The sequence below is a fragment of the Vreelandella sulfidaeris Esulfide1 genome, assembly GCF_054072535.1.
This window is the reverse complement of the sequence record NZ_JBSVSF010000002.1, coordinates 164,757-278,120: the sequence shown is the minus strand read 5'-3', so window position 1 is coordinate 278,120 and position 113,364 is coordinate 164,757. Positions and strand designations below refer to the sequence as shown.

The 113,364-nt window shown below is 53.1% G+C and carries 113 protein-coding genes, 14 pseudogenes and 1 other annotated feature (2 of these 128 running past the window's edge); of the genes and pseudogenes, 65 read left to right on the top strand and 62 right to left on the bottom strand.

The window, feature by feature from the left end:
• From ACW44H_RS21200 to ACW44H_RS21190, 3 genes and pseudogenes are all read left to right on the top strand, one after another.
• Positions 1-1,260 (top strand): annotated as a pseudogene (locus ACW44H_RS21200) (IS1380 family transposase); it begins 5 nt to the left of the window's first position.
• Between the two features lie 442 nt (positions 1,261-1,702).
• On the top strand, positions 1,703-2,032 hold the full coding sequence (locus tag ACW44H_RS21195) for a four-helix bundle copper-binding protein (RefSeq protein ID WP_035565121.1): 330 nt from the start codon (positions 1,703-1,705) through the stop codon (positions 2,030-2,032).
• A gap of 233 nt (positions 2,033-2,265) precedes the next feature.
• Positions 2,266-2,484 (top strand): annotated as a pseudogene (locus ACW44H_RS21190) (transposase); the annotation flags it as partial.
• A gap of 143 nt (positions 2,485-2,627) precedes the next feature.
• Here ACW44H_RS21190 and ACW44H_RS21185 read toward each other — a convergent pair.
• A complete protein-coding gene (locus ACW44H_RS21185; RefSeq protein WP_113271323.1) occupies positions 2,628-3,797 on the bottom strand; it encodes a DcaP family trimeric outer membrane transporter in 1,170 nt (389 codons plus the stop codon).
• A 95-nt stretch (positions 3,798-3,892) separates the two neighbouring features.
• Positions 3,893-4,165: pseudogene (locus ACW44H_RS21180) on the bottom strand (IS3 family transposase); the annotation flags it as partial.
• Positions 4,166-4,212: 47 nt separating this feature from the next.
• Between ACW44H_RS21180 and ACW44H_RS21175 the strand changes: the two are divergent.
• Positions 4,213-5,586 carry an IS30 family transposase gene (locus ACW44H_RS21175; protein WP_206604606.1) on the top strand — a complete coding sequence of 458 codons (1,374 nt, stop codon included), beginning with the start codon at positions 4,213-4,215 and terminating at the stop codon, positions 5,584-5,586.
• Between the two features lie 31 nt (positions 5,587-5,617).
• On the opposite strand, the pseudogene ACW44H_RS21170 reads toward ACW44H_RS21175, so the two are convergent.
• The 3 genes and pseudogenes from ACW44H_RS21170 to ACW44H_RS21160 all read right to left on the bottom strand — a co-directional run.
• A pseudogene (locus ACW44H_RS21170) lies at positions 5,618-6,513 on the bottom strand (IS3 family transposase); the annotation flags it as partial.
• A gap of 165 nt (positions 6,514-6,678) precedes the next feature.
• Entirely contained in the window at positions 6,679-7,095 is a 417-nt protein-coding gene (locus ACW44H_RS21165) for a hypothetical protein (protein ID WP_146779550.1), read from the bottom strand.
• A gap of 101 nt (positions 7,096-7,196) precedes the next feature.
• A pseudogene (locus ACW44H_RS21160) lies at positions 7,197-8,451 on the bottom strand (ISL3 family transposase).
• A 195-nt stretch (positions 8,452-8,646) separates the two neighbouring features.
• Here ACW44H_RS21160 and ACW44H_RS21155 point away from each other — a divergent pair.
• Complete coding sequence (locus ACW44H_RS21155; protein ID WP_127063332.1) at positions 8,647-8,904, top strand: hypothetical protein; 258 nt, start codon at positions 8,647-8,649, stop codon at positions 8,902-8,904.
• Positions 8,905-8,911: 7 nt separating this feature from the next.
• Here ACW44H_RS21155 and ACW44H_RS21150 read toward each other — a convergent pair whose 3' ends face one another.
• From ACW44H_RS21150 to ACW44H_RS21120, 7 genes are all read right to left on the bottom strand, one after another.
• Positions 8,912-9,181 carry a hypothetical protein gene (locus tag ACW44H_RS21150; protein WP_127063333.1) on the bottom strand — a complete coding sequence of 90 codons (270 nt, stop codon included), beginning with the start codon at positions 9,179-9,181 and terminating at the stop codon, positions 8,912-8,914.
• A 311-nt stretch (positions 9,182-9,492) separates the two neighbouring features.
• Complete coding sequence (locus ACW44H_RS21145; protein WP_035564328.1) at positions 9,493-9,849, bottom strand: copper-binding protein; 357 nt, start codon at positions 9,847-9,849, stop codon at positions 9,493-9,495.
• Positions 9,846-13,001 (bottom strand): efflux RND transporter permease subunit, encoded by a 3,156-nt coding sequence (locus ACW44H_RS21140; protein WP_035564330.1) that lies wholly within the window; start codon positions 12,999-13,001, stop codon positions 9,846-9,848. Before ACW44H_RS21140 ends, ACW44H_RS21145 begins: the two co-directional genes overlap by 4 nt.
• Positions 12,998-14,455, bottom strand: coding sequence for an efflux RND transporter periplasmic adaptor subunit (locus ACW44H_RS21135; protein WP_035564331.1), 1,458 nt, complete (start codon positions 14,453-14,455; stop codon positions 12,998-13,000). Before ACW44H_RS21135 ends, ACW44H_RS21140 begins: the two co-directional genes overlap by 4 nt.
• The gene (locus tag ACW44H_RS21130) at positions 14,452-15,705 is read right to left on the bottom strand and encodes a TolC family protein (protein WP_035564332.1); all 1,254 of its coding nucleotides are present in this window, start codon (positions 15,703-15,705) and stop codon (positions 14,452-14,454) included. The genes ACW44H_RS21135 and ACW44H_RS21130 overlap by 4 nt, the downstream gene beginning before the upstream one ends.
• 99 nt (positions 15,706-15,804) lie before the next feature.
• Entirely contained in the window at positions 15,805-16,188 is a 384-nt protein-coding gene (locus ACW44H_RS21125) for a hypothetical protein (RefSeq protein WP_127063334.1), read from the bottom strand.
• Between the two features lie 263 nt (positions 16,189-16,451).
• Positions 16,452-17,174, bottom strand: a complete 723-nt coding sequence (locus ACW44H_RS21120; RefSeq protein ID WP_035563023.1) for a cytochrome c biogenesis CcdA family protein — start codon at positions 17,172-17,174, stop codon at positions 16,452-16,454.
• Positions 17,175-17,421: 247 nt separating this feature from the next.
• On the opposite strand from ACW44H_RS21120, the gene ACW44H_RS21115 reads away from it, so the two are divergent.
• The 10 genes from ACW44H_RS21115 to ACW44H_RS21070 all read left to right on the top strand — a co-directional run bounded on the left by ACW44H_RS21115 (position 17,422) and on the right by ACW44H_RS21070 (position 25,659).
• Complete coding sequence (locus tag ACW44H_RS21115) at positions 17,422-18,057, top strand: peroxiredoxin (protein WP_008958491.1); 636 nt, start codon at positions 17,422-17,424, stop codon at positions 18,055-18,057.
• 71 nt (positions 18,058-18,128) lie between these two features.
• The gene (locus ACW44H_RS21110; protein ID WP_113271219.1) at positions 18,129-18,536 is read left to right on the top strand and encodes a heavy metal-responsive transcriptional regulator; all 408 of its coding nucleotides are present in this window, start codon (positions 18,129-18,131) and stop codon (positions 18,534-18,536) included.
• Positions 18,537-18,617: 81 nt separating this feature from the next.
• Positions 18,618-21,092 (top strand): heavy metal translocating P-type ATPase, encoded by a 2,475-nt coding sequence (locus ACW44H_RS21105; RefSeq protein ID WP_113271218.1) that lies wholly within the window; start codon positions 18,618-18,620, stop codon positions 21,090-21,092.
• 33 nt (positions 21,093-21,125) lie between these two features.
• On the top strand, positions 21,126-21,251 hold the full coding sequence (locus ACW44H_RS21100) for a hypothetical protein (RefSeq protein ID WP_258955997.1): 126 nt from the start codon (positions 21,126-21,128) through the stop codon (positions 21,249-21,251).
• A 65-nt stretch (positions 21,252-21,316) separates the two neighbouring features.
• Entirely contained in the window at positions 21,317-22,147 is an 831-nt protein-coding gene (gene dsbG, locus ACW44H_RS21095) for a thiol:disulfide interchange protein DsbG (RefSeq protein WP_022522190.1), read from the top strand.
• Positions 22,148-22,208: 61 nt separating this feature from the next.
• Positions 22,209-22,886 (top strand): TVP38/TMEM64 family protein, encoded by a 678-nt coding sequence (locus ACW44H_RS21090; RefSeq protein ID WP_113271217.1) that lies wholly within the window; start codon positions 22,209-22,211, stop codon positions 22,884-22,886.
• A gap of 90 nt (positions 22,887-22,976) precedes the next feature.
• Complete coding sequence (locus ACW44H_RS21085) at positions 22,977-23,504, top strand: DsbE family thiol:disulfide interchange protein (RefSeq protein ID WP_457509120.1); 528 nt, start codon at positions 22,977-22,979, stop codon at positions 23,502-23,504.
• 68 nt (positions 23,505-23,572) lie between these two features.
• Complete coding sequence (gene lgt, locus ACW44H_RS21080; protein WP_022522187.1) at positions 23,573-24,385, top strand: prolipoprotein diacylglyceryl transferase; 813 nt, start codon at positions 23,573-23,575, stop codon at positions 24,383-24,385.
• Positions 24,382-24,924, top strand: a complete 543-nt coding sequence (locus ACW44H_RS21075) for a protein-disulfide reductase DsbD domain-containing protein (RefSeq protein WP_022522186.1) — start codon at positions 24,382-24,384, stop codon at positions 24,922-24,924. The genes lgt and ACW44H_RS21075 overlap by 4 nt, the downstream gene beginning before the upstream one ends.
• Positions 24,925-25,659 (top strand): sulfite exporter TauE/SafE family protein, encoded by a 735-nt coding sequence (locus ACW44H_RS21070; protein WP_113271216.1) that lies wholly within the window; start codon positions 24,925-24,927, stop codon positions 25,657-25,659.
• On the opposite strand, the gene ACW44H_RS21065 is transcribed toward ACW44H_RS21070, so the two are convergent.
• Positions 25,656-26,081, bottom strand: a complete 426-nt coding sequence (locus ACW44H_RS21065; protein WP_035563000.1) for a MerR family transcriptional regulator — start codon at positions 26,079-26,081, stop codon at positions 25,656-25,658. The two genes, ACW44H_RS21070 and ACW44H_RS21065, sit on opposite strands and share 4 nt — an antisense overlap.
• Before the next feature lie 246 nt (positions 26,082-26,327).
• Here ACW44H_RS21065 and ACW44H_RS21060 point away from each other — a divergent pair, with 246 nt between their 5' ends.
• From ACW44H_RS21060 to ACW44H_RS21030, 7 genes are all read left to right on the top strand, one after another.
• The gene (locus tag ACW44H_RS21060; RefSeq protein ID WP_035562998.1) at positions 26,328-26,564 is read left to right on the top strand and encodes a hypothetical protein; all 237 of its coding nucleotides are present in this window, start codon (positions 26,328-26,330) and stop codon (positions 26,562-26,564) included.
• Positions 26,565-26,664: 100 nt separating this feature from the next.
• Positions 26,665-27,105, top strand: coding sequence for a DUF411 domain-containing protein (locus ACW44H_RS21055; protein ID WP_113271215.1), 441 nt, complete (start codon positions 26,665-26,667; stop codon positions 27,103-27,105).
• Positions 27,106-27,119: 14 nt separating this feature from the next.
• Positions 27,120-27,668: a TlpA family protein disulfide reductase gene (locus ACW44H_RS21050; protein WP_101146722.1), complete on the top strand. Its 549-nt coding sequence runs from the start codon at positions 27,120-27,122 to the stop codon at positions 27,666-27,668.
• A 12-nt stretch (positions 27,669-27,680) separates the two neighbouring features.
• Entirely contained in the window at positions 27,681-28,064 is a 384-nt protein-coding gene (locus ACW44H_RS21045; RefSeq protein WP_101146723.1) for a hypothetical protein, read from the top strand.
• A gap of 16 nt (positions 28,065-28,080) precedes the next feature.
• Positions 28,081-28,824 (top strand): cytochrome c biogenesis CcdA family protein, encoded by a 744-nt coding sequence (locus ACW44H_RS21040; RefSeq protein WP_113271214.1) that lies wholly within the window; start codon positions 28,081-28,083, stop codon positions 28,822-28,824.
• A 23-nt stretch (positions 28,825-28,847) separates the two neighbouring features.
• The gene (locus ACW44H_RS21035; RefSeq protein ID WP_113271213.1) at positions 28,848-29,714 is read left to right on the top strand and encodes a WD40/YVTN/BNR-like repeat-containing protein; all 867 of its coding nucleotides are present in this window, start codon (positions 28,848-28,850) and stop codon (positions 29,712-29,714) included.
• Positions 29,707-30,183 (top strand): c-type cytochrome, encoded by a 477-nt coding sequence (locus ACW44H_RS21030; protein ID WP_113271212.1) that lies wholly within the window; start codon positions 29,707-29,709, stop codon positions 30,181-30,183. The genes ACW44H_RS21035 and ACW44H_RS21030 overlap by 8 nt, the downstream gene beginning before the upstream one ends.
• 114 nt (positions 30,184-30,297) lie before the next feature.
• On the opposite strand, the pseudogene ACW44H_RS21025 reads toward ACW44H_RS21030, so the two are convergent.
• The 8 genes and pseudogenes from ACW44H_RS21025 to ACW44H_RS20990 form a co-directional block, all read right to left on the bottom strand.
• Positions 30,298-30,489 (bottom strand): annotated as a pseudogene (locus tag ACW44H_RS21025) (hypothetical protein); the annotation flags it as partial.
• A 158-nt stretch (positions 30,490-30,647) separates the two neighbouring features.
• A pseudogene (locus tag ACW44H_RS21020) lies at positions 30,648-30,917 on the bottom strand (L-histidine N(alpha)-methyltransferase); the annotation flags it as partial.
• Positions 30,918-31,351: 434 nt separating this feature from the next.
• Complete coding sequence (locus tag ACW44H_RS21015) at positions 31,352-31,966, bottom strand: undecaprenyl diphosphate synthase family protein (protein WP_113271211.1); 615 nt, start codon at positions 31,964-31,966, stop codon at positions 31,352-31,354.
• 200 nt (positions 31,967-32,166) lie between these two features.
• A complete protein-coding gene (locus ACW44H_RS21010; RefSeq protein ID WP_113271223.1) occupies positions 32,167-33,084 on the bottom strand; it encodes a copper resistance protein B in 918 nt (305 codons plus the stop codon).
• Positions 33,071-34,963 (bottom strand): copper resistance system multicopper oxidase, encoded by a 1,893-nt coding sequence (locus ACW44H_RS21005; RefSeq protein WP_457509119.1) that lies wholly within the window; start codon positions 34,961-34,963, stop codon positions 33,071-33,073. The genes ACW44H_RS21010 and ACW44H_RS21005 overlap by 14 nt, the downstream gene beginning before the upstream one ends.
• Before the next feature lie 231 nt (positions 34,964-35,194).
• On the bottom strand, positions 35,195-35,530 hold the full coding sequence (locus tag ACW44H_RS21000; RefSeq protein ID WP_113271210.1) for a copper-binding protein: 336 nt from the start codon (positions 35,528-35,530) through the stop codon (positions 35,195-35,197).
• Between the two features lie 399 nt (positions 35,531-35,929).
• The gene (locus tag ACW44H_RS20995; RefSeq protein WP_241524669.1) at positions 35,930-36,532 is read right to left on the bottom strand and encodes a c-type cytochrome; all 603 of its coding nucleotides are present in this window, start codon (positions 36,530-36,532) and stop codon (positions 35,930-35,932) included.
• Positions 36,533-37,065: 533 nt separating this feature from the next.
• Positions 37,066-38,153, bottom strand: a protein-coding gene (locus ACW44H_RS20990) for an IS3 family transposase (protein ID WP_253504891.1) whose coding sequence is annotated in 2 segments (ribosomal slippage) — positions 37,066-37,892 and positions 37,892-38,153 — 1,089 coding nt in all. Because the reading frame shifts where the segments join, the coding sequence is not laid out codon by codon here.
• A gap of 286 nt (positions 38,154-38,439) precedes the next feature.
• Here ACW44H_RS20990 and ACW44H_RS20985 point away from each other — a divergent pair.
• Together ACW44H_RS20985 and ACW44H_RS20980 are read left to right on the top strand one after the other, a co-directional pair.
• Positions 38,440-38,817 (top strand): multicopper oxidase domain-containing protein, encoded by a 378-nt coding sequence (locus ACW44H_RS20985; RefSeq protein WP_274542015.1) that lies wholly within the window; start codon positions 38,440-38,442, stop codon positions 38,815-38,817.
• 194 nt (positions 38,818-39,011) lie between these two features.
• Positions 39,012-39,596, top strand: a complete 585-nt coding sequence (locus ACW44H_RS20980) for a copper resistance protein B (RefSeq protein WP_457509118.1) — start codon at positions 39,012-39,014, stop codon at positions 39,594-39,596.
• Between the two features lie 68 nt (positions 39,597-39,664).
• Here the strand turns inward: ACW44H_RS20980 and ACW44H_RS20975 are convergent.
• Positions 39,665-39,982 (bottom strand): annotated as a pseudogene (locus ACW44H_RS20975) (TorF family putative porin); the annotation flags it as partial.
• 280 nt (positions 39,983-40,262) lie between these two features.
• Here ACW44H_RS20975 and ACW44H_RS20970 point away from each other — a divergent pair.
• Positions 40,263-41,348 carry an OprO/OprP family phosphate-selective porin gene (locus ACW44H_RS20970; protein WP_113271303.1) on the top strand — a complete coding sequence of 362 codons (1,086 nt, stop codon included), beginning with the start codon at positions 40,263-40,265 and terminating at the stop codon, positions 41,346-41,348.
• Positions 41,349-41,521: 173 nt separating this feature from the next.
• Here ACW44H_RS20970 and cadR read toward each other — a convergent pair whose 3' ends face one another.
• Positions 41,522-41,929 (bottom strand): Cd(II)/Pb(II)-responsive transcriptional regulator, encoded by a 408-nt coding sequence (gene cadR / locus ACW44H_RS20965; protein ID WP_035566955.1) that lies wholly within the window; start codon positions 41,927-41,929, stop codon positions 41,522-41,524.
• Positions 41,930-42,024: 95 nt separating this feature from the next.
• Between cadR and ACW44H_RS20960 the strand changes: the two genes are divergently transcribed.
• The 7 genes and pseudogenes from ACW44H_RS20960 to ACW44H_RS20930 all read left to right on the top strand — a co-directional run.
• Positions 42,025-42,924, top strand: a complete 900-nt coding sequence (locus tag ACW44H_RS20960; protein ID WP_113271304.1) for a cation transporter — start codon at positions 42,025-42,027, stop codon at positions 42,922-42,924.
• Positions 42,925-42,927: 3 nt separating this feature from the next.
• The gene (gene lspA / locus ACW44H_RS20955; RefSeq protein ID WP_095622753.1) at positions 42,928-43,440 is read left to right on the top strand and encodes a signal peptidase II; all 513 of its coding nucleotides are present in this window, start codon (positions 42,928-42,930) and stop codon (positions 43,438-43,440) included.
• 21 nt (positions 43,441-43,461) lie between these two features.
• Positions 43,462-44,753: pseudogene (locus ACW44H_RS20950) on the top strand (ISL3-like element ISPpu12 family transposase).
• Between the two features lie 128 nt (positions 44,754-44,881).
• Positions 44,882-45,298, top strand: coding sequence for a hypothetical protein (locus ACW44H_RS20945; RefSeq protein WP_035555993.1), 417 nt, complete (start codon positions 44,882-44,884; stop codon positions 45,296-45,298).
• Positions 45,299-45,537: 239 nt separating this feature from the next.
• Complete coding sequence (locus ACW44H_RS20940) at positions 45,538-45,747, top strand: hypothetical protein (protein WP_235272586.1); 210 nt, start codon at positions 45,538-45,540, stop codon at positions 45,745-45,747.
• Positions 45,744-46,124, top strand: a complete 381-nt coding sequence (locus tag ACW44H_RS20935; RefSeq protein ID WP_235272585.1) for a MauE/DoxX family redox-associated membrane protein — start codon at positions 45,744-45,746, stop codon at positions 46,122-46,124. Before ACW44H_RS20940 ends, ACW44H_RS20935 begins: the two co-directional genes overlap by 4 nt.
• A gap of 165 nt (positions 46,125-46,289) precedes the next feature.
• Positions 46,290-47,492, top strand: a pseudogene (locus ACW44H_RS20930) (APC family permease); the annotation flags it as partial.
• Positions 47,493-47,536: 44 nt separating this feature from the next.
• Here ACW44H_RS20930 and ACW44H_RS20925 read toward each other — a convergent pair.
• Positions 47,537-48,624 (bottom strand): IS3 family transposase gene (locus ACW44H_RS20925; protein ID WP_253504891.1). Its coding sequence is split into 2 segments (ribosomal slippage): positions 47,537-48,363 and positions 48,363-48,624, totalling 1,089 coding nucleotides; the frame shifts between segments, so codons are not numbered across the junction.
• Between the two features lie 40 nt (positions 48,625-48,664).
• Here ACW44H_RS20925 and ACW44H_RS20920 point away from each other — a divergent pair.
• Both ACW44H_RS20920 and ACW44H_RS20915 read left to right on the top strand, forming a co-directional pair.
• Positions 48,665-48,823 carry a hypothetical protein gene (locus ACW44H_RS20920; RefSeq protein WP_457509117.1) on the top strand — a complete coding sequence of 53 codons (159 nt, stop codon included), beginning with the start codon at positions 48,665-48,667 and terminating at the stop codon, positions 48,821-48,823.
• Between the two features lie 27 nt (positions 48,824-48,850).
• A complete protein-coding gene (locus tag ACW44H_RS20915) occupies positions 48,851-49,309 on the top strand; it encodes a hypothetical protein (protein WP_035555996.1) in 459 nt (152 codons plus the stop codon).
• Between the two features lie 483 nt (positions 49,310-49,792).
• Here ACW44H_RS20915 and ACW44H_RS20910 read toward each other — a convergent pair whose 3' ends face one another.
• The 4 genes from ACW44H_RS20910 to ACW44H_RS20895 all read right to left on the bottom strand — a co-directional run bounded on the left by ACW44H_RS20910 (position 49,793) and on the right by ACW44H_RS20895 (position 52,853).
• Complete coding sequence (locus ACW44H_RS20910) at positions 49,793-50,356, bottom strand: hypothetical protein (protein WP_035555998.1); 564 nt, start codon at positions 50,354-50,356, stop codon at positions 49,793-49,795.
• A complete protein-coding gene (locus ACW44H_RS20905; RefSeq protein WP_035556000.1) occupies positions 50,356-50,811 on the bottom strand; it encodes a DUF305 domain-containing protein in 456 nt (151 codons plus the stop codon). Before ACW44H_RS20905 ends, ACW44H_RS20910 begins: the two co-directional genes overlap by 1 nt.
• An 11-nt stretch (positions 50,812-50,822) precedes the next feature.
• On the bottom strand, positions 50,823-51,368 hold the full coding sequence (locus ACW44H_RS20900) for a c-type cytochrome (protein ID WP_045812310.1): 546 nt from the start codon (positions 51,366-51,368) through the stop codon (positions 50,823-50,825).
• A 207-nt stretch (positions 51,369-51,575) separates the two neighbouring features.
• On the bottom strand, positions 51,576-52,853 hold the full coding sequence (locus ACW44H_RS20895; RefSeq protein WP_082072710.1) for a hypothetical protein: 1,278 nt from the start codon (positions 52,851-52,853) through the stop codon (positions 51,576-51,578).
• 132 nt (positions 52,854-52,985) lie between these two features.
• On the opposite strand from ACW44H_RS20895, the pseudogene ACW44H_RS20890 reads away from it, so the two are divergent.
• From ACW44H_RS20890 to fdhD, 4 genes and pseudogenes are all read left to right on the top strand, one after another.
• Positions 52,986-53,518 (top strand): annotated as a pseudogene (locus ACW44H_RS20890) (tyrosine-type recombinase/integrase).
• A 267-nt stretch (positions 53,519-53,785) separates the two neighbouring features.
• Positions 53,786-56,614, top strand: a complete 2,829-nt coding sequence (locus tag ACW44H_RS20885) for a molybdopterin oxidoreductase family protein (protein ID WP_035556002.1) — start codon at positions 53,786-53,788, stop codon at positions 56,612-56,614.
• Positions 56,614-57,153, top strand: a complete 540-nt coding sequence (locus ACW44H_RS20880) for an HPP family protein (RefSeq protein ID WP_052703838.1) — start codon at positions 56,614-56,616, stop codon at positions 57,151-57,153. The genes ACW44H_RS20885 and ACW44H_RS20880 overlap by 1 nt, the downstream gene beginning before the upstream one ends.
• Before the next feature lie 519 nt (positions 57,154-57,672).
• Entirely contained in the window at positions 57,673-58,539 is an 867-nt protein-coding gene (gene fdhD, locus ACW44H_RS20875) for a formate dehydrogenase accessory sulfurtransferase FdhD (protein ID WP_052703837.1), read from the top strand.
• Between the two features lie 32 nt (positions 58,540-58,571).
• On the opposite strand, the gene ACW44H_RS20870 is transcribed toward fdhD, so the two are convergent.
• On the bottom strand, positions 58,572-59,099 hold the full coding sequence (locus ACW44H_RS20870; RefSeq protein WP_035556004.1) for a DUF1641 domain-containing protein: 528 nt from the start codon (positions 59,097-59,099) through the stop codon (positions 58,572-58,574).
• Entirely contained in the window at positions 59,099-62,065 is a 2,967-nt protein-coding gene (gene fdhF / locus ACW44H_RS20865; RefSeq protein WP_035556006.1) for a formate dehydrogenase subunit alpha, read from the bottom strand. Before fdhF ends, ACW44H_RS20870 begins: the two co-directional genes overlap by 1 nt.
• Positions 62,066-62,288: 223 nt before the next feature.
• Between fdhF and ACW44H_RS20860 the strand changes: the two are divergent.
• From ACW44H_RS20860 to ACW44H_RS20850, 3 genes and pseudogenes are all read left to right on the top strand, one after another.
• Positions 62,289-62,952: pseudogene (locus ACW44H_RS20860) on the top strand (SDR family oxidoreductase).
• 109 nt (positions 62,953-63,061) lie between these two features.
• Positions 63,062-63,391: an HPP family protein gene (locus tag ACW44H_RS20855; protein WP_113271253.1), complete on the top strand. Its 330-nt coding sequence runs from the start codon at positions 63,062-63,064 to the stop codon at positions 63,389-63,391.
• Between the two features lie 776 nt (positions 63,392-64,167).
• The gene (locus tag ACW44H_RS20850; protein ID WP_241524673.1) at positions 64,168-64,413 is read left to right on the top strand and encodes a hypothetical protein; all 246 of its coding nucleotides are present in this window, start codon (positions 64,168-64,170) and stop codon (positions 64,411-64,413) included.
• Here the strand turns inward: ACW44H_RS20850 and egtD are convergent.
• The 22 genes and pseudogenes from egtD to ACW44H_RS20740 all read right to left on the bottom strand — a co-directional run bounded on the left by egtD (position 64,410) and on the right by ACW44H_RS20740 (position 86,829).
• Entirely contained in the window at positions 64,410-65,372 is a 963-nt protein-coding gene (gene egtD / locus ACW44H_RS20845) for an L-histidine N(alpha)-methyltransferase (protein ID WP_083025447.1), read from the bottom strand. The two genes, ACW44H_RS20850 and egtD, sit on opposite strands and share 4 nt — an antisense overlap.
• A gap of 2 nt (positions 65,373-65,374) precedes the next feature.
• Positions 65,375-66,682 carry an ergothioneine biosynthesis protein EgtB gene (gene egtB, locus ACW44H_RS20840; protein ID WP_083025449.1) on the bottom strand — a complete coding sequence of 436 codons (1,308 nt, stop codon included), beginning with the start codon at positions 66,680-66,682 and terminating at the stop codon, positions 65,375-65,377.
• Positions 66,683-66,734: 52 nt separating this feature from the next.
• Positions 66,735-68,144, bottom strand: coding sequence for an NADH-quinone oxidoreductase subunit N (locus tag ACW44H_RS20835; RefSeq protein ID WP_113271255.1), 1,410 nt, complete (start codon positions 68,142-68,144; stop codon positions 66,735-66,737).
• The gene (locus ACW44H_RS20830) at positions 68,144-69,631 is read right to left on the bottom strand and encodes a complex I subunit 4 family protein (RefSeq protein ID WP_206604585.1); all 1,488 of its coding nucleotides are present in this window, start codon (positions 69,629-69,631) and stop codon (positions 68,144-68,146) included. The genes ACW44H_RS20835 and ACW44H_RS20830 overlap by 1 nt, the downstream gene beginning before the upstream one ends.
• Positions 69,628-71,601: an NADH-quinone oxidoreductase subunit 5 family protein gene (locus tag ACW44H_RS20825; RefSeq protein ID WP_113271256.1), complete on the bottom strand. Its 1,974-nt coding sequence runs from the start codon at positions 71,599-71,601 to the stop codon at positions 69,628-69,630. Before ACW44H_RS20825 ends, ACW44H_RS20830 begins: the two co-directional genes overlap by 4 nt.
• Positions 71,601-71,906 (bottom strand): NADH-quinone oxidoreductase subunit NuoK, encoded by a 306-nt coding sequence (nuoK, locus tag ACW44H_RS20820; protein WP_035413666.1) that lies wholly within the window; start codon positions 71,904-71,906, stop codon positions 71,601-71,603. Before nuoK ends, ACW44H_RS20825 begins: the two co-directional genes overlap by 1 nt.
• A gap of 30 nt (positions 71,907-71,936) precedes the next feature.
• Positions 71,937-72,563 (bottom strand): NADH-quinone oxidoreductase subunit J, encoded by a 627-nt coding sequence (locus ACW44H_RS20815; RefSeq protein ID WP_045812309.1) that lies wholly within the window; start codon positions 72,561-72,563, stop codon positions 71,937-71,939.
• Positions 72,560-73,486, bottom strand: coding sequence for an NADH-quinone oxidoreductase subunit H (locus ACW44H_RS20810; RefSeq protein ID WP_113271257.1), 927 nt, complete (start codon positions 73,484-73,486; stop codon positions 72,560-72,562). Before ACW44H_RS20810 ends, ACW44H_RS20815 begins: the two co-directional genes overlap by 4 nt.
• Positions 73,473-74,789, bottom strand: a complete 1,317-nt coding sequence (locus tag ACW44H_RS20805) for an NADH-quinone oxidoreductase subunit D-related protein (RefSeq protein WP_179917160.1) — start codon at positions 74,787-74,789, stop codon at positions 73,473-73,475. Before ACW44H_RS20805 ends, ACW44H_RS20810 begins: the two co-directional genes overlap by 14 nt.
• Positions 74,780-75,127 carry an NADH-quinone oxidoreductase subunit A gene (locus tag ACW44H_RS20800; RefSeq protein ID WP_035556078.1) on the bottom strand — a complete coding sequence of 116 codons (348 nt, stop codon included), beginning with the start codon at positions 75,125-75,127 and terminating at the stop codon, positions 74,780-74,782. The genes ACW44H_RS20805 and ACW44H_RS20800 overlap by 10 nt, the downstream gene beginning before the upstream one ends.
• A 212-nt stretch (positions 75,128-75,339) precedes the next feature.
• Positions 75,340-75,535: pseudogene (locus tag ACW44H_RS20795) on the bottom strand (IS30 family transposase); the annotation flags it as partial.
• Positions 75,536-75,823: 288 nt separating this feature from the next.
• Positions 75,824-76,921: pseudogene (locus ACW44H_RS20790) on the bottom strand (IS3 family transposase).
• Positions 76,530-76,646 (bottom strand) — a sequence feature (AL1L pseudoknot). It overlaps the preceding pseudogene by 117 nt.
• 65 nt (positions 76,922-76,986) lie before the next feature.
• Complete coding sequence (locus ACW44H_RS20785; protein WP_035556027.1) at positions 76,987-78,324, bottom strand: APC family permease; 1,338 nt, start codon at positions 78,322-78,324, stop codon at positions 76,987-76,989.
• A gap of 163 nt (positions 78,325-78,487) precedes the next feature.
• Positions 78,488-79,246 carry a glutaredoxin gene (locus ACW44H_RS20780; RefSeq protein WP_035556029.1) on the bottom strand — a complete coding sequence of 253 codons (759 nt, stop codon included), beginning with the start codon at positions 79,244-79,246 and terminating at the stop codon, positions 78,488-78,490.
• Between the two features lie 197 nt (positions 79,247-79,443).
• On the bottom strand, positions 79,444-79,860 hold the full coding sequence (locus tag ACW44H_RS20775) for a hypothetical protein (protein ID WP_035556031.1): 417 nt from the start codon (positions 79,858-79,860) through the stop codon (positions 79,444-79,446).
• Between the two features lie 133 nt (positions 79,861-79,993).
• Entirely contained in the window at positions 79,994-80,764 is a 771-nt protein-coding gene (locus ACW44H_RS20770; RefSeq protein WP_336275309.1) for a copper resistance protein B, read from the bottom strand.
• Between the two features lie 9 nt (positions 80,765-80,773).
• Complete coding sequence (locus tag ACW44H_RS20765) at positions 80,774-82,663, bottom strand: copper resistance system multicopper oxidase (protein WP_035556035.1); 1,890 nt, start codon at positions 82,661-82,663, stop codon at positions 80,774-80,776.
• Positions 82,664-82,731: 68 nt separating this feature from the next.
• On the bottom strand, positions 82,732-84,066 hold the full coding sequence (locus tag ACW44H_RS20760; protein WP_035556037.1) for a sensor histidine kinase: 1,335 nt from the start codon (positions 84,064-84,066) through the stop codon (positions 82,732-82,734).
• Entirely contained in the window at positions 84,053-84,718 is a 666-nt protein-coding gene (locus ACW44H_RS20755) for a response regulator transcription factor (protein ID WP_035556039.1), read from the bottom strand. Before ACW44H_RS20755 ends, ACW44H_RS20760 begins: the two co-directional genes overlap by 14 nt.
• A 14-nt stretch (positions 84,719-84,732) precedes the next feature.
• Positions 84,733-85,266: a cupredoxin domain-containing protein gene (locus ACW44H_RS20750; protein ID WP_035556080.1), complete on the bottom strand. Its 534-nt coding sequence runs from the start codon at positions 85,264-85,266 to the stop codon at positions 84,733-84,735.
• A 282-nt stretch (positions 85,267-85,548) separates the two neighbouring features.
• Entirely contained in the window at positions 85,549-86,454 is a 906-nt protein-coding gene (locus ACW44H_RS20745; protein WP_035556041.1) for a copper resistance D family protein, read from the bottom strand.
• 3 nt (positions 86,455-86,457) lie between these two features.
• The gene (locus ACW44H_RS20740; RefSeq protein ID WP_035556043.1) at positions 86,458-86,829 is read right to left on the bottom strand and encodes a copper resistance CopC family protein; all 372 of its coding nucleotides are present in this window, start codon (positions 86,827-86,829) and stop codon (positions 86,458-86,460) included.
• A 539-nt stretch (positions 86,830-87,368) separates the two neighbouring features.
• Here ACW44H_RS20740 and ACW44H_RS20735 point away from each other — a divergent pair.
• A complete protein-coding gene (locus ACW44H_RS20735; protein WP_268762349.1) occupies positions 87,369-87,503 on the top strand; it encodes a hypothetical protein in 135 nt (44 codons plus the stop codon).
• 13 nt (positions 87,504-87,516) lie between these two features.
• Positions 87,517-87,957, top strand: coding sequence for a DUF411 domain-containing protein (locus ACW44H_RS20730; protein WP_113271262.1), 441 nt, complete (start codon positions 87,517-87,519; stop codon positions 87,955-87,957).
• 381 nt (positions 87,958-88,338) lie between these two features.
• On the opposite strand, the gene ACW44H_RS20725 is transcribed toward ACW44H_RS20730, so the two are convergent.
• The gene (locus tag ACW44H_RS20725) at positions 88,339-89,259 is read right to left on the bottom strand and encodes a bile acid:sodium symporter family protein (RefSeq protein ID WP_281662391.1); all 921 of its coding nucleotides are present in this window, start codon (positions 89,257-89,259) and stop codon (positions 88,339-88,341) included.
• Positions 89,260-89,464: 205 nt separating this feature from the next.
• Between ACW44H_RS20725 and ACW44H_RS20720 the strand changes: the two genes are divergently transcribed.
• From ACW44H_RS20720 to ACW44H_RS20705, 4 genes are all read left to right on the top strand, one after another.
• Positions 89,465-90,379, top strand: coding sequence for a cation diffusion facilitator family transporter (locus ACW44H_RS20720; RefSeq protein ID WP_290697484.1), 915 nt, complete (start codon positions 89,465-89,467; stop codon positions 90,377-90,379).
• 112 nt (positions 90,380-90,491) lie between these two features.
• Positions 90,492-91,169, top strand: a complete 678-nt coding sequence (locus tag ACW44H_RS20715) for a DsbA family protein (protein WP_127062887.1) — start codon at positions 90,492-90,494, stop codon at positions 91,167-91,169.
• Complete coding sequence (locus tag ACW44H_RS20710) at positions 91,169-92,158, top strand: M23 family metallopeptidase (protein WP_127062888.1); 990 nt, start codon at positions 91,169-91,171, stop codon at positions 92,156-92,158. Before ACW44H_RS20715 ends, ACW44H_RS20710 begins: the two co-directional genes overlap by 1 nt.
• A 112-nt stretch (positions 92,159-92,270) precedes the next feature.
• Positions 92,271-93,053 (top strand): ZIP family metal transporter, encoded by a 783-nt coding sequence (locus tag ACW44H_RS20705; RefSeq protein WP_035556053.1) that lies wholly within the window; start codon positions 92,271-92,273, stop codon positions 93,051-93,053.
• Positions 93,054-93,081: 28 nt separating this feature from the next.
• Here ACW44H_RS20705 and ACW44H_RS20700 read toward each other — a convergent pair whose 3' ends face one another.
• Positions 93,082-93,540: a MerR family transcriptional regulator gene (locus tag ACW44H_RS20700; RefSeq protein WP_082051477.1), complete on the bottom strand. Its 459-nt coding sequence runs from the start codon at positions 93,538-93,540 to the stop codon at positions 93,082-93,084.
• Positions 93,541-93,626: 86 nt separating this feature from the next.
• Here ACW44H_RS20700 and ACW44H_RS20695 point away from each other — a divergent pair, with 86 nt between their 5' ends.
• From ACW44H_RS20695 to ACW44H_RS20680, 4 genes are read left to right on the top strand one after another with little or no spacing between them, the layout of a single operon-like run.
• Positions 93,627-95,813 (top strand): heavy metal translocating P-type ATPase, encoded by a 2,187-nt coding sequence (locus tag ACW44H_RS20695; RefSeq protein WP_339883961.1) that lies wholly within the window; start codon positions 93,627-93,629, stop codon positions 95,811-95,813.
• Entirely contained in the window at positions 95,810-96,313 is a 504-nt protein-coding gene (gene lspA, locus ACW44H_RS20690; RefSeq protein ID WP_035556057.1) for a signal peptidase II, read from the top strand. Before ACW44H_RS20695 ends, lspA (ACW44H_RS20690) begins: the two co-directional genes overlap by 4 nt.
• A gap of 4 nt (positions 96,314-96,317) precedes the next feature.
• Entirely contained in the window at positions 96,318-97,850 is a 1,533-nt protein-coding gene (lnt, locus tag ACW44H_RS20685) for an apolipoprotein N-acyltransferase (RefSeq protein WP_035556060.1), read from the top strand.
• 53 nt (positions 97,851-97,903) lie between these two features.
• The gene (locus ACW44H_RS20680) at positions 97,904-98,926 is read left to right on the top strand and encodes a L,D-transpeptidase family protein (protein WP_239392762.1); all 1,023 of its coding nucleotides are present in this window, start codon (positions 97,904-97,906) and stop codon (positions 98,924-98,926) included.
• Between the two features lie 273 nt (positions 98,927-99,199).
• Here ACW44H_RS20680 and ACW44H_RS20675 read toward each other — a convergent pair whose 3' ends face one another.
• Positions 99,200-99,472 carry a hypothetical protein gene (locus ACW44H_RS20675; protein ID WP_127062892.1) on the bottom strand — a complete coding sequence of 91 codons (273 nt, stop codon included), beginning with the start codon at positions 99,470-99,472 and terminating at the stop codon, positions 99,200-99,202.
• Between the two features lie 432 nt (positions 99,473-99,904).
• On the opposite strand from ACW44H_RS20675, the gene ACW44H_RS20670 reads away from it, so the two are divergent.
• Positions 99,905-100,992, top strand: a protein-coding gene (locus ACW44H_RS20670) for an IS3 family transposase (RefSeq protein ID WP_253504891.1) whose coding sequence is annotated in 2 segments (ribosomal slippage) — positions 99,905-100,166 and positions 100,166-100,992 — 1,089 coding nt in all. Because the reading frame shifts where the segments join, the coding sequence is not laid out codon by codon here.
• A 34-nt stretch (positions 100,993-101,026) separates the two neighbouring features.
• Here ACW44H_RS20670 and ACW44H_RS20665 read toward each other — a convergent pair.
• On the bottom strand, positions 101,027-101,680 hold the full coding sequence (locus tag ACW44H_RS20665) for a DUF6685 family protein (protein ID WP_457509114.1): 654 nt from the start codon (positions 101,678-101,680) through the stop codon (positions 101,027-101,029).
• Positions 101,681-101,943: 263 nt separating this feature from the next.
• Between ACW44H_RS20665 and ACW44H_RS20660 the strand changes: the two genes are divergently transcribed.
• From ACW44H_RS20660 to ACW44H_RS20650, 3 genes are all read left to right on the top strand, one after another.
• Positions 101,944-102,300 (top strand): DUF192 domain-containing protein, encoded by a 357-nt coding sequence (locus ACW44H_RS20660; protein WP_052703836.1) that lies wholly within the window; start codon positions 101,944-101,946, stop codon positions 102,298-102,300.
• 213 nt (positions 102,301-102,513) lie between these two features.
• The gene (locus tag ACW44H_RS20655; RefSeq protein ID WP_035561763.1) at positions 102,514-102,792 is read left to right on the top strand and encodes a type II toxin-antitoxin system RelE/ParE family toxin; all 279 of its coding nucleotides are present in this window, start codon (positions 102,514-102,516) and stop codon (positions 102,790-102,792) included.
• 140 nt (positions 102,793-102,932) lie between these two features.
• Positions 102,933-103,211, top strand: a complete 279-nt coding sequence (locus ACW44H_RS20650) for a HigA family addiction module antitoxin (RefSeq protein WP_035561890.1) — start codon at positions 102,933-102,935, stop codon at positions 103,209-103,211.
• A gap of 566 nt (positions 103,212-103,777) precedes the next feature.
• On the opposite strand, the gene ACW44H_RS20645 is transcribed toward ACW44H_RS20650, so the two are convergent.
• The gene (locus tag ACW44H_RS20645) at positions 103,778-103,966 is read right to left on the bottom strand and encodes a hypothetical protein (RefSeq protein WP_239392760.1); all 189 of its coding nucleotides are present in this window, start codon (positions 103,964-103,966) and stop codon (positions 103,778-103,780) included.
• A gap of 73 nt (positions 103,967-104,039) precedes the next feature.
• On the opposite strand from ACW44H_RS20645, the gene ACW44H_RS20640 reads away from it, so the two are divergent.
• Positions 104,040-105,127 (top strand): IS3 family transposase gene (locus ACW44H_RS20640; protein ID WP_253504891.1). Its coding sequence is split into 2 segments (ribosomal slippage): positions 104,040-104,301 and positions 104,301-105,127, totalling 1,089 coding nucleotides; the frame shifts between segments, so codons are not numbered across the junction.
• On the opposite strand, the gene ACW44H_RS20635 is transcribed toward ACW44H_RS20640, so the two are convergent.
• Positions 105,100-105,528, bottom strand: coding sequence for a hypothetical protein (locus ACW44H_RS20635; protein ID WP_457509112.1), 429 nt, complete (start codon positions 105,526-105,528; stop codon positions 105,100-105,102). The genes ACW44H_RS20640 and ACW44H_RS20635 overlap by 28 nt on opposite strands.
• A 479-nt stretch (positions 105,529-106,007) precedes the next feature.
• Here ACW44H_RS20635 and ACW44H_RS20630 point away from each other — a divergent pair, with 479 nt between their 5' ends.
• The 7 genes from ACW44H_RS20630 to ACW44H_RS20600 all read left to right on the top strand — a co-directional run bounded on the left by ACW44H_RS20630 (position 106,008) and on the right by ACW44H_RS20600 (position 110,499).
• On the top strand, positions 106,008-106,427 hold the full coding sequence (locus tag ACW44H_RS20630) for an Abi family protein (RefSeq protein ID WP_052703835.1): 420 nt from the start codon (positions 106,008-106,010) through the stop codon (positions 106,425-106,427).
• Entirely contained in the window at positions 106,424-106,930 is a 507-nt protein-coding gene (locus ACW44H_RS20625) for an Abi family protein (protein WP_206604591.1), read from the top strand. Before ACW44H_RS20630 ends, ACW44H_RS20625 begins: the two co-directional genes overlap by 4 nt.
• Positions 106,931-107,204: 274 nt before the next feature.
• Positions 107,205-108,110 (top strand): hypothetical protein, encoded by a 906-nt coding sequence (locus ACW44H_RS20620; RefSeq protein ID WP_035561768.1) that lies wholly within the window; start codon positions 107,205-107,207, stop codon positions 108,108-108,110.
• A gap of 645 nt (positions 108,111-108,755) precedes the next feature.
• A complete protein-coding gene (locus ACW44H_RS20615) occupies positions 108,756-109,100 on the top strand; it encodes a hypothetical protein (RefSeq protein ID WP_035561771.1) in 345 nt (114 codons plus the stop codon).
• Between the two features lie 97 nt (positions 109,101-109,197).
• Entirely contained in the window at positions 109,198-109,503 is a 306-nt protein-coding gene (locus ACW44H_RS20610) for a hypothetical protein (RefSeq protein ID WP_146779553.1), read from the top strand.
• Between the two features lie 128 nt (positions 109,504-109,631).
• Positions 109,632-109,940: a hypothetical protein gene (locus ACW44H_RS20605; protein WP_035561777.1), complete on the top strand. Its 309-nt coding sequence runs from the start codon at positions 109,632-109,634 to the stop codon at positions 109,938-109,940.
• Positions 109,941-110,100: 160 nt separating this feature from the next.
• Positions 110,101-110,499: a hypothetical protein gene (locus ACW44H_RS20600; RefSeq protein WP_035561780.1), complete on the top strand. Its 399-nt coding sequence runs from the start codon at positions 110,101-110,103 to the stop codon at positions 110,497-110,499.
• 475 nt (positions 110,500-110,974) lie between these two features.
• Here ACW44H_RS20600 and ACW44H_RS20595 read toward each other — a convergent pair whose 3' ends face one another.
• The 4 genes from ACW44H_RS20595 to ACW44H_RS20580 form a co-directional block, all read right to left on the bottom strand.
• Entirely contained in the window at positions 110,975-111,880 is a 906-nt protein-coding gene (locus ACW44H_RS20595) for a cation diffusion facilitator family transporter (RefSeq protein WP_045812307.1), read from the bottom strand.
• Positions 111,881-112,015: 135 nt separating this feature from the next.
• Positions 112,016-112,393 carry a YkvA family protein gene (locus ACW44H_RS20590; protein WP_035561783.1) on the bottom strand — a complete coding sequence of 126 codons (378 nt, stop codon included), beginning with the start codon at positions 112,391-112,393 and terminating at the stop codon, positions 112,016-112,018.
• A 52-nt stretch (positions 112,394-112,445) separates the two neighbouring features.
• Positions 112,446-112,598: a hypothetical protein gene (locus ACW44H_RS20585; protein ID WP_157738124.1), complete on the bottom strand. Its 153-nt coding sequence runs from the start codon at positions 112,596-112,598 to the stop codon at positions 112,446-112,448.
• A 34-nt stretch (positions 112,599-112,632) separates the two neighbouring features.
• A complete protein-coding gene (locus ACW44H_RS20580; RefSeq protein WP_035561786.1) occupies positions 112,633-112,902 on the bottom strand; it encodes a metal/formaldehyde-sensitive transcriptional repressor in 270 nt (89 codons plus the stop codon).
• A gap of 89 nt (positions 112,903-112,991) precedes the next feature.
• Here ACW44H_RS20580 and ACW44H_RS20575 point away from each other — a divergent pair, with 89 nt between their 5' ends.
• Both ACW44H_RS20575 and ACW44H_RS20570 read left to right on the top strand, forming a co-directional pair.
• A complete protein-coding gene (locus ACW44H_RS20575; RefSeq protein ID WP_235272584.1) occupies positions 112,992-113,249 on the top strand; it encodes a hypothetical protein in 258 nt (85 codons plus the stop codon).
• On the top strand, positions 113,249-113,364 hold the 5' portion of the coding sequence (locus ACW44H_RS20570) for a hypothetical protein (protein ID WP_243470538.1). It continues 46 nt past the right edge of the window; the window shows 116 of its 162 coding nt (coding positions 1-116); it begins with the start codon at positions 113,249-113,251; its stop codon lies off the right edge, out of view. The genes ACW44H_RS20575 and ACW44H_RS20570 overlap by 1 nt, the downstream gene beginning before the upstream one ends.

Genomic DNA, 113,364 nt, shown 5'->3' with positions numbered 1-113,364 from the left:
AGCCGACTTCTCTGGGGGCCACATTACGTCAGACGCCGGATTACTCCTGCTTCGTGAAGTCGATAAACAGTATCGCCTGACACGCCGCTTGGCCGCCGTGCTTCATGATCCCCGCGCACCGGAACAGATTCGTCATAAGCTCGACACTCTGGTTCGTCAGCGGGTGTTCGGTGTCGCTGCTGGCTACGAAGATTTCAACGACCATGAGGCCCTACGTTATGACCAGGCGCTTCAGACGGCGCTCGGTGAAGTGGAGGCGCTGGCGGGCAAGTCGACGCTGTGCCGGGTGGAACAGCACGCCGATTGGCAAGCAATAGTGAAGGCCCATGAGGTGCTGTGGCACCACTTCATCGAGCAGCACGAGGAGCCACCGACAGAAATCGTGCTGGACTTTGATGGTACTGATATCCCGGTTCACGGCGAGCAGCCGGGCAAGTTCTTCAACGGCTACTACGACCACCATTGCTACTTCCCGCTGTATGTCTTCTGTGGTCGCCACTTACTGGTGAGCTATCTGCGCACCAGTGACCGAAGCGACAGCCGCCATAGCTGGACCATCCTCTCACTACTGGTACGCTTTATCCGTCAATATTGGCCTGATACCCGTATCGTGTTACGAGGTGATAGCCACTTTTGTCGTCCCCAGATGCTGAACTGGTGCGATCGGCATCACGTCGACTACATCGTGGGAATCGCCAAGAACAACCGACTGCTCAAGGAAGTGGATGTGCCCATGATGCTGGTACGCAAAACCCAATGGCAGGTGGGAGAAAAAGTGGCAGGGACGTTCCGCTTCCCGTATCAAGCCCACTCCTGGCAATGCCCACGCTGAGTGGTGGCTCGTCTAGAAGAGAGCGAGCTGGGCTCCAACCCCCGGTTTATCATCAGTTCCCGTTACGATGACAGCTTCAAGCTTTACTACGCGCAGTACTTGCTCGAGACAACATGGAAAACTGAATCAAAGATCAACAACTGAGCCTGTTCGCTGACCGGACCTCCAGTACGCACTGGTGGGCCAATCAGTGGCGGCTGATGCGGCTAATCTTGTCAGGCTTCGCCTATACGCTGTTCGAGCGGTTACGGACTTACCTGAAGAAAACGTCCTTCGCGCGCATGAGCCCGAGCAACCTGAGGCTCAAGCTCATCAAAGTGGGGGCGGTCATCATCCGCAATACGTGCCGCATCCGAGTGCTGATGAGTGACAGCTATCCTTATAAAACGGCGCTATCCAACCTCGTCAGGCGGTTGGTGCCGAACTGACTGCTCGGGCGCCCCCCGGCCCGACGCAATGGGGGGAAGGGGGAAGTGTGTCTGAACGACGGAAAGTGATTAAAAAGTAGCCAATGTAAGTCTAGCCAGTAGATGTTTAGCGGTGTTACAGCCTGAGTTCGGTACTGGCTGAGAGGCTATGAGAAATCCGGACTAATTGCTTTAATTAGGAGCTCGTGGCGAGGTAACTTACAAGCGCAGCGAACGTTTCAGTGTTTTTTTGACAAAAAATTTATTATAGTAGGCCTTCCTGAATCCTAGCTGAATAATAAAAATTACGGCAAGTAACGCACAGCTACCTGGTTTATTTTTATATTTTTTGATTAGTTACCAGGTTCCCTTTCCTTGATTTATCTTTTAGGTTGTTCTAGCTTTATTATGCCAAGCAAGAACTATGGTAAATAAAATTTGATTTAATAAATGGAGAACCGAGATGGACTTCAAAAAATACGAAAACTGCATTGAAGCTTGTCACATATGCGCTGCTTATTGCGACAAGTGTGCAACTGAGTGTCTAAAAGAAGACAACGTAAAAATGATGGCGGAATGTATTCGCCTTAACATGCAATGTGCTCAAATTTGTCGGTTAGCCGCCTCATTTATGGCACAAGAAAGTGAGTTTGCGCACGAGATCTGCCGTCTATGTGCCGACATTTGTAAGAAATGTGGTGATGAGTGTGAAAAACATGATGCATCCCACTGCCAAGAGTGTGCCCAAGCTTGTCACCGCTGCGCTGAAGAATGTGCCGCAATGGCCAGCTAAGCTCTAAGCCAGCCGGGGCGAGCGCTCCGGCTCGACGTGAACTTCTATGGAGAAATTCATTTGCTTTAACTCAGGCTTTCAAATTATTGAGGTAATTATTTTGAAATAAACTCTAGTAGAAGCAAGCCTACTGCGAGCCTCTTTTAAGGAAACACTGCATAAATACGACCGTTGCTGCCTAAGTGCCACCGGCAGGGCAAAATACAGTTTTCCACTACCCGCCAGAGTTCTCGATGAAACAGATCTCGTTTGCTCAGGCTGAGCACCAGAACAATAAGAAGGTCACCCGCCGGGAACGGTTCCTGGGACAGATGTTGCGGATCTACTTCCTTCAGCAATGGTATGCACTGGTCGACGAAGCGCTTGAAGATGCCATCTATGACAGCCAGGCCATGCGCGACTTCATCTGTATCGATTTGGTCATCAAAAGTGTTCCCGACGCGACTGATCTTTCTTATTCAGTTTAGTGACAGTGGTATTGTGGGTCGCCTGTTCGATCAGGCCCCACATGAAGTGACGAAGAACCATAAAAAAGCTTGGGCATACGCCCAAGCAATCGATCAAAACAGCTTCTCTGCTATGCTACTAACTCACCCTAGAAACTATACTGGGCAGCCACCATCACACGGCTCGCATCTTCTTCACGGCCATCGGCCAACTCCGTTTCGAAGTAGCCGTACTCAATTCCGTACATCAAGCGTTCGTTGGGAGTCCACATCAGATTAAGAAATGTATTCTTGTTCTTTCTACCTGCATTCCCACCTACGGTAGGGTCGCCCAATTCGACATCGGTATAGCCATGGGACGCGTTCAGTGAATACTGTGGTGATATTTGATAAGAAAGACCAAGGGCTCCGCCATCGCCAGATAGCGTTTGCAGCTTACCGTTGGTATCGACGTAGGCATCGGCACCGTTGAAGTAATCGCCAGACAGATAGAGGTAACTGTTCGCCCCCTCGCTGGCGTTCACGATCGCTCTCAAGGTCACCGGTCCGGCATGGTAGGCACCTGCGGCGAAGGCCCCATAGCCCATTTCCGTATCCTTTTCGCTTCCGGTATCGTACTTCAGCTGCCGGGCGATGCCGGCGATTGAGTAGGAAAAGTCACCCATACTATCTTCATAGCGCAGGCTCAACGCGGGCATCGATGATACGGCATCGTCATTATCCGGTAGCAAATCATCTTCTGGCACGGAGCCATCGATGTTCTCCGCCAGCTGTGCCTTTGGATCCTCCGCAGCTATCGAGAATCCTCCCATGGTGTAGCGCAACTGGGCTAGGCGCGACCCATAGCCATTGCTTCCCGCCGTGCCGAGGAAATCCAGTGTGGGCGTGGCGGCGACGAAGGTGTTGTAATTCGACCAGGTCTGTCCGGCAAGGATCCCATTCCAGGAACCATAGGCATGCCGTAATCTGAAGCGCGAATTATCATCATTATAGGACCAGAAGTCCCCTTCGATTACGGTGTAAAGCGTGCTCCCCTCGACAGGCGTACTGGTCCGAAAGCCGATACGGCTCTGTGTGGCAGATGCCTGGAACTGATCTCCGACCTTATCTTCCGACCTTTCGATATCTCCAAAGTAACCTTCGTTAGCCGATCCGGCATCTTGATCGAAGCTGTAGGCCATATTGAGCCTAGCGTAACCATACAGCCCCACGGTGGTTTCTCCCACCTGGCTTTCCAGGGCCAGCGCAGAAGTCGTCCCCATTGCCAGGGCCATAGCCGTCAGTCCGCCTAGGGAAGCCTTTTTTTTGTTATTCCACATGATGACACCTTTTTATGAATTGGTTTGTTTTTACGCCGATTGCGGCACTATAAGGTTAGCGAAAATGATCTTACCCAGCAACAGTGGACACTGGTTTAAGCGATCATTCGGGCTTCAAAGGCCTCTGGGCTGATCATCCCAATAGCACTGTGCCGCCGTTGTTTGTTGTAGTCCAGTTCGACGTACTCAAACACCTGGCGCCTCATATCGTTTCGCGTTGTAAATTGCTCCCCATGGATCGCTTCAACCTTGAGGCTGTGGAAGAAGCTTTCGGCACAGGCATTATCATAGCAGTTGCCTTTGGCGCTCATGCTGCACGTAAGCTCATGCCGGGTAAGCAGCGATTGGTAACGCGTGGAACAGTACTGGGCGGATTCAATCGGTCGACGCAACACCTCGATATTGGAGGTGTTACATGGGAAGATCATCTAGTTGGATCGCTGAAAAGACTGGGCGAGCACCGATGCGTTCGCCTGGTCGACCAAGCATCAATCAGCGGAGTACCAATCGCGCATTCTGGAAGCGAATAGCTGAGGGGTTATCGAGCGAGGATGCAGCTTTGGCGTGTGGTGTATCACAACCGTTGGGGCCACGGTGGTTCCGCGAGGCAGGCGGGATGGCACCCTCTAACTTGGTGCCACCCTCAGGGCGTTATTTGTCGTTCCCAGAGCGCGAGGAACTCGCACTATTGCGAGTCCAGGGGCACGGGGTTCGTGAGATTGCACGGTGTCTAGGAAGGTCACCGTCGACGATCTCGCGCGAATTGCGCCGTAACGCTGCGACCCGGGGCGGTGTGTTGGAGTACCGGGCCACAGTCGCGCAGTGGAAAGCAGAGCTAGCCGCCAAACGGCCCAAAACTGCCAAGCTTGCAGGGAATGGCTGGTTGCAGGCTTACGTGCAATCACGTCTGGCTGGCGAGGTGACCGATGCTGAAGGCAGACCTATTCCCGGCCCGAATGTGCCATGGCGAGGACGGCGGCATGGTCGCCGAGCCGACCGGCGGTGGGGAGTCAGTTGGAGTCCTGAGCAGATCAGCCGTCGACTGCGGGTAGACTTTCCAGATGATGAGACGATGAGGATTTCTCACGAGGCGATCTATCAGGCCCTCTACATTCAAGGCCGCGGTGCACTTCGTCGTGAACTGTCCGCGTGTCTGCGTACTGGCCGGGCATTGCGGGTACCACGAGCGAGAACCCAGCAGCGCGGTAAACACTACCTCTCGCCCGAGGTGATGATCAGCCAGCGCCCGGCGGAGGTTGCTGATCGCGCTGTCCCCGGCCACTGGGAAGGCGACCTAATCATTGGATTGAACAGCTCCGCAATCGGTACCTTAGTCGAGCGCACGAGTCGGTTCACGCTACTTCTTCACTTGCCGCCCATGCATGATCATGGAACGGGCGCCAGAGTTAAGAACGGACCTGCTTTGGCTGGTCACGGGGCTGAGGCTGTTCGCGATGCTATCGCCATAAAGATCGCCACACTGCCCGAACAGCTGCGGAAATCGCTCACTTGGGATCAAGGCGCGGAGCTGGCCCAGCATGCACAGCTACGACTTGATACTGGCTTGGCAATCTACTTCTGTGACCCCCGAAGTCCCTGGCAGCGTGGGACTAACGAGAACACCAATGGTCTGCTGCGCCAATACTTTCCCAAGGGTACTGACATTAGCAGGTATTCTGAGCATGAGCTTGACGCTGTCGCGACGACTCTCAACGACAGACCTCGTAAAACACTTGATTGGAAAACACCTGCTGAAGCTCTCAAAGAACTACTATTTTCAGCATCATAAGCCAGTGTTGCGACGGCCCCTTGAACCTAAGCTGACTACCTCGATCCGAATGGACTATCACGCCTTTGGGCATTTTGCGTCTCCATAGCGCCATCTGTAGCGCGTCACAGACAAGATCGGCCGTCATACGCTCACTCATTGCCCAACCGACCACTTTACGAGAGTAAAGATCAATGAGCACTGCCAGGTAAAGCCAGCCTTCGCCCGTCGCCAAGTAGGTAATGTCACCCACCCACTTTTGATTAGGAGCTGAGGCCGTGAAGTTTTGTTCTAGTAGATTCGGTGCGACTGGCAGCGAATGCCGTGAGTTCGTGGTGGCCTTGAACTTACGAGCTGCTTTAGCGCGCAGGCCCTGACGCTGTAAGCTGGCAGCCACCGTCTTACGGTTGATCGGCATCCCATCATCTCGCAGGTCTAGCGTTAGTCTCGGGGCGCCTGAGCGGCCTTTGCGTTGGTGATAAGCCTTGGCCACATGCTGATCGATAATGGCTTGCTGGCTGCGTTTTGGGGACGATGCGCCTTCGCGTTGCCGCCAAGCGTAGTAGCCACTCCGAGCGACCCCGACAACATGGCACATACGCTGAATACTGAACGCCTGACGATGACGGTGGATAAAGGCGTACTTCACTTCAGGCTTTTCGCAAAGTACACCGCGGCCTTTTTTGTGATGGCCAGCTCTTCATTTGCCTCGGCTAGTTGGCGCTTCAAGCGGGCGTTTTCTTCTGCCAACGACCGCTCTCGCTCGGATGTGTCTTGCTGCAGCTGTGCTTTAGATCGCCACTGATAGAGCTGACTCGCGTGTATTCCCAGCTCACGCGCCGCTGCTGCAACGCCAATGCGATCCGCAAGCGCTAAGGCTTCTTGCCGGTAGGCATCTGAGTAACGGGTATATGATTTTTTCTTCATTGATGTTGTCGATCTTGCCATGGTTCACCTCATCGTAACGTATGACGTTCTTGAGGTGTCCACCGTTACTGGGCAGGATCAAAAACTCCTGAATTAAAGCTGAATTTGTTTGCCGAGATACTAGTTTTTCATAAAAAAGGTCAGCTCATGGCTGACCTTCTTAATTCATGTCAAGACTAAAGGATATCAATAGGCGACATGTAGTTCATAACGGTTACTGTCACTTTGGTTATTACCTCCCAATGAGCTACCACTCACCTCAAGCTGATAATTTCCAGGTTGCAGCTGACGAATAAGTTCGAAGTGCCCCCGTGGGCTGGAAGCTTCTGCTACCTGCTGTCCCGCCTCATTATAAAGAACAGCTGAAATGCGGTTGCCAGTGCTGGTAAATCCTGGAAAGTGCTCACTCACTACTTTCAGTGTAGTCGCTTGTTCAATGTTAATATTGAAACGCTTCGATTGCCCCTGAGCAAGCATCTGTGTAGAAGATACGCCTCTTTCTAGTAAGGGAAGATCCTGTGTTGTATTGCCTAAGCTCGCTAATACAGGTGTAGAGAGGATACTTGCTACTACTGCACTAAAAACAATTGCTTTAATTTTCATGGTGGTTTACTCCGTTGGTTATTTACAATTTAATAATAACCTTAGAGTATGAATTGAAGCTGAATTTAGTGGTTTTTTAGCAAAAAAAGTTCTTCGTCACTTCATGTGGATTTAGCCTGATCGAATAGGCGGCCCGCCGGGCTGCCAATCAGATAGATCATGGCGATGAAGTTAGCCTCGTTCCGATAGCCACGTGCGCGTGACCGAGCCGCCTGAAACAGGCCGTTCATCCCTTCCAGTCTTGCGTTCGTCAGTCCCGAGTGCCAGCGCCTAACCACTGCTTCCGCGTGCCGCTCAAGTGTCACCAAGGCCTTTCCCATCGGCTTCAGTAGTGACTTTTCAGAAACCGCCGCTTGCATAACTTTGAGGTAGTTCGTGATGCGCCACCGAGCCGCTCTGGGCGTTGGGGCCTTCTGGATCCAGCGTAGCTTTTCCTTGATTATCCAGGCATCGGCCGTGGCGCTCTGATCGGCTACCAACTCCTGGAGCGCCGCCAACTGTTTAGGTCTCAGGTTCTCGTTGTCCAGATTTTTCAGCAGTGCCCAGCGCAGCGATTTAGGGTGTTCCTGCTCGCGGCGCTCTTTCTTGCGGACCTCGTCCAGCCGCTTGGTAAAGGTCTGCACGATATGGAACCAGTCGACCGTTACCTCTGCCTTGGGAAGGTGCTTGGTGATGCCGCTAAGGAAGGCGGGCGACATGTCGCAGACTACCTCGACCACATTGTCCGTATTGCCGCCATGGGTTGTCAGGAAGGCGCTAAATGCTTGGATGGCATCCTTGCCGCAGCCTGGAACAGCGAAGATCACCGGTGCCTGCTTGCACTGCATGTCGAGGAATACCGGGACATAGCGATGGCCGCGCCGGGACGCGGTTTCGTACACGCCGACCGTCGCCACCCGGGACAGATCCAGTTCCCCCAGCATTCGGCCTACGTAGTGATGCACGATGCGCCATAGTCGTTTGTCGGAAATCTCCAACTGGCGAGACGGCCAGCACCGGCATCTCTTTGACCAGTGACATGGCCGCTTGCTCAAACAGCAGGGTGAAGTCGCTGCCCGGCCGCGCCCAGGGCACTTCTATGCGTTTGACGCCATGTTCAGGACACTTCGTGCGAGGCACGCGAGCATGCAGGTAACAGTGATGCTGAAAGAAGTTCAAATGCCGCCAGGTTTTGTCGGCAAAGTCGTGAGCTTGACAGGCCTTACCGCACTCCGGACAGGGGTAGAGACTACCGCGCTCCGCCTCGACATAGAGATCCAGTCGGTGGGGCGACACGGCGGTATCCAGGTGCTGGTTCTTGAGGATCCAGGGCGCTTCCAAGCCCAGGCCGAGAGTCAGAATTTGGGTGCCGTCCATGTCATACCTACTGTCGTTGTGGAGACTATATTCTGGCCTAGCTCAGGGCATGAATTCCACACTCAGCGTCGAAGAGCCATTTTTTCAACATCTGTATGGGCTAACTTCGGGAATACAACCCAGGATCTGCCCTTACTAGAAAGAGGAGTGTCTTCTACACAGCTGCTTGCCCAGGGGCAACCCAAGCGTTTCAATATGAACATTGAACAAGCGACTACGCTGAAAGTGGATAGTGATCACTTTCCAGGCTTTACCAGTACTGGCAACCGTATTTCAGCTGTTCTACTCAACGAGGTAGGACAGCAAGAAGCAGAAGCTTCTAGCACACGGGGGCACTTCGAACTTGTTAGTCAGCTACAACCGGGGAAATACCAGATTGATGTGACAGGTAGCTCAAGGGGAGGTGCTAAGAAAAATGATAATAACAGCTATGAACTGCATGTTACCTACTAATTATTAACTACCAGCGAATGCCGTCCCCCACATCATGGAACAAATCTTCCGGTTTATAGCTGACTACATTTGATGAGCTTCCAGTAATTTTTTCCATAAACCTCTGATCCGACTGACGATTTCCTTTATCGTATAAAAGATCATTTTTAGTAAACGCATCAGTTCTCAACGAAGTCTGAGATTGTGGCTTAACAATTACCGCATGCCCTGCAGAGCAATCTTTGTTTAGCTCTATTGAGTTATTGGCGAACACCAGCGGGCTTGCAGTGATACCCATGCAAAGACCTACTAAGCACATTTTTTCGCTAGATTATTAAATAACATAACTATCTCCTTATTTTACCTATAGCCGCCTTATATTTAAACGTTACAGTAACGTTAATTTTAAGCGCCGTTTTTCTCACACCACTCTGTGCTCTGAAATTCAAAATCATTAAATTTTTTATAAAAAAATTAATTACCATTGATATCAATGGCAGGTTAAATACATTAACAAGCAATGGCGGTGTAGTTTTTTGTCTAACCAAATTGCATCTTTCTAAAAGCTGCTGAGTGGCCACCCCTTAGCGGTGGTCATTCGGCATTGTTCTAATCGCTGTTAATTGAGGTAATCACCGAATCCATGCCCTTGGACGTGAATTCAAACTCGACCTCATCGCCTTCCTTGAGATTCATAAGCTGCTCAGGCGTAGCCTTGAACCCCATTGTCATGGCCGGCCATTCGAGCTCTGGCACCGGACCATGAGCAATGGTAACGGTTCCTTTCTCCATATTTATCTTACGTATGGTGCCGGCAGCCTTGGCTATCTCAGCTGCAGCGTCGTTCTGATCCATCTGCATGTTATCCATCGCAGTATCCTGATCGTGCTCCATCGCGTTCATGTCGCCAGCAAAAGCGGCAGGAGCTATCGCGAGGGTTATCATTAATGCGAGTTTGGTTCTCATCGTGTTTCTCCAGAGGTTGGATGGGTTAGGTGAATAGATCGGCGTCTCATCAATAGATAAGCCGCTGGGAGGACAAACAAAGACAGTAGTGGGGCAGTGATCATCCCTCCGACCATAGGCGCAGCGATGCGGCTCATAATCTCGCTTCCGGTTCCACTCCCTAGCAGTATCGGTAGCAAACCGGCGATAATAACTGCCACGGTCATCACCTTAGGCCGAACGCGCTGCACGGCTCCCTCACGGATCGCCCCAAAAAGTGCTGGTTCGTCAAAATGACCGGCTTTATTGCGCTCGACCCAGGCGTTGGTCAGATACAACAACATAATCACACCAAACTCAGCAGAGACTCCAGCCAGAGCAATGAAGCCGATACCCGTGGCGACCGATAAATTGTAATCGAGCAAATACAGTATCCAGACCCCGCCTGTAAGGGCGAACGGAAGGGTAGCCAGAATCAATAGCGCTTCGCTAAAGCGTTTAAATATCAAATAAAGCAACACGAAGATGATGACTATCGTTGCTGGCACCACCAGTTTGAGTTTCGCGTTGGCTCGTTCCATGAATTCAAATTGGCCTGAATAACGAATACTCATGCCGGACTCGAGCTCTATTTCATCATTGATCTTGGCACGAATATCTTTCACTACCGTGGCCATGTCTCGGTCGCGAACGTCGACATAGACCCAGCCTGTCAGGCGGGCGTTTTCGCTCTTCAACATGGGCGGGCCGTCGGTGACCTTGATTTGCGCCACGGTGCCTAATGTGATCTGGCTGCCTTGAGGAGTATAGATAGGCAAATTGCGCAGGTCGTCCAGTGAGTCACGCCATTCGCGCGGATAGCGCAGGCTGATCGGATAGCGCGCCAGTCCTTCTACGGTTTCACCAATATTCGCGCCACCAACCGCACCAGCAACGATGGATTGAACGTCGGAGATGTTCAGCCCGTAACGTGCTGCTGAGCTGCGTTCAATGTCGACATCAATGTAACGCCCGCCCGTGAGGCGTTCAGCGACTGCGGAACTTACCCCTGGGATAGTCTGGGCGATCCGTTCCACTGACTGGGTGATTTTATCGATTTGCACCAGATCCGAGCCGTATACTTTGACACCTATGGGGCTTTTTATACCGGTGGCAAGCATATCAATGCGGTTACGGATTGGTGGAATCCACAAGTTAGCCAGACCCGGAACCTGCACCGCCTGGTCCAGCTCAATCATCAGTTTTTCCGGTGTCATGCCCGGTCGCCACTGGTCTTTCGGTTTGAACTGGATAGTGGTCTCGAACATAGTTAACGGCGCTGGGTCGGTCGCGGTATCAGCGCGGCCGGCCTTGCCGAATACCCGCTCAACTTCCGGCACCGACTTGATCATCCGATCAGTCTGTTGCAACAGCTCCGAGGCCTTCTGAACCGAAAGGCTCGGTAACGCTGTTGGCATATAGAGCAAGTCTCCCTCGTCAAGCGGCGGTAAGAACTCTCCGCCGAGTCGCGAGGCCGGCCAAAGAACAGTCAGAAACACTAGCAATGCTACCAGCAATGTGGACTTCGGCCATCGCAATACCGCTTCAAGGGCCGGCTGGTAGATCCAGATCAGTCCACGGTTGATCGGGTTGCGATGCTCATCCGGAATTTTGCCGCGAATCCAGTAGCCCATCAGAACCGGGACCAATGTAATCGAAAGGCCCGCTGCTGCTGCCATGGCATAGGTTTTGGTGAAAGCTAATGGGCCGAACAACCGCCCCTCCTGGGCTTCCAGCGTAAAGACCGGAATGAACGAGAGGGTGATGATCAACAGGCTGAAAAACAGTGCCGGCCCCACTTCAATCGACGCATCAGTAATGACTTTCCAGTGCGCTTCACCCTTAAGCACCTTGTCTGGGTGCTTCTTGTGCCAGGCTTCGATGTGCTTGTGTGCATTCTCAATCATCACGATAGCCGCATCGACCATCGCGCCGATGGCGATGGCGATCCCGCCCAACGACATAATATTGGCGTTGACCCCTTGGCGCTGCATAATGATAAAGGCGATAAGGATGCCCACCGGTAGCGAAACAATCGCTACCAGCGAAGAACGAAAATGCCAAAGAAAAATCAGGCAAACCAGTGCAACTATGATGAACTCTTCAAGCAGCTTGTAACTAAGATTCTTCACTGCGCTGTCTATCAGGGTGCTGCGGTCGTAGGTGGTGACGATCTCCACCCCGTCAGGCAGGCTCTTCTTCAGCTCCTGCAATTTGTCCTTCACCGCCGTGATGGTTTCGCGGGCGTTCTTGCCGCTGCGCAGAATTACCACGCCGCCAACTACTTCACCTTCGCCGTTGAGTTCGGCAATGCCGCGGCGCATCTCCGGGCCTAACTGGACATGCGCTACATCGCCCAACGTAACCGGCACACCGCTACTCTCCAGGCGTAATGGGATGTCGCGAAAATCATTAAGAGACTCCAAATAGCCTGAGGCGCGCACCATGAACTCGCTCTCACCCATCTCCAGCACACTACCGCCCGTTTCGCGATTGGCCGCGTCAATTGCCTGGGTAACCTGTTGCTGCGTCACTTTGCGATTAGCCATACGCACCGGATCAAGCACCACTTGGTACTGTTTGACCATTCCGCCGATTGGTGCCACCTCGGCAACATTCGGCAGTGTCTTCAGCTCATAGCGCAGAAACCAATCCTGTAATGAGCGCAATTGCGAAAGGTCATGGGCGCCGGTGCGATCGACCAGTGCGTACTGGAAAATCCAGCCTACCCCCGTCGCATCAGGCCCTAGCGTTGGGGCAACACCAGCCGGCAGCCGGCTTTGTACCTGACTTAAATATTCAAGCACTCGGGAGCGAGCCCAGTACAGATCGGTATCGTCGTCAAACAATACATAGACGTAGCTATCACCGAAGAATGAGTAGCCCCGCACCGTTTTGGCCCCAGGCACCGATAGCATGGTGGTTGTCAACGGGTAAGTAACCTGATTCTCAACGATCTGTGGCGCCTGCCCAGCATAGGGCGTACGGATAATGACCTGCACATCAGAGAGATCCGGTAGTGCATCAACCGCCGTGTTCTGTACTGACCAAATGCCCCATGCCACAGAAAAAAGCGTGGCAAGTAGCACCAGAAAACGGTTGACGACCGACCAACGGATGATTGCTGCGATCATAACTGGCCTCCCAGTTTTTCGATTCGCTTAATCACCAGCCCTTCATCACTTTCGCTAACGCCTACACGCACCCTGTCGTCCTGAGCCAGGTCTTGCAGCAAAGACTCCTCTGCGATTGGAAAAGACATTGTCATACCTGGCATATTAAGTGTTTTGAAGGGGCCGTGAGATAGCACAATCGCACCCTCTTCCAAAGTAATGATGGTACCTTCAGCCTCGTGCAATGCAGGCTCAGGAGCCGATACTGGCTGATTCATTTGGGTAGTTAACCCGCGCAGACTGGCTTCTGAGTCAAGCAGGAACTGACCAGAAGCGACTACCTGCTGATTTTCCTCCAGCCCTTCAAGCACTTCTGTTTTACCACCAGCTTCACGGCCAGTTCGTACTTCTATCGGGCGATATTTACCTTCTCCTTCAGTCACCATGACAAGAGTACGCCGACCGGTGCGGATCACAGCCTCGGTGGGCAAGACCAGTGCCATCTCATCGCTGCGGGTCAACGTTACTTCAGCGGTCATGCCAGGGCGCAGACGTTGCTCAGGATTAGGCAGCTCAATTCGGACTCGTACTGTTCGGCTGTCCAGGTTGGCTTCTGATAAGATAGTCTCAATCGTTCCTTGCAACGCTTCACCTGGAAACGCTGGAAGCCTAGCTTCGACAGGTTGACCCATTGCCAATACGCTCATCTGAGACTCGGGCACCGCTACTTCAAGCCAGACGGTTTCCAAGCCGTTGATGCGCGCCAGCGGCGCGCCAGCAGGCAACGTCATACCTTCGCGCACCTCAAGCGTTCGCAGCACGCCGCTGATGGGGCTACTGACGGTCCATACTGATATCGCTTTTGCACCACGTTCCAGTTGCGTAATGTACTCAGCCGGCATACCTGCCAGGCGCATTCGTTGGTGAGCTGCCTCTAAAAGTTGTGGCTCGTCCAAACTGCGCAGGGCGAGATACTCCTCCTGTGCAGCGACCCACGCAGGCACCAGAAAATCGGCCAACGGTGCCCCTTTTTCCACTACGTCTTCCGGCGCTAGGCCATAAACCCGCTCGACGAAACCGCCGCTACGCGCCTGAACTATGGCAACATCACGCTCATCAAATGTCAGGATTCCAGCCGCGGTAACAATCTCACTGACAGACTCACGCGTTACGGTAGCTACACGCATCCCCAGGTTCTGCATAATGCCAGGGTCGATTGACATGGAGGCGCCATCGCCACCTTCATCGGCATAACGAGGCACCAAATCCATATCCATGAAGGGCGATGGACCAGGCTCGTCGAAGCGCTGCTGGGGATACATGGGGTCGTACCAGTACAGCACTTCTTTATCTTGCTGTTCGTCTGCCTGAGCGTGAGCGGGCAACGTCGCCAACGAAAGTCCGACAAGGCCTGTAAATCCAAGAACCCTGGGCCAGCCGATCAGCAACGCTCGTCGCTTGATTTTGAATATCATGGCTGGTTATCTCCGAAAGCGAAATGTAGGCGAGCATTGGTTAACGAGCGATCCCGAGCCAAATCAACGCGGCGCAAGCGGGTTTCAACCAGCTCTTGCCGAGCACTGATGACGGCCATGAGTTCACCGCTACCGGCACGATAATCCGCCATAGCTAGTCGCACCTTCTCTTCAGCCAGCGGCAGCAAAGCCTGCTCAAGCCGAGCCAAGCTTTGAACAAGCCGCTGGTATTCAGCCAGATCAGTTGCCAATGATTGGTTGTACCTACGCAACACTGCCTCTCGTTCTGCTTCAAGCTGGGCCAGACGAGAGCGTTCAGAATCAATAATGGGATCTTGACGTGAACCGGAAAATACGGGTAGATCAAAATTGACGCTGAGGCTAACCATATCGCCGAAATCACGACCGCGCCGCTGGTAATCCACGCCCCAGCCCCAATCAGGAGTTTTCTCAGCGACGGCTTCAGCAATTTCAGCCTGTGCCTGACGCGTCATCGGATTGAATGCCAGCAACTGCGGATGCCGTTCCAGGTTGTACTGGTAATGAGCTAAATCGTCCTGCCATTGTGGCCAGCCACCGGTCAGTGGCTGGCTGGCGGCCGGGCCAATCCAGCGGCTTAGTGCGGCCCGGGCTGCTGTTTCGTTGCGCCGTAACAAGTCCTCCTGATCCGCTAGCAATACAGCTTCCTGTTTCGGCAGTATGCTGTCAGCTAGCTGACCACGTCCTCCGGCAAGCCGCGCTGTTACTGCTCGGGAAAACAGTTCGTTTTCAGCATAAAGCTGTTTGAACAGGGCCAGCTTGCGCTCGATCGCTAAGGTAGTGATCCAGGCGTCTGCTGTTTCCTGGCGTACCTGAAGAAGCTCAATGGCCTGCTCCGCATCAGCGACCGTCGCAGCAGCATCCGCTGCATCAATTCGTGCCCGGCGCTTATCACGGTTAGGGACTTCCTGCATTACACCGACCATCTGCATGGTCATCGGCTCATTGCCAAGCTCCCAGCGTGATTCGCCTTCAATGGGAGTGTTTTGCAGTCCTAATCTCAACTTGGGATCCGGCAGTTCTCCGGCGGGGATGGCCGCACTGCGTGTCGCCTGCTGATTGGCCGCTTGAGCAGCCAACGAAGGAGCTTCACGCTCAGCCAAATTCAAGGCTTGCTCCAAAGTAAGTGCGACTGACAACCCAGGAAAGCCAAGCGAGCTGACGAATAGGGCGGCCGTGCACGCACGAAGCCAATTGATTCGGTATTTCATGGTGATTGATTCCGTTTATGTTCCAGCGCGAACCAAAGGCACGCGATGACCATCCGAAAGCTTCAGGGGCGCCGGATGATATTCATTACATAATAGGAATCAGCTGCGGGGAGGATGCCAAACGGCATCTGGTGCGAGGGACCGCACAAAATTTATTGCCAACACAAGAGGGAGCTGGCTGGGCGAAAACGGCAGGCTTTTGATAACAGCTACCTGGAGCAGGCTGCTGGTTTTACATTCCTTGCCGCTCTTGCAGTCGGCAAAGTCATCTCGTTCGTGCTGCGAACAGCATTCATGCTCGGTGTCCCCCGAGAAACTAGACTCCGGGGTAACGTAAACATTCGAATGATCCATGGAGAAAGAACCGGTCATCATAAGGGTTTGCGCCGTTCCCGTTACGGGAAGTGCAAAACTCAAAATAAATACAATAAAAAACCGGGTATATAATTTCATAGTCGGGCATTCTATTGAAAAAAGACTCATATAACAAGACTTCCTAAATGATCGCGCAGCAATAATCACGCTTTATTTCAGTATTTTGCAGTGCATTTAGGGCATTTTCACAAAGGCTTTCAGGAAAATTAAATCTATAAAATAAAAAACAAAAAAGATACAAAACTTTGGTAAAAAAAGTTAAAGGTAATGCAGAAAAAAGAGCTATTAAATAGTCATTAATGGTAATGTAAATGTTATAAGCACCTCGCTAAGAGCCTCATTTTGGAGAAACTAAACAACTTACAATTAGCCTACCCCAAGGTTGCCAGGGAGGGGAAAAGGTCGACCATGATACTGGAAAGCCGTGTCATATACCCCGTAACGATGGCGATGCCCATCAGGATCACAATCGTGCCCGCCACGGGGCGAGCATAGGCGCTCCACCTTCCTAGGCTTTGCCGATGCAGAGCGAATCGGTTAATCAGTAAAGTGCTGGCAAGAAAAGGTAGCGCTAGGCCAGCCGAGTAGGCACTGAGATATATCATTCCAGCCTGAGCACTAGCAGCGTTGGACGTGGCCATCAGGATGGCGCCCAGGATGGGGCCGATACAAGGCGTCCAACCGATGGCAAAAGAGATCCCGAACACAGTCGCCGACAGCGGGGAGCCACCCTGGACATTGGGGGTGAACTGAAAGGTACGCTGGAAAAGCGGCAACCGGAACACGCCGGTCATGAAGAGGCCCAGCACGATCACCGCCGAGCCGGCAACCCAGTTGAATTCTTGACGATACCCTCGCATCAGTTGCCCGATACTACTGGCGCCGAGCCCGAGTAGGATGAACACGATGCTGAAGCCGAAGACGAAGAAGGCACTGAGGGTCAATGCCTCTAACCGCCTGTCGGCTTTACCGGCACTACCGCCTGTGACCACCGACAGGTAGGCCGGTAACAGGGGCAGCGTGCAGGGCGAGAAGAAGGAGACCAATCCGCCGATAAAGGCGCCGACCAAGCCGATGGAAGAGAGAGATTCCAATGTGTTATCGCAACTTAAGTTATGGAGACAGCCAACAAGGGTATTGATACCAATCCCATGGTGCTACCTCCTATCATGTCCATTTTAGCGCCATAAGAATTTTAAGGCTTACAGCTACTTTAAGGTCAACCTTTATTGGCAAATTATTTGTCTCCTACCGAACTGCAAATATTACACATCAGGCTTGACCTTAAAGTTGACTTCAAAGTTATGGTGGCTACTCAATGAATGACATGAGGACATTTCCATGGCGCTACAACTGGGCGAGACAGCACCAAACTTCACGATCGAATCCACGCAAGGCACGGTCAACTTTCACCAATGGCTTGACGACAGCTGGGCGGTGCTGTTCTCGCACCCCGCTGATTTTACGCCAGTATGCACCACAGAACTGGGCGCGTTTGCCAAGCGAAAGAACGAATTCACCCAGCGGGGTGCCAAACTGGTTGGGGTTTCGGTGGATCCCCTCAGCTCTCACCACGACTGGGCGGGGGATATTGAACAGACTCAGGGCACGGCCCTGAACTACCCCTTGCTGGCTGACGAAGATCAGGTGGTAGCGAAGCTTTATGGAATGATCCATCCCAAAGCCGACCCCAAACTGACGGTGCGTACGGTCTTCATCATCGATTCTGACAAGAAAATTCGTCTCACTTTGACGTATCCACCCAGCACAGGACGTAATGTCGACGAGATACTGCGGGTTCTCGATTCGCTTCAGCTAACTGACAAGCACAAAGTGGCCACCCCCGTTGACTGGCAAAATGGTGACGATGTCATCATCTCGCCATCGCTATCGAATGATGACGCTAGGCAACACTTTCCCGAAGGCTGGAACACCAAGACGCCCTACCTTAGGGTCGTGCGCCAACCGGAGCAATAGGAGCCCCGACCGGTAGATTCGTTGAGTCAGGCTGCCAGAAGCTTGGATTAATAATGTCGTGAGGTAACGCTATGCAAACACTAAGTATCGGCGAGCTTGCCGAACGAAGCGGGGTCGCTAGCCAGGCGATTCGATTCTACGAAAAAGAGAGACTTATGCCTCCTCCGAGGAGGACCGATGCCAACTATCGGCGTTACCCACTGGAAGCTGTGGATCGGTTGCAGTTTATCGTCCATGCCAAGCAGTGGGGCTTCACGCTGCAAGAGATTCGGGAGCTGTTAATGCTTCAGGATGCTAATGGCGACCGGGCGCAAGCTAAACGCATCGCCAGCGAGAAGCTGCACAAGGTGCGAGAGCAGATCAAACATCTCACGCGGATTGAAGCCGTATTATCGAAAACACTGGACGAATGTGCAGGCGCAGGGCCTATGCAGGAAGGCTGCCCGATTGTTGAAGCTATCGCTGAGCAGACTGAATGATCGGGCATTTTCTCGATAGCGAACATGGGGAATCAAGCTCGCATATCAGGTCGTCGATAAATTAACAGGGAGATCGTCATTATGGCGCAAAACGTCGATATCGAGATTCGTGGTATGTCCTGTGCTTCCTGTGTTGGACGTGTGGAACGTGCACTCAGCCAGCAGCCAGGCGTGATCAACGCTCAAGTGAACCTCGCCACCCAGAAGGCGGCTATCCAGGTCGAAGCAGGTACCACGACCACTAGCCTACTCAACGCCATTGAAACAGCGGGCTATCAACCTGTGGTGGAAAGTCTCGACATTCCCATCACCGGCATGAGTTGTGGATCGTGTGTCTCTCGGATAGAGCGAACGCTAACGAAGCTGCCCGGCATGGTGGAAGTGAGTGTTAACCTTGCTACCCAGAAGGCCTTCGTTCGCTTCCTGCCGGGAGCCGTTTCGTTAACGCGTATTCAGCATGCCATCCGCGAGGCAGGCTATGAACCACAGGATACCGATACGCCGCCACCGACGGACAGCGAGGACCGGGAGAGAGCTGAGCTTCGCCGCCGAGTCGTGCTCGCGGCAATATTCACGATTCCGGTGGTCATTATCGCCATGGGGAAAATGATTCCCGCTTTTGACACGCTGTTAACAAGTCTAATGCCGCATCGCGCCTGGATGGGCGTCGAGTGGTTATTGGCGACACCGGTGCAGTTTTATGCAGGTGCACGCTTCTATCGTGCCGGCTTCGCCGAACTCCGGCATTTTAATCCGGGCATGAACAGCCTCGTCATGATCGGCTCGAGCGCTGCCTACTTCTATTCAGTCGCCGCCTTGCTGGCGCCCGCGCTCTTCCCCGTCGGAACAGCCGTGAGCTATTTCGAAGCGGCAGCGGTCATTGTGACGCTAATTCTGCTCGGTCGCTATTTTGAACACATTGCCAAAGGTCGCACTTCCGAGGCGATCAAGAAGCTTCTGCAATTACAGGCGAAAACTGCCCGTGTCATCCGCGAGGATGAAACCGTCGAGCTGCCTATCGACGCCGTCGTCACGGGCGATCGTATTTTGGTTCGCCCAGGGGAGCGTGTTCCAGTCGATGGCATCGTTGAGGAGGGTCACTCCTACATTGATGAGTCGATGATCAGCGGTGAGCCAGTGCCGGTCGTCAAACAGAAGGGTTCCGAAGTCGTCGGTGGCACTATCAACAAGAACGGTGCACTTACCTTTCGGGCCACGCGAGTCGGTGCCGACACCGTCTTGTCGCAGATCGTCAAGATGGTGGAAACGGCCCAAGCGGAGAAGCCCCCCATTCAGCAATTAGCCGACAAGGTTGCTGGTGTGTTTGTTCCTGTGGTCATCGTTATTGCCGCGATTACCTTTGCACTCTGGTTCGCTTTCGGACCGGCGCCGTCTTTGTCCTTTGCCTTCGTCACTACCGTTAGCGTGCTGCTAATTGCCTGCCCCTGTGCGATGGGTCTGGCCACCCCAACGGCCATCATGGTCAGTACCGGGAAAGGGGCCGAGATGGGAGTGCTATTTCGTAAAGGGGCGGCGCTTGAGACGCTGGCCAAGATGAATACGGTGGTACTGGACAAGACCGGCACTTTGACCCAAGGGCGCCCCGAACTGACCGACTTCGAAGCGATCAACGGCCATGAAAACGAAGTGCTGCGACTGGTCGCGGCGGTGGAAGCTCAAAGCGAGCACCCCATCGCCGAGGCTATTGTACAGGGCGCCAAGGCCCGTGGGCTGGAATTACCCCCGGTCAGTCGCTTTAGTGCCGAGCCTGGCTACGGCATTGAAGCCGAGGTCGACGGCCACTTGGTGCAAGTAGGAGCTGATCGTTACATGCGTCGGCTGGAAATCAACCTCGGCCAGGCAGAAACACGCGCCAAGGTGTTGGCCGAGAACGCCAAGAGCCCACTCTATGCCGCGGTAGACGGTCAGCTTGCTGCAGTCATCGCGGTGGCGGATCCCCTTAAAGAAGGCTCTGCCGAGGCTATCGCAGCACTCAAAGCGCAAGGGCTGGACGTGGCCATGCTCACCGGCGATAACCGTGCTACTGCCGATGCTATCGCACGGCAGGTTGGCATCCAGCAGGTTCTCGCCGAGGTGCTGCCCGACCAGAAAGCGGCAGAGATCCGGCGTCTCCAAGCGGAGGGCAAGCGTGTCGCTTTTGTGGGAGATGGAATCAATGATGCTCCCGCGTTAGCGCAGGCCGACGTGGGCATTGCGATCGGCACTGGTACCGATATCGCCATCGAGTCTGGCGATGTGGTGCTGATGAGTGGCGATTTGCGAGGCATCGTCAATGCCACAGCGCTCTCCAAGCGTACCCACCGGACCATTATCGGCAATTTCGTTTGGGCCTATGGCTACAACGTAGCACTAATCCCCGTAGCGGCGGGCGTGCTCTATCCGTTCATCGGCGTATTGCTCAGCCCCATGCTGGCGGCGGCGGCCATGAGCATTTCCAGTGTTTTTGTGCTGACTAACTCGTTGCGGCTACGCCGTTTCACATCGGATACCGGCAATGCCACACCACGTCCAAACGATGCTGTTCATCGCGCCTAAACCAAACAATGTCGTGTTAACGAGGAATTCAAAATGATGGGAAGTGAAAGCTGCATGTGGGGTATGGCAGGGATGGGCCTAATAGCGATCTTGTTGATTATTGCGCTGGGGCTTGGTGTTGCTGCGCTCATCAAATACCTGTTTTTTAATAAGAAGTGATGAAGCTGGCAACCGAATACAATCGTCCCCCTTGGGTAGATCAGAAACTAATAAAGAGAGCATCCATGAGATATATCCTACCTATCACTTATTGCCTAGCTGCTGCAGGTCTGTTAGGTCTTATAACGTTGCCTGCGTTGGCGCAGGAAGCAAGTACTGATGCCACTGAGAGTCGTCAGGCCAGCAGTGCCACGAATACTGAGTCTCCCTTGCCCAAATCGATTACCGCATTGGTGGATCAAGGGTTCACCTTCCATGGCAGCTTCGAAGCGCCTGACGGTCTCCAAGGCTATGCCTTGTCTTATGATAATGAGCCTATGGCAGCTTATATCTCCTCCTCTTCCGACTACGCCGTCATTGGTACGTTAATCGACCCGCAGGGCAATGCCGTTATGGAAAGCCAGCTTCAGGCTCTGGTGCTGGACCCCATGCTGGAAGCTACCTGGAGTGCGTTTGAAAACACTCGTTTTATCTCGGAGGGGAATGATGATGCTTCGCATATTGTGTACACACTAACAGACCCCAACTGCCCCTACTGCAATGCACTCTGGAAAAATTCGCGCCCGCTCATTGAGCAAGGCGTGTTACAGCTTCGTCACGTGCTGGTCGGCGTGCTATCAGAGGACAGTCTTCGCAAAGCTGCTGCAATCCTTGAATCCGACAATCCGGCCAGTGCTCTCGAAACTCATGAACTGGAATTTCGCAATGGCGGCATAAGGCCGGTGGAGCCGTCGGAGGAGAGTCAAGCGCTTCTTAGAAATCACGCCCAGATCATGCGTGAGGCCGGTGCTACGGGAACGCCGACCAGCTACTACCGTGATGAAGCCGGGAAAGTTCAGCGTATCAATGGCGCAGTGTCGACCGACCAGTTTCGCGAAATATTGGGCGTTGAATGATACACCATAACGGTACAGGGCTGAGATGCGAGTCTCCCCAATCACGACCACTGAGATGCACATGGCAACCAAGCTTAGCGTAAAGCAAACGCTCTTTTTGGGGCTCACTCTATTGATGGGCTTGGCGGCCCTTTATTGGATTCTGATGGAGACCGGCGCCTTGTCGGTCTTGACCGACAAGCAGGCCTTGCGTGAGTGGCTTGATAGGCTGGGCTTCTGGGGGCCGTTGGCCATCATCTTTATGATGATGGCGGCCATTGTCATGAGCCCGATTCCCAGTGGCCCAATTGCGATGGTGGCTGGTGCGCTTTACGGCCCAGTTTGGGGGACGATCTATGTCGTTATCGGTGCCGAAGCCGGTGCTCTGCTCGCTTTCTGCATTGCTCGTTTGCTCGGCTATGAAGTGATGCAACGCTGGCCGCGTACGCGGCCCATCCTCAACTGGCTGGGAAAGGAGCGCTCTCAGACAGGCTTGATGCTCATCGTTTTTGCATCCCGATTGGTGCCCTTCCTTTCGTTTGATGCCGTCAGCTATGCGGCAGGTATCACCCCCCTGTCTTTCTGGCGCTTTTTGATCGCCACACTGGCCGGCGTGATCCCCACGGCGTATCTAATCGTCATGTTCGGCGAAGTGCTGATTACGGCCGACTCCCGTGGCCTCACAATCGCGCTGATTCTCATCAGTGGCATTACATTGCTGCCTCTGCTGGCGAAACGCTTATGGGCTCGACAGCCATGACCGATAGCAACCGAGTGCTCTAAATCAACTTTCGTAAGCATTAACAATGCTCAGCAGGCACTTACCCGCTACTACCTGTGAGACGTACACGTGAAATCTCGGACATTGCTATTTTTACCCCTATTGGGCTTTTTTGGTTTGAGCTTTTTCTTTTATCAGGGCTTATCAATGGATCCTAGCGCCAGAGATTCACCCTTGTTAGCTCAGCCGTTTCCGCCATTCAGCCTGACAACGCTGGAAGACCCCTCAAGGCTCGTTGATGAATCTCTTTTTAAAGGAAAGGTGACATTAGTCAATGTGTGGGGAGAGTGGTGTCCGACTTGCAAACATGAAATGCCGCAGTTATTGGATTTAGCCGCGCGAGGCGTCCGCTTGGTTGGGATCAACTACAAGGATACCCAGGCAAAGGGGCTCGAGTTTCTTGACGAGTTCGGGAACCCTTTTGAAGTCAACATCTTTGATCCAGAGGGTAACCTAGGTTTTGAGCTAGGTGTGTATGGCGCCCCAGAAAGCTATCTGGTCGATACCGAAGGCACTATTCGTTACAAACATACAGGTTACATAACGTCTGAAGATGTTGAGCGAGTCATCCAAGAAGTCGAGAAGTGGAAACGATAAAACGGTTATGAAAACGCATTATTTTTTTATTAATGACTCCATCTGTAACGCTAAGTTAAGGAAGGTATATGTTGCAATACCCTCAAATTGATCCGATCGCCATCGCCATAGGCCCTCTTCAGATCCACTGGTATGGCTTAATGTATGTCATCGGGCTAGTCGCTGCTTGGTGGTTGGGTCGGCATCGAGCCCACCGACTCGGCCTAAGCCACGATGATATGGGCGACCTGATCTTCTACGGCGCCATCGGCATCATCGTTGGCGGCCGTCTTGGCTATGCGCTGTTTTACGGGCTCGAACAACTGCAAGCAAACCCCCTTTGGTTATTAAAAATCTGGGAAGGAGGCATGAGCTTTCATGGCGGCCTTGCCGGTGTATTAGTGGCTGCCTGGCTGTTTGCTCGCAAACATCAACTGGCTTTTATTCAACTGACTGACTTCATTGCTCCGTTAGTCCCGATCGGCCTGGGAGCGGGTCGCCTCGGTAACTTCATCAATCACGAGTTACCGGGAAGAGTTAGTGATGTACCTTGGGCAATGGTGTTTCCATCCATGATGGAGCTGGGCCCAGAGCCACGCCATCCTTCGGCTCTCTACGAGTTTGCCCTTGAAGGTGTCGTGTTGTTTGCCGTGCTGTGGTGGCTATCGCGCCGACCGCGTCAGCGAGGCCTCATCTCTGGGTTGTTCCTGCTTCTGTACGGAGCCTTTCGCTTCATCGTGGAGTTCGTGCGCCTCCCAGACCCTCAGTTGGGATTCATCGCTTTTGGCTGGTTGACCATGGGGCAGCTGTTGACACTACCGATGCTCATAGCGGGTTTTGCTCTGGTCGCTTGGTCCAGACGTCAGCCAGTGGATAAGCCAAAGGCGGCGTTAAACTCATGAAACAAGTCTTCGCTTTTCTAATGGTGGCACTCTTTATAGTCACACCGGTAGCGGCACGTGAAGAGATATTTGGGGTTGGTGACAAAAGCTCCCCTTTTAACCGTTCGACGCAACGTGACTTTCTACCGGCTACAGAAGCCTTCCGAACCACCGCTTGGCGAGACGATGATCGGGTTTATGTCGGTTTCACCGTCGCCGAAGACTATTACCTTCATCGGCATCAGTTTGCGATTGAGAGTCTCTCTCGAAGTATCAATTTCGGAGAGCTGGCTTTGCCACCTGGTGAGCCAATGTCGCACGCATCTTTGGGGGACATTAATGTTTTCTACAATCAGGTGTTGGTGAGTGCGCCCATCGAGGCGAGCGAGACCGTGATCGGACCGTTGGCCGTCGTGGTGACCTTTCAGGGCTGTTCCGATCAAGGACTTTGCTATCCACCCGAACAGGTCGAACTTATCTCACCGTACGGCTCCCCTCCGGCGACCTTCGCCACCAGCCCCTCCCTTGGTACGGCGGATAGCACCAAAGGCGCTCCTTAAATGAATCCCGCCGACCTGAGCCTGCCGCCGCTGGCGGCGGCCTTCGTCTTCGGCTTGCTGGGAGGCGCGCACTGTATCGGCATGTGTGGCGGCATCATGAGTGCCCTGACCTTTGCTGTGCCCCCCAGCATGCGACAACCTAGCCGTTTAGCAGCTCTGTTGCTCGGCTATAATTTAGGCCGTATCAGCAGCTACATGATCGCGGGTGCCTTGGTGGCCCTGCTCGGTTCCGTGCTCAACCATGCATTGGACAGCTTCGCCCTGGTATTGCGTATCCTGGCGGCGGTCATGTTGATACTGATGGCGCTTTATATCGCCAACTGGTGGAAGGGCTTGCTACGTATCGAGGCACTAGGGCGCGTTCTGTGGCGCCGCATCGAACCAATAGGACGTCGCTTGATGCCTGTTGTAAAAGTGCCCCAAGCGTTCGCACTTGGCTCGCTATGGGGCTGGATGCCTTGTGGGCTAATCTATTCGATGCTGGCCTGGAGTCTGGCCGTAGCCGAGCCATTGCGTGCCGCCGCGATGATGGGGGCCTTCGGGCTCGGCACCCTGCCTGCCGTCCTAGCGACCGGTGTGGCAGCGCGCCGCGTCTCAATATGGATACGTAGTCCTGCGACTCGTACGCTAGCAGCGCTGCTAATTATTGCGTTTGCCGTCTGGCAACTCTGGTATTTGGAATCCATGATAGGGATGGTGGATACGCACGGTGCCATGACCCCATCGCAACATTAATGATGACCTCGCTTATCATTAATCTCGACGTCTGATTTTCTAGATCCAAGCGATTCGATGAGCTCCTTCAGGCTGAAACTTTCAGTCATCTTGTCTTGATTCATATTATCTATCCAGCGCGCTATCACCTGGAACTCTTGAGCCCGCAAGTAAAGACGTCCCCTTTGAGTGGCGAGTGGTACTGGTTCAATAAACTCTGCAGTGCCTTGATCCGCCCAAGATAATATTTGCTTGATCTCTGGAAGACTAACACCCAGCGAACGCAGGCAATCGATAAAACGTAGGCGCCCCAAGGACTCTGCATCGTAGAGTTGATAACCGTTGCGCGGGTCGCGGTGCGGTTGCAATAACCCTTCCCTTGTATAGTGGCGTACCGTTTCTGCCGTTACTCCTCCCGTCTGAGCCAGCTCTGAGACTCGCATTGGCTTATCCTCATTCGTTTATTCGTAGCCAGCTTACAACCGTTAGGCTGCCCAAAGGTCAAGTCTTCAGCTGAGCGCTCATGACAAACATTTAGGTTGTATAACGAAATTTAAAATGAGGCCTTGACCTTAAAGTCTGCTTTAAGGATATCTTAAAAAAGCACTTCTGCCACAGGATAAAAAACCGTAATCAAGTCCTACCACCAGCGCGTTTGGCAGAGTGACTCACACACAGAGGAGAGTGTCATGCGTAAACGTAATACTGCGATCCTGTTTACTGCCATTGTTGCTGCCAGCAGCTTCGGAGCTAGCTCGCTTCTTGCCCAAGAAGAGAATCAACAGAAGCCGATGGAGGGCAACGCCATGCATAGCAATATGATGCAAGCAGGGGGTATGCACGACATGATGGGCGATATGAAGTCCATGATGGAAAAATGTAACGCCATGATGGAAAACATGCAGCATGAGAACGACGACGCTTAAAGCGGCTCGGATAGGGTTGCTTGTACGCAAGCAACCTTTTCATCATGCGGATAGCGTCGCTTGGACCTTCCTCTCTGATATCTAACCGGACACACAACATATGAAACATTGGAAAGCGCTTGCCGTTACGTCTTTGCTGGCTTTTCCCGTATCGGGATTGGCGGCTGATATATCAGCGACTCTCTACAAAAATCCCAATTGCGGGTGTTGTGCCGAATATGCCAAGTATTTGGAACAAAACGGCTTCGACGTGGAGACGATCGACACCCATGATCTTGTTAAAATGAAAGCCGAGTATAACGTCCCTGAAGAACTGCATGGCTGCCATACCACGGTCGTAGGGGACTATCTCTTCGAAGGGCATGTGCCTGTTGAGAGCGTGACCCAAGTGCTTGATGAAAAGCCCTCTATCATAGGGCTGAGTGTGCCGGGAATGCCGCTTGGCTCACCGGGCATGTCGGGAGAAAAGCGTGGCCCGTTGGAAGTCTATGCCATCGCCTCGCAATCGACTGAGACCCCCGACATTTACGCGACTCACTAAAGGATAGTGCGGCGATGAAACACCCCATCCTGACAGGACATTTCGTAGCTGTATTTCTGATGACTGCCACATCCCTTGCCATGGCCGCCCCGTCAGAAAGTTCAGGGCCACAGGGGTTTCTTCTCTGGGCTACCCCCAACGATGTGGCACAAATCAGCTTCGAGGATAGCGACGGTACCCCTTTCACGTTGGCTGACTTTGAAGGAAAGCTGATTCTACTCAACATCTGGGCAACATGGTGCGGGCCTTGCCGAGAGGAAATGCCCACTTTAGATGCCCTACAAGATGAGCTTGGCAGCGATGATTTTGAGGTGGTCGCCTTATCGATCGACCGTAAGGGGGTCGAGATTGTTAATGAATTCTATCAAGAGATAGGCATTGAACATCTGGCTCCCTATATAGATAAAACCGGAATGGCTAGCGCAGATCTTGGGGCCGTAGGTATTCCCACGACGCTTCTACTTGACCGCCAAGGCAAAGAAATTGGGCGCCTCGTGGGGGAAGCCGAGTGGAATACTCAAGACATGATCGACTTTCTTGCCGAAATGATTGCAACCAGATAATGAGGTAGCACCATGAGTTGTTGTGACGACAAAACCCAACAGGGCAAACAAAAATCGGGGCTAAATGGCTTTTTGACAGGGTCACGCGGCCTGATGTTGCTGGGTAGCGTGGCAGTGGCTGGCGGCCTTGCTTTTGGCTGGGATAATCTGGTTTTGCTAGGCATTGCGCCTATTCTATTGAGCCTATTGCCATGTCTCATTATGTGCGGATTAGGCCTATGCATGATGAAGTGCAAAGACAAAAAAGGTGAAGCGACCGAGCAAAGCGACGCTACCAATGTTCAGGCTCGGGTAGAAGACGCTTCAGAAGTGAATGCCGGAACAGCGCCTACCACTCGCCAACTAGTCGATCAAAGCGAGTCAATCAAGCAGTCCTCATCTAAATTCCAAGCCTAGCCATGGGTAAAGGGTAATGCTTGAAGTAGCCAATATAGGACTGGTCACTGCCTTTCTGGCAGGCCTGATCTCGTTCATTTCGCCCTGTGTTTTGCCACTTGTGCCTGGCTATCTTTCTTTCATGACCGGCCGCTCGCTCGGACAATTACAGGAAGCGGATAGACGAGAACGTCTGCGGGTGTTAACCCAGTCGATATGGTTCGTGCTCGGTTTTTCAACCGTTTTTTTGTTGCTGGGAGCCAGCTCCACTGCCATTGGTCGTCTGCTGCTGGTGTATCGCCAAGAAGCAAACCTAGTCGGTGGCCTTATCGTCGTCCTGTTTGGCGCCTTCATGACCGGGCTCATGCCATGGCGCTGGTTTCATCAAGAATGGCGGTTTATGGGTCGACTGAAGGACGTCGGTGGAACCCGCAGTGCAGCTTACTTACTTGGTTTAGCGTTTGCATTTGGCTGGACCCCCTGCATTGGCCCAATTCTGGGTGCCATTCTTACCGTCAGCGCCTCCACGGCCAACGCCTGGAGCGGGATGGCGTTGCTCGGCGTTTATTCTTTGGGTCTGGGCGTGCCCTTCATGCTAAGTGCCCTTTCACTTGATCGCTTCATAAAGCACCAGCAGTTCTTGCGCCGCTGGGGGCGCTTTATACATATCGCGGCTGGATTGATCATGATTCTGATGGGTAGCTTAATGATCACTGGCAAACTATCCGAGCTGTCATATTGGTTATTGCGCACTTTCCCTGCCCTCGGTGTTATCGGTTAATGGTTATTTAAGGAAATATTGAAATGTACAACATCAAGAGTCGTTTTTTACGTGTCTTCTTGCTGGCAGGTTTGGTCGCAGTCAGCCTTGGCAGCACCAGTACGGCCTTGGCAACCGAAGAAGGGTTGCTTTCATTGCATTATGACGTAACAGGCAAACGCCTGTTTAAGATTGAGGCCAACCAGCTATTTCAGCGTACCGACGAAGGCATGGCTTGGAATGCGATTCCCTTGCCCGAAGACGTGACTGAAGGCCAGTTGCTAGCGGTATCGGTTCCCTATACTGACTCGCAAACGCTCTATATTGCAGGCACCTCAATTGGGGTGCAGCGTAGCACCGACAATGGAGAAACCTGGCAAGAGCTCAGCGCTAACCTACCTAGCCGGGAGGTGACTGCGCTAACCGTGCATCGCCGCCAGGACGAAACACTTTATGCGGTGATTGCCGAAAACGGCATCTACCAAAGCGAGGATGCTGGCAACACCTGGAAGAAAATGGACAGCGGCCCTTCACAAAAGGTTAACCGACTCGTTCACTCGGACATGGAAGGCAGCATGCAGACCGGCTGGCTTTACGCGGTATCTGACGATGCGGTGCGTCTATCGATGGACTGCTTTTGCGGCTGGAGACCGACCGGAGAACTTGATGCTGGCAGCGTCTATGATGTGGCATATAGCCTTGACAACCCAAAGCGAGTCTATGTGGCTACTCAGCAGGGCCTATGGCGTAGCGAAACGGGTGGACAAGAGTGGCAACCAGTAGCTGGTGACGGCACAGTACTCGTTGCGCTTACCCTCTCCCCCAAAGGCACGCTCTATGGTTTAAACCAGAAAGGGAAGCTTCTACACAGTGAAGACGAAGGCCAATCATGGACTTATCCCGATGCGTAAGCGCTGGTTTTTCATTGCCTCATGGCTGACGTTAAGTGTTGTTGGTGTGGGGCACGCTATGGCTGAGGGCCGCCCTTCTTCAAACGATACGCCTCAGTTGGATGACGGAAAAAAAGTTTACCGACAATACTGTGCCAGTTGCCACGGTACACAAGGCGAAGGCATGCCCAATTGGCAGCAGCAAAATTCCCGGGGAGAATTACCCGCCCCACCACATGGGCCAGAGGGACATACTTGGAAACACTCGAATGCGATGCTTTATCGAATCGTAGCCGAAGGTTGGCGCGACCCCTGGAATAAAACCGATAGACTAACGATGCCAGCGTACCAGGAAGTTTTGGCTCCCAGCGAGATACGCGATGTGGTGAATTATCTCAAGACCTTATGGACACAAGAGCAAAGGCGTCACCAAGCAGACGAAAGCGAGCAAGCTCCATTCCCTGAGTCATCTGTAGCAACGCCCGAATAATGGCACATATGAGGCTGTTGTTCTCTTCATATTTACAATTCATCCTTTGTCACGCCAGCTAACCAAAGCCCCTGTCATGCATTTTTTACGGTGGGGCGTTGCTTTTCTAGCAGCTTACATCATACATTTAAGCTCGCCGTAATTGCCATCGATACGCAGTGTAACAGTCACCTCCTGGTCATTTCGGTTGCGGAAGAACCAGCCATGGTTGCCCGTAAAGGCGGCTTCCAGCTCCCTCTCATTTTCGGGAACGCCGCACCCCTTTTCGTAGCTGGTGGAGTTGCCACCGACGTCGCCGTAGGTGTCTCTTCGTTAGTGGCCGCTTGTGGCTCAGCGCGCCGCGTTTCTACCAGTGACTCCGCGAGCTGGCGTGACCCCTTATGTGTGCTAGCGGATTGGCCTGTCCTCGGACTTCCCTATCAGCGCTTGATGCGGAGTTGTAGTAGCCGCGCTATCAGTGTCCCCTAGGCACGCGTCAGGTAGTGGACGCTAAACAAGCTATTCGCATCGGTCCAGGACGAGAGCGCCTCAAATCCCGCACGACCAGCCAACGCCTGAAACCCCTCGACCGTGTATTTATACGAGTTTTCAGTGTGAACCGTCTCCCCTTCCAGAAAACTGAAGCGCTCCCCTTCAATAGTGGCGACTTGAGACTACTGACTGACCAGATGCATCTCGATACGGGAATACTCTTCGTTGAAGAACGCCTGGTGGGAAAAATTCGCGGGATCTATTTTAGCAGTTCACATGCACAACCGTTTTTGAGGGAACGGGCACACCCCTGCTGTTTCATGTCTATTCTAGTACTACTGCCCAGGCTGCACTGTATTGGCAGAAAAAATCATTGTTGAGTTCTGTTCGAGTGAGTGTCCTATTAGTTTCTTGCGTTCGCATCCGTCCAGAAAAGCCACGTTTGTTGGCCCCAACCAGCTCGTGCGCCACAGCTGTCGACCATAAGAATGCAGTTCGATGCCACTTAGCTCCGCCATGATCGGATCCAGGTCGATGGTCTGCCCGGCGCTGCGGAATGACAACTAGCTGACGGTGTTTTTCCGTGTAGAGTACGCGACGTACTCCTCATTCTTGACGGCGAGATCCTAGCTATCCTGCACAAAGTCTTCATATAGACTCGGCGCTCGTAAGTTTTTCTCACAGGCCGTTGAAGCCATTACCCACCGAGTGTCTGGTCCTGGTTTTTAAACCAAGCGAGTGCGTCCTCAAAATGGTGCGGTGCAAAGTCTGGCCAATATTCCTCCCTGACATAGAAATCCGCATAAACTGATTGCACCGGGAGAAAACCGCTTAAGCGCGATCCCCCTCCCCAGCGTACTATTAAATCCAGACGTGAAACTTCATCTGAACGCAGGCCACCGTTTTTAAGGCCGGCTAGATCCCATTCCCAACCATAGTTGACGAGTAAATTCACTTTCATTCCAGCACCTTGGCGCTGCCGGAATTCTTTTAATTCCTCGGGGAATTGTGCCGAGGTCTCATCGCCGACAACAAGAAGCGCGGCTCCACGGCGTACGATCTCTAAAGCGAATGTAACGGTGGCCTCGCTGAATGCTTTTTTCTGAATGGAAGGCCGTTTGGTGTTGTCCTGGGTAAAACAGAAGATTGTTGTTTCCTGAATCCCGCATTCTTTACATTTCTCGTACAGCAGCAATCCCGGGTCGATACCATGAGCATATCCGGCTTCTTTGGGCAGGTCATGATCCAGGGCCCAGCGACGGTTTCCATCAGGAATGAAACCGACATGACACGGAATATTATTTTTCGCCATTCAAACATCCTTTCAATAGCTCGCGAACGGTCAACTAGAGATTCACCTCAATAGCCTGTCGGCTTTTGCAAGACGCAGCGGGGTTGGCTTATCGCCGGGCAGTGCCAGAATAGCCCGAATGGATCGCCAGAGTTGGCGCGCATCGCCTTGCATAGTTGAATGTTCAGGATGAAAGCCTTCCCGAGCTGCTGTTTCTAGAATCAAAACGCAAAGCGCACCCCGGTCATAAGTAGCCACTGTTCGGTCTTCTCGCCGGCTGCAGCCATGATGTCTTCAGTTTCGCCAACGAAGGACTGGTAGCGTACGCCTATATAAGGGGCAAATTCCCGCTTGATTTCATAGCGCAGGCGCAGGTCCAAGTCGGCATTGGTCATGCCAGACCCGAGATTCCGTTCAGGAATGTCCTGAGCCGCAAAGCTCATTGCCGCACGGGGCTGAAGCACCAGACGCTGGGTGATACGGAGGTCGTACTCTCCTTCGAATTCTAACGTCAGATCCTCGTCCTCGGAAACATACAGCGAACTATCGAGTTCGAGCTGATAAGGGGCCAAACCTTGCAGCGCGAGCACATACGACCAGCGATCCTCGTAATCATCGGGGGTCCATTCGTTAGCGTACTGGACACCGGTCTGAACGCTCCAGAAAGGTGTAATAAGCCGCGAATAAAGGAAATCGTTCTCGCTTTCCCCTTCGTTGGCGCCATCGAAAATCGCCTCCCCCTCAGTCTTCCACCAGAATAGGTTGATATCACCACCGAACCAGGCATCAGCTTCCCAGCCTAAGTTACCGGGGGCATCATCATCCGTAACACGGTACTCAAACTGGTCGAAGCGCACGAACCCAAACAATTGGTCGTCGGGTACCGGGTCGGGGAAGTGCGAGGGTGGGTCGCTTTCCGCATAGTTGAACACCTCATCCAGCGTCATGCCTTCAGGGAGCGGCGGAACTTCAAGATCAGGCGTTGAGCCTTGGTGGTACTTCGCGGATTCCTGATGGACTGGAAGATCCGAGGTGTTCGGCATATTTCCCATGCCGGACTTATTCTGTCCCATCGCAGGGGCGGAAAGTAGAGCAGCGACGGCCATCGCCGTTAAGAGGCGAGTGCTATGCATCAGCATTGATCGATCCTCCTTCCAAGGAACGGACAACAGCGACTGTACGAAACATGCCTGCCTCCATGTGATAAAGCAAGTGACAGTGGAAGGCCCACTGTCCTGGTGCGTCAGCGGTAATGTCTACGGTCAGCAGTTCAGCCGGCTGAACATTTACCGTGTGCTTGCGCGGATTGGTGTCGAGGTCGCCTCCTGCATATAGGTCCATCCACATGCCGTGCAGGTGGATTGGGTGACTCATCATGGTGTCGTTGATCATATTTATGCGCAGACGCTCACCATACTCGAATCGGATCATGTCCGACTCGGACCATTTCTTGCCGTCGAAGCCCCAGATGAATTGGTGCATGTTGCCCGTCAGGTGCAGGTAGAACTCCCGGGTCGGTGGGCGCCTAAGCGGGGGGCGTTCCAGAGCCCGCAGCTGACTATACGTCAGCACCCGCCAGCCATCATCCCCAAGGCCTGCCCCAGGATAGTCCAGACGTCGGTAGGCGGACTGAGCCATGGTGATACTGGCCGGGCCATGACCGGATGGGCCGTGTTTGACGCGTTCTACCAAATTTTCGGTCGGTAACCCATTGGCAGCATGCCGACCCATCGGCATCACCATGCTGTCGTGTGCACCATGGTTCATCCCCTCCATGCCTTCCATGCCTTCCATGCCTTCCATGCCTTCCATGCCTTCCATGCCTTCCATGCCTTCCATGCCACCCTTCATCATCATGCCCATGTCGGCCATGTTAAGCATGGGCCTGCGTCGGGGCTCGGGAATGGCTGCAGACATGCCGACCCGTGAAGCCAGGGTTCCGCGGGCATAGCCGCTGCGATCCATGGTTTCTGCAAAGAGCGTGTAAGCCTGGTCGTCAGGCAAGGTAATAATCACATCGTAGGTCTCGGCTACGGCGATGCGAAACTCATCTGTTTCGACCGGTTTGATATCTTGACCATCAGCCTGAACAACGGTCATCGGCAGGCCTGGAATGCGAACATCATAGTAGGTCTGGGACGAGGCATTGACGATACGCAGCCTAACCTTCTGGCCGGGTTCGGCAAGGAACACCGGGTTCTCGTCAGCCGACTTGCCATTCATGAGGAAGGTGTAGGTGGCACCTGTGACGTCGGCAATATCGGTAGGGTCCATCCGCATCCCTTGCCAGGACAGTCGTTTGCCAATGACCTCACCCAGCGCCATGCCCGTTGCCTGCATCTGGTCATCGATATTTGCCAGGGTCGGCCGCTGGAAATTGTAATAGCCCTCTATGGTTTTGAGATTACGGAACACATTATGAGGGTCTTCAAATGTCCAGTCCGACAGGACAACCGTATGCTCAACGTCGTAATCAACCGGGTCTGTTTGGGCGGGGTCGACGATTAATTGACCGTAGTGACCGAGTTGCTCCTGAAAGCCGGAATGACTGTGATACCAGTAGGTACCGTTCTGTCGGACCGGAAAGCGATAAGTGAAGGTCTCGCCTGCGGGAATACCGGCAAAGCTAATACCTGGCACACCATCCATGTCGAATGGTAAAAGAATGCCATGCCAGTGAATTGAACTCGATTCAGGCAGGCGGTTATGGACGCGTATCAGCGCATCCTTGCCTTCTGTCATGCGGATGACCGGTCCGGGGATAGAGCCATTAATGGTAATCCCCCTGCCAACGCGGCCACCGATTAGCAGATCCTGGTTTTCGAGATAGAGATCGATTCCTTCCTCTGCAGTCGCATCCAGTTCACCAAAGTTTCCAGAACGAGCAACATCGGCATTCAACGCCCACGCTGGGCGGTTGAGCATCAGGTAACTGGCTAGTGTTGATGAGCCTGTTGTGACGAGGAACCTACGACGCGACATCGAACTTAGCTCGCTAAAACGGCTTTGATCTTTCATTAGTACCTCCTTGTACGCTTGATTATCCTGACGACGGCGGACCCAATGAGAGGTATCGACAGGCGAAGAGTTCATATTGGGGTAAGAGCTGGACAGCGGCATGGTATAATTGCTGCCCTACCTCCCCACCCTCTGTTATTTTTATATCTTTCAACTGAGCAATAGCGAATTCTATAAAAGCAGGCACAGCGAATCCGGAGGTCGTCATGCCTGCTTAGCCATTTTCTAGTTTTAATATATACCGATAATTTCCGTATTGGAACCGAGCTCGGAACGGATTTTTTCCCCAACCGCAACACCTTCCAGCAAGTTACGCTCAGAGACCTTAAACGGCATGGTCATCGCGGGCCAACCAAGCGCTTCAACCGGGCCATGGGTAAGGGTTATCTGCTGCTGTTCAGAGTCGATCGCTTTTATGGTGCCTTCGCCCTGGACCGCTTGAGCATCTTGAGAATGATCCCCATTATCATCGTGCCCCTGGCTGTGATTCGTATCAGCGGCGGCAGGCAGCGCAAGAAATGCAACAGCCAGAGTGGCGGCTGCTAAGAGGGATCTAATAGGGATCATATCTGTATCCTCATAATATGTTTTTCCAACAACAGGGCAGTAATATACCCACGTCGAGTTTGGCTGGTAGTGTCGCCACACGCTAAGCCCTGTGAATATTCATCCGCACTTCGGTGTAGCCCGTTATCTTATCTTCCCGGTGACTACTTCAGTCAGGGTTGGGTTCGGCGGCCACCCCGCCACCTGCGATCCACCAATTCAAGGCCAAAACCATCGGGCAGGCCCAGATCAAGAAACACCAGTTTGTACTCCTCGCTACCCATTAGTTATTCAACGTCCGCCGCCGTATGCTGTGGCAGCACCCGATACCTTTCATCCACGAGGGCTTCGGTCAACTGGCCTGTAATCCTCTTATCCTCTGCGAGCAACAAGCGCCTGACATGTCACGCTGGCCTTCTCTCAGTGTGCATGGCCGTCAGCATAGTGATCATCCAGCTCTGCTTCATTCCGGTCAGGCGGAGTAGACTCGCTACTTGATATTTCTTCCGTAGTGCCTGATTCCGGTGATCCCATCATTCCATTCATCTCCCCATGGTCATGATCGTGGCCGTCATCATTGGAGGCTTCAACTTCATTGGTAGACGAGTCTATCATTCCACTCATGTCCCCATGGTCATGGTCATGACCATCGTCCTGGGCGTGCCCATTACCAGTCTGTCTGCTTGATGACGTCTCATTTGGCCGTATCAAAGCGTTATATTCCTGCTCTGAAAGCTCGGGCAGCGTCTTAAGGAACGCCACCATTTCCCAGAGCTCTTCGTCCTCGTGTGTTGCGCCCCAAGCCGGCATGCCAGTCATTTTTATACCATGCTTAACAATCCAAAATTGCTCAGCCGGTCCCCAATGGCCCTGTTCTGTTAAGTTGGGCGGCATAGGATTGAGCCCTGCACGTAGTACCGTGTCCTTGAGACCGGGCTTGAGGTGGCAGGCAGCACATAGCGAGTCATAGGCACTCGCGCCCTGCTGGATCATGTCGTTATCGCTCAAATCCGGAACAGTCATATCTCCAACAGCTGCCTTGACCGAGTTATGCATTGTTGTATGCAATGTCCATTTCCCGATTGCTGTATGGTCATTACTCGCAGCAACGTTATATATTCCACTATAGACGAAGGCGGCTGTGCCCACGGCTAGTACGATTAGCGCTAGAATTGCGCCAAGAAGTAGTCTCATTACTTTCCCTTTTATAGCTTTCGTCTAGTCAGAACCACATTCTGACGCCGCAATAGCGTCTGTACTATCGTCGAAGATGCCATAGCGGGATTCCTGGTAACTAATGAACAGAAATGCAGAATAATCGTCAGCTTAGCCCATCAAGCTGAATCGAAGCTGAACTTAAACTGTCTATGCGAGTTACCATTCGCCAACGCTCATAACCTTCCATATCGTGGCGCATGGAGTAGGGATAACTCAGAATTTGTGCTAAAGAATTACTGTATAAATTCAGCCCGTATATCGGAGTATCATCGACGGGATAGACAATGGCATTCTGAATTGGTAATCCCCCCATTTTCAGAGGGTTTCAAAAGTAGAGTTCAGACCACAGCGGCCAGTTTCTGTTGAGGGGTGATCCCTCCAAGCCCCATATTAGGGCGCTCGTGATTGTAGTGCCAGAGCCAACGAGTGGCGTAATCCTGAACCTCTTCGGTACTTTCAAACAGGTATTGGGCTAACCAGTCATAGCGCACCGTTCGATTGTAGCGTTCTATATAAGCATTCTGCTGGGGTTTTCCTGGCTGGATAAACATCAGCTGAATACCTTGACCTTCCGCCCATGCCGATAACTTACCACTGATATATTCTGGCCCGTTGTCACAACGAATAGAGTGCGGCTTACCACGCCATTCAATGATCTGGTCTAGCGCCCGGATAACTCGTTCAGTAGGCAACGAGATGTCTACTTCGATACCAAGACCTTCTCGGTTAAAGTCGTCGATCACATTCAGTAGACGGTAGCGACGACCGTCGCTCAGTTGGTCATGCATAAAATCCATAGACCAGCTGTCATTAATCGTTTCAGGCACCGCTAAAGGTTCAGGCTTCTCGCGGATTAACCGTTTCTTCGGTTTGATCCGAAGATTCAGCTCCAACTCTCGGTAAATCCGGTAGACCCGCTTATGGTTCCAACGAAAGCCTTTCACATTACGTAGGTGCAGGAAGCACAAGCCAAAGCCCCAGTTTCTCTGGTTATGCGTCAGCGTGATCAACCAGTCGGCGATTTGATCGTTCTCGCCGCGGAGCTTCGCTTGGTATCGATAGCAATTTTCACTGATGCTAAACATCCAGCAGGCTAGGCGGATGCTGACGTGCTTTTCCATGACGGCTTTCTGCGCCATCTCACGGCGACGAGACGGCTTCACCACTTTTTTTCGATGGCTTCCTTGAGGATATCCGCTTTCAATCGTTCCTCGGCATACATCTTCTTGAGCCGTCGGTTTTCATCCTCTAGCTCTTTTAGCCGTGCCATCATGGACGCATCCATACCACCGAATTTAGCTCGCCACTTATAGAAGGTCGCGCTGCTCATACCGTGCTCACGACATAGCTCCGGAACCGGGGCACCGCCTTCGGCTTGCTTGAGGATTGACAGTATTTGGCTGTCAGAAAAACGTGATTTTTTCATGCAGAATCTCCCTGCGTTTAGCTTACGGAAAATTCTACTTTTGAGCACCCTGGTTTTTCGGGGGGATTACCAATTGGCCACTACCTGAAAGAGCTACCCGATGTAGCACTTCTCGCTTATTGAATTTGAGTACCAGAGCAAGGAGAAAGGCACCCACCAGGAGCGATTCTTGGCACAGATGGTTGTCCAAGTGCCATGGTAACGACTGCCAGATTCACTATTACCGTCTTACTTCGATAATGGCACTGAGTGATGGCCGAACCGCGCCCGCGACAGTCAATGCTTAGTGAGCCTCTACCCTCAGCAGTCTTTCGAGCTAACGCAGTCGCTCAACCAGTGTGGCCAAGTGCCTATCGGTGCCCAGTTCGACGGTAAGAAGTTTAGCGAAGTGACCGGCCCCATCCATTTTGAGAAAGATGAGCGACTGCGCCTTATCCTCATTAACGACACCATGATGGAGCATCCTATCCACCTCCACGGTATGTGGATGGAGCTGGAAAACGGCCAGGGTGAATTGATTCCGCGCAAACACACCGTGAACGTGAAGCCCGGCGAGCGCGTGTCTGCGCTGATCACTGCAGACGCCGAGGGCAGTTGGGCGTTCCACTGCCACCTTCTCTATCACATGGATGCTGGCATGTTCCGCGTTGTTCAGGTTTCTTAAGGAGGCAGTATGAAAACCAAGTACTACGTAACCCTCGCCAGCGCCGCCCTCGGCATGGCCGCCGCCACGACTGCTCAAGCCGAAGACGGCTATGACGCCCCGGCCGGCTGGCCGTCACCGGTCGTGGAGCACCCGATGACCACGGTACTGGTCGATCGCTTGGAATATGCTTCGCCCGACAAGGGGGGGATGTCTTGGTCTGGGATTTCCAGGCCTGGTATGGCGGTGATTTCAATCGCCTATACGTGGAAGGCGAAGGCGAAAACGTCCAGGGCGATGGCGAAGATGCAGAATTCGAGTCCCTCGACCTGCTTTATAGTCGTTTGATTGCCGACTTCTGGGAACTTCAGGGCGGCATCGGTTATCAGGGCGGTATCGCTACGAATGACCATCCCGAACGCTATTTCGGCGTCATCAGCCTATTGGGGCTCGTCCCCTATCGCTTCGAGACCGATCTCGACTTGAGGATAAGCGATGAAGGCGATATCTCCGCCAGCCTGGAAAGCGAGTACGATCTGCGCCTGACGCAGCGGCTCTACCTACAGCCGCGTACCGAAATCGCCGTGGCCGCCAGCGAAGTTGGAGAATTTGGCGTGGGCGAAGGGCTTAACTCCGTTCGTGTCGGTATGCGTCTGGGCTATCAGGTAACCCGCCGCTTCGCCCCCTACATCGGTGCTTATTGGGAGAAAGAGTACGGCGACACGGCGGATCTCACCCGCGCCAGTGGCGACAACACGGAAGACACTGGAGTGGTGGCCGGTGTTAGAATGATGTTCTAACAACTCTGGTAATGGGTAACTTTTAACGTCACCAATTGGTGACGTTTTTTTTATTGTTTTTATTTTTAAATGTACCCAACGTCATAACCCAGTTCTTCCACAGAGCCGGAGAATCCGGCATAAAGATCAAGCTCATAGCTGGTGCCGTCACCAAAATCGACATTGGAACCCCAGCCACCGGCGTAGAAGCCCGACGCATGCTCATAATCCAACCCTCCCTGGACAGCCGCAGCCCCGTCTGTCTGGGTGACGCCCCGGAACAGATAGTTGCTGCTGGCGCTCACATTTGAGCTGACGTCAGCGCTAACAATGGCGGGCGCAGCCTGAAGTGCTGCAAGCAAAGTGATACTGATAAATCCGGATTTGGTGAAAAACTGCTTCTTCATAATGGATACCTTCGGTTGGGTTTCATTGCTCCAAATATGATCAGCAAAAGTCTTGCCACATCTTATTTATTCTTTTTTATCATAATTATAGAGACAAATCGGCACATTCTGAGCTTGCCCCCGAAAAACGACCGCAACACCTAGCGCCCCAGAACCTGTCACCGGCCCGGACCAGCGCCCTGTTTTGATGCATTCTCTGTAACCATTCTGTAATCTTTGCCAAATAGACTTTAATCGCGCTTCAACACACACAAGCAAACCGAAAAAGGTGAGACAGATCATGAGCAAGAAATATTTGGGCTTGGCTTTGGCGATTTCTGCCGCTTCTGCTGCACAGGCCGGAAACGTTACGACCAGCGGCGAAGACCTTGTGATCGATACCGACAGCGGTATCAAAGTGAAAGTGTCGGATAACTCTGCGTCTTTTCAGCTCGGCGGGCGCATTCAGTGGGATTACGACGCCACGCAGTCTGACGACAACGGTGTTGACACTACCGATTTCGATGTGCGCCGGGCACGCCTCTACGCCAAGGGCCACTTTGGCGACTGGGCGTACAAGACCCAGTTCAACGTCGCTGAAAGTGATGGCGCCGACGGCGGTACTGCTGAAGACCTGTACATTCGTTACATGGGATTTGGCTCAGCTGCAACCGTGACTATCGGTAAACAGAAAGAGCCATTCGGCCTGGAAGAATTAACGAGCTCAAAAGACATCTCAGCGCTTGAGCGATCTGCCATGACCGAGCGTTATGCCCCCGGTCGCAGCGGCGGCATCCAGCTCAGTGGCAAAGGCGGCAACTGGACCTACGGTATCGGCTACTTCGAGGCAGACGGCAATGGCAGCGACGACTTCAATAACACGGCAGTAACCGCACGGGGCACGGTTGCACCGATTCAAACGAACAATATGGTTGTTCATCTTGGTGCGGGTTATACCACGCGTGATGCCGACACTCAGGCCGATGAGGTCGATACGTTTAATCTGGAGCTCGCCGGCGCTTTCGGGCCCTTCCATGCCCAGGCCGAATATTTCGATTCCGAGGAAGGCCAGGTGGATGTTGATGGCTATTACGTACAGCTTGGCTGGATCATCACCGGCGAAAGCCGTCCTTACAAAGCCGGAGCATTCAAGCGGGTAAAACCGGCATCACCCAAAGGGGCCTGGGAAGTTGTTGCCCGCTTTGAGGATGGTGACGGAAAATACAGTGATGTGGGGCTGGCCACGACCGACGGTGAGCAAACAACACTGGGCGTTAACTATTACGCCAACAAGAATGTTCGACTTGGAATGAGCTACATGGATGGCGAAGAAGCCAATGGCGCTAGCGGAGATGAAGTGCGTGCGAGGTTACAATATGCATTTTGACCGCATGGAGGTCGCTTGAATGAGTTTGCGGCTTGATATAGTTCTTGAGAGTTAATGAAATACTCAGGTTTTGGGCAGATATTAATGGGTAAGCGGATTAAATGGTTGATCTTACCTTTGCATGAGAGTGAGACAGACCGGCATCTCATCGGATTATCTGGTTGATGCTTCACCTACTGCTGGTGCATGTTTCCTTCGCTAATTCCAGCAAGAACCCCACACGCCTCAACTTCCCGGTCATCGTTGCAACTCGCTCTCAGTGAAACGAGTTGTTTCTCAAGCGCTTGCAGAGCGGTTATCTGCGACCGCACATGAGAGATGTGATCATCGAGCAAGGCGTTGACGGCGGTACAAGGCTGATGAGGGTCGTCCTGATAGCTCTGTAGTTCGTGAATCTCAGCCAGTGACAGGCCTAGGATTCTGCAGCGACGGATGAAGGCCAGCCGCTCACCATGCTTCTCGGTATAGACACGGTAACCGTTGTCCTGCCGATCAGGCGGCGGCAACAAGCCTTGCTGTTCATAGAAGCGGATCGTCTGTGTTTCGACCCCTACCAACTGCGCCAACTGACCAATACGCATCAGCCTCCTCCCCAACGGATTCTTTACTCTATTGACCTTATAGTAGCTTTATAGTTTTAAATGGTACCACAACATTGTTCAAGTGGAGTCGTATCATGAACAAATCCTGTGGTGGCGGCGCCTGTGGCGGTGATGCAACGTCCGCGGCGGATACCGATATACAGGCCTCCTCCGAAGCGCCGGGGAGATGGGTCAGCGTTTATGCCGTGCCGAAGATGGACTGTCCATCAGAAGAGCGAATGATTCGCCTAGCCCTGAACGGCTTTGAGGAGATTCGGGCGCTGTCCTTCGACTTGTCGAACCGCCGGCTGAAGGTCGTGCATGACGGCGAGGTCGAGCCCGTCACCTCGAAACTGAAGACCTTGGGGCTAGGCGCCTCGCTTCAGGAAACCGTCGCTGCAAATCCGGAGACCATCAAGGCCGCCGAGTTTTCGGCAGCTTCTGCTAAGCAAGAATCCGGGACCCTGCGCTGGTTGCTCGGCATCAATGCACTTCTGTTCGTGGTGGAAATGACTGCCGGTCTGATCGCCCAGTCCACCGGCCTGATTGGAGAATCCCTGGACAATTTTGCCGATGCGGCGGTGTACGGGCTTGCCCTTTATGCGGTTGGACATAGCGTGAAAATGCAGGTACGTGCCGCGCATCTTGCTGGTGTACTGCAACTGATCTTGGCTGTGGGCGTGCTCGTAGAGGTGGTGAGACGCTTTGTATTCGGTAGTGAGCCTGAATCGCTGGTGATGATGGCTATCGCATTCGTCGCATTGATTGCCAATACCAGTTGTCTGCTGCTCATATCCAAACATCGGGAAGGCGGGGCGCACATGAAGGCAAGCTGGATATTCTCGGCCAACGACGTGGTGATCAACCTGGGGGTCATCACCGCCGGCGCCCTGGTCGCGTGGACCGGTTCCAATTATCCGGATCTGATTATCGGCACCATCGCGGGGGGCATTGTACTTAACGGTGCCAGACGCATTTTGGCGTTGAAGGGTTAAATAATGCTCATTATTGGCAAAAAGCTCTCGCCGTATGCCCTGTTGTCCATATCGGGCCTGCTGGCAGCGTCTGATCAGGCTGTAAAGTGGCTGGTGCAGCAATCAATGGCCTATGGCGAGTCTATTTCAGTGACCCCGTTCTTTAACTGGGTGCACGTATGGAACACCGGTGCCGCATTCAGTCTTTTTGCGAATGGTGGAGGCTGGCAGCGCTACTTTTTTATCGGAATCGCGGTGGTGGTCTCGATTTTTCTGATCAAGCTTATCCTTGAAAATCGTCATAAAGGAGAAGCCATCGCTTACAGTCTTATCCTCGGTGGCGCCATGGGCAACCTGATTGACCGGGTCTTTCGCGGCTATGTTGTGGATTCCTTTGATTTCTATTGGCGAGACTGGCATTGGCCGGCCTTCAACCTGGCTGATATTGCAATTGTCCTCGGTGCCTTACTTTTCGTTTCCGGCAGCTTGTTGGGTAAAAAAACAAACACCAATGCCGAGCCGGATGGATCTGACTGACACCTACGCCTATACAACACCATGACCGAACTTCCCGACAACATCCTTCACCTGCCGCAATACCAAGTACTGGGCTGCAAATCAACCGACGACGAAATGCACTTCCAGGTGGACGTGCCCGATCCGATCGCCTGCGAGGAATGCGGCGTGCAGGGTGAGTTCGTGCGGTTCGGCAAGCGTGATGTTCCCCATCGTGATCTGCCCATCCAAGGCAAGCGGGTCACTCTCTGGGTGGTCTGCCGCCGATACACCTGCCGGGCCTGCAAGACAACATTCAGGCCCCAGCTACCGGAGGTGGTGGACGGATTCCGTATGACACTGCGGCTGCATGAGTACGTGGAGAAGGAATCCTTCAACCACCCCTACACCTTTGTGGCGGCACAGAGACCGGCCTGGACGAGAAGACGGTGCGCGACATCTTCAACGCCCGCGCCGAGTTCCTGGGGCGCTGGCACCGCTTCGAGACGCCCCGCATCCTGGGCATTGACGAGCTATACCTGAACAAGCGCTACCGCTGCATCCTGACCAACATCGAGGAGCGAACCCTGCTCGACCTGCTGGCCACCCGCCGCCAGGACGTGGTGACCAATTACCTGATGAAGCTGAAAGACCGGCAGAAGGTCGAGATCGTCAGCATGGACATGTGGAACCCCTACCGGGCAGCGGTCAAGGCTGTGCTGCCCCAGGCCCGTATCGTGGTCGATAAGTTCCATGTGGTGCGCATGGCCAACGATGCCCTAGAGAGAGTGCGCAAGGGCCTCAGAAAGGAGCTGAAACCGTCCCAGAGCCGGACTCTCAAGGGAGACCGGAAAATCCTGCTGAAACGCGCTCACGAAGTCTCAGACCGGGAGCGCCTCATCATGGAGACCTGGACAGGCGCGTTCCCGCAACTGCTGGCCGCCTACGAGCACAAGGAGCGCTTCTACGGCATCTGGGACGCCACCACACGGCTCCAGGCAGAAGCCGCCCTGGACGAGTGGATAGCCACCATCCCGAAGGGCCAAAAGGAAGTCTGGAGCGATCTGGTCAGGGCAGTGGGAAACTGGCGCGAAGAGACCATGACCTACTTCGAGACGGACATGCCCGTCACCAACGCTTACACGGAGTCCATCAACCGACTGGCCAAGGACAAGAACCGTGAAGGGCGCGGTTACTCCTTCGAGGTGATGCGGGCACGAATGCTCTACACCACGAAGCACAAGAAGAAGGCACCGACTGCGAAGGTCTCTCCTTTCTACAAGAAAACCATCGGTTACGGACTGCCGGACTTCGCAGAGGAACTCAACTACGGAGTCGATCTATCAACCATCTGAGGGTGGTATCAGATTGATGGGGTGAAGGTGCCCCATCAACCATTAAATCCGTATACCCTTTTAAATTCAGCTTCATTTCAAAAACCACAGCTAATATAAACAAGTCATCAACCACTGGAGTAATTATCATGAAAATTAAAGCAATTATTTTTGGCGCAACGGTAGCGACTATACTATCTACACCTGTCTTGGCTAGCCAAGGCAACACCTCTCAAGGCGTTCCGACGCTTGAAAGAGGCGTATCTTCTACACAGATTCTTGCTCAGGGGCAATCCAAACGTTTCAATATCAATATTGAACAAGCGACTACCCTACAAGTGACGAGTGAGCATTTTCCCGGCATAAGGAGCTATGGTAACCGCATTTCAGCAGTTCTTTACAATGAGTCTGGACAACGAGTAGCAGAAGCGTCCAGTCCACAAGGCCACTTCAACCTTGTCCATCAGTTGCAACCTGGGAATTATCAACTCGAAGTTACAGGAAGATCAGGGGGTGGCAGTAACGCAAATGATGATAACCGTTATGAGTTACATGTTGACTATTAATATATAGTCACTAATTTAAGATACAGGGCCAGCCTTTATGCTGGCCCTTTTATTTAACATATATTTTTATCATTGAAGAAACCTATTCGTAACCGTAGCTAGAATTTTAAAATAAATGAGCAGGCTATACTTGCCTTTGTGTAGCACAAAGGTTCTATATTTTTAGCAAATACCATATTCTTAGCGAAGGAAAAACAATACCAACGTCAACATCCACTGCCTCTGCACAGGTTTACCGGATGAAAACCGTCGAGCATATGTGCCCGTTCGGTTTGAAAACGGTTGATCTACTCAAGCGTAAAGGCTTCACAGTTGACGATAACTTGTTGGCCTCACGGGAAGAAATTGACGCGTTTAAAGAACAGGAAAATGCGACACAACGCCTCAAGTATATCTTGGCGATGAACGTATCGGCGGCTATGAAGAACTCCGCGAGCACCTGGGGATGAGCGTTCCTTACGCTAAGTCCATTACCTATCGTCCGGTGCTGGCGATTTTCGCCACCGCGCTATTGATCGGCTTTGCCTTTAGCTGGGCTGCCCAAGGCTCCCTGTTCACCACTCGTATGCCAGAGTACGCCGTTGCCACTGCGATGGTGCTCTTGGGTCTGCAAAAGCTTCAAGACGTAGAAAGCTTCAGCACCATGTTTCTCAACTACGATCTGCTTGCCCAGCGCCATGTCCCCTATAGCTATGTTTACCCTTACGCTGAAACGCTGGCGGGGCTACTGATGTTAGCGGGTACCCTTATCTGGCTGGCCGCGCCACTGGCGCTTTTCGTCGGTACCGTGGGACTGTGGATGCCGCTTCGAATGCTGCTCGGATGAGTAAGCCTATTTTCGCCAAACACTTGATCGGGATCATGTCTTCATTCTGCGTTGTTCAGGTTGCGTTCAGAATCGTCACCCATGCTGTAGGTAAGGTAACTTCATTCATTTCTATCCGAAACAGCGAGGGTAGTCGCTGTCGATATTGAAGAGGTAGCTTTTTTTATGGCGAAACAGGACAGAACGCCACAGTATAAAGAAGGCAGTCTTTCGCTGGTCGGTGCCGTTGCATTAGGCACAGGCGTGATGATTGGGGCTGGTATCTTTGCGTTAACCGGCCAGATGGCCGAAATGACCGGTTATCTTTTTCCTCTCGCTTTTTTGGCCGCTGCGGTGATCGTTTCTTTCAGCGCTTATTCTTACGTAAAGATGTCCAATGCCTACCCATCGGCGGGCGGCATCGGCATGTACCTTCAGAAAGCATACGGCCCAACACTCCCCACCGCTTTTCATGCGCTTTTGATGTATTTTTTTATGGTGATCGCGCAGAGCTTTCTGGCGAGAACCTTTGGCTCGTACACCTTGGAATTAGGGGATCGCTCCTTTTATGCCCCTCTATTAGGTGTTGGTTTACTACTAGCGGCCTTCTTGGTCAATTTATCCGCCAACAAGCTAATTGAGACGGTTGCCTCGGTACTCGGGTTCGTCAAAATAGGCGGTATTGTTGTGTTTGGTGTTGTCGGTGTGTTTGTTGCCGATTCTCTCGAAATGGGGGCAAGCAGCGAAGCACCTTCGCCTACAATCGCAGGTTTTTTTAGGCGCAACGGCACTGGGCATTTTAGCCTTTAAAGACTTCACGACTATTACTAACATCGGTTCGGAGCTTAAGAACCCCAAACGGAATGTCGGTAGAGCGATTATGATCTCAATTGCCTTATGCATGGTGATCTATGCGCTTGTCGGCTTTGCCGCTCCAGCAACCTTTCCTTATCAGAAATTATTGAAACACAAGATTATTCGCTGGCCGCTGCGGCTCGGCCCGCGCTTGGTGAAGCGGCGGTTGCCTTTACTGTGATACTCGCCATGCTGGCTACCGCCGGTGGGATTATCGCCAGCGTCTTTGCCGTTTCGCGCATGCTTGCGATGCTGACGGAAATGAAACTGGTACCGCACCGTCATTTTCACATGCCCGGCAGCCTGCAAAAGCACACGTTGGTATACACCATTGTATTCGGTTTGGTGCTCACGGCCTTCTTTGACCTGAGCCGTATCGCAGCACTCGGCATTATTCTTTATTTGATCATGGATATCGCTATTCACTGGGGTGTGCTGCGGCATCTTAAAGAGAGCGTGAGCGCCAACCCTATCATACTGGTCATTGCCATACTGCTGGACGCCATTGTGTTGCTGGGCTTTATTTGGGTAAAAGCCACGGTAATCCCCCCATTTTCAGAGGGTTTCAAAAGTAGAGTTCAGACCACAGCGGCCAGTTTCTGTTGAGGGGTGATCCCTCCAAGCCCCATATTAGGGCGCTCGTGATTGTAGTGCCAGAGCCAACGAGTGGCGTAATCCTGAACCTCTTCGGTACTTTCAAACAGGTATTGGGCTAACCAGTCATAGCGCACCGTTCGATTGTAGCGTTCTATATAAGCATTCTGCTGGGGTTTTCCTGGCTGGATAAACATCAGCTGAATACCTTGACCTTCCGCCCATGCCGATAACTTACCACTGATATATTCTGGCCCGTTGTCACAACGAATAGAGTGCGGCTTACCACGCCATTCAATGATCTGGTCTAGCGCCCGGATAACTCGTTCAGTAGGCAACGAGATGTCTACTTCGATACCAAGACCTTCTCGGTTAAAGTCGTCGATCACATTCAGTAGACGGTAGCGACGACCGTCGCTCAGTTGGTCATGCATAAAATCCATAGACCAGCTGTCATTAATCGTTTCAGGCACCGCTAAAGGTTCAGGCTTCTCGCGGATTAACCGTTTCTTCGGTTTGATCCGAAGATTCAGCTCCAACTCTCGGTAAATCCGGTAGACCCGCTTATGGTTCCAACGAAAGCCTTTCACATTACGTAGGTGCAGGAAGCACAAGCCAAAGCCCCAGTTTCTCTGGTTATGCGTCAGCGTGATCAACCAGTCGGCGATTTGATCGTTCTCGCCGCGGAGCTTCGCTTGGTATCGATAGCAATTTTCACTGATGCTAAACATCCAGCAGGCTAGGCGGATGCTGACGTGCTTTTCCATGACGGCTTTCTGCGCCATCTCACGGCGACGAGACGGCTTCACCACTTTTTTTCGATGGCTTCCTTGAGGATATCCGCTTTCAATCGTTCCTCGGCATACATCTTCTTGAGCCGTCGGTTTTCATCCTCTAGCTCTTTTAGCCGTGCCATCATGGACGCATCCATACCACCGAATTTAGCTCGCCACTTATAGAAGGTCGCGCTGCTCATACCGTGCTCACGACATAGCTCCGGAACCGGGGCACCGCCTTCGGCTTGCTTGAGGATTGACAGTATTTGGCTGTCAGAAAAACGTGATTTTTTCATGCAGAATCTCCCTGCGTTTAGCTTACGGAAAATTCTACTTTTGAGCACCCTGGTTTTTCGGGGGGATTACCCCACCTCAGACCCTTTTGTTCTTATGATTGCAGGCGTAGTAATGGCGATCATTTTGCTAGGTGAGTGGATGTTCCTCGCCAAACGCGGCACATCAGACGATAGCGAGCATTCTCACCACGCTCATTAACATTAATAGCGCTATAGGAGCTATCCCATGGAAGTCAGAACGTTTGGTGATTTGATTGATTGGACGCGTCAGCTACATGAACATCTCGCTAGTTGCCTAGCCCACTGCGCCACCGAGCATGAAGAAGAGCGTGCTCAAATGCTGCTCAATTATTTAGCTGCTCACGAAGCAGAAATGCAGCGTGTTGTTGCACGCTTTGAGCAACAAGCCGACACAAAGGCATTAAAAACATATGTATATGACTATCTAGAGCATAAACCTATCCGTACGCATCGGACCTGCGATGCTCCTTACGCCGAGTTGAGTTTTGACGATATTTGTCACGAGATTTTCGACTTCCATGAGCAAGCAATCAGTCTTTATCGCAGCTTGGCTGGCAAAGCGGAAATCCCTGAGACCAAAGAGTTGGTGGATGCACTTTTGGATTTAGAAGAACACGAAGCCATGCGCCTTGTTCGCCAAACAGGACGAATGAAAGATGTCTGAAGACTATTTCGAAACAAATGAGAAATACCCTGTTTGCAGCATTGCAGACTTTCGAGAAACTGAACATCAGTTACCTTGAGGTGTATTTCTCTTTTGCTTGCCTTTTGAACTATCACTGCTTTCATTCCCACGTCGGGTTCCTCTGAATAAGGGATACTCATTTTTCTTTGAAGGTATCCCTCTGAGCTTTGTGCTCCACACCATCAATAACAACCGTTTCTGGATAGACTAGCTTATCAAAATCGAAATCCATGCAACCTCCTTACTGAGCATGCATGACAGATATTAGGCCGCCGGCTAGGTTTCCTGCCGCAGGGAGTAATGCTAGGCCGAGAACTGTTCATATTTTTTGCAGCATCTGCTTCTCCAGGTCTTTACCTGATCGTCGCTGGTCTTTTTGCGCTAAAAACACGCCGAACAGCTTTTACTCGCTGGCCAAGTCCCGAACGGGCGCACTATCAAGAAGCACTGAAGAGGCATTGCCTATTCTGTTTCGCACCTATACCAGCCTAGATACCCGGCGTTCAAACCCTGTTGAAGAGAAAAGTGTAGCTCTGCTGTAATGAGCTCTCCTGGCTCCGCTGATTCTGGTTCTTCTTCATCCGAAAACACCCTCATCGTCAACCCTTCTGCGGTGAGCATGAGGCCTTGCTTCAAGTTTTCATAATCAGGATTGTGGTCTGCTGATAACTCCACTAGACGACCATGAATCTTGGTAACTGCGCGGGCACCCTGGCCTTGATCCGTGTTGTCGATAGCGAGAATCGGCGGGCTTTCTGCGGTATACCGATAGGCGCAATACGCAGCGTCTCCCAGCACCTTTTCGATTTCGGCTTCTTGCATCGTTTGGGGATCGATCGCCGGTATATCAGGCGAGTTGACGGCCTCCTGCGCTCCAACCACTTCGGGAGACGGCCCTTGCATCATCGGATTTTCCACTCCTTCGCCAGGGGCAGGATCGCCACAACCGGCGAGAAAAGCGGTGCCCAGCGTTACTGTCGAAAGGATAAGGATCTGACGAGGGCGGTTCTGTGAAGGAATAAACATCAGTCGGCCCTCTCCAAATCGCGTATGAGATATTTCATTTCCGCAATTTCGCGACGCTGTGCCTCAATAATTTCATCGGCGAGCTTACGCACACGCGGATCGGAAATTTGTGCTCGCTCGCTGGTTAAGATCGCGATCGAATGGTGAGGAATCATTGCCTTCATATACTCGTCATCGCCCACGGTAGCCTGGCTGCGGACGAGCCATAATGCGGCGGTGAAAAGCAGAGCGCTGCCCACAAAAATGGCGATATTGATCAGTTTCTTCTGATACATATTGAGCATAAAGCTCAGCATTATCACCGCCATCACAGCGCCCATCACAAGTGCCATCCATGCTCTGGTTTCGCTCCAGAAGACATGCTCATAGGCGTACGTATTGAGATACATCACCCCGTACATAATGACCGTAGAGGTAGCGATCATCGCGCCGAAACGCCAATAAGACATGTTCATAGCGTTTCCCTTTAGTGTCCATGATCTGTTGAACTGCCCGTTTCAAAGCTTGCGTACTCATCTTCCGTCATGCCGGGTAGGCGCATGACAAACGCAGTGATGTTCCAGATTTCATCATCACTGTGAGTAGGTCCGAACGCAGGCATACCACTCATTCGTATCCCATGTTTAGCCAACCAGAATACTTCGCGGGGCTCCCATTCGGAGATGGTATCGGTCAGATGTGGCGGCTCTGGCAGCATGCCTCTAGCCCACTCACTCTGTCGAACTCCCGGGCCGCCGTGGCAATGTTGACACATCGACTTGTAGTCGGTCGCTCCGGCAGTCACCATCTCATCATTCATTGAAGGAGTCGTGATGGCTTCTGCCCTGTCTGCTACAGAATTTTTCATCGTTGTCATCAGCGTCCAGCGTACAAGGGGCTGATGGCCTTGAGTCGCCGCGATGTTGTAGGTGCCGGAATAAGCCACCCAAACGACGACAAGGAGTAAAATCAGAACGAGTATTGCAAGCCCGAAGGCTGCTCCCAGCGCTAAATGCTTAGTTTTCGGCTGCATTGCGGCACCTCGCTTGTTCCTAGAAAGGAAGCGTTGATTCACCTCTCATCACGTGATTTGTTCAGAGTAGTAAGGTTTTACTGGCATGCCAAATTTAAACAATAAGATGGTCTGTTTTGCTGAACTTGTCTGAGCGAGCGTCTACCCAGGCTGCCGATCAGTGCCAGGCCGCTCCGTAAGACTATGGTTGGAACGCCACGCCTTATGTCAGATCGGCTCAATGAGTATGGGTGCGAATCCGCCCCCCGGTGTACGAAAATTCGTGGTTTGGCCTTGGTACAGGCGTGCCGCAGCCAGAATCAGATTGCCACGATAGGTATATAGCCGTACGTCTACCTTGAGCATTTCCCGCTCGCCATCGACCAGAACCAGTCGCTCCGAGGGAGGCACGTACGCCTGAGCGATATAGTCACTTTCGAGTATCTGGGAAAATGTGCGTTTGGTAAGTTTGCTGCCTCGATAAGCGCCCTTGCTGCCATAACCTGCCACTGGTTTAAAAAACCACAGCCGTCGCTGTTGCCAAAGCTCATCTGCGTTACTGGCGGCAACCCTAACGGTGCGCGGAACGCCGCAGCGAAGCAGCTCGGCGTTCTCTGGGCTCAACCCCCAATCCTGAAGAATGGAAGGATCAGACCATTCGGCTAAATTGCGCTTGTCTGCAAAGAGTGCGTGTGCGAATGGGTTTGGGGTTATGACAGCGCCTCCGTCCAGCCAAGCCGAGCGCAGTGCGGCATGCTCTGGCACCTCCAGAGCGAAGTCCACTAAGCGGTTGTAAACCATGTCGATTCGCTCGCCGCCGCTGTATAACGCACCCAACTCATATCTGAGATCAGAGGGAGAGACTATGTGGGCATCGATACCATTATCCCGAAACAGCTGCTGTGCCAGTCGGAACTCAGGATAGAGGTACTGCTCGATAGGCTGGTCATCGACGATCGCTATGCTTTTCGGTCGTCCACTGCCCCGCTGGGCGCGCCATTCACTCTCGAACTGGGCGATGACCGCAGTATCAAAGTTTTCGGCCCAGGCCACCCGAGTAGCCCCGCTGCAGCATTGCAGTTGGGCACGTGCAAGCTCAGCATTGAGGAACGCGCCCCCCGCATTGGTGTTGACTTCGATGAGAAGCGGACCCTCCCCACCGAGGTGAAAATCATAGCCCATGAAGGCGCCTACGGGGCCAGGATTGGCTCGGGCGCTCTGAGGAGCTCTGGAAAACACACGGTGATGAAAGTCGGGGAGCTTGGCCGCAGCTTCCAGAGCTCCGACAATGGCCAGCATTCGATCCAGATCTTGGCTGGGAACAAAAACCGCAACATCTGAAAAGAAGTGATGCCAGACTGAACTGGAAAGCATGTCGTTCGCATTACTTCCCAACTGATTAGCTAGACTACGAACCACTTCTGGCCGATCGAGAGTGACGCAGACGCAGTGCTGGTTCAGCTTTTTCGCCTTCGTTTGTGCTGGGGAATAATTGGTGTCTTGCAAGAGAATACCCTCCGTGTCTATATATCGCCGATCTCCAACCCATGAATATTTCGGCTGAAATCTCCATTGCATCTTGTAGTAAAGGCAAGTTGGTAGAACAGGAGGCCTATGCTTCTTAAAAATACCTGAGCTATTAATGTTCGGCTACAACTTGCTAAAAAGACGAAAGATCTCCCCCCTCTTTAGCCTGGTCAACGATAGGATAGTAAATTTCGGAGCTACGACCTCGTCAATTTACGAGTACGGGATATAGCCCATGATGCGTGTATGCCCTCACGAGCCATTGGACGCAGCAAAAAAAGCAAAGACCTGAACAGTTCGAAATAACCGAGCAAACCCCTATCTCAGTTATGGACTGGATACAGCTTGCTCAACTCAGAAATAGAGACTTCTTGTTTCCCAGCCGAATCAACAGCGCAAAGCATCTCTCCACGCGCCAATATGTCCATATTGTGAAAGCCTGGGTCACCGAAATAGGTTTAGATGCCTCAATCTATGGCACGCACATAATGCGCCGCACCAAAGCTTCGCTTATATACCGTCGCACGAAAAACTTGAGGACAGTGCAGCTGCTCCTGGGTTACACGAAGCTGGAAAGCATCGTCCGATATATTGGGATTGAAATAGATAATGCGTTGGATGTGGCAGAACAAACAGAAGTTTGATATAGACAAACGACGGCCTATTTCGGGCCGTCGTTGCCCGGCCAGAAGCGATCTTTTAGTTAAAGCTGACATAATGGCTCATCATTAGATGAAAACCTTATTCGAACACTTACATTGACCGCTTAGACAAACCCTTCAAACCCCAAATACTAGACCAAACAGTGTCTAGAATACCTGGTCCGATTCAGCTAGACCGCTCCTGTTGAGATGGCCGTTATCTACTATGCTGCTCTCAGTTGTCACATACATGCATGTTAGGAGCCTGCCATGACCGCACAATCCCGAGACAGTATCGACAATATCTGGGGTGATAGAACGCCCTACGTTGGCAAATGGCCCGATCGCCCTGATTATCAGCTTGCCGACGAGCCTGAGCGCTGGGTGCAATCGGCCTGTGTATTGTGCTCGAACGGATGTGGGTTAGACATCGGCGTCAAGGAAGGAAAAATCGTCGGCGTGCGCGGTCGCACCGATGACCGGGTCAACCGAGGTCGGCTCGGGCCGAAGGGGTTGCATGGCTGGATTGCCAACCACAGCGATAATCGGCTCACTCAGCCGTTGATTCGCCGTGACAGCGGCCAACTGGAACCGGCTAGCTGGGACGAAGCGATGGAGCTGATCGTGCGCCGCTCAAAAGAGATTTATGAGCAGTACACGGCTAATGCAATAGGCTTCTATACGTCGGGCCAGCTATTTCTGGAGGAGTACTATACCCTCGCCGTGATCGGTAAGGCTGGCCTCGGCACACCTCATATGGACGGTAATACCCGATTATGCACTGCAACCGCTGCGGCAGCGTTGAAGGAAAGCTTCGGCTCGGACGGTCAGCCGGGAAGCTATACCGATCTGGATATGACCGAGGGGATTCTTCACGTTGGCCATAACATTTCCAATACCCAGACTGTGTTGTGGATGCGGATTCTCGACCGGCTAAGTGGACCCAACCCGCCCAAGCTGGTGGTAATCGATCCGCGGCGTACAGCCACTGCGGCCAAGGCGGACGTTCACCTGGCGCCACGGGTCGGCACCAACGTGCCGCTGCTCAACGGCCTGCTCCACCTGATTATTGAAGCGGGGCATATCGACCAGGACTTCATCGACAATCACACGATGGACTTCGACAAGCTCAGGCAAACGGTGGCGAAGTATTCGCCGGAGCGTGTCGAAGAACTGACTGACGTGCCGGTAGCTGACCTGCGTGCTGCTGCCACCATTCTCGGTGAGGTTAAAAGCTTGGTCTCTACTGTCTTGCAGGGCGTCTATCAGTCTAACCAGGCAACGGCCGCTGCGGTTCAGGTCAACAACATTAACCTCATCCGTGGCCTGATCGGGAAGCCTGGCAGCGGTGTATTACAAATGAATGGCCAACCCACGGCACAGAACACGCGCGAGTGCGGTGCCGACGGCGACTTGCCGGCCTTTCGTAACTGGGAAAACCCGGACCATGTCCAGCAACTGGCGGATCTGTGGAACATAGAAAAAGAACAGCTCCCCGCCTGGAAACCGCCGACCCATGCATTGGAGATCTTCCGCTACGCGGAAAAAGGTACTTTAAAGATGCTCTGGATCTCGGCCACCAATCCCGCCGTGTCGCTGCCGGACCTACATCGAGTACGCGCGATGCTCGCTCGCAAAGATCTCTTCGTGGTGGCTCAAGATGGTTTTCATACCGAGACGACCCTTCTGGCCGATGTCGTGCTGCCGGCAGCGATCTGGGGCGAGAAAACAGGCTGCTTCACGAACGTCGACCGGACAGTGCATATTTCGCATAAGGCCATCGAGCCCCCCGGCGAGGCGCGAGCCGACCTCGATATCTGGCTTGATTATGCACGCCGCATGGATTTTCGAGACAAGGATGGCGAGCCGTTGATCAAGTGGAACACGCCCGAGGAAGCGTTTGATGCGTGGCGCGAATGTACGCGGGGCCAACTCTGCGACTACACGGGCATGAGCTATGAGAAACTAAGCGGCGGCTCCGGTATCCAGTGGCCGTGCAATGAGCAGTATCCGCACGGGCGCGAACACCTCTATTCCGACTATGTTTTCCGTACATTCTACGACACAGCGGAGAACTTCGGTCATGACCTGGACACCGGTGCGGCCGTCACGCCCAAAACGTTTAAAGCGCTGAACCCCGCTGGCCGCGCTCTTTTGAAGGGCGCCGACTACGTTGTTCCTCACGAAATAGTCGATGAGGACTATCCGTTGCACTTGACCACCGGAAGAGTGGTGTTCCAATTCCACACGCGAACCAAGACTGCCCATTCTCGCGAGCTGAACGAAGCTGCGCCGGATGCCTTTATCCAGCTTAATGGCGAAGATGCAGAGCGCCTGGGGATCGAAGAAAGAGACATGTTGCAGATTGAGAGCCGGCGCGGGTGGGCCTACGCTCCAGCGCGTATTGGTGATATCGAGCCAGGCCATGTGTTCATGCCGTTTCACTATGGCTACTGGGACAATGACGAGCGGCCTCGAGCAGTCAACGAGATGACGCTGTATGAGTGGGATCCGGTGAGCAAACAGCCGTATTTCAAGTACGCCGCGGTGCGTTTGCGAAAGATGCAACCGGGCGAGCCCTTCGAGATGGATGATCCGATGCGCGACGAGCATTTAAAGGAGGCTTCGGAGAACCCCAGGGCGCATGTGGCCGATTACCTCGGTCTGCTCGACGATAGCTCGCGCGCCACTGCTCAGGCGCTGTTCGCCGTGGCGGAAAAGCATAAAGCCGAGCCGGACATTGGCGCGATATGCAAAATGCTAGCGCGCTTCTCACAAGAGCATTCCGAAGACTTGCAACCATGCATCCAGCGCTACGGCGAAACTCAGGAAAAGGAGGCAGATAAGCTGCTTGAGGTGCTTCAGCCGAGCCACCATAAGGGCCCTCTTTCGCTACTGCGTGATTTGCATGATTGCTGGTTGCTGGCACAGGAATCGCATATATCGATCGTTGTGTTGAAGCAAGCTACGCAGGCGCTGCGCGACGACGAAATGATGGAGCTATTGCAGCGCATGTCGGAGCATAACAGTCGGCAATTGGCCTGGCTGAAGACGCGAATCAAGCAGACCGCTCCGCAAAGTCTGATAGTGCCAAGTTGATGGGCGAGGATACGAAGAATGGAAAGCCATTTGGCGGACCGGAGTGGTTCTGGTCCCCGGTCACCGCTGCATTCACGACGCTATTGATCGGGGGTGTAGCGGTCATTGCCGGTCAACCCTGGCTATTCCCCAGCCTGGGTCCGAGCATTTTCCTGCATGTGCACAAGCCCAACCTAGAGTCGGCCAGGCTTTACAACACGGTGATGGGGCATTTGATTGGCGTGGCCGCAGGCGCAGTCGGTGTTCTACTGACCGGGGCGAGCCAGGCCCCATCGGTGCTGTCGAGCCAGACCATGCCCCTGTCGCGCGTCGGTGCATCGGCCATCGCGATGGGAATTTGCCTGCTCGTTCAGCAGCTACTTAAGGCCTCGCACCCGCCGGCTGCGGCCACAGCTCTGCTGATCGCCTTAGGCGGTTTCAAGCTGGTACCTTCCGATATGCTCGCCATTGCGGTTGGGGTCGGGCTGATCGTCTTGATCGGTGAGCCGTTGCGACGCGCACGTGCTGGAATTTTGTTTGGTGATAAGCGTAATAAATAGTTTGATCTGAGCGGGTTGCGGCGGGCTCCGTGAGGCTAATAGACTGTGAACACGGAAAACTAATCGTCGATTTACAGCGGTTTCCGTCACTCAATGGAGGGTACGCCACTCGACAATCTGCGCAGCAAGGCTTTTTCTTGCGCTAGCACAGCGAAGAACTCTATCCATAGGGCAGCTTTGGCAGACGGTGACAGAAAGCTAGATACCGATACCCTGTCGATGGCTGCCTGGAAGCTCAGGCGGTTTTTTGTAGTGTTTCCTATATTCTCTTTGTAAGGATCCTGGACGGGGGGAATGACAATGCGGAGTCAAGTAGGTGAACAAGCGATGACACCTTGATGCTGGACAGCGTACGGTTACCTATATATATGAATAGCGGTTTTTTAGCGGTATGTGGAGGATTAAGCACATATCTTATTGGCAGGTGGTAAAAGCTGAACTAGCCTCAAAGATAGTGGACTTGTTGCTTGCTAAAAAAGTGGCCGCGACTCAGGAAGAGACCAGGGCAAGGAGCTTACAATGGATATAGCGAGGAACGCGCACGAATACGGCGATATTCATTTGGATATCCTCACCTTAGACGCCAAAGGTATCACCGCCAGAGAGGACGCTTTGGCCATCGAAGAGGCGTTGGAAATCCGCCTATCGGGTGCCGAACCTGTTATCACTATGCGAACACCAGGCCACGATCGAGAACTGGCCGCCGGATTAATGCTAAGCGAGGGGCTCGCGCGTACTAAGGATGACTTTGAAGTTATCGACCATCTAGTCGGGCAGCCCAATGTACTGCAAGTAGTGCTTAAGCGCTTTAATGCCACTAAGGCCGAACGCTTGGAGCGTTCATCTCTCTCTAACAGCGCCTGTGGCGTATGCGGTAAGAAAAAGCTGAATCTTGAGGCTATGCAGGGGCTGCCACCTTTAGCATTTTCCAATCAGTTGAGTCGACAACTGCTCTCTTCGTTGCCAGCAGAGCTACACAAGCATCAAACACTCTTCGAGCAAACCGGCGGGTTACACGCCGCTGCCCTGTTTGATACCAGTGGGCAACTACTGGTATTACGAGAAGATGTTGGACGTCATAATGCGGTGGACAAATTGAATGGATGGGCAGTATTGAATAATCAGCTGCCGCTTTCTGATCGCATCATGCTACTAAGTGGACGAGCTAGTTTCGAGCTCATTCAGAAATGTATCATGGCGCGGGTGTCGGTTGTATGCGCGATTTCCGCCCCCAGCAGTTATGCGGTGCGGCTGGCAAGAGAGTTCGGTATAACACTGGTAGGATTTCTGCGCGAGGGTCGTTTTAATATTTACTCAGGCTCGGAGCGGATTCTCGGACCCTCTTATGTGTTGCCCAATAGTGCCGTCAACAAACGCTCAGCCTAGTCTGGGCACTCATTTACCAGCGTGTTCGTGGTTTATGGTCCCTCTGTCGCCTTGCCGGTAAAGTCGGTGACTGGCTTGTCGATAGGCTTGTCGAGCCGCTCGGAAAAAGCTCTTAACCCCGCCAGTAGTGGCTGGATGGCATGCCAGAGTTCATCGTCGTGCAGCAGCTTATACAGACCGCGGATACCTGGTGCTTCTTTGTTGTCAGTTTCTTCAGCGGTCTTTGCGTCACTCTTTTCACTACTCTTTTCATTACCATGATAGCTGCTGACCTCGCCCATCCCCTCCTTAATCGCGAACATCACTTGGTAAAAACGATCCGGGGGGATGGAGGACAAGGTCATCGCCATGATCGAGATATTTTGAATAGCGTTGAGAGACCCTTCTTTACTCAGTCCGTTAACCAAGATACGAATAATATCGGAATTGGCGGCCACCATATCGTTAGTAAAGCGCAGCACCCCATGCTCATGTAGGGTCTGAAGCAGGGTCTCTAACTCTTCGTGAGCATCAGGGCCTATCTTTGGCGGCGTCACGTCCTGGGAGATTCGTTCGGCCATTACATTTTCCTCGGATTGGTTTGCTGGGCGGGCGGTAACCGATAATCTTCTTGCATCCACTTGACCTCAACCGCTACGCCTTGATTAGGCGTGCGCCGCCCGAAGCGATAGTTAGTACTGGGTAGTGGCGGTTCTGTGCGCTTGTCGAGCACCTCAAGTTTGACGGCTGTCTCCTTGTAGGCCGGCGTTTGTACAACGGGGTCGTTATGTTCGCCCGTTAGGGCGTTCACTCCCGGCTTGCCGAAATGGATTGGCATGAACAGGGTCTTGCCAGCCACACGGTCAGTAATTAACGCTGGGAAATCGATACTGCCGCGTCGTGAAGTAATCCGTACCCAAGTGCCTTCCTTGATGCCCCGCTCGGCGGCAAGTTCAGGGCTAACTTCGACAAAGCCATGCGGGGCCTGATCCCAGATGCCTTGCGAGCGGCCTGTCTGATTGGCCCCTTGGAATTGTTCAAGTATCCGACCATTATCGAGTGATAAATCATATTCCGCATCGGTAGCTTCTTCAGGCTCCTTCCACTCCATCGGGAAAAGGTTGGCCTTGCCGTCTTCTGTATGAAATCCATCGGTATACAGAAGGGGTGTATCAGTACCATCCGCAGCTACTGGCCACGACAGGGATTTCCAGCCCTCCAGGCGTTCGTAGGTGACGCCAGCGAACATCGGCGAGATAGAGGCGCACTCTTGCATAATCTGAGAAGGGTGTGTGTAACCCCAATCATGGCCCATACGAGCGGCCAAGTCGGTAAGGATACGCCAATCAGGACGACTGTCACCAAGTGGTGGCAGCACTTCATAGAAGCGTTGGATACGCCGTTCCGTATTGACAAATGTTCCGTCTTTTTCAACGCTAGGGCAGGCGGGCAGCACTACATCAGCAAACTCCGCAGTACGGCTTAAAAAGATATCCTGCACCACCATAAAATCAAGATTTTCAAAGGCGGAATGTACGTTATGAGTATTGGCATCGGAAAAAGCAGTTTCCTCGCCAATCACATACATCGCTTTGATATCGCCCTGGTCGGCCGATTGCACCATGAGGAAATTGCCTTCACCGACCTCATTAGAGAGCTGGCTCGGATCGACGCCCCAGCCTTTAGCCCAGCGCTGTCGTGCGCTCTCATCGGTGACTTTATCATAGCCGGGGTACATATTGCGTAGGCAGCCAAAATCGCTCGCACCCTGCACATTATTATGGCCACGCATAGGGTAACCGCCAGTGCCGGGCTTGCCATAATTACCTGTTACCAGTAGTAAGTTGGAAAGTGCAGTACTAGTATCCGAGCCGTGGGAGTGCTGGGTGATTCCCATCGCCCACAGCAGGCAGACGTTTTTTGCCCGGCCAATCATTTCGGCGGTGTTGATTAGCTCCTGCTTGGAAATCCCTGTCTTGAATTCGGCGAAATCCAAGGTGAATGGCTCCAATGAGCGGCGGTACTCCTCCACGTTATTGACCCATCTTCCCAGAAAATCCAGGTCCGCTAAGTGGTTATCGAACATATAACGCGACAGAGCCGAAGCCCAAATAAGGTCAGTGCTGGCATTGGGGCGTAGAAAAATATCAGCGCGTTCGGCCATCTCGTGCTTGCGTGGGTCCATGACGATCAATTTTTGGCCGCGTAGTTTTTGCGCAGCTTTAATCTTTGAAGCAATCACAGGATGGTTTTCGGCCGTATTGCTACCCACTAACACGACCACCTCAGCTTGCTCAATATCTTTGATGGTACCGGCGTCTCCACCGTAGCCGACAGTGCGAAACAAGCCTTTAGTGGCGGGGTTTTGGCAATAGCGCGAGGAGTTATCGACACTGTTAGTGCCGATGATCAAACGAGCGATTTTCTGAGTTAGGTAAGCTTCTTCATTGCTGGCCTTACTTGAGCCAATAAAACCCAGACTGTTAGAACCATGCGTGTCGCGGACTTCAAGCAACCTGCGAGCTACGAGATCTAATGCTTCCTCCCAACTGGCTTCACGAAAGCGGCCATTCTCACGGATCAGTGGAGTGGTCAGTCGTTTCTCGCTATTAACGAAATCCCAGGCAAATTTACCTTTAATACAGGTAGAAATACCGTTGGCAGGAGCGTCAGGGGAAGGTTGAACCTTGAGGATATGACGATCGCGCGTCCACATTTCAAATGAGCAACCGACGCCACAATAGGTACAGACCGTTTTAGTGCGTTTGATGCCGGGCTGGCGCCAAGCTGAATCTATTTCCGAAATCCCTGTGATGGGCTTAGCGCTGATGGTCGTTTCGATTTTCTTGACGATTTCGATCATCGGCCGTTTAAGTGACCATGGCATGGAGGTAAGCGGACCCGCATGCTCATCCATGCTATTTTCCATCAGTGCGTTGCAAGGGCAAACAGTGACGCAATGTCCACAATGAACGCAGCTTGAATCATTGATTTCCTTGCCGCCATCCCAAAGTACGCGAGGGTTTTCACTGGCGTAGTCAATGCTTAAGGTTTCATTGACTTCGATGTTCTGACACGCTTCGACACAACGGCCACACAGAATGCATTGGTCAGGATCGTAGGTATAAAACGGACTAGTAGTGTCTTTAGCATGCGGTTTAGGTTGAAACTCATAACGTTGAATGGGGATATCCATTTCCACCACTGCGTTATGCAGGCTGCAATCGCCATTATTGTTTTCACATACCGTACAGTACAGCTCATGCTTGCTAAGCAGGCGATCCATTCCTTCGTGGCGTGCTGCAACAGCCTGTGGATCACGGCTGGAAATTTGCATCCCTTCTTGGGTACGCAGCGCGCAGCCTCGTTTTAGCTCTCCATTGACTTCGACCCAGCAGGCATCGCAGGTTTCAATCGCCCCTAGCGAGGGATGATAACAAACACTTGGCAAAGCGATGCCATGACCTTCTAGAAAGTCGATCAATGGCTCATCGGCGATGCCTCTTATTTCTTCTCCATCGAAAATGATCGTGCACGGCTGGCTCATATGGGCATTCCTCCATGAATTCTTTATTTTTAATATGCAGCTCTACCTCTGTGTCGATTCGCATACATAACTTGAAACATAGTCAAGAAGCCTTGGGTTGCACAAGTTTAACCAAGGGATTGAATGTATATTAAGGGCACGTCTTGTGGGTTATTCCAGGTCAGTAGCGCTATTATCACCTAGGCTTGGTAGGACACATTAGGAAAGGAAGCGAGGGACAAAAATGAAATCGGCAGTTGTCGTTACGGGTGTCAACCGCGGTGTAGGTTTGGTGCTCGCAGAACACTATTTTGATGCTGGATGGCGAGTGTTCGGTGCCTGCCGCCAGTCGTCGGAAGAACTAGATCGCGAGGCCGATCAGGTGAATGAGGGCATTGATGACACCCGGCCTGGCGACGTCGCCCGGCTGGTCGAGGCGCTTAATGGCCAAGAGGTAGATCTATTAATTAACAACGCGGACTGCTTCGCGATGAGTTACTAGGTGGTGTTGATTTCGATAGTATCCGCGAGCAGATAGAAATCACCGTCTATGCGCCACAGCGAGTAGTGGAAGCGCTACTACCAAATCTTAAAAAGGGTAGCAAGTTCGCTAATATCACTAGCCACATGGGCTCACTAGCGGATAACGACTCCGGTGGGTGCTAGGTTACCGAGCCTCTAAAGCTGCTTTCAATGCGTTTGGTAAATCGTTGGCGATGGACTTGAGGTCGTTGGGTATTGCCGTGGCTCACCTTCATCCCAGCTATGTGAAAACACGCATGGTTAATTCTGGTGGATTGATCAGTCCACAAGAGGCTGCATTGGGCATTGCCGCACGTATTGAAGCGCTGACACTAGATAACAATGGTGGGTTATGGCATAGCAATGGGGAGTCACTCCCTTGGTAAAGGCGGGCGCGATGAACGTGAACGTTATATTCTCGCGTGGGCTACCTAGCGCGCGAGGCCTGTAGCATGTGATTAATGTTTTTGATCAGCCACCCGTGTCCGTGGACAAATGACGTCTACCGACACTCCTTGCCGATTGAGTACACAGCTTAACCGGCTCCTCGTATGGGCATCGGTGCTGTCGAGCCAGACCATGCCCCTGTCGCGCGTCGTCGCATCGGCCATCGCGATGGGAATTTGCCTGCTCGTTCAGCAGCTACTTAAGGCCTCGCACCCGCCGGCTGCGGCCACAGCTTTGCTGATCGCCTTAGGCGGTTTCAAGCTGATACCTTCCGATATGCTCGCCATTGCGGTTGGGGTCGGGCTGATCGTCTTGATCGGTGAGCCGTTGCGGCGCGCGCGTGTTGGAATTTTATTTGGTAAAAAGCATAACGATTAGTCTGGTCTGAACGAGCCGGGGCGGGCTCCGTGAAGCTAATAGGCCGTGAACGCGGGAAGCCGGCCGTCGGTTTACAGCGGTTTCCGTCACTGATGGAGGGTACGCTAGTCGACAATTTGCGCAGCAAGGCTTTTTCTTGCGCTAGCACAGCGAAGAACTCTATTCATAGGGCAGCTTTGGCAGACGGTGACAAAAAGCTAGATACCAATTCCCTGACGATGACTACCTGCAAGCTCAGGCGGTTTTTTGTAGTGTTTCCCTAGTGCTAATAAGTAAGCGTAGTGCTCGAAAAAAGCCACGGTACCTTGCCCTCGGGACCGACATCGGGATCTGGTCAGAAGCAGCAACCCCGATGTGATATAACCAGGCTAATGAATATCTTGCTGAGCTTGAGGCGTTAGCCGAGCAGGCAGGCAACTTGTTACTGATTGGCGTCCCGATATGCGAAGCGGAGGGTCGTATCTAAAATGTGGTGGTGAGCCTCTCCCATCTCTCAGGCTTCTACTACAAACGCACTTGGTGCCATTAGGTGAATATGTTCCGTTTCGAGACTTCTTGGGTTCGGTCCCCGACGTGCTCGGGGCGGCCATGTTTGTTTTCATACCGGGAAGGCAAGCACACGTTCTTAATGCATCAGAGGCGCCCTTAGGGGTCTTCATCTCCTACGAAGCGGTCTTGGTGCCGAAGTCACAGAACTTCTGTCCGAAGCGCAGTTACTAGTAAATGTCAGCAACAATGCTTGGTTCGGCCCTCACCTGCCCTTCCAGATGTCACGCATGCGTGCCATCGAAACCGGCCGAGAACTGCTAAGTACCACGACCACCGGCATCACTGCAGCTATCTGCTACGAAGGAATGGTCCTTAAGCGCGCCCCTCAATTCAAGGTGGCTACCCTCAGCGCCGAAGTGACACCGCGAACTGGCGCGACCCCTTATGTGTACTCCCGGGATTGGCCTGTCCTTGGCCTTCCCTATCAGCGCTTAATGTGGAGTTGTAGTGGCCGCGCTATCAGTGTCCCCTAGGCACGCGTCAGGTAGTGGACGCTAAACAAGCTATTCGCATCGGTCCAGGACGAGAGCGCCTCAAATCCCGCACGTCCCGCCAACGCCTGAAACCCCTCGAGCGTGTATTTATACGAGTTTTCAGTGTGGATTGTCTCGCCTTCCAGAAAACTGAAGCGCTCCCCTTCAATAGTGACGACTTGAGGTAACTGACTGACCAGATGCATCTCAATACGAGAGTGTGCTTCGTTGAAGAACGCATGATGGACAAAATTGGCGGGATCGATTTTAGCGTGCAGCTCATGCCGTAGCCGTTCCAATAGATTTAGGTTGAATGCTGCCGTCACACCCGCTGCATCGTTGTAGGCGGCTTCAAGGGTCGGCTTATCCTTAACCAAGTCGACTCCTACCAACAATCCGCTGCCGGTGGGTAACAAAGAATGCAGTCCACGAAGAAAATCTTCAGCGGCTTGGGGGTCGAAATTACCGATACTTGAACCAGGAAAAAAACCGACCGGTCTTTCGCAGCATAGCCCGTCCGGTAAGGCCATATTGCAACAGAAATCGGCACAGGCGGCATGCACTTCAAGCCATGGGTAATCCGCCGCTAGTCGTCGTGTACTGTCGAGCAGAAAATCCCGCGAGATGTCGATTCCCAGGTAACTGCTAGGACGCATGGCTTCCAGTAGAAGTCGTACCTTACGGCTCGCCCCGCTGCCAAGCTCGATCAACGTCGCTTCATGCCCGGCTATCTCGGCTATATCATCGGCGGCCTCCGCGAGGATCGCCTCCTCGGTCCGTGTCGGGTAGTATTCTGGCTGCTCACAAATTTGATCAAATAACTCAGAACCACGCTGATCATAAAAGAACTTTGGCGAGGCGAACTTTTGATCGGCTCTGAATCCCGTCAGTATCTCATCGCGAAGCGATGTTGAGGCTGGGGACGGGTGCAAGTCGTGGAATTGTACGGCCAGGCTCATGATTAGCTCTCCTTAGCAAGACGGAATCCGGAAAATGCCCAACGGGCATGAGGTGGGAAAAAATTACGATAGGTCGTGCGGATATGGTCTTCCGGGGTGGCACAACAGCCACCTCGAAGCACCATCTGCCCCGACATAAACTTGCCGTTGTATTCACCTAAGCTGCCCGGCAACTTGCGAAATCCTGGATAGGGCCGATAGGCGCTGCCGGTCCACTCCCAAACATCACCGAACATCTGCCTCGGCCCCTCGCTGGATCCGCCGGGGGCAGCCGCGACCGGCTGAAGATGGCCTTGTTCGACGAAGTTGCCATGCAGGGGGACATGTTGAGCCACCGCCTCCCACTCGGCCTCAGTAGGTAGGCGTGCGCCGGCCCATTGGGCATAGGCATCGGCCTCGTAGAAGCTGACATGGCAAACCGGCGCATTCACGTCCACTGGCACCAGCCCGCTTAACGTATAGTGATGCCAGACGCCGTCCCGCTCGACCCAGTAAAGTGGCGCCTTCCAGCCTTCCGCCTTGACCGTGGCCCAGCCATCCGACAGCCAATAGTCAGGTTTGTCGTATCCCCCCGCCTGCATGAACGTGAGAAATTCACCATTGGTAACCGGACGGTCAGCGATCTGGAAAGCCTCAATGAATTGACGATGACGCCCCATTTCGTTGTCGTAGGCAAAACGGCTATCGTTGGCATCATGACCTATCTGCCGCACGCCGGCTGGATAAGCGTGCCAACCGAGTTCACCGACCTCATGGGCGGGTGCCGACACAAGATCACCTCGATAGACTGGGCAGAGCGGGTTCTGGGCCAGGATATGCTTTATGTCCATGAATAGCAGTTCCTGATGTTGCTGCTCGTGAGGCAACCCAAGCTCCAGACGATGGAGAATCTCCTGCAGGTGTTCTTGCGGAGGGTCGTTGAGCAATTCTTCCATGGCCTGATTAATGTGCGCGCGATAGCGATAGACGTCATCCACTGTGGGGCGCGAAATCATGCCGCGTTCAGGACGAGGAAACGGCGTACCGTGGGTCTCATAGTAAGAGTTGAAAAGGTAATCGTATGCGGGGTCGAGGGTCTGGTAGCTGGGGTGAAACGGCTTGAGGATGAAGGCTTCGAAGAACCAGCTGACATGGGCGATGTGCCATTTCGGGGGACTGACGTCCGGCATGCTCTGCACCATGTAATCTTCTTTATGCAGAGGTTCGCAAATTGCGTCGGTGGCGGCACGAACCCGCTGGTACGCACGCAGCCACTCCTTGGTATGAATGCTATCGATTGTTTCGATAGTTAAATCTTGAATAGGTGACATAAATAACTCCCTCTAAGTATTACTCCGTTTAGCTTGATTCGGCAGGCCAGGCCTAACGCACAAAGCCTATCGAATCCGTGAACTCCATTAGCATTTCTGCACCAAGCCCACCGACAATCAACAGCAAGCCAGACACGATCATGGTGGTTCGTGCCCACTGGCCCACCAGTACATGCACAGTGGGTCGGGTATCGCTAAACATCATCCGCGCCACGATGCGCAGGTAATAGAACAGCGAGACAACGGTGTTGGCGGCAGCCACGAATGCCAGCCAAGCGTATCCCCCCTCAATCGTGACGCTGAACAACATGAGTTTGCCAAAAAAACCGATCAGCGGCGGGATACCCACTAAAGAAAGTAGCGAAGCGATTAGTATCGTTGTGGCAATAGGTGCCTGTCTGGCTAGCCCCTGATAGCTCTCCAGTGCAGTGCGCCCTCTCAGATAGGTGACCACAGCGAAAGCCGCCAAGTTAGCAATGGCGTAGCTGGCCAAAAAGAACACCAGCGCCGGTAGAGCCTGGTCGCTTGTTCCCATTACCACGATCGCCATCAAGGCATAGCCGGACTGGGAAACCGATGACCAACCCAGCAGGCGCCGTACATCTGTCTGTCGAAGGGCAGCCACGTTACCCAGCGTCATGGTCGTGACCGAGATCAGAGCCACAATCGCTCGCCAGGCGACATCCGGCGGCATTAATGACACGAAACGGGCCAATGCGACGGCAGCGCCAATCTTGGGAATTACGGTCAAGAAGGCTGCCACCGGTGCCGGGGAACCTTGGGCTACATCCGGCATCCAGGCGTGGGCCGGAAAAGCCGCCAGCTTGAAGGACAAGCCCAGTATGATAGAGGCAGTGGCGATGGTTAGCGCCAGGCTGTCGTGACCTACGGAAAGTTTTTGTGCGATTTCTGGATAGCCTGTGTTACCAGTCAGGCCGAACAACACGACAACGCCTATCGTCAGTAAAGTGTTGGTCAAGGCTCCCATCAGAAAATACTTCATGCCAGCTTCCAGGGCGGGTGCCCAGGTGCGGTGATAGGCAGCCAGCGGATAGCTGGCCACCGACGACAGCAACACACCGACGACCAGTTCCATGGTGTCACTGGCTGACGCCATCATGATCACACCCAACAGCGCGAACAACATCAATGCGTAATACTCGGCATGGCGGCGATCGGTCTGCATCCACTCAGGGGACATGGCAATAACCAGCGCGCCGGCAATCAACACGACTAGTTTGCTGGAGAGTGCCATGCCGTCCAGGGCCCACACACCCGAGAACGTCAGCCTCGGCGGTCCATCCCACTGCGTAAAGGTCAACCCAATACAAAGCCCAATCGTGAGCAACGCCAGTACAGCCGCCCAGACATGCTGGTGTTGTCGGGCGAAAGCCGCGAACAATACGATAATCACAGCACCGAGCGTCAGGCTGATTTCCGGCAACACATCACCAATAGGCATCAGCGGGCTCCTACCAACAGCGTTGCTGAAGCCTCTATGAGGGTCAGCAGGAACTGCGGCGCAATACCAATGATCACGAAGCCTGCCGACAGCACCCCGAGCACACCCCACTCAGCTGGGCGTAGATCGTCAAACTTCGCCCATCGCTGCGGCATCGCCCCGAAGAACAGTTTTTGCAGCATCTGCAGAAACAACGCTGCCGTGATCAGAATGCCCAGCACACCAATGACAGCGAGCCAAGGGTAGACGGCAAAGGTGCCGGCAAAGATATGGAACTCCGCCACGAAGCCGGCCAGACCAGGAAGCCCCAGGCTGGCAAACGAGGCGAGTATGGCGAACGTTGCCAATAGCGGTGCCTGTCGGAGCAGCCCACCATAGCTATCCAAATCGTATTCCTCGGTGCGCTGCCAGAACGAGCCGCAGATCAGAAACAGCGCCCCGGTAATCAGTCCGTGTGCCACCATCTCTACCGTGGCCCCTATCAGTGCCATCTCGCGGGCATATACCGCATCCTGGAACAAGGCGCCAGCCACGGCGATCCCTAGCACCGTGTAGCCCATATGATTGATAGAGGTATAGGCAATGCGTCGTTTCAAATTTCCCTGGCCAAATGCCACGAGGGCACCATAGAGAATAGAAACCACAGCAAAGAGAGCGATAATCAGAGCGTAGCGGGCAAAGGTCTCCCCCATCATTGAGTACGGAATCCTCAGAATCCCGTAGGTGCCCATCTTGAGCAGCACCCCGGCGAGAACTGCCGAGGCCGGTCCGGGAGCGTCGACATGCGCTTGGGGCAACCAGGTATGCACGGGCACGATGGGAGTCTTGATGGCGAAGCCGAGCATGAGGGCGAGAAATATGAGGCCAGCAGACACACCCGCTCCCGCCAATGGCTGCTGCTCGATCAGCACTCGCATGTCAAAGGTGTGTGGCTCGACTGATAGATAAAGCCCGATGAATGCCAGCAACAACAGTAGCGAACCACAGAAAGTGTAAAGAAAGAACTTGAATGCTGAATGCTGGGCCTGACCGTGCCCCCAGCGGCCGATCAGGAAAAACATCCCCACCAGGCTCAGGTCGAAAAAGACATAGAAGAGCAGCAGGTCCAATGAGAGGAAGACGCCAAGCGACACGGACTGCAGAAAGAGCATCCAAGCGTAGTACTGCCGAGGCTGGTTCTGCGTGTTAATGGGATAGGCAATACTGGCAGCGAAGACCAAGGAACTCATCGTCGCGATAGCCAGCGCGATGCCGTCTACGCCTAGCCGGTATGCCATGCCCAGGCTGGGTACCCAAGGCACCTCTTCGACAAATTGAAATAGTGCGCCTTGGGTATCGAACTGCAGCCAAGCCCAGGCCAGCAGTAATACAGGCAATAGGGAAACCCCCACAGCAAACAGGCGAGCCGTGGTCTCTGTCCAACGGCGTGAAACGGCGAGTACGAGAGCTCCCAGCATGGGAAGGCCCAAGGTTGCGGTGAGAATCAAAGGAGTGCTCCTATGCCCAAGATTATAAAAATTACGGCGAACCCTGCCGCGATACCGGTGTAGTAATGATGCGTCTGTCCGGTATGGGCCTGCCGCGCTACTTGGCCCGCCCAGTCAACGCCTCTCGCTAGTAGGCTCGTTGCGCCATCGAATGCCCCTTCGCCACGTCGATCACTGACCTTGGCCAGCCACACGCCAAAACGGGCGCTGGCGCGGATGCCAGCATCTACAGCTCGATCGTCGAAGCGTGCCAGGCCATGGCTGAAGGATATCGCAGCACTTACTCCGCGGCCCCGTAATCCAGCATCCACTACGCGATCATCGAAACGTGCCAGGCCATGGCTGAACCTCATGAAGGTAGAAATCCCCCGCTCTGCCAGAGCTGGCAGGCCAAACCAGTTCGCCATAGCAGCATGCGTCTCGCTCTGTCGGCTCTGATTCGACCCCTCTCGGCGCACCGCCCAAAACCCAGCGCCAATGCCTAGCGCCACCAGCAGTAGCGACAGGATCAGTTCCCACAGTTTGGTTTGGGGAAGCTGGATCGATAGCAGGTTAGCAAGGTCGTTTCCCACACCGGGCCACCAGAGCAGAGATAGCACTAGCGTGCCTGCCGAAAGCAGGTAGAGCGAGCCGGCCTCAACCGAGGAGTGCCCTGGCTGTGATGGGGCAGTTTTCGTGGGGCCATGCAGACCTCGTCCAAATGCGAGCAACTGAAAGCGTGTTGCATACAACGCGCTGAGCCCACCAGCGATGGCGGCGATCACGGCCAGCCAGGACGCCTGATGGCCAGCAGCAGTAATGATCTTCTCCTTGCTCCAGGATGCCCCCAGCGGGATAACCCCTGCCAGCGCCAGACTGGCCACCATGGTCGCCACTGCAATCCCCGGAAGCAGTCGCCCGAGGCGCATCGTATTTAGCGAGTAGCTGCCGACATGACGTTCGGCAATGCCGGCTGCTAGGAACAAAGCCGCTTTCGTGAAGGCGTGTGTGACGAAGTGCACCAGGGCGACACCGGGAAAGCCTGCCCCTACCGCTAACCACATCAGGCCATACTGAGCCGATGTCGAGGCGGCCAGCAGCTTCTTGGCATGCCTTTGCAGATAGGCCACGACCCCCCCTGCCAGGGCGGTGGCCAAGCCTAACGTGATGGCAACCGGCCCAAACCAGGCAACGGCAGCCATCTCCGCATGCAGCCGAATCACCAGATAGATACCTGCGGCGACCATGGTCGCCGCGTGGAGTAATGCCGACACCGGTGTTGGCCCGGACATGGCGGCAAACAACCATGGCGAGAAGGGAACCTGGGCGGACTTGGCCGCTGCAGCCAACACGGCGCCGGCAACAAACACATCCAGTAGCCACCCATCGAGTTGGGACAGGTCAGCAAAGGCAAACGAGCCAGTGCCGGCAAACGCTGCCGCCGCTGCAATGTACAGCCCCAGATCCCCGAAGCGAGTGACCAGGAACGCCCAGGCGGCATCCCGCAGGTTGTCGCCCTCTTGCCACTCGTGGGCAATCAGTGCCCATGAACAGGCCCCGACCAGCTCCCAGGCGATCAGCAGGGTCACCAGATCCTCAGCCAGCACGAGAAGCTCCATCGCCCCGACAAATGCCGTCAGCAGAGCGACCAACCTGACGGGTGGACGCGTTGGCACGCCCTCACTGACGGGCTCAGACTCATGGTAGGCGCTATAGGCTATGATCAGTGTAGCGATCAGTGGCACGACGATGGCAAATACAGCGCTCGCTGGTGTCATCCCAACCGACAGGACGATCCGTGAGCTCCAGCGATAGGCACCACCCCAGTCCCCCATGAGCGCCACACTCGCGAGCAGCAGGGTAACGACAGCGACTGCCGCCCCCATCAGGCCCAACACGGCTCGACCACTATCCCTAGCGGACAAGCGCTTGCCAAGCCAATACATCCCGGGGGCGGCAAGCAGTGGGAAAAGAGGAACAAACCACAACATCAGTGCTTCAACCCGGTCAGTGACTCGGTCATGTCGGCCTGCTTACCGCGGAAGACGGCTACTACCAAAGCAAATCCCATGGCCATCTCAATGGCCATCACCGCCATAACAATGATCGTCAGCAGTTGCCCTTCTGGCGCCCCAGCCCCGCTAAAGGCCCAGAACGCCACCGCGGCGAGCATGACGCCATTGAGGATCAGTTCCAGTCCCATCATCAGCATCACGAACGATTGCTGGGAAAGCGCACCATAAATCCCGATGCCAATCAGTGCCGCTGCCAATAGCAAAAGTGTGGTTAGTGTCATGCAAGCCTCCCTGCCTATCTGTCTGCTTGGTCAGTGGTGATGATGGTGTTGATGACCACCACTCTCTTCCTCTTCGTCCTCCTCGAGCTTACCCGCCGGGTCGCCACCCGGCTCCAGCCCCGGCGGTAGCGAACCCACTGCAGCCGCCCCATAGCGGCCCCGATGACTCGACAACACCACCACGCCGATCATGGTGGTTAAAAGCACGATGCCCGCCGACTCGAAGATCAGCATCGAGTCACCAAGCATCTCATTGCCTAGGGATCTAACTGGCTCAAGGTCTGCCGAGACCGGCTGGTCAGGAAAGGCAGCCAATAGCGCCATGGCGCCCAATACCAGGAAGCCGACAATCCCCGCCCCGATAGCGATACGTTCCTGGTGAACCATATTCATCGGGTTAAGGCCGGCAGGATTCATCATGAACATGACCATGAACAGCGCCATGACCGTCATCTCCACAGCCATCATGAAGAACATCGCCACGCCCAGGTATTCCGCTGCCAGCAGAATCATGATCACGCCTACGGCGATGAACGACACCAGCAGGAAAAAGGAGGCGCGTACCATGGAATCGGTACGAAACACTCGCCATCCGGTGACCACCGCGAGCGTGGCCAATGATAGAAACGTGATATCAATGCCAATGCCGTGATTCATAGCAGCGCCCCTATGCCAGCCCACACCAGGTCGATAAACGACAGTGGTAACAGCACCACCCACATCAAGGTGACGCAGCGCTCAGGGGCAATACGCGGCAGTACCCGTCCAAGCAATAGCAACACGAGTAGCACTGCCAGCATCTTGATGGCCATCCATAACGGACCGGGTAGCCAAGGTCCCATCCAGCCACCTAAAAAAGCACTTGCTGCCACACCACTGAAAGCAACCAACATGGCCGCCCGAGCCACATCCCAGACCAGCCGAGGTGGCCCAGAGATCTCAGAAGCCGTTCCTCCAGCCAGGTCCTTCGAATCAGCAAGGTTGAGCGGGCCCCAGAAGGTCATGCCTAGGCCGACAATCAGGAACAATGGCAACCCCAGCGGTTGGCGTATGACATTCCACAGCGCTTCTTGCGAGGCGACCACTTGGGTGAACTGTAGCGATTCGGCCGGCAATGCCACGCCAATTAGCACAAACATGCTGATCAGGATGTAAGAGAGCCCTAGCGCCACATAACGGTAGCCGCCGATGAGTGCCAGCAGCGCGTTTGCCGACCAGCCATGCAAGAAGATAACCACTGTCGCTAATGCTTCCACGCTGCCCCACAGCACCACGCTGGTGACCAAGTCAGTGGCGACCAGCGACTCCGACCACGGCACCACGGCCAGTCCGATTGCAGCCAACGCCAAATACAGTGCCGGCGCCAGCCGCCAGGCCTGCCAGTCCGGTGCTTCGGTGGCATTGGCGTGTTGGGTCATCAGCCAAGCCCCTCGGGCCATGGGAGCAAGCCAGACACGGCCTGCCTGAGGGGCGCCGAATGCACCGGCAATAAGCCGATCAAGCACCGCCACGACGTAGGCGCCGACAGTCAGCATGAACATCACCATCAGTACAGGCAGGAACAGCTCACTTAACAACATTACCCGAACCTCCCTGCACTGCCCGTGACTCACCAGGCGACTGTGTTCCGCCCCCTCTATCGGCTACCGCCGCTATATCCAGACTAGCAATAGTAGCCAGTGCATCGCCCCACTCCAGGCCTGGTAAGATCTCGTCAAGAATCGCGCTAGCATCTTCGGGAGGCTGTTCGTCCCACGGCCCCCGTGGCGTCTCGATGCAATCCACATCGTTCGTGTACACCTCATCCCGTTCGGCCTGGCGTGCCAACATTAAGGATTGTTCGACTTCGTCCAAGATTTGCTTCCAACGGGCCGAGACTCCTCCTCCGTCCTGGCATACGGGGGAAAACCCTAGACGGCGATAACCGGCATCGTGTGAACGCAAATCATCAGCCAGCCCGGCAGCACGAGCGGCAGGCCCGCCAAACTGTCGGGCCTGCTCTGTATTGAGCACACCACCGCCTACAGCAGCCAGATGAAAGAAGCCACTGCGAACCAGGCGTCGACGTAGCCCATCTAGCGTGCTTGATGTCGACAAACCGTGTGCCAGGCGCAAGGAACTTAGGCTGAGTGCTTCCAGCCCAGCAAGATGCAGCGCATGGTACAGGCGCTGCAGATGATGACGGGCCCGTGCGAGCTCAATCTCGGCGATGGGGACGGGGTGCTTCCGAGCGTTGAAAAACACCGCGTCGAGGCGTTGCGGATACGGCTCCAACTGCGTTTCCCATGACTGAACCAGATCCCCCTGCAACGTAACCTCCGCTGCCATGCCGGGCGGAAATGCCATGAAGAACGGCCCGAGCCGAAAAGTCAGCGAATCCAGCGTCAAACCATCGCTGATATCTTCCTGCATATTCATGGCCATGGGCCGCCCGTAGGGCACTCCACCCATCATGCCTTCGCCACCTTGGCCGAAGTCTCCTTCACCTTTCCAAGGATTGGGCGGTCTATCCGACAAGATGCGGCATCCACTGTCACGCTGGCCTGTCATCAGTTCACGATGTGCTTTGGTTAGGGCCGCAGGTAAATCGGTGAGATCATCGATCCGATCCACGTTTTCAAGATGAGGCCACGGTTCGTTACGAAACCACAGCGTAGTGAAAGGATCAGGCAACTGATCGTGAACACGACGTAGAGGCTCTAATCTATCAGCCGGAACCTCCCCCGCAATCAGCAACACACTGGCGTGGCGTGGCGAATCGACCAGTTCGATTTCCGGCGATAGCGCGAGGTACCGCAGCGCTTTATCGCCCTGCTTGCCCAGCACAGGAAATACGGGAGCCCGCTTATGCGAAGCGAGTTTCCGTAGCCAGTTCACTGCCACTTGAATACCCCCTCACGCCAGGCGTAAACAATGCCAACCGACAGGATGGCCAGGAACATGCCCATCTCCATTACTGCCATCATGCCCTTCTCTACGAAGACAACCGCCCATGGATACATGAACATCATCTCCATTTCGAAGGCGATCAGCAGCAGCGTCATGGGATAATAGCGGACGTGATAGCGGCTCCAGGCGTGGCTATCTGGCGTACCACCGCCTAGAAAAGGCGCGCGCTGCGGGTAGGTGGCTATCGGCTGGTGGCGCATAGGCAGCCACTGCACTAGCAGGCCGGCGCCTAAGCTCAGTAATAAAACAATAAGCAGAGTCAACAGTTCCATGCGAATCCCTCGCGTCATTAGCCAGCAAATCCTTGCCGTAAATTACAACGTAGCAGGCTGAAGCAGCGCATTTATACAAGTGTAGATATCAAACCTGAATGCAAACTGAATATGCTGCCTAAAACATGGTGCAAAAAGTAATAAACCGCAAGGTGGGTGCAGGCTCTGAGTGCAACGCTACCTAATAGATGGCGGGTGAGCATTCATGGTGTTTAGACCAGCGCCTCAACTGGCCACCTGAAGTCAAGGCGCTTCCTATTCAACTGGTAATACAATGTCCTCTTGGGTGTGGCGCGGCAGTTCCGCCCCTTTCGCCTGTGTTAAGCCGTCGATGTTTTTATTGCTACCGCGTTGTCATAGGCTGTGTGGATCACAAAAGTAGATAGCAACACTCGTTGCCTCGATAATTATGCATGCCGTTGTTGTCCAATCAGTTGGCAGGCGCTGCACCGGTTTCCAGAGAAGCACATTCAGTTCGTATCTACACCGTGTTTGCCATGAACTACATGGCGCTGTGACAACATGGACTGGCACAGTTGAGGTGTCTGTTTATAACTACTAGGAAGATGAACTGCAGACCGCTACTCATCAAGCTCGGTGTGCTTGCGCCCATGACTGGGGCCGGTATTTCTATTCTCAAAGCGAGTAACCCCGGGATGAACCTCCCCGGTTATTCTGGAGACCGGTTTGTTTGAGTCAGGCTGCTTCACCCGACTCCTCCAGTTGACGACAATACGTCCTTTCTCGTTCTGCTGGTGAAACGTTTCCGATGGGTTCCTGTAGTCGGCGATTGTTGAACCAGTCAACCCATTCCAGCCTGGCATACTCAACGGTATCCAGCCCCTTCCATGGGCCACGATGGTGAATCACCTCCGTTTTGAATAGGCCGATGATGGTCTCGGTCAGTGCATTGTCGTAGGAGTCGCCGGTGGTGCCGACTGAGGCATCGATACCCTCGTCAGCCATACGCTCTGTATAGCGAATCGAGGGATATTGTCTTCCCCGATCACTATGATGGATCAACCCTCGTATGTGTTTTTGTGCCCACAGAGCTAGCTCCAGGGCGTCCAGTACCTGTCCCGTTTTCATCGACGTCGCTACACGCCAACTCACGATACATCGTGCGTAAACATCGATAACGAACGCAACATAAACGAAGCCAGACCAGGTGGCGACGTAGGTAAAATCGGCCACCCAAAGCTTATTAGGGCGCATGAGCCGTTCTACGGTGCAGCGAGCAACATTAACGTGGAGTTGCCGCCAGACCTTACGAGCACCGTAAACGCAGAAATCTTCCTCCCATACCCGATGAATCTCAGCCGTAAGAAACGCATCCTGCCGATATCGCTCTGCTCGTCGTTCAGGATCGGCTTCAAAGTGCCTTGTGGTGGTAATACTTCGATGGGGCGATTGGCAGCTGACTACAAATCGATTCGACCCCGAACTGAGCACGATGCTCGTCGATAAATGACACCATCAATTGGGTTTGCGGTCGAGCTCCGCCTGGGCGAAAAAAGCAACCGCCTTACGGAGAATTTCCTTGGCACGCTTCAATTCGGTGTTTTCACGCTCTAGCTGCTTGAGTCGTTCATGTTCAGACAGGTTAACCGAGCTGTTTTCCTGCGTGAGTTCTGTGCGTTTGCACCAGGCTCTCAAGGTCTCTGGTGTGCAGCCTAACTTACTAGCAATGGAGCAGATTGCTGCCCACTTGGATAGGTATTCCCATTGCTGTTCAATGACTAATCGAACACCCCGCTCCCGGACTTCCGGGGAATATCGTTTTGGTGAGTTAATGACGCCATCCTCTCAAGATATGGAGTCTCCGGTAAAGCCGGGGCGGTTCACATGTACAGTTGTGGTTAGTGGGAATGAAACTGTTCGCTATCGGCTGAATTGTTGCGCTTGGCAAGAAATAGCCATTCGCCGATGAGCAGCACGGCCATCAATCCGGCGGCAACGATAAGTACCAGTGGATCTGAAGTGGCTTTTACCCAAACAAAGCCACTCAATACGAGGACATCTAGCAGAATGGCAATGCTTGGAATAACCGCGTTAGCGCCCACACTTTTCCTGAGATGGCGCAGCACTCCCCAATGGATAGCGATATCCATGATCAAGTAAAAAATAATGCCGAGCGCCGCGATACGGCTAAGATCAAAAAACGCAGTCAAGATTAAGCCAAACACAATGGTGTACACCAACGTGTGCTTTTGCAGGCTACCTGGCATATGGAAGTGGCGGTGTGGAACCAATTTCATTTCAGTCAGCATGGCTAGCATGCGTGATACGGCGAAAACACTGGCGATGATCCCGCCTGCTGTGGCTAGCATGGCTAAAACAACGGTAAAGCCAACGGCAGCTTCACCAAGTGCGGGCCGAGCCGCTGCCGCCAGCGAATAGTCTTGAGTTTCGATAATCTCAGACAAGGAAAGATTGCTGGCCACCGCAAAGCCCACAAGCGCATAGATGACTACACATAGCGCGATGGAGATCATGATGGCCTTGCCCAGGTTGCGCTTTGGGTTTTTCAGCTCCGAGCCACTATTGGTAATGGTCGTAAAACCTTTGAAAGCCAAAATACCTAGCGCCGTCGCGCCCAAGAAGCCTGAGAGGGTTGGGGATGGCGCATCCCCGCCAGTACCCATGTCGATAGAATCTGCAATAAAAACACCGACAACACCAAACACGATGATGCCGCCAATTTTGATGAAGCCCAGCACCGAGGCAACTGTTTCAATCAACTTGTTGGTGGATAAATTGATCAAAAAAGCCGCGAGCAATAAGCCCACACCGAGTAGTGGCACAAACACAGCGCGATCACCCAGGTCAAATAGCTCCAGCGTGTAAGAACCGAAAGTTCTCGCCAAAAAGCTCTGCGCAATCACCATGGAAAAATACATCAATAGCGCATGGAAAGCGGTGGGGAGCGTTGAGCCATACGCTTTTTGCAAATACATGCCAATCCCCCCGGCAGATGGGTAAGTATTGGACATTTTGACGTAAGAGTAAGCGCTGAAAGAGACAATGACCGCGGCAGCCAAAAAGGCTAGGGGAAATAGAGGGCCGGTCATTTCCGCCATCTGTCCAGTTAACGCAAAGATTCCTGCGCCGATCATTACTCCAGTGCCAAGTGCTACGGCACCGATTAGTGAGAGGCTTCCTTCTTCGTAATGTGGCGTTCTATCCTGGTCAGCCATGCAAACACTCCTATGGATTAAGCCTAAGGCGTGCGTGTTCACCGCCTTAGGCCAGTGTGGGATAAGTTCAACACCAAGTGTGGTTGAGTTAGCTGAACGTAACCTGAATATGGTTCAGTCATTTAACTGACCTATATCATGGTTTGGCGTAAGAGTACGGGTCTTACCCCAACAACATCCGCAACGGCATCCACAGTCCCATAGCGATCATCACGAGGTTTTCGGTTAGTGACACAAAACCCAACGGCACATTGCTGTTACCACCGACGCAGGCGCACTTCAGCTCACGCTTATCGATATACACGGCTTTAAACACGGAAACCGCCCCCACCGTACCGACAAATAGCGCCAGTGGGGCTGCCAGCCAAATCAATGCTCCGGCCAGCATTAAAATGCCTGCAAGTGTCTCGGCGTAGGGGTAAAAATAGCTGTAGGGCACGTAGCGCTGGGCCAAAAGGTCGTAATTCAAAAACATACTGCTGAAACTTTCGACATCTTGCAGTTTCTGCAAGCCCAGCAGCACCATCGCCGTAGCAACGGCGAACTCCGGCATGCGTGCAGTAAACAGTGTGCCTTGGGTCGCCCAGCTAATCGCCAAGCCTATCAGCAGCGCAGTAGCAAAAATGGCAATCACCGGCCGGTAAGTGGTTTCTTTTGCATTGGGAACGCTCATTCCCAGATGTTTGCGCAGCTCTTCATAGCCACCGATACGTTGGTCACCGATATACACCTGGGGCGTCGTGTCGACGTTTTCCTGTTTTTTGAAAGCATCGATTTCATCACGAGACGTTAAGGTATGATCGTCGACCTTAAAGCCTTTACGCTTGAGTAGATCAACCGTTTTCAAACCGAACGGGCACATATGCTCGACGGTTTTCATCCGGTAAACCTGTGCAGAGGCAGTGGATGTTGACGTTGGCATTGATTTTCCTTCGTTAAGAACATGGTATTTACTAAAAATATAGAACCTTTGTGCTACATACAGGCAAGTATAGCCTGCTCATTTATTTTAAAATTCTAGCTACGGTTACGAATAGGTTTCTGCAACGATAGAAATATATGTTAAATAAAAAGGCCAGCATAAAGGCTGGCCCTGTATCTTAAATTAGTGACTATATATTAATAGTCAACATGTAACTCATAGCGGTTATTGTCATTTTCTTTAGTACCTCCCAGTGCATTGCCTGTCACTTCAAGTTGATAATTGCCTGGCTGCAGTTGGCGGACCATTTCAAAATGGCCACGTGGGCTGGATGCTTCTGCTACCTGCTGTCCCGCTGCATTATAAAGCACCGCGGAGATACGGTTTCCAGTGCTGGTTGCGCCTGGAAAGTGCTCGCTTGCCACCTTCAGCGTAGTCGCTTGTTCAATGTTAATATTGAAACGTTTGGATTGCCCCTGAGCAAGAATCTGTGTAGAAGAGACGCCTCTTTCAAGTAGCGGCAGATCCTGGGTTGTATTGCCGAAGTTAGCCAATACAGGTGTTGAAAGAATGCTGGCTACAAGCGCTCCAAAGAGAATTGATTTAACTTTCATGATAATTACTCCAGTGGTTGATGATTTGTTTATATTAGCTGTGGTTTTTGAAACGAAGCTGAATTTAAAAATAAAAACAATAAAAAAAACGCCACCAATTGGTGACGTTAAAAGTTACCCATTACCAGAGTTGTTAGAACATCATTCTAACACCGGCCACCACTCCAGTGTCTTCCGTGTTGTCGCCACTGGCGCGGGTGAGATCCGCCGTGTCGCCGTACTCTTTCTCCCAATAAGCACCGATGTAGGGGGCGAAGCGGCGGGTCACCTCATAACCTAGACGCATACCCACACGCACGGAGTTTAGCCCTTGGCCCACCCCAAACTCCTCGACTTCGCTAGCAGCAACGGCAATTTCGGTACGCGGCTGTAGGTAGAGCCGCTGCGTCAGGCGCAGATCGTACTCGCTTTCCAGGCTGGCGGAGATATCGCCTTCATCGCTTATCCTCAAGTCGAGATCGGTCTCGAAGCGATAGGGGACGAGCCCCAATAGGCTGATGACGCCGAAATAGCGTTCGGGATGGTCATTCGTAGCGATACCGCCCTGATAACCGATGCCGCCCTGAAGTTCCCAGAAGTCGGCAATCAAACGACTATAAAGCAGGTCGAGGGACTCGAATTCTGCATCTTCGCCATCGCCCTGGACGTTTTCGCCTTCGCCTTCCACGTATAGGCGATTGAAATCACCGCCATACCAGGCCTGGAAATCCCAGACCAAGGCATCCCCCCCCTTGTCGGGCGAAGCATATTCCAAGCGATCGACCAGTACCGTGGTCATCGGGTGCTCCACGACCGGTGACGGCCAGCCGGCCGGGGCGTCATAGCCGTCTTCGGCTTGAGCAGTCGTGGCGGCGGCCATGCCGAGGGCGGCGCTGGCGAGGGTTACGTAGTGCTTGGTTTTCATACTGCCTCCTTAAGAAACCTGAACAACGCGGAACATGCCGGCATCCATGTGATAGAGAAGGTGGCAGTGGAACGCCCAACTGCCCTCGGCGTCTGCAGTGATCAGCGCAGACACGCGCTCGCCGGGCTTCACGTTCAAGGTGTGTTTGCGCGGAATCAATTCACCCTGGCCGTTTTCCAGCTCCATCCACATGCCGTGGAGGTGGATAGGATGCTCCATCATGGTGTCGTTAATGAGGATAAGGCGCAGTCGCTCATCTTTCTCAAAATGGATGGGGCCGGTCACTTCGCTAAACTTCTTACCGTCGAACGACCACATATAACGTTCCATATTGCCGGTCAGGTGCAGCTCAAGCTCACGGCCTGGTTCACGGCGGTCAGGCCATGGCGTGAAGGCTTTTAAATCGCGGTAGACTAAAACACGACGTTCATCAGGGTCGATGCCGATGCCCGCCTGGTCGTATCGAGAGCCGGGCTGGGCTTCACCGGCAACGAGCAAGCCATTTTCGCCGATTTTCGCCTGTTCACCCGCCATGCCACCCATATTAGAGTGATCCATGCCTTGCATGTTGGACATGCTGGAGTGGTCCATCCCCGCCATGCTGGAATGATCCATGCCTTCCATATTCGACATGTTTGAGCGATCCATTTCCGACATGTTGGAATGATCCATACCTTCCATATTCGACATGCCGGAGTGGTCCATCCCCGCCATATTTGACATGCCAGAATGATCCATCCCGCCCATACCGTGGGCACCCATGGCTTCCATACCGCGGTCGGCAATTTGACGGCGTTCAGGGATGTCGGCCTGCATCCCTTCACGCGGTGCCAGGGTAGCGCGGGCGTAGCCGCTGCGATCCATGGCTTCGGCGAAGATGGTGTATGCCCGGTCGTCTTCAGGTGAAACAAGCACATCGTAGGTTTCCGCCACGCCAATGCGGAACTCATCAACAGGGATGGGCTGGACCGGTTGGCCATCGGCGGCCACCACGGTCATCTTCAAGCCAGGTATACGGACATCGAAGTATGACATGGCCGAACCGTTAATCACGCGTAGCCGTACCCGCTCACCGGCCTTGAACAGCGCGTTCCAGTTTTCCTGGGGGGAGTGGCCGTTGAGCAGGTAGGTATAAGTGCTGCCGGTGACATCGGCGATATCCCGCGAGCTCATACGCATTTGGGCCCACATACCGCGCATCTCGGCGGTTTGTGAGAAACCCTTTTCGCGTACATCGGCGAAAAAATCAGCAATCGTGCGCTCTTGGAAGTTGTAATAGCCTTCCATGGTTTTCAGATTACGGAACACCGACATCGGTTCTTCAAAGGTCCAGTCGGTGAGCAGTAACACATGCTCACGGTCGTAACGGATAGGCTCGCGCTCGGCGGCGTCGATAATCAGCGGCCCCGCATGGCCTAGCTGTTCCTGCAGACCTGAGTGGCTGTGGTACCAGTAGGTGCCGTTCTGCCTGACAGGGAAACGATAGGTAAAAGTTTCACCAGGGGCGATACCGGCAAAACTGACACCAGGCACACCATCCATTTCCGGCGGTAGAATAAGACCATGCCAGTGGATGGAGGTGGACTCGTCCAGCAGGTTGGTGACACGCAGTACGGCGTCTTGACCTTCTTTCAAACGAATCAGCGGGCCAGGACTGGTACCGTTAATGGTAATTGGTTGGGCTTCTTGTCCGTCAATAGGCAACGATTCACGGCGGATCGCCAGCGATACCTCGGGCCCTTCTTCAACGCCCTGCGCGTAGACATTGCTGCGGCCCCAGGGGTTTGCCCAGGCGGGGGTTAATCCCATTGCCGCAGCGGAACCTATTCCTAGGGCAGCGCCGCCTTTTAGGACCTGCCGGCGAGAAAGCGGGTGAGAAATGATGCTTGAGCGTGCCATGTGTAACTCCCATCAATGATGAATGGCACCATCTTGATGGAAGAAGCTGAATCAAAGCTGAATAGTGATTAATTAATCACTTCAACTGCAAGAGGCAACGTAACCGTAACGCGCAGTCCACCCAGTGGACTACGCTCAAAGCGCGAGTGCCCTGAGTAGCGGGCAATTAACTGCGCAAGAATCGACAGGCCTAAGCCGTAGCCGGGACGGCGTTCATCCAATCGTGTGCCACGCTCTCCCAAGCGCGAAAGATCTTCTTCTGCAACGCCGAAACCGTCATCATCAGTGGTGAGCGTGAGTGTGGTAGCGGAGGCGGCAATATCGCAATTAACGCACCTATTCGCCCATTTGCCAGCGTTATCGAGCACGATGCCTAATATTTCAGAAAAGTCGTGAGCCTCAATAGGCACTAGGTCTTTCTCGCCTGCCGAGTGGGTGAGGTTGAAGATACGCTCAGGGTAAAGGCTGCGGAACATCTCTATGAGCCGTGAACTATCTCGCGTGACGTTCGCCATTCGACCCGCGTTAGGCCCTGCAATACGCGAACGACGCAGCTCTGCAGCTAACTGAGCGTTAATATCTTCAATACGGCTGAGCAGTTTATGCCGTCGGTTTTCATCAATGGGCCGATTGCCGCGCAGTACTTGGGTAATTGCTGCCAGCGGGGTTTTTAAAGCATGAGAAAGATTGGCGACTGATTCCCGCGAGCGTTGTAATCGATGATCGATATCATCCATAAACCAGTTCAGCTGGTCGACTAATTCATCTAGCTCGGAAGGGGCTACTAATAACAAGCGATCACGTTTGCCTGATCGCAAGGCTTCAAGCTGTTGACGCAGTTGCCAAAGTGGCGTGAGGCCGCGGTTAACTGCCAGCATATTGAGTATGATGAGCATTCCTAAAAGCACGGCGGCAATTCCACCGACCCACCAATGCAAGGTAGCAAGTCCTGCTTCTACCTGAGAAAAATCCTCACCCACCAGTAATACGCCGTTAGAACCCTGCCACTCAAAATGGCGGCGGTAGACGAGCATGTGCTGATCGTTATGTTTAACGTCCACAAGAGCATCGCCGTTCTCTTCCAGCAGAGGCGCCAGCTGTTGCTGCCATTGCGGGTCGGAAGCGCTGACCGAACCGTTAAAGCGGAGTACGTAGAGATGATGAAAGACTTGATAGCCTTGGCTAACCGAGTCTAGCGCAGTCGGGACAGCCGTTTGGTCCTGCTCTAGCTGTGCGACCGCATGATTGGCTTCGCGCTGAAGACGCTCACCCAAAAAATCCCGAGCAAGATTCTGTAACAATATGCCATGCAGTAGCCAGGTCGTCACCACCACGAATAGCGCCACGCCACCTAGCCAGGCGAGTAGTCGAAAACGTAAACTGCGCCGATCAATGTGAAGCAAAGAAATACCCCTGGCCGCGCCGCGTTTGAATCACCGATTTGCCGAGATAACGGCGCAGACGAGCGACATAGACTTCGACCAAGTTAGGCGCGGCGGCATCCTGATCCAAGGCATAGAGCTGCTCTAGTAGCTGCTCTTTAGAGTGAATGCGATCAGGATGCAGCATTAAGTAGCGCAGTAACCGAAACTCGGTCGCTGTGAGCGAACGCCACGTTTCACCTTCTAAGCACACTCGTTGACCCGCTTCATCCAACGAAACGCCGTTAAGCGTGATCACTTGAGATAACTGACCAGACTGCCTGCGTAGCAAGGCCTTCAGCCGGGCCATCAGTTCGGCTTCGTGGAAGGGCTTGGTAAGATAGTCATCGGCCCCCGTCTCAAGGCCGACAACTTTATCTTCCCAGGTATCGCGGGCCGTCAGGATCAAAATAGGCGTGTCGCGTTTTTGCCTGCGCCACTGGGCGAGCAGATCCAGCCCTGAGCCGTCGGGCAAACCGACATCTAAGATCGCCAGTTCATAATGCTCGGTTGCCATCAGCGACTTGGCCGCTTTCAAGGAAGCGGCCAAATCAACTAGGTAACCGTTGTCTTTGAGACTCTCTGCTAAGCTTTCCGCTAGCAAGTCATCATCTTCAAGTAGCAACAGTTTCATGGATATACGTCAGATTAGAGAGAAAAATTGCCGTACATGCCGGATTCGTAATGGCCGGGAATGTTACATGCATACTCTAGCGCGTTAACATTATCAGGAACACGCCATAATAGAGACCCAGTCTCGCCAGGTGCAATGGTGACGCCTTCCATACTCATATTGGCCATATCGTGACCATCGCCGTTTGACATATTGGACATATCGTGGCCTTCACCGTGTGCCATATTTGACATGTCATGGCCTCCGCCATTGGCCATGTTTAGCATCATCTGGCGATGTTCTTCTTGGGCTTCTTTGCTACCAATCACAAATTCGTGTTCTAGATTGCCGGTGTTAGTAATTTCAAATTTAACCACCTCCCCTGCCGCCATTTCTAGCGCTTCAGGGTCGAACCACATATCGCCAGCTTCAAGGCTGATCGTGCGGTCAACGTCAGCCTCGGTTAGGCCATTGTCACCACTGCCTTGGCCGGGCGCAGCCCAAGCCGCACTCGTTATCAAACTTAGTGAAAGGGCAAACATAGACGTTGTTAAGGAGATGTTGCGCATGGTCATTTACCTCAGAGGTTAGTGTCACTTGTTCTTTATACGGTGTTAACCTGAAACGAGCCTGAACCTAACGTAAAAATATGGCCTGCTACCCAAAAGCATTTCTAACATGATGATGGATCCTGACCCCCTGATTAGAGTCAACGCTGCAGCAATGACTTTTCGTCTTGTTGGTGCAATTGCCTATGGCAGCCTCCGCCTAAACCTCAGCGTAAGGCCCATAAGAAGGAGACCGTTAATTTCGAGCTCTGGAACGGCTTAACAAGGTGGTTGACCTGTTAGTCACCCATTCGGTGATGACACTCTTGTCAGCACTGCCGTGATCAACAAGATAACCGCGACCAGCACCATCTCCAGTGCAATACTTCTCTGTAACCGTCCTGGGGCTGTTGCGTCGCCGCTCTCAAAGGCCGGAACAAGCCGCCACTTGTTCGCGGCAGCAAATAACAGTAGCACCGCCACAATCAATACCTTGCCGATCAAGAACTGTCCATATGCCGTGGTGAGCAGTGGCGTGAGACCGCCCGTTAGCAGCGTGGCCAACGTGACGCCCGCCAGTACCAACAAGCCGACTCCGCTTATGGCGATTTTCCCGAAACGGGTCAGAATGTGGGCGGTATTGTCCTGGTTGTGACCCCGTCCCACTAAATGGAACAGCGGCCACAGCGAGGCCACCCAGAATGCTGCCGCCATCAGGTGAACGATCAGCAAGCCAGCCAGAATGAGGCGTGGGGTGTTTACTGTATGCCCCACCTGCACGAATGCCAGCATCACCAGTAACACGCCTACTAGGCTCACGCTGTTGGCTGTTTTCGAGAGCGCTAAGTTATTAAGCTGAATCGCCTGGACTAGCAGCAAGCCAGTTACCGCCAGTATTAGTCGGACCCCGGACGCGCCATCGAACACGATTCCGAGCAGCATTGGGTTGGTTGCAGCAGCGATATTGCCGCCCCCAAGGTAACCAGCTTCTAAAGGCCACTGGAACAGAATCAGAATGACCCCCGCCCAGGCAGCAAAGATGCCCATGCAGGCGACGCGCCTCCGGTCGTGATCAGGGAGTCGGGGAAACGCTAGACGAAACAACACGGCCCCCGTCGCGACTAGGGCGTTAAGGTAAATCCCGGCCGCCACGAGAATCATCGCGACGGTCCAGACATCAAGGCTATTTACTGAGGGCCACCAGACCACGGGTCAAGGCTCGACCGAGAAGTTAAAACCGTCAGACATCATGTGCCCGTCATCCGATAGGCCACGCCAGCGCACCTGGTAATCCCCAGCCGAAAGAGTGTCACTGGGCTTTACGAAGTAGCGATCGACCTGTTCACTGCCTGGCTGACCATCAAGAGGAACGGGGCCGTCCGGGCCTGCCACTTCAAACTGGGTGATGCGCATCATGCCACCAAACTCGATGCCAATCTCTGCTGGGGAATCCTGAATGGTGACGCCATCCTTAGGCGAAGTGCTTGCGCCCCCTTCATGGGCCAACACTGGGCTTGCGAGCGACAGCAGCAGCGTTGCTAAGGTAGCGTGAATAATAGGGAGCGAAGTCGTCTTCTTTTGCATACCGTTTCCTTATATTTTTTTAGGCTTGAATGGTTCGTCGCGGAGGCTTCAAATCTGATTCGGTTGAGCCTTCAGACATCGTTCATGTGCCCTATTTGACGAACAAGGCACATGGCATCTTGCTCTTAAAGAACCAAGAGAGCATTCATGGATTCTTTGGCTGCTGGGTTTTCGCTTCTTGGGTGGCGATGTATTTGAGCAGCATTTGTACGCGCTCTTCTTCATGGAACTGAGTCAGTGTTATAGCGTGCCAACCTGAAACAGAGCTGAAAATGGCGGAAAAAATGACCTGTGACAAATCTAGCGTTTGGGATCAGTTTCTTCTTTACCTTTGGGCTACCTATAGGTTGTAGGCTTATAACAAAAGCTAACTCTGCCTTCTTCCATTTTTATCGGATAAGGCAATGTCTCGATCAGCAACATGATGAGAGGAAATATCATGGTTAAGCACACGATGAACTTTGCTATTGGTGGGGCTGCAATCCTCAGTGTCTTAAGTAGCGCCATCTTTGCTCAAGGCATAAATCAGGAGTGATGTCATGATGAACGCGGAATGCTTTGCTTTTATGGGGTCAATGGGGTGGTTAGACTGGTTGATGCCCCTGGCTATGCTGTTATTAATTGGCTTGGCGATCGCGTCGCTGGCCAAGTACCTCTTCAGTCGTTCACATTAAGGAGTTGAAATTAATGCAACATATGACCACCAAACTTTTGCTCTCGGGTTTCATGCTAATTGGGACGGTCTCCGCTCAAGCGGCGTTACCGCCAGAGGCGACACTGTATAAGAACCCCCAGTGCGGCTGTTGTGACGAATATGCGCGCCATCTTGAGGAACTTGGCGTAGACGTCACCGTTATTGATGACGTCGAGCTGGGTGATATCAAACAACAGGCGGGTGTTCCCTATGGTCTTGGATCGTGCCATACCATCGAAATCGGCGAGTATTGGATTGAGGGCCATGTTCCGATGGAAGCCGTACAGGCGCTGTTTGAGCAACAGCCTGATGCAGACGGCATTGGCCTAGCAGGTATGCCCATCGGTACACCGGGGATGCCAGGGCCTCAGGAAGCGCCCTATGACGTGTATTCCTTTACGGATCAAGAAGACAAGGCGTTTATGACGCTGTAGTAGGTTTTGGATGACATAATTAGACCTCTTGTACTACATGAGATGTTTGTTAAGCACCAGGTGTGTTTCGAGATGATTTGAAAATTGGTTGCGTCAGACGCTCTCTAACGTGCGACATGTTCAAGAAATCATCCAGAAATTGGCGGGGCCTTTCCCAGGGTTCGCTGATACTTTTAAGCATCTTAAATCCAAAAATGAACAGATACCCTGCGAAGCCTCTGTGTTAAATGCTTTTAGCAAGGTCAGTATTGGTCACAGTGACTTAGCATAGGTACTATTTGCCACCTTTATGAGTAGCGGTGTCTGTTTTGTCGGTAAGAGCAACCTGTACACCCCGTGTGCAGGTTGCTCTTCTGACGAAGAGCCGATACGGCCATCCCTTCAGTGGCGGGCGAGAATCTTCGCTGCGATGGGCGAAGTGATCATTTGAATCACGGCAAAAAAAGCGGCTGGAATCGCGATCTCTGATGGCAAGCCGGAAGCAGCGACAAACGCTGCAGCGATGCTGAATTCCTTTTTACTGACCGTGAAAAGATAGGTAATCACCTCTTTGCGATCAGAGGTGAGTAACCGTGAGGACATACCTACCAGGTACCCAATCAAATTGAGGCACAGGGCCGCGCCCGCAATCACAAACGCATACCAGCCATAGCCAATGATCGTGGTGGCATTCGGCCCGACCACGGCGAGTAGGATCAGCAGATACAGAATCGACCCTATCCCTGCATACGCTGAATCATGCCGTGCAAAGAAAGCCGAGAACTTTGTACGCAAGCTGACCCCAATCACGGTAGGAAGAAGCACGATTAGTGTTAATTCAAGAATAATTGATCCAAGCGGCACGTCTAACTGAAGGCCGGTGAGCCATAAAAACAGGAAGGGAACAATAAACGGACATAACGCGGTGTTGACTGCGTTGAAAACAGCGGCAAGCGCCACATTGCCTTTCGCCATCAGTACCAAAAGAGGAGAGGACACATCTGTCGGCAGCGTGCCGAGCAAGGTTTGGCCAGCAGCCAGCGGGCCGCTTCCAAAAAATAGACGGCCCGTTAGCCACCCGGCAATCGACATAGGCCCATAGACCAGCCCCAATGCCAACAACTGCCGTGACGGCTTTCGGAACACGATGCGAACTGCATGCGCATCGAATGTGAGGCTGATAATCAACATCAGTAATGCCAGTAATGGCCCAATCGCGAACTTAAGCATTATTCCGGTGGCCGGAAAGAGTAAGCCTCCCCCCGCGACGACGATTACAAACCAGACAAGGTGCGCCTCGACAAAATAAATGAATCTACCCATGGTGGATTGGACGTTACCGGTTGAAGTGGATTGAGCCCCGCACCTAAAACATGATCACCTTCGGCCCAGCACACAAAGGCTCGCTTGGTAGCTAGGGACGTGCTTCCCAATCCAGCGATGCAAATAGATAATGCTCAAGGGTTGAAGCTTTAGTTGCTAGAGGTTTTATAGTACCAAGAACAGATAATTCGAGAGAAGGTAACAGATGGGACATCATCATGATCATCCCCACATTGATCCTGCCTCTGGCGACCGGCGCGTCAGCATCTCCATTTGGGCCAATGGGCTCTTAACCATCGCTCAAATCGTCGGTGGCATTATGGCGGGGAGCCTATCGCTGATCGCTGATGCGTTACATAACTTTTCTGACATGGCAGCATTAGTCATTGCCTTTGCTGCTCGTAAAATCGCCAGACGGCCTGCCGATGCGCATATGACCTTTGGCTATGGCCGCATCGAGATAGTGGCAGCACTCATCAATTACACCACCCTCATTATTGTCGGCGTCTACCTGATTTACGAAGGCGCTATGCGGATGATCGATCCCCCTGAGATAGAGGGATGGACGATCGTGATTATTGGTGGCGTCGCGCTCGTCGTCGATGCCCTTACCGCCATGCTCACGTGGTCAATGCAAAAAGAGAGTGTCAATATCCGCGCCCTTTTTCTGCATAACTTATCGGATGCGTTTGCCTCCATCGCCGTGATTATCGGTGGTTCGCTTATTTTACTGTACGACATGCGCTGGGTAGACCCCGCGATCACGATAGGGATTGCGCTATATATTCTTTACCTAGCCTTCTCTGAAATTGGCGGCCCTATCCGTACGCTAATGCTGGGATCTCCCCCGGACATTGACGGGCAGGCAGTCGTTGAGACCGTACGAGATATCGAGGGAGTCCAGGATATTCACCATGTGCATCTATGGCAGATGCAGGAAAACATGGCAGCCCTTGACTGTCACGTGGTTCTGACAGAAACCGGCTGGCAGCAGCTTGAATCCGTCAAAGCAGAGATCAAGGAGCAGCTTAAAATGCGCTTCAATATTGCTCATTCCAGCCTAGAGTTTGAGCATAGTGACCACGCGCATCAAAATGCCAATCTATATGGGCATGAGTGACAGACCGAGGCCGGCTCCCGGCTCAGGTTGGTAGTGGGGGCTTACTCCCATAGCGATTGGCTTGTTTTTCAACCCGACTTTTCCACCCCATCATTGAGACAGAGAGTGAAACATGTTCAAAAAAGCGTCTTTTATATTGGCCGGCACATTATTGCTGACCGCTGCGATCGTCGCCGTATCAAAACCTGCCCTCCTGGACATGCAGGCTCAGGCAGCAAAAGAGAATGGTGTCCAGGCCGAGGACTCACTGGTACGTTCACACTCCCCCATTTTGGGTCGAGAAGACGCGCCGGTGACGATTGTGGAATTCTTCGATCCGGCTTGCGAAGCCTGCCGTGCCTTCTACCCCCTGACAAAAAGTATTCTGGAAACCTACCCAGAAAAAGTGCGGCTCATCGTGCGCTACACTCCTTTCCACGGCGACGTATCGGACAAGGCCATTCGGGTATTAGAAGTTGCTCGTCGTCAGGGCGTCTTTGAACCGGTACTGGAGAGGCTGCTGGCTCGCCAGGATCAATGGGCTTCACATGGCAGTTTTGATGAATCCGCTATCCTCGATATCGCGAGCCAAGGAGGCCTTGATTTAGCGGCTGCCGAAGAGCAACTGACTTCTGCTGAGGTGCAGGCGGTGATTGACCAAGACATGGCGGATGTCAGAGCCAATCAGATTCGCCAAACACCCACCTTTTTTGTCAATGGCGAGCCTTTAGACCCCTTTGGTATGCAAGAGCTGATTGATGCCGTTGAGAGTGAAGTAGCGGAGATCTCTGGGGAAGAGGATGGCCAGTGATGCAGCGCTGGTGGTTACTAGGCTTTGTGGGCTTTTACCCCTTGCTAGCCGAAGCCAATTGGCAAACGCATCTGTCATTGCCGCCGTCTGAACTTAGCCCTGTCAAGTTACAGGCGGCTAGCGAGCAAGAAGGCACATTACCGCTCGATAGCGTTGATACCCTAACCTTTGGGCGTGATGTCGTCATTAATACCACTCTCTACGAGGCCTTGGCAGCAGAAGGTGTCCCAACGCGTTTCGCCACTAAACTGGAAACACTGCTCAGCGAGTTTATAGCAGCGCCGCTGGAGTTTTCTGGCAGTGAACGTATTCAATTAGTGTGGGAGGAAGATCGACGCCAGGACGGCGCCCGTGTTGGGCCACCACGCCTCAGTTATGCCGCTCTGCCTGATCAGGCAGAGCCCTTGGAGGTCATATGGCCGGTCACCCAAAAGGGGGACGTAGCTCTTTTCAAAAGCGACACACTGCTAGGCACGTTGCGGTTGCCCGTGCTTAGTGCCCGCTTAACGTCTCGCTTTGGGAATCGGCGACATCCTGTGTATGGAGGGATGCGTCCTCATAATGGAATTGACTTGGCTGCGCCGACAGGAACGCCGGTCATTGCCACCGCACCTGGGCGCGTATTCTTTATGGGTCGCCAAGGGGGATATGGGCAGGTGATCGAGGTGGAGCACGACACAGGGGCCATTAGTCGCTACACACACCTTAGCCGATTCTCCCCACAGCTAGTGGTTGGGGATTTAGTCAATGCGGGAGAGTCGCTCGGAGAGGTAGGTTCCTCCGGGGTCGCCACGGGCCCCAACCTGCATTACGAAGTGAGAGTCAATAACCAGCCTGTTGATCCCCTTGGTCAAGGTCAACGCATCATGTTGGGTGAGCAGCCGACTCAAGGTGAATATCAAGCGTCACTTTACGAGGCAAGAGATCGCTTGGAACAAGCTATCGGCACGGCGTCCATTTATGACTTGATCTCGTTTAACGAGCCGTAACCACCCGTGCTTAGCAACGTTGCATGGATTGTTAGTAACGTGAACGTGTGCTTGCCTCGTTATGGAACCCTAGCGCTGTGATCACTCATCTACCACAAGACAGGTAATCGGTATGGAAGAGGTTTCTCTCGTCACCATGGGGGTATTGGGAAGCCTTGCCGCGGGCTTGATGACGGCTGTCGGGGCGCTTCCTGTCTTGTTTACCAAAAGACCGAATCGTGGTGTTCGCGATTTAGCGTTGGGGTTCGCCGCTGGCGTCATGCTAGCGGCCTCTTTCTTCTCACTGATCATACCCTCCTTAGAAGCCTCGGAGCTGCGTTACGGAGGTAGCGTGGTACCTGCTGCCATTGCCTGTGCGGCCATCTTGCTAGGGATTGGAATGGTCGCACTACTGAACGAACTCTTACCTCATGAGCACTTCGAACAGGGGCGAGAAGGGCCAGAGGCTGCCTCACTACGTCGTATCTGGTTGTTTATTATTGCCATTACGATACACAACCTGCCAGAAGGGCTGGCCGTTGGCGTGGCCTTCGGCGCAGGGGGAAGCGAAGGAGGCATTCCACTAGCGATTGGCATTGGACTTCAGAATGCCCCAGAAGGACTGGCCGTAGCAGTATCACTGCTAGGCGTGGGCTATTCACGTTGGCGGTCATGGACGATTGCCGCCCTTACGGGGCTTGTTGAGCCGTTGGGTGGCTTATTAGGCGCTGGAGTCATCAGCATGTCACAAGCGCTACTGCCCTGGGGGTTGGCCTTTGCAGCGGGGGCGATGTTGTATGTGATCAGTCATGAGATTATTCCCGAAACTCATCGAAGCGGGCACCAAAAAAAGGCCACGCTGGGCCTCTCTATCGGATTGGTACTCATGCTGTTTTTGGATGTTTCGCTGGGCTAACCATTGGGCGTGGGGCGTAGCGTTAGTGCTAACCTAAGTCGTGAGCCCCTCCGTGCGATTTTTCAGTGATACAGAGCTGATGATCACTGATGACCTCAATGATTCGGCAGCTTTCCACTTTACCACCGGCACACTGCGTGACCATCCGTTGAAGCTCCTCACGCAGTATGGACAGTCGTTGAAGGCGGGACTCCACTTTCTTTAGGTGATGCGTGGCGATGGCATCGACTTCTTGGCAAGGCATATCAGGCTGATCTGACATGGCCAAAAGCTCTCGCACTGACTCCACCGAAAAGCCAAAGTCTCGGGCATGACGAATGAAGGTCAAACGCCGCACAGCGTCGTCTCCATAGCGGCGCTGCCCTCCGCCGGTTCGTGTTGCATCGCGCAGCAGCCCAATACGCTCGTAATAACGAACCGTTTCAGGTTTGCAATCGGCTCGTCGTGCTAACTCACCAATGCTGATACTTTGCCCCATCATCGACATGGTAAAACTCCTTACGTAGGGCTTGAAGCTATAGTTGCTACAAGGTTTACACTTCAAAACCATAGCCCATTGAGAGAAGAGGCACCATGAAAACATCAACGCAGGCGACAGCGACTACCTTTTTGACGCTGCGTGTTGAAGGCATGGACTGCGGCGGTTGTGAGCGCAAGGTCGTGTCGGCGCTAGAGCGGCTGGACGGCATTGAGGAAGTCACGGCAAGCTCGGTCACGGGATCGGTGAAGATTCATCACCATGATCACGGGGCCCCCTCGCGAAAGACCATTGAGGGCATTCTGAACGAACTAGGCTATCAAGTGACTTCCCCTGATGGCCAAACACGCGCATCTGGTGCTTCATCCCCTTGGTGGCAAACCGCTAAAGGGCGCTTGGTCATTATCACAGGAAATCTGCTGATCGTAGCCTTCGCGCTTCGTTTAGCATGGCCTGCGCTGGGTAATGTGCCGTTCATTCTGGCCACGCTGGTCGGCTTAATGCCCATTGCGCAGAGTGCCTGGGGCGCCCTCAAAATGCGCAACCCCTTTACCATCGAGATGCTGATGTGCATCGCTGCGCTTGGCGCATTGGCCATCAATGCTGCCGCTGAAGCTGCGATGGTCGTGTTCTTGTTCGCCGTAGGTGAGCTACTCGAAGGGGTAGCTGCTTCACGGGCGCGCCGCAGTATCTCAGCCTTGGCAAATTTAGCACCCTCAACGGCGAGGCTGATGGACAATGGCCATCTGCGTGACGTCTCGGCGGAGTCACTTAAACCCGGCCAGCGTGTGCTGGTGCGGCCCGGTGATCGCGTTCCCTGCGATGGACGCATCCTGGTGGGCACCTCCGACATTGACGAGTCGCCGGTAAACGGCGAGTCCATACCCCGTTCGCGAGCGCCTGGTGATGACATTTTTGCTGGCACAGTGAATCTTGATGCCGCCCTGGAGGTGGAGGTAACACGAGGCGCTGATGACAATACGATCGCACGCGTTATTCGCCTGGTTGAAGAAGCACAGGCCGCCAAGGCACCGATAGCACGCTTTATTGATCGTTTTGCGTATTACTATATGCCCGCCGTCGTCTTACTCGCCCTCCTGATGGCGATAGTGCCACCGCTGGTATCGACCATGGCATGGTCGGAGTCGATTTACCGTGCGTTAGCATTGCTGTTAATCGCATGCCCCTGCGCGTTAGTCATTTCCACCCCAGCCGCCATCGCCGCAGGCCTCTCGGCGGGCGCTCGGCGCGGCCTATTGATCAAAGGGGGAGCCGTTCTTGAACAGTTAGGTAAGCTTCGCTTGGTGGCATTAGATAAAACGGGCACCCTCACTGCGGGTACTCCAAGAGTCACAGATGTGGAGTCTTGGATCGCTGAGGAAGACGATAACAGCGTATTGCGGCTCGCCGCCGCGATAGAGCGAGATTCCAGTCACCCTATCGCCACGGCTATCGTTGAGCATGCCCGACAATCGGGCCTAAACCTCCCCACCGCCACCGGCAGCCGCGCTCTGGCGGGGCGCGGTGTCTCAGGCCAGGTGGAGGGTCGCGAGCTGAGCTTAATGACGCCTCGTCACCTTCACGAGAAAGTCATCCTGGAGGAAAGTCTCAGTGCTCGGATTATCGCGTTAGAAGAAGCCGGTAAGAGCCTCGCTCTCCTCGTCGAAGGCGAGCGTTTGTTGGGCTTGATCGCTGTTCGCGATGAGCCACGCGAAGATGCCCTTGAAGGCCTAGCGGCGCTATCCCGTTTAGGCGTACAGGCGGTCATGCTCAGCGGTGATAATGCCCGCACCGTCGCTGCCACTGGGGGTCGCTTAGGCATTGAAGCGTACGGCGAACTAATGCCTGAAGACAAGGCAGCGTATGTTCGAGACTGGCAAGCGACAGGTCGTGGCCCCATCGGTAAAGTAGGCGATGGCATCAACGATGCACCGGCACTCGCGGCAGCCGATGTGGGTATCGCGATGGGTGGCGGCACGGATGTGGCGTTGGAAACCGCCGATGCAGCCTTGCTCAAGAACCGCGTTACCGGCATCGCTGAGCTGATAGACCTCTCTCGTGCCACGCTACGCAATGTGAAAACCAACGTTGTTCTCGCCCTTGGCTTAAAAGCCATTTTCCTGGTCACCACAGCGCTGGGTATTACCGGTATGTGGATTGCGGTGATGGCCGATACCGGTGCTACCGTCCTGGTGACGTTGAACGCCATGCGACTGCTGGGTTATCGCTTTTCGCCCAGTACCGCATTGACAGGCCTGTCACAAGGAAAAACAACGTCATGAGAACAGCGCAACACGACAGCCCTTCACGACGTTGGCCATGGTTCACATTTGCTTGCGTGTTGGCTCTAGCCGATCAACTGGTCAAAGAAATCGTGCATGCCCAGATGTCGTTTGGCCAAGTCATTCCGCTAACGCCGTTTTTTAACTGGGTATACACCGGTAATACAGGAGCCGCTTTTAGCTTTCTCGCGGAGGCAGGTGGTTGGCAGCGCTACCTCTTTCTTGGTTTAGCGTTGGTGGTGGTCGTCGTATTGCTCGTGCAGCTATGCAAACCCCTGCCGCGCTTGGAAGCCTGTGCGTACAGTCTGATTCTTGGCGGCGCACTCGGCAATACCGTTGATCGGTTAGCGCGTGGGTACGTCGTCGACTATCTGGACGTTTACTGGAGCGAATGGCATTGGCCCGCCTTTAACATGGCCGATATCGCGCTATTTGCCGGTGTATTGATGTTCGCAGTGGCGTTATGGCGTGAAAGTCCTGCTTTTAAGCGCTCTGAGTAACGGTATGGACTCAGTCGATCAAGAAAAAAAATATACGTTTGTGGCTGGGCGACTCTCACCAACAGTCGATTGCGTTGTAGCGCTAGCCGCTGGGGTGCTGACCACCTTGAGTGCCGCCCCCTTTTCCCTATGGTGGCTTGGCCCAGTGGCCGTGGCACTGGTCTATTGGAAGATAGCGTCGCTAACGCCTGCCATGGCCACCCTGCGTGGGTGGTGCTATGGGGTAGGCCTGTTCGGTTCTGGCACATCGTGGGTCTTCGTTGCTATTCACGACTTCGGTGGCACCGGGGCCTTGGTGGCGATGTTCCTCACCACTCTTTTTGTCAGCGTCCTGGCGCTCTTCTTTGCAATCCCCTTTGGGCTCTATCGACGCATCACGGGGCCACGGTTCGCCTTTCTTAGCTTTGCCGGTATGTGGGTGGTGAGCGAATGGCTACGCACTTGGTTGCTCACCGGCTTTCCCTGGTTATTGCTCGGCACCTCTCAGATTGATTCTCCACTAGCCCCATGGGCGCCCGTTGGTGGTGTGTACTTGCTGTCACTCATGACCGCGCTGACAGGTACGTTAGGGGTAGAGGTTCTGCGTCGCCGCTGGGTTTTCCTTGTCCCAATGGCCGCCTTGTGGATCGTTCCATTCCTATTGCCCGCCCAATGGACAACCCCGGCTGGCAAGCCCATCCGGGTGGCATTGCTGCAAGGGAATCTTGACCAGCGCATTAAGTGGACTGCCCAAGGGCAGCGCGAGGCGGTCAATATCTACACAACGATGACACAAGAGCAAGCAAGGGACATCGATCTCATCGTTTGGCCCGAGGCAGCCCTTCCCATGCTTGAGCAGGAAGCACAGCGAATACTGGAGCAAGTAGCGTCCGACCTGGGGCCTAACACCTCCTTGTTGACCGGCATTTTGCAACGCGACAGTGAAGGGCGCTCTTATAACAGCGTCATAGGGCTAAATGATGTGCAAGGCGAATACCAGAAAGCGCACTTAGTACCCTTTGGCGAGTATTTGCCATTCCAAAGCCTCCTCGCTGACACCCTTGCTTTTTTCGACTTGCCAGCACCCCGCCTGACCCCAGGGTCAGACGGACAGGCTCCGTTACACGTGGCTGGCACTACCATTGGCACTGCCATCTGTTACGAGATCATTTTCGCCGACCATGTCGCCCAACAGGCGCGTAATGCCGAGCTGCTATTAACGGTTTCCAACGATACGTGGTTTGGGCGTTCCATTGGCCCACACCAACATCTTCAAATGGCGCGTCTACGTGCCTTAGAAAATGGTCGTCACCTACTTCGAGCTACCAGTAATGGCGTGACGGCCATCATCGATTCACAAGGCCACGTCACAGCCCGTGCCCCACAGTTTGAACCGGCCAGTTTAACTGGCGAGGTGACCCCGATGCAGGGCCTAACTCCTTTCACACGCACCGGTAGTGGCCCCGCTTGGATACTCGCTGCCTTGCTGACGCTGCTCGGATTACAACTAAACTTATCTCGATCAAAAAACGACGCATTAGATGAAAAAGGAACCTAGCGATGCTCTTGGCAAAGAACGCAGCAATACTTAAGAGACTCCTCCCATGGCCAATGCAGATCGGCTTCATCGTGAGTGTGATGGTTTCGTCTCTGGCATGGGTCCCTGTCGCCATGGCGGCACAACCTTCCACTGCCCAGGAGACGGAATGGCCTAAGGGGCATTACCCGCTACCTGAGGAAGGCAATATTATCGGAGAGGCTGACACCTTCACAGTGAAGGATTACGACGATACCTTGATAGATATTGCCAAGCGTCACAACCTTGGCTATTTGGAGATGATCCGTGCAAACCCAGAGGTCAGCATCTGGGTTCCAGGGGTGGGCACGGAAGTGACTATTCCGGGACGTTTTATTCTGCCGAATGTAGAGCGTACTGGGATCGTTATAAATATTGCCGAGCTGCGGCTTTACTACTACCCAGATGTCAAAAACGGTGAGACACCGCGTGTTGAGACCTATCCTATTGGCATTGGTCGCGAAGGGTTTGATACCCCTCTCGGTGTGACCGAGACCACCATGAACATTAAAAACCCCGCATGGTACCCGCCTGAGTCGGTAAAACGTGAAGCTGAAGCACGCGGCGAAACCGCGCCAAGTGTTGTCCCGCCCGGCCCCGATAATCCGCTGGGAGACCACGCCATTATCTTAGGCTTCGATGGCTATTTGATTCACGGTACCAACCAGCCCGATGGCATTGGCATGCGTGCAAGCCGTGGCTGTATACGCATGTTGCCTGCCGATATTGAATCAATTTTTGACCGCATACCGGCGGGCACCCAGGTCAATATCATCAACCAACCTATTAAAATCGGTTGGGACAACGGACAGCCGCTGATACAGGCATTACCTCCTTTAGGGGTGGAGGATCACACCATGACCGCTATATCAGATGCCATTTCACGCCTTGAGCAACGCAATGCAGATGGCGTTAGCTTCGATTACGAACAGCTTGGCGATTTACTAGCATTATCCAACGGGCTTATCGAACCTCTGTATCCGAAGCCGGAACCGAGTAATAAAGAAGACGACAATATCAACAGTGTTTATGAAGAACTGACACTTCATTCGTCGTGAATGTCGATAAAGACAAGGCAGAGCGTTTTTTCAGCCCTTTGGAGAACAACGGCTTGGCTACCGTCAAACCCTTAATATTCGTCGTGTGTTGTTGATTGAGCTCTTCCATCACTAGCGTAGAAAGAGCTAATGCGATCATCACAACGTTGGTAGCATCCACTTTCGGTAGCACTGAAGTGTGACGAAGAGGATCTATTCTAAGCCCCTTCCACTGGCTGGCAGGGGCTTTTCTATACCTAGGCAAAGTGATAAATATTATTTCCCTATTAAGATTCATTTATTCCAGTGTTTGTTTAGTGGCTGATGCTCTGGGTTCGCCTTATCAATTGCAGCACCGATAGCAGCATAGGCGTGTTGGTACGTCTTATAGTTTTTCTGATTGCTGTAATACACGTTAAAATCAACAAGGCTTCGCACCACTGCCAGCAGGGTTTCTGGCTCACCATCACGAGTGATAACGTCAATAGCGTCGGTCACAGATTCATCGTAAACGCGCATAGCTATCTCGGCGTGAAACGCCTCTGCGTCGTGTTTAATCTTTGCCAAGTTCATTCTCCTTATATGCGTTGCTAATCACTGTACTTTCAAAGCCCGCTAACAGCCTGGTGGTTCTACGCGCTGCCGCAATAACACCAGCTGATGTCAGCCCTGTCCAATGGATGTGCCCAGTTTTTTTCTATTGTTGTTTCGCCTGCTTGCGTAAGAGGTCGCAGAAATCGAGCCAGCCGTAAGCTCGGAATATATCGGCTACGCCCATGGCTTTGCTGTTCTCACAGGACAACAGTAAAAGGTGATGGCCATCCTGCCGCGGCGGGGGTGCTGAACAGATGGCGAATGGGATCTGCGCAGCCTCCATCCGCTTCATAAACGCTTCGTTCATTGTGTGGTGCTCTGGCTCGCAAAAGATGGTAATCCCCCCGAAAAACCAGGGTGCTCAAAAGTAGAATTTTCCGTAAGCTAAACGCAGGGAGATTCTGCATGAAAAAATCACGTTTTTCTGACAGCCAAATACTGTCAATCCTCAAGCAAGCCGAAGGCGGTGCCCCGGTTCCGGAGCTATGTCGTGAGCACGGTATGAGCAGCGCGACCTTCTATAAGTGGCGAGCTAAATTCGGTGGTATGGATGCGTCCATGATGGCACGGCTAAAAGAGCTAGAGGATGAAAACCGACGGCTCAAGAAGATGTATGCCGAGGAACGATTGAAAGCGGATATCCTCAAGGAAGCCATCGAAAAAAAGTGGTGAAGCCGTCTCGTCGCCGTGAGATGGCGCAGAAAGCCGTCATGGAAAAGCACGTCAGCATCCGCCTAGCCTGCTGGATGTTTAGCATCAGTGAAAATTGCTATCGATACCAAGCGAAGCTCCGCGGCGAGAACGATCAAATCGCCGACTGGTTGATCACGCTGACGCATAACCAGAGAAACTGGGGCTTTGGCTTGTGCTTCCTGCACCTACGTAATGTGAAAGGCTTTCGTTGGAACCATAAGCGGGTCTACCGGATTTACCGAGAGTTGGAGCTGAATCTTCGGATCAAACCGAAGAAACGGTTAATCCGCGAGAAGCCTGAACCTTTAGCGGTGCCTGAAACGATTAATGACAGCTGGTCTATGGATTTTATGCATGACCAACTGAGCGACGGTCGTCGCTACCGTCTACTGAATGTGATCGACGACTTTAACCGAGAAGGTCTTGGTATCGAAGTAGACATCTCGTTGCCTACTGAACGAGTTATCCGGGCGCTAGACCAGATCATTGAATGGCGTGGTAAGCCGCACTCTATTCGTTGTGACAACGGGCCAGAATATATCAGTGGTAAGTTATCGGCATGGGCGGAAGGTCAAGGTATTCAGCTGATGTTTATCCAGCCAGGAAAACCCCAGCAGAATGCTTATATAGAACGCTACAATCGAACGGTGCGCTATGACTGGTTAGCCCAATACCTGTTTGAAAGTACCGAAGAGGTTCAGGATTACGCCACTCGTTGGCTCTGGCACTACAATCACGAGCGCCCTAATATGGGGCTTGGAGGGATCACCCCTCAACAGAAACTGGCCGCTGTGGTCTGAACTCTACTTTTGAAACCCTCTGAAAATGGGGGGATTACCAGATGTCGAAGGCGCTGAGAATAACTTGGGCGACCTCGGTGTTCAGTTCATGCCTGGTCAAGGGAGCTTTTATGCGCAGCTCAGGATCGAGGAAGCCAGCAATCAGACAAGCTGTAGCGAAGTGATGGGCGCCACCCTGGTTGTTTAGATGGTATCCCCAGGGCCGCCAACTGAAACCTTCTACTGACTCTTCAGCGCCAGAACCGCCATGGAAGCGGAGTTCATGCCAGTTGGGCAAAGGTTCGATGCTGGCACGGTTGTTGTGAACCAATTCGCGACATTCGCCGATAGCATAGGCGTCGAGAGTGGCGTAGCCGACGAGATCGCCTTTCCCAGACGCCAGGGAGATGATGTCTCTGATCGAGCAGCTGAAGTTGTCATCGTAGGTGGTCGATGTGAGTCCAGCGGCCGCTGGATAAGGCAAGCGCTGACATTGCAGCCCCGTTCGCCCTGGTCGCCAGTAGGCAATATCGTCCCCTAAGCAAAGCGGCCATCGGTGCCATTGGATGATGCCGAGTTCGCTGGCGCTAGCTGCTGGGAGCGTTACCCGGGCTGCTAAGTGTGAAAATTCAATAGCGTGCTGCACGGCTGCTGGGCTGGCCCAGTGAGCATGGCGCAGCCAGCGGACCAGTAATGTGGTCGCCAGCATAATATGTTCCCCCAAACCCTAACCGTTACGGTCACCCTCGGCTCTATCTTGGAGTGACATTCTGATTTTATTCTGGAGCCCAGGTGATAATGTTTCAGCGTCAACAAAGGCTTGTGGGATTCGATCGGCCCACGACCCGAAAAAGTATCCGCATTTTGGCGCTTTTCTTGATTGGCACTGCTCTAATCACGGGGATGATTCTTCGACAGGCCACTGCATTTTCCTCTGGTGTTTTGCACGCTAAGGAAGGCCGATATTCGCTCATGCTTGAGGTGGCATCTACCTCGCGCCAGCGTCGCAATGGCCTAATGGAGCGTGACTCAATGGCTCCCGATGCTGGCATGCTCTTCGTCTATGATGAGGAGCAGACAACCGATCATGCTTTCTGGATGTACCAAACTCGTATACCGCTTGATATTGCCTTCCTCGACCATGACGGAGAGATCCAGTCGATCACCAGCATGGCCCCCTGCACGAGAGAAAAAGAAGCCTGTCCGCGTTATCCAGCTGGCACGCGCTTCTGGATGGCCCTGGAGGTAAACGCTGGCTACTTCAATGAGCATGGTATAGCCGCTGGAGATCGCCTAGAGGTCGACCCTTTACAGCACCCCCCCTCTTAAAACCTGTTCTACTGCAGGAATGAGAGAGAAGCACGTTAATGAGCACACCCGTTTTTTCACCTCAATCGGGGCCAATCTAGTTGGCGGAACAACTGCTCCTGTACTGTCAGCCATGCCACCTTTAAGCAGTTTCTACCTCAGCTGTCATTGACGCGTGTAGCGTTACGCGCTACACTTCGAGGGCGTTTCACAACAAGGGAGCAAAGCAATGCGATGATAAAGAAGATCAAACACAAAGGGCTTAAACGTCTTTATGAGAAGGGAGAATCCCAAGGAGTACAACCAAACCATGTAGACGATTTAAGAGACATACTTGCTGCACTGGACGCAGCCACTAAGCCAAACGATATGAATTTGCCAGGATTTGATTTTCATAGTTTGAAGGGTGATAGAAAAGGCTTTTTTTCGGTGCATGTAAACGGTAATTGGGTAGTGATATTTACGTTTGATGGGGAAGATGTACACCTTGTTGACTATTTAGACTACCACTAACCCCGGCGTTCCTTGATAACCGGCTCGGTACGGTTATCAAGGGCCACCGAGAAAGATGGCCTCGCAGACGTAGCCATGAATGCAACACCTCAAATATGCGATACACAATTTGTGTAGAGAGAGAGAACTGAAACATGACCATGATGAACCCGCCGCACCCAGGTAGCTTATTGCGCCGTCGGATCGTGCCAGCGCTGGGGCTGAACGTCACTGAATTTTCCAAAAAGTTAGGCATGTCTCGTGCAGCAGTTTCACGCGTATTACATGAGCATGCCGCTATTTCCCCCGATTTGGCCGTTAAGTTAGAGCATGGCGGAATTGGCAATGCCAAGCACTGGCTAACGATGCAGGCAAACTATGAGCTATGGCACGCCGAGCATAAAGAACAGAACCATATTGAAAGATTTGCAGCTGTTTGAATTAGTAAGATATTAATTCGGAAAAACCCAACGTACCGCGACGTTGGGTTTTTTGTATCCAATTAGCCTCGCTAATTGAGACGCAAAAACCCGGCTTATTGCCGGGTATCAAGGTTTAAATATTGGCCATTATGAAAAATCTGCTTACCCATTCATGCGAACGTAGCAGGTAATAGCACCTAATTAGAGGTCGTCTTCTTCCTCTACATATTTTGGCACGCAGTCATTACAAAGCAATAATTGGCGTTCCTGGCCGAACACCACAGCTGGTATATTGTGAACTGCTTCTCGCGCGCATGGCGTCTCATCATCCTTCATGCCTTCGCACTCAATCACGGTGCTACCTCATCGGTTTTTTGTCTGACTAGAATTAACCAGCAGCTTCGCTAAAAGCCCTACTCCTATTAAACCACTAGGCCTGCATTTCGACACCCGTCGACATAGGTGTTATCTATATTCTTTTAACAGGTTAAAAAAACGTCGTATAGGGCCGGACTTTTGGTGTTTGATGTTGTGTCATGCCATCTGGATGTAGAGAAACCCGGCTGGCAATTCTTCGCAGCGTGTTACTTCTTATTCACGCGGTGGTAAATTTCTTCCTCTAAGACGAGCTTAAACGCCTCTCCTTCTGCTTCAAATTCATCCCACAAGCATTCTGGCAGCGATGCAGCGTCCAGATCGAGTTGGCCCGGCTGAGCGCCGTATTCTATTTCATTGACGATATGGGGTTCGCGCTGGATAAATAACGTGGCCATAGGGTAATCCCCCCGAAAAACCAGGGTGCTCAAAAGTAGAATTTTCCGTAAGCTAAACGCAGGGAGATTCTGCATGAAAAAATCACGTTTTTCTGACAGCCAAATACTGTCAATCCTCAAGCAAGCCGAAGGCGGTGCCCCGGTTCCGGAGCTATGTCGTGAGCACGGTATGAGCAGCGCGACCTTCTATAAGTGGCGAGCTAAATTCGGTGGTATGGATGCGTCCATGATGGCACGGCTAAAAGAGCTAGAGGATGAAAACCGACGGCTCAAGAAGATGTATGCCGAGGAACGATTGAAAGCGGATATCCTCAAGGAAGCCATCGAAAAAAAGTGGTGAAGCCGTCTCGTCGCCGTGAGATGGCGCAGAAAGCCGTCATGGAAAAGCACGTCAGCATCCGCCTAGCCTGCTGGATGTTTAGCATCAGTGAAAATTGCTATCGATACCAAGCGAAGCTCCGCGGCGAGAACGATCAAATCGCCGACTGGTTGATCACGCTGACGCATAACCAGAGAAACTGGGGCTTTGGCTTGTGCTTCCTGCACCTACGTAATGTGAAAGGCTTTCGTTGGAACCATAAGCGGGTCTACCGGATTTACCGAGAGTTGGAGCTGAATCTTCGGATCAAACCGAAGAAACGGTTAATCCGCGAGAAGCCTGAACCTTTAGCGGTGCCTGAAACGATTAATGACAGCTGGTCTATGGATTTTATGCATGACCAACTGAGCGACGGTCGTCGCTACCGTCTACTGAATGTGATCGACGACTTTAACCGAGAAGGTCTTGGTATCGAAGTAGACATCTCGTTGCCTACTGAACGAGTTATCCGGGCGCTAGACCAGATCATTGAATGGCGTGGTAAGCCGCACTCTATTCGTTGTGACAACGGGCCAGAATATATCAGTGGTAAGTTATCGGCATGGGCGGAAGGTCAAGGTATTCAGCTGATGTTTATCCAGCCAGGAAAACCCCAGCAGAATGCTTATATAGAACGCTACAATCGAACGGTGCGCTATGACTGGTTAGCCCAATACCTGTTTGAAAGTACCGAAGAGGTTCAGGATTACGCCACTCGTTGGCTCTGGCACTACAATCACGAGCGCCCTAATATGGGGCTTGGAGGGATCACCCCTCAACAGAAACTGGCCGCTGTGGTCTGAACTCTACTTTTGAAACCCTCTGAAAATGGGGGGATTACCATAGTGTTGAGCTTTTCGACTTCACGCTCTTTCTGGTAGAGCCTAATTTCATCTAGCGCCGGGCCTTCTGGCCAGGACTCTTTTCCTTCCATTCGACGTTTTGCCGTGTCAATCAGCTCGCCGAAAGCGCCCAAAGCCCCTGCTGCTGAACGATGCCCGTACTCATCGGCCGCCAAGATTAAATCTTGCTCTTCATAATCGCGCACAGCCACGCGAAAACTAACGCCATCACAATGCAAGACCGCGTAAGGCATGACACTGCTTTCGGCATCAATCCATTCGGCAATACCTCGTATAGTTGCTTCACGGTCAAAAATGCGTCGTGGGTAATCGTCCCAGCCATCGATAGCGTCGAGAATCATGCTTCCCCCTGTGGATGCTTATAAAGTTTACTAAGATAATGTCCAGTCGCTTTTCTATATTCATCTTGGTGTATAGGTAAAGTACTTCCAACCAAACATGTGAAATTCGATGAATTTTATACAGGCTATACGTTGGATTCCGGTGCAACATTCCCCCTATAGCTGCCTTTTACTCCTCAGACAAAACGTACAACTGCAAGTAGGCTAGTCCTGGCCAAGGTTCATCCTGGGCCGAGCACCCATTACGGATAAGAAACAGCTTAGATTGGCATGGGCACAGTAGAAGTCTACTACTGCAAGTGGACTTGTATCAGCCAAGGTTCCCCCTGGGACGGGTACCCATTCAAGATAGGAAACAGTCTAGATTGACACGAGAACAGTAGAAGCCTACTATTTAAGATAAGAATAACCCCCACGCCTCACAGGATTCGTCCTGACTGCGCACCAGGGGGTTAGTTTTTTTAGTGGTAAAAGAATGTATGGGGCCACAACTGCAACCACAACTAAACTTCACAAAACCCGCAAAATCCTCTTACGCCCACCTTCGTCATCTTCGCGCCAAGGGCCTCATCACCAAAGGTCAGCAATCACAAGCACTTAATGTCCTTCAGTTTGTCGGGTATTACCAGCTGCTCATTTATACGCGGCCGCTGCAGGATGATCAAAAACGTTTTTATCCGGGTGTAAGGTTTGACGATATTCTTGCGCTTTACGAGTTCGATCGTAGTCTTCGGCTAGTGCTCCTTGACGCTATTGAACAAGTAGAAGTCGCGTTCAGATCCGCCATAGTTAACGCTATGGCCAATGACAAAGACTGCGGCCCCCACTTCTATCTCAAAACCAAACATTTCAAGGACATGGAAGCGCACCGCAATTTCATGAAGAACGTCTTGGATTGAGACTTACCAACCCCATTAAGCACTATTACCACACTTACCATACGCCGCCTTATCCGCCGATCTGGACAATCTTGGAGGAGTTAAGCATTGGCCAAATGTCGCGGTTGCTTGCCAGTCTTGATCGCGAACATCGGAGGCGAGTGGCTACACAGTTTGGCTACGATGAAAAGGTCATTGTGTCGTGGCTCAAAAGCACAACCATGCTGCGTAATAATTGTGCCCACCATAGCAGGGTCTGGAATAATAATGTCGGCGCTGACAGCCCTCAAAGCGCGAATGCTATCCACTCCGAGTTTCCAGGCAACCCTGATCAAGGATTTTTCTTTTCCCGGACCGTCGCGCTCCAAGCACTTTTGAAAGCGATCGATCCATCAACAACTTGGCAGGATCGCTTCAAGACAGTTATGAGAACATTGCCAGTTGCGACGCTCTCAAAAGCCGGCATCACACCTCAGTCAATAGGGATTCCCTTTCAGTGGGAAACACGACCGTACTGGAACTGAATACAACCCGAAGCTAATTTTCAGAGAGTATCCTGAAACACCTTATTATCCAGGGAAAGGTACGATGTTACGCTGCCTGGGAGTTGCAGAATACGAGGCCTTGGCGAAAGTAGCCGGTCGTTTGCGCCTCACTTGGATCGAAGTCCCTGTTGAAATGGAGGGTAGCTGGGCAAGACTGACTGTCTGAATCGCCAAACTGTTGCCAATCTAAGTGAGTTAGGTGCCACATCCAGCTGATTTAAGTTTAAACAGTAGCTTGTAATAGGCCCTACCAATGATCACTAACATTAATGAGTACGAGGCAGAGACTGCCTTTGAACGTTTTGCTCTTGACCGGTATTTACCTCTGACAGCCCAGACATCTGGAAGCTACATCGATATACGTCCCCTAATTGATGGAGGAAAAAACGTTATACAGAACGGGGCGAGCCACATTCAAGCCAATCGAGAGGACAGCCTACGTGCAGCTTTCTTGCCATTGGCGTTTGGAGCAGCCTGGAAGGTGCTTGATCTTACGATCGAGCTTGCGCTGGCGGAACAAGGTATAAAACCTCAGCGGGAAGCTAAGCTCTGGCCAATTAAGGAAAAGGCTCGTCTCGCAATGAGCGGTACGCTGAATGGCGTGATCCTAACCGAGGAAACCTGCACCTGGGAAGGAATGCTGACTTGTTACGTGTCTACAATAGAGTATCGCCATAGCCTGATTCATCGACAAGCTCAGTTTGTGGAAACCCCCCTCACCTTATCGGGCTATGGTAGAGACGGTATGCCTCTTCCACCGCTAGATGAAGCTACGCTTAGAGCCTTAATCGCGTTATCACAACTCATCGGGGAAGGGATCATCAACAACGGGCTGAATCGTCGTCGTCTCGACAACGTGAATTTTCTATTGAATAGATTATTGTGCTTCGGGGTTAACTCAGTACCGAAAGGCGTCAGGATGAAGCCTATCGAATATTATTGGATGAAACTTCGACGAAACCCTCATGGCCAATGGGTGGCCCCCTTCTCGGTCGTTCGAGAGCAGATGCGATGCAGAAGACAGATAGGACACATTGACGTTCGCATCGACTTACCGGGAGAAAGCGGTCGCCAGCTTGTCGGTCAGTGCGAGGAGCTACCGGACAGGGATGTCACAATCGATTTCAACCAACCCCCAAGCTACCTAGCTTATCAGTAATGCTGCCTAGACAAGATAGATAAAGGAGAAGTGCTGAAATAGACATTTTACTCAGGCGGGCGCCGCTGGGGCCGCGCCATGGTGGGCACTGCGATTACCGATCGCGAGACATTGAAGCGATACCTTCGGGCGCTCACCGCCTGTGAAATTGATTCTACTAACGGCAGCTCGAAATAAGATCATGGCCGCCAAATCCTGCCTATCCAGCCTTCCCTCAACTGAGCGAGATTGTCGGTTGGGGATTATTTTTTCCGATATTAACTTCCCAGATGTCACCCATGTCCCTATCTTATTGGCGAGGCCGTTCATTGAACGGTATGGGAAACGGAAATTGCTAATCACGATGACCTCTAAGGTTGATTGTCAGGTTGTTTCGACAAGGCCCGCGGGCTTTTCGGCTATCACGCAAGGGCGCTTACGTCAGCAGTCCTGATAATAACCTCCTTGAGGAATCCCTGTGGCATTTCGCTCCAGGTAAAGCTGTCTTGCACAGCAAATCTGCAGCTTTCAGCTGATCAGATTCAAGGTTTTTACCTTCAAGCCCCTTCTAGTTCGCTAGTTGGGGCTTTCTCATTCTGTGTCATTGCCATCCCTAACTCCCTATAACCAGCCATTCATGAGCCTGGGGACAATAGGGGGGATCGCATGCAGCAACGTGTTGAGCAGGTGGATCAGGCCGGCGAGACGCTGGTGACACACTATCTGGATAATCCTTTTTCTCGGTCGTCCGTCATTGGCGAGGCTTGTATTCGCCTGTCATGGGATTGCTCCCATCCTAAGTACCCCCAACGCGAAACCCTGTTGCGATATGTCGCTGCCGCACAAGCCCTGGTGATCGATACCCAGCAGCACATCAATCGCCTGGCTTCACGAAAGCGATCTCGCTCCGCGGCCGTCGAGTATGCGATGAGGATTCACCTCGCAGGACGAGTTCGCGAGCAAGCCCTCCATGCCCTAACCAACCGGAATGAGATAACCAATGATCACTAGCATCGAATATACAAGTCGACGTGACATCGAGCGCCGGCAAGCAAGCGCCGATACTGTAGTCCTGTCCATTCGAGGGCTTGACGAGCGTTCAACTCGCTTGGCAAAGGGGGGGGATGATGTTCTCTTAATGCAGTTTGATGATGTCGTTCCCGGTGAAGGCTTCGGCTGCGAAGAACCCATGACGCTCGAGGATGCACAGAGAATTTCTGGGTGGATTCGCCAGTGGTCCAGCGATCGCAGGCCGGTGAAGCTGGTCATTCACTGCACTGCCGGGGTGAGCCGGTCTGCTGCTGTGGCTCTATGGGCTGGCGCCTCACTCAATCGACCTGCCCAGGGAGTCGAAGGTGATGGTAGGGATGCGAATCCGCACGTTCGGTCAATGCTCGACCGGGCGGCTGCGTGAAACGTCCATGTTTTATACTGTAGCCTATCGACTGGTTGCGGCCATCTAGCACTCAAGGCCTCCAAGGGTCACTCTGCGCCCTACCAATGATGAGTCCTGCAACGGGCAGGAATGACTAAGGAGACCGTATGAAAGAGTTCGAGGGCTGCTTCAAGGGTTACATGCTCAACAGCAGTATGGATGGGATGAGCCTCCCAGCAGGGGCCACTGAGCAGATTTATATCGGGTTGTACCATATCGATGGTGGGACAGCCGGGGAGTTCTGCATTCAGTGGGGTAATCACTCCCCTTTATTGCATGTTTATCAGGATGATTGGAAAGCCCTGTACTCTATGCAAGATGTGCTGAATTTACTGGCTGAACTGGATGGCAAAGAGATAACTCCAGAAAAGTTTATTAAGAAACTTAAAGCCTTAGGGTTTCGAGAGAACCTGTAGTTTCATTGAGGCTTAACGAGATTTTATTTCATCCTGAAGGCCCCTCAAGATCGAGGGGCCTTTTTCATTGCGCTGCACAGAGCCTCACCAGTTGTGTCAGTGGAGTCCCTATCTCTTCTTGAGACCTGCAATTCAGCAGGAATGAGAGAGAGGAACGATCATGGAACTTAATAAATTTGACGGCTTTGCAATCTGTGGTGACACCGTTACAGGTACGAATGGCCACTTAACCGTCACACTGATGCTCGACAATGATCCAGTGGTGACCCCGGACTTCTTCGATAGGTACTCAGATTCCGATAAGGAAGCTTTTGCTGAGCATAAGTGGTTCTTCGGTATGCTGTCCGCCAAGGTCGAAGTAAAGATAGGTAGCCAACCCGTGCTTTTGAGCGATGTTGAATTCGCAAGAAGTGGGGTTGAGGTCAATAGGGACGATAATAATGCCCGTCTTAACGCTAGTGCTTTTGAGCTGGCTCAGAATGCACTGGCTCGCGGCATCGAGCTTCTTGAAGGGATCGATACCGCCGCTGATAACATTCCAAAGCTCGAAATGTTCTGATGAGCTTTTCCTAGACCCCTCTCTTTTGAGGGGTCTTTCTCTTCACGCTGAACAAAGCATTTCTCACATCTTTAATTGCTGCTGTGCAACGTTCCCCCTCAGCCTCAGCCGCCAGGCAGGGCTGTTTCTAGGGGCTGACTGTGCAATATCCCCCCCTGCCCAACAACGTCATTAGCAAGGCGCTGGTGTCATTTTCAACAATTGCTGCGACTAAACAATAATTGCTGCGACAATCTCTATGTTGAGTTTATATAGAGCGCGCCCTTGTGACCGTTTCTCTGAAACAATGCAAGCCGCACGTTGGAAAGCACTTGGCGTTGCCAAAAGTGTTGATACGGACGCTCCTGAGCGGCTCAGGAGCAGGACTCCCCAAGGGGGGCGTACATTCCCAGATAGAGATAATGGGTATCAAGTGGCGCTATAGTTATTGATGCTGCTACGTGCAGCCTCGGCGGGACCTTCTGCCGGTTGTCTCCTAATTCACCTTACCAGCCCCACAATAAGGATCGGCATCACAAACATGGCGGATAGCGGCATCTTCGGGTTGTAGGGTGCTGTGCGCAATATCGAAGCGCTCCCGCAATATCGTTTGCAGCTGCGGCAGTATCTCTTCCCATCGCTCCATCGCTTCCACATCGATATGTGCCACTAGAGCCTGGCTGTTTGATGACAGGCTCCAAATATGCATGTCATGGATAGCGCAGACACCGTCGACCCGGACTAGAGCGCAGCCGACTTCATGCGCATCAATTCCTTTTGGCACGCCTTCCATCAAGACATGCGTCACCTCACGCAGTAGCCGAATGGCGGACACCAGTATCAATAGGCTGACGAAAAGAGACAGGATCGGATCCGCAATGGGCGGCCCGTCCAGATAAATGACCGCCCCAGCAACCAGCGCAGCTACCGAGCCCAATAAGTCTCCCATTACGTGCAGAAGCGCTCCGCGGACGTTTATAGTTTGCTCTCCACGCATCAGCACCCAAGCCACTACGATATTCACCAGCAAACCGAGCCCGCCTATCGCCAAAACCATGCCTCCGGCAACGGCGGGTGTATCTGCCATGCGGCGGATCGCCTCGTAAGCGATGAATACGATCACCCCGAACATAAACAGCACGTTAAACAGAGCGCCGAGGATTTCAGCACGCTTGAGTCCAAAGGAGTGCTGACGCGATGCTGGCTTCTTGGCCAGCCAAGCAGCGAAGGCACCAATCCCTAGCGACAATGAATCGGTTAGCATGTGGCCTGCGTCCGACAACAGGGCAAGCGAATCAGCTATCAGGCCACCGAACACTTCGACAGCTGCAAAACCTGTAGTGAAGACCAGTGCGAACAACAAGGTCTTGCCGCCACTATGGCTATGATCGTGGTCTGACATTTATGTCTCCTTCGTTATTAGCCCACGAGACTTCCCGCGAGCCACCCCTACCCTCTATCAGGCCATTGGGTCGACAGGTTTTTTCCGCGCTAATATAAGGCAGGTTGTACCTGCCACATTACGTATTGGATATATTCATAGGAGCATTCTTGCCAAGAAGGTGGCGAAGAAGAACCAGATAGCGATAAACACGCCAGCAGCTATGCGGCTTACCGGGCGTTCAGAGGCTGCGTCAGCGGTTGCTCGGTGCTCGTTCATGACCTCTGGTGGTGTAAGCTTCACCACCAACAATATCCCGAGTGGGACAATGATGATGTCGTCCACGTAGCCGAGTACGGGGATGAAGTCGGGGATCAAGTCGATAGGTGAGACGGCATAGGCTGCGACAATCATTGCCAACACCTCTGCAAACCATGGGGTACGTGGATCGCGAGCGGCAAGCCAGACGGCGTGTACATCCCGTTTGATCGTGCGAGCCCATTGTTTAGCGTTCGAGATTAGTTCTGTTGTCATCAGGGACTTTCTCTACTCAGTACTCGTACCAACAAGAAGCAAGGCCAGTTCCTCAGTGCTGAAACACAGCAAGGAAGCCGGAGCGCATAACTGTAATCGCTTCATGGTAGAAATCACCCCAGGCGTAGGTGATGGTCGTACCGCGCCAGGGCCTTTGATCCTTTTCTTCGAGCGGGTGGCGGCCTTGATCATTGCTCTCATCCATATTGAATATTCTGTGTGCCAGGCTTCTTTCTCTCCTACTTGAGGTAGGACTTGATGACCTGTAGCACCGCGTCCAAATCTTGTTGCCGCTGCTCCAATTCGGGCTCCCTGACGATGTGATCAGTTAGGTGTCCCTCTATTATGGCTGCCATCAGCCCATTGACCGCCCCGCGAATCGCGGCAGTCTGTTGCAGCACGGCAGTGCAATCCCCTTCCTTATCAAGTTGCCTTTCCAGTGCGGCTGCCTGCCCCTGAATGCGTCGAACACGAGTTAGCAGCTTCGCTTTGTCTTTGATCGTGTGCATGTGGTCGTCTCTGTGGAGAAGGAAACAGTACAGGAGGTAGTATAGATACTAGGGGGTAGTATGGCTTGCTTGCAACAGAAGAAAGTTATGTGAATCGTTCATCCCAGCATGCCGCCTGTAACCGACTGCAACACATCGAGGAGGGCCCCGTGCTCCAGGTGCTGGCTCATCGTATCTATCGTCACTCGTTCCTGGCCCAGGTCACCGCCCTCGTCGGCAACGGTTTAACGACGGTCGCCCTAGCGCTGCTGGCCCATGACTTGGTGGCCGGGCAGGCTAAGATGGTGGCCTATGTGGGCATCGCGTCACTGGTCGAAGCCTACGCCTCGCGTCTGCCGCGCTGCTGATGGTGATGAGCTTCGATGTGCTGTTCCTGCTCAATAGTCTGGCCTTCCTGGTCGTCTCGGTGGTCCTGCTGTCGCCCCAAACTGCGGATGACGAAGCGCTAAGTGACTGGCGCAA

Excerpts from the sequence above, each read along its gene's own strand:
- ACW44H_RS21150 (WP_127063333.1), bottom strand. The coding sequence starts at position 9,181 with ATGGGTATCACTGCAAGCCCGCTGGTGTTCGCCAATAACTCAATAGAG.
- fdhD (WP_052703837.1), top strand. The coding sequence starts at position 57,673 with ATGGATATAGCGAGGAACGCGCACGAATACGGCGATATTCATTTGGAT.
- ACW44H_RS21185 (WP_113271323.1), bottom strand. The coding sequence starts at position 3,797 with ATGTGGAATAACAAAAAAAAGGCTTCCCTAGGCGGACTGACGGCTATG.
- ACW44H_RS21165 (WP_146779550.1), bottom strand. The coding sequence starts at position 7,095 with ATGAAAATTAAAGCAATTGTTTTTAGTGCAGTAGTAGCAAGTATCCTC.
- ACW44H_RS21040 (WP_113271214.1), top strand. The coding sequence starts at position 28,081 with ATGCTTGAAGTAGCCAATATAGGACTGGTCACTGCCTTTCTGGCAGGC.
- ACW44H_RS21015 (WP_113271211.1), bottom strand. The coding sequence starts at position 31,966 with ATGGCGAAAAATAATATTCCGTGTCATGTCGGTTTCATTCCTGATGGA.
- ACW44H_RS20885 (WP_035556002.1), top strand. The coding sequence starts at position 53,786 with ATGACCGCACAATCCCGAGACAGTATCGACAATATCTGGGGTGATAGA.
- ACW44H_RS20935 (WP_235272585.1), top strand. The coding sequence starts at position 45,744 with ATGAGCGTTCCTTACGCTAAGTCCATTACCTATCGTCCGGTGCTGGCG.
- ACW44H_RS20705 (WP_035556053.1), top strand. The coding sequence starts at position 92,271 with ATGGAAGAGGTTTCTCTCGTCACCATGGGGGTATTGGGAAGCCTTGCC.
- egtD (WP_083025447.1), bottom strand. The coding sequence starts at position 65,372 with ATGAGCCTGGCCGTACAATTCCACGACTTGCACCCGTCCCCAGCCTCA.
- ACW44H_RS21100 (WP_258955997.1), top strand. The coding sequence starts at position 21,126 with ATGATGGGAAGTGAAAGCTGCATGTGGGGTATGGCAGGGATGGGCCTA.
- ACW44H_RS20710 (WP_127062888.1), top strand. The coding sequence starts at position 91,169 with ATGCAGCGCTGGTGGTTACTAGGCTTTGTGGGCTTTTACCCCTTGCTA.
- ACW44H_RS20810 (WP_113271257.1), bottom strand. The coding sequence starts at position 73,486 with ATGTTGTTAAGTGAGCTGTTCCTGCCTGTACTGATGGTGATGTTCATG.
- lnt (WP_035556060.1), top strand. The coding sequence starts at position 96,318 with ATGGACTCAGTCGATCAAGAAAAAAAATATACGTTTGTGGCTGGGCGA.
- ACW44H_RS21055 (WP_113271215.1), top strand. The coding sequence starts at position 26,665 with ATGAAACATTGGAAAGCGCTTGCCGTTACGTCTTTGCTGGCTTTTCCC.
- ACW44H_RS21125 (WP_127063334.1), bottom strand. The coding sequence starts at position 16,188 with ATGAGTCTTTTTTCAATAGAATGCCCGACTATGAAATTATATACCCGG.
- ACW44H_RS20870 (WP_035556004.1), bottom strand. The coding sequence starts at position 59,099 with ATGGCCGAACGAATCTCCCAGGACGTGACGCCGCCAAAGATAGGCCCT.
- ACW44H_RS20655 (WP_035561763.1), top strand. The coding sequence starts at position 102,514 with ATGATAAAGAAGATCAAACACAAAGGGCTTAAACGTCTTTATGAGAAG.
- ACW44H_RS20680 (WP_239392762.1), top strand. The coding sequence starts at position 97,904 with ATGCAGATCGGCTTCATCGTGAGTGTGATGGTTTCGTCTCTGGCATGG.
- ACW44H_RS21065 (WP_035563000.1), bottom strand. The coding sequence starts at position 26,081 with ATGCGAGTCTCAGAGCTGGCTCAGACGGGAGGAGTAACGGCAGAAACG.
- ACW44H_RS20635 (WP_457509112.1), bottom strand. The coding sequence starts at position 105,528 with ATGATTCTCGACGCTATCGATGGCTGGGACGATTACCCACGACGCATT.
- ACW44H_RS20775 (WP_035556031.1), bottom strand. The coding sequence starts at position 79,860 with ATGAAAGTTAAATCAATTCTCTTTGGAGCGCTTGTAGCCAGCATTCTT.
- ACW44H_RS20665 (WP_457509114.1), bottom strand. The coding sequence starts at position 101,680 with ATGCTGGCGACCACATTACTGGTCCGCTGGCTGCGCCATGCTCACTGG.
- ACW44H_RS20915 (WP_035555996.1), top strand. The coding sequence starts at position 48,851 with ATGGAAGTCAGAACGTTTGGTGATTTGATTGATTGGACGCGTCAGCTA.
- ACW44H_RS20835 (WP_113271255.1), bottom strand. The coding sequence starts at position 68,144 with ATGCCTATTGGTGATGTGTTGCCGGAAATCAGCCTGACGCTCGGTGCT.
- ACW44H_RS20590 (WP_035561783.1), bottom strand. The coding sequence starts at position 112,393 with ATGACAACAGAACTAATCTCGAACGCTAAACAATGGGCTCGCACGATC.
- dsbG (WP_022522190.1), top strand. The coding sequence starts at position 21,317 with ATGAGATATATCCTACCTATCACTTATTGCCTAGCTGCTGCAGGTCTG.
- ACW44H_RS20645 (WP_239392760.1), bottom strand. The coding sequence starts at position 103,966 with ATGGCCACGTTATTTATCCAGCGCGAACCCCATATCGTCAATGAAATA.
- ACW44H_RS21105 (WP_113271218.1), top strand. The coding sequence starts at position 18,618 with ATGGCGCAAAACGTCGATATCGAGATTCGTGGTATGTCCTGTGCTTCC.
- lspA (WP_035556057.1), top strand. The coding sequence starts at position 95,810 with ATGAGAACAGCGCAACACGACAGCCCTTCACGACGTTGGCCATGGTTC.
- ACW44H_RS20630 (WP_052703835.1), top strand. The coding sequence starts at position 106,008 with ATGGGGCCACAACTGCAACCACAACTAAACTTCACAAAACCCGCAAAA.
- ACW44H_RS20995 (WP_241524669.1), bottom strand. The coding sequence starts at position 36,532 with ATGACTGTTCCGGATTTGAGCGATAACGACATGATCCAGCAGGGCGCG.
- ACW44H_RS20580 (WP_035561786.1), bottom strand. The coding sequence starts at position 112,902 with ATGCACACGATCAAAGACAAAGCGAAGCTGCTAACTCGTGTTCGACGC.
- ACW44H_RS20960 (WP_113271304.1), top strand. The coding sequence starts at position 42,025 with ATGAACAAATCCTGTGGTGGCGGCGCCTGTGGCGGTGATGCAACGTCC.
- ACW44H_RS20600 (WP_035561780.1), top strand. The coding sequence starts at position 110,101 with ATGGAACTTAATAAATTTGACGGCTTTGCAATCTGTGGTGACACCGTT.
- ACW44H_RS21000 (WP_113271210.1), bottom strand. The coding sequence starts at position 35,530 with ATGATCCCTATTAGATCCCTCTTAGCAGCCGCCACTCTGGCTGTTGCA.
- cadR (WP_035566955.1), bottom strand. The coding sequence starts at position 41,929 with ATGCGTATTGGTCAGTTGGCGCAGTTGGTAGGGGTCGAAACACAGACG.
- ACW44H_RS20750 (WP_035556080.1), bottom strand. The coding sequence starts at position 85,266 with ATGCGCAACATCTCCTTAACAACGTCTATGTTTGCCCTTTCACTAAGT.
- ACW44H_RS21060 (WP_035562998.1), top strand. The coding sequence starts at position 26,328 with ATGCGTAAACGTAATACTGCGATCCTGTTTACTGCCATTGTTGCTGCC.
- ACW44H_RS21155 (WP_127063332.1), top strand. The coding sequence starts at position 8,647 with ATGAACATTGAACAAGCGACTACGCTGAAAGTGGATAGTGATCACTTT.
- ACW44H_RS20715 (WP_127062887.1), top strand. The coding sequence starts at position 90,492 with ATGTTCAAAAAAGCGTCTTTTATATTGGCCGGCACATTATTGCTGACC.
- ACW44H_RS20855 (WP_113271253.1), top strand. The coding sequence starts at position 63,062 with ATGACGTCTACCGACACTCCTTGCCGATTGAGTACACAGCTTAACCGG.
- ACW44H_RS21070 (WP_113271216.1), top strand. The coding sequence starts at position 24,925 with ATGAATCCCGCCGACCTGAGCCTGCCGCCGCTGGCGGCGGCCTTCGTC.
- ACW44H_RS21010 (WP_113271223.1), bottom strand. The coding sequence starts at position 33,084 with ATGCTGATGCATAGCACTCGCCTCTTAACGGCGATGGCCGTCGCTGCT.
- ACW44H_RS20730 (WP_113271262.1), top strand. The coding sequence starts at position 87,517 with ATGCAACATATGACCACCAAACTTTTGCTCTCGGGTTTCATGCTAATT.
- fdhF (WP_035556006.1), bottom strand. The coding sequence starts at position 62,065 with ATGAGCCAGCCGTGCACGATCATTTTCGATGGAGAAGAAATAAGAGGC.
- ACW44H_RS21090 (WP_113271217.1), top strand. The coding sequence starts at position 22,209 with ATGGCAACCAAGCTTAGCGTAAAGCAAACGCTCTTTTTGGGGCTCACT.
- ACW44H_RS20720 (WP_290697484.1), top strand. The coding sequence starts at position 89,465 with ATGGGACATCATCATGATCATCCCCACATTGATCCTGCCTCTGGCGAC.
- ACW44H_RS21195 (WP_035565121.1), top strand. The coding sequence starts at position 1,703 with ATGGACTTCAAAAAATACGAAAACTGCATTGAAGCTTGTCACATATGC.
- ACW44H_RS21110 (WP_113271219.1), top strand. The coding sequence starts at position 18,129 with ATGCAAACACTAAGTATCGGCGAGCTTGCCGAACGAAGCGGGGTCGCT.
- ACW44H_RS20815 (WP_045812309.1), bottom strand. The coding sequence starts at position 72,563 with ATGAATCACGGCATTGGCATTGATATCACGTTTCTATCATTGGCCACG.
- ACW44H_RS21035 (WP_113271213.1), top strand. The coding sequence starts at position 28,848 with ATGTACAACATCAAGAGTCGTTTTTTACGTGTCTTCTTGCTGGCAGGT.
- ACW44H_RS20800 (WP_035556078.1), bottom strand. The coding sequence starts at position 75,127 with ATGGAACTGTTGACTCTGCTTATTGTTTTATTACTGAGCTTAGGCGCC.
- ACW44H_RS20880 (WP_052703838.1), top strand. The coding sequence starts at position 56,614 with ATGGGCGAGGATACGAAGAATGGAAAGCCATTTGGCGGACCGGAGTGG.
- egtB (WP_083025449.1), bottom strand. The coding sequence starts at position 66,682 with ATGTCACCTATTCAAGATTTAACTATCGAAACAATCGATAGCATTCAT.
- ACW44H_RS20970 (WP_113271303.1), top strand. The coding sequence starts at position 40,263 with ATGAGCAAGAAATATTTGGGCTTGGCTTTGGCGATTTCTGCCGCTTCT.
- ACW44H_RS21005 (WP_457509119.1), bottom strand. The coding sequence starts at position 34,963 with ATGAAAGATCAAAGCCGTTTTAGCGAGCTAAGTTCGATGTCGCGTCGT.
- ACW44H_RS20585 (WP_157738124.1), bottom strand. The coding sequence starts at position 112,598 with ATGGATGAGAGCAATGATCAAGGCCGCCACCCGCTCGAAGAAAAGGAT.
- ACW44H_RS20595 (WP_045812307.1), bottom strand. The coding sequence starts at position 111,880 with ATGTCAGACCACGATCATAGCCATAGTGGCGGCAAGACCTTGTTGTTC.
- ACW44H_RS20650 (WP_035561890.1), top strand. The coding sequence starts at position 102,933 with ATGATGAACCCGCCGCACCCAGGTAGCTTATTGCGCCGTCGGATCGTG.
- ACW44H_RS21175 (WP_206604606.1), top strand. The coding sequence starts at position 4,213 with ATGGGAAGATCATCTAGTTGGATCGCTGAAAAGACTGGGCGAGCACCG.
- ACW44H_RS20850 (WP_241524673.1), top strand. The coding sequence starts at position 64,168 with ATGCGTGCCATCGAAACCGGCCGAGAACTGCTAAGTACCACGACCACC.
- ACW44H_RS20770 (WP_336275309.1), bottom strand. The coding sequence starts at position 80,764 with ATGAAAACCAAGCACTACGTAACCCTCGCCAGCGCCGCCCTCGGCATG.
- ACW44H_RS20725 (WP_281662391.1), bottom strand. The coding sequence starts at position 89,259 with ATGGGTAGATTCATTTATTTTGTCGAGGCGCACCTTGTCTGGTTTGTA.
- ACW44H_RS20695 (WP_339883961.1), top strand. The coding sequence starts at position 93,627 with ATGAAAACATCAACGCAGGCGACAGCGACTACCTTTTTGACGCTGCGT.
- ACW44H_RS21115 (WP_008958491.1), top strand. The coding sequence starts at position 17,422 with ATGGCGCTACAACTGGGCGAGACAGCACCAAACTTCACGATCGAATCC.
- ACW44H_RS20605 (WP_035561777.1), top strand. The coding sequence starts at position 109,632 with ATGAAAGAGTTCGAGGGCTGCTTCAAGGGTTACATGCTCAACAGCAGT.
- ACW44H_RS20785 (WP_035556027.1), bottom strand. The coding sequence starts at position 78,324 with ATGGCTGACCAGGATAGAACGCCACATTACGAAGAAGGAAGCCTCTCA.
- ACW44H_RS20620 (WP_035561768.1), top strand. The coding sequence starts at position 107,205 with ATGATCACTAACATTAATGAGTACGAGGCAGAGACTGCCTTTGAACGT.
- nuoK (WP_035413666.1), bottom strand. The coding sequence starts at position 71,906 with ATGACACTAACCACACTTTTGCTATTGGCAGCGGCACTGATTGGCATC.
- ACW44H_RS20780 (WP_035556029.1), bottom strand. The coding sequence starts at position 79,246 with ATGCCAACGTCAACATCCACTGCCTCTGCACAGGTTTACCGGATGAAA.
- ACW44H_RS21140 (WP_035564330.1), bottom strand. The coding sequence starts at position 13,001 with ATGATCGCAGCAATCATCCGTTGGTCGGTCGTCAACCGTTTTCTGGTG.
- ACW44H_RS20615 (WP_035561771.1), top strand. The coding sequence starts at position 108,756 with ATGCAGCAACGTGTTGAGCAGGTGGATCAGGCCGGCGAGACGCTGGTG.
- ACW44H_RS21135 (WP_035564331.1), bottom strand. The coding sequence starts at position 14,455 with ATGATATTCAAAATCAAGCGACGAGCGTTGCTGATCGGCTGGCCCAGG.
- lspA (WP_095622753.1), top strand. The coding sequence starts at position 42,928 with ATGCTCATTATTGGCAAAAAGCTCTCGCCGTATGCCCTGTTGTCCATA.
- ACW44H_RS21050 (WP_101146722.1), top strand. The coding sequence starts at position 27,120 with ATGAAACACCCCATCCTGACAGGACATTTCGTAGCTGTATTTCTGATG.
- ACW44H_RS21145 (WP_035564328.1), bottom strand. The coding sequence starts at position 9,849 with ATGAGAACCAAACTCGCATTAATGATAACCCTCGCGATAGCTCCTGCC.
- ACW44H_RS21030 (WP_113271212.1), top strand. The coding sequence starts at position 29,707 with ATGCGTAAGCGCTGGTTTTTCATTGCCTCATGGCTGACGTTAAGTGTT.
- ACW44H_RS20905 (WP_035556000.1), bottom strand. The coding sequence starts at position 50,811 with ATGAACATGTCTTATTGGCGTTTCGGCGCGATGATCGCTACCTCTACG.
- ACW44H_RS20735 (WP_268762349.1), top strand. The coding sequence starts at position 87,369 with ATGATGAACGCGGAATGCTTTGCTTTTATGGGGTCAATGGGGTGGTTA.
- ACW44H_RS21045 (WP_101146723.1), top strand. The coding sequence starts at position 27,681 with ATGAGTTGTTGTGACGACAAAACCCAACAGGGCAAACAAAAATCGGGG.
- ACW44H_RS20765 (WP_035556035.1), bottom strand. The coding sequence starts at position 82,663 with ATGGCACGCTCAAGCATCATTTCTCACCCGCTTTCTCGCCGGCAGGTC.
- ACW44H_RS20945 (WP_035555993.1), top strand. The coding sequence starts at position 44,882 with ATGAAAATTAAAGCAATTATTTTTGGCGCAACGGTAGCGACTATACTA.
- ACW44H_RS20910 (WP_035555998.1), bottom strand. The coding sequence starts at position 50,356 with ATGTTTATTCCTTCACAGAACCGCCCTCGTCAGATCCTTATCCTTTCG.
- ACW44H_RS20660 (WP_052703836.1), top strand. The coding sequence starts at position 101,944 with ATGCTTGAGGTGGCATCTACCTCGCGCCAGCGTCGCAATGGCCTAATG.
- ACW44H_RS21130 (WP_035564332.1), bottom strand. The coding sequence starts at position 15,705 with ATGAAATACCGAATCAATTGGCTTCGTGCGTGCACGGCCGCCCTATTC.
- ACW44H_RS20940 (WP_235272586.1), top strand. The coding sequence starts at position 45,538 with ATGAAAACCGTCGAGCATATGTGCCCGTTCGGTTTGAAAACGGTTGAT.
- lgt (WP_022522187.1), top strand. The coding sequence starts at position 23,573 with ATGTTGCAATACCCTCAAATTGATCCGATCGCCATCGCCATAGGCCCT.
- ACW44H_RS20740 (WP_035556043.1), bottom strand. The coding sequence starts at position 86,829 with ATGCAAAAGAAGACGACTTCGCTCCCTATTATTCACGCTACCTTAGCA.
- ACW44H_RS20825 (WP_113271256.1), bottom strand. The coding sequence starts at position 71,601 with ATGTTGTGGTTTGTTCCTCTTTTCCCACTGCTTGCCGCCCCCGGGATG.
- ACW44H_RS20900 (WP_045812310.1), bottom strand. The coding sequence starts at position 51,368 with ATGCAGCCGAAAACTAAGCATTTAGCGCTGGGAGCAGCCTTCGGGCTT.
- ACW44H_RS20755 (WP_035556039.1), bottom strand. The coding sequence starts at position 84,718 with ATGAAACTGTTGCTACTTGAAGATGATGACTTGCTAGCGGAAAGCTTA.
- ACW44H_RS21075 (WP_022522186.1), top strand. The coding sequence starts at position 24,382 with ATGAAACAAGTCTTCGCTTTTCTAATGGTGGCACTCTTTATAGTCACA.
- ACW44H_RS20700 (WP_082051477.1), bottom strand. The coding sequence starts at position 93,540 with ATGTCGATGATGGGGCAAAGTATCAGCATTGGTGAGTTAGCACGACGA.